Source organism: Streptomyces sp. 1-11 (genome assembly GCF_007176755.1).
GTDB lineage: Bacteria > Actinomycetota > Actinomycetes > Streptomycetales > Streptomycetaceae > Streptomyces.
In genome coordinates this window covers 1-112035 of record NZ_BJTV01000006.1, presented here as the reverse complement: position 1 = coordinate 112035, position 112035 = coordinate 1, and the positions used below count along the sequence as shown (strand labels likewise).

Genomic DNA, 112035 nt, shown 5'->3' with positions numbered 1-112035 from the left:
GTGTGATCGGCGCCTTCGCCATCACCAACGACATCGTCCTGATGGCGCTCGGCCTCGGCATCGGCGCGATGTACGTCCGGTCCCTGACCGTGTACCTGGTCCGCCAGGGCACCCTCGACGACTACGTCTACCTCGAGCACGGCGCCCACTACGCCATCGGCGCCCTCGCCGTGATCCTCATGATCACCATCCAGTACCAGATCAACGAGGTCATCACCGGCCTCGTCGGCGTCGTCCTGATCGCCTGGTCCTTCTGGTCCTCCGTCCGCCGCAACCGCGCCCTCGCGGCCGCGGGCGAGGGCTCCGACGACAAGGCGGAGGTCTCCTCCGGGGTCTGACGGCCCCGGCGGGCCCCCGGCCGGCCTAGGGCCTCACCCTGATCAGGCCGGACGAGGCCCCTCAGGGCAAGATCCGGGACGCCACGGGGTGTGGCGCCCCGCGCGGTGAGGAACGCTTCGAACGGGGCGGCCGACGTGGTCGGCCGCCCCGTCCGGCGTTCGAGAGGCGTTCGAGACGAGTACCAGGGGGCGGGAATGGGATTCTTCGACGGGCTGCGCGGCGGACGCGGCGCCGAGTTCGACTCGGGCAGCGCCGCGAGCAACGCGATCGAGCTGACCAGGCGGCACCAGCAGGTGTCCCTCACCAGGCAGGGCGCGGCCACCGGCAACCTCCGCGTCAACCTGACCTGGCGGATGCGGACCTCCGACTTCGACATCACCCAGCGCACCAGCCTCTTCCGGCACCCCTTCAAGGCGCTGAAACCCCCGGAGGTGCTCGGCCACGGGCAGAGCATGGTCAACGTCGACCTCGACCTCGGCTGCCTGTACGAGCTGACCGACGGCACCAAGGGCGTCGTCCAGCCCCTCGGCGGCTACCTCGGCGACGTCAACGCGCCGCCGTACATCAAACTCAGCGGGGACGACCGGTTCGGCTCGGCGTCCGGCGAGACCATGTACGTCAACCTGGACCACCGCGACGCCATCAAGCGGCTGCTGGTGTTCGTGTACATCTACGACCGCACCCCGGCCTTCGACCGCACGCACGCCATCGTCACGCTCTACCCCAGCAACGGTCCCCGCATCGAGATAGGCCTGGACGAACGGCACCCCCAGGCCCGGTCCTGCGCCGTCGTGATGATCGAGAACGTGAAGGGCGAACTCGTCGTCCGGCGCGAGGTCAAGTTCGTCTACGGCTTCCAGGGCGAACTGGACCGGCTCTACGGATGGGGACTGACCTGGGGGCGGGGCTACAAGTCCAAGGTGGAGCAGTAGCCCTCTACCGGCCGATGAACTGCGGCCCCTGCGGCGGCAGCCGGAAGTCCGGGTCCAGCACGGCCGCCGCGGCCGGCTGCGGCTGGGGCGGATAGCCGTACCCGGCCGTGCCCGAGGCCGGCTGCGGATAGCCGTACGCCGGCTGCCGGGGCGACGCCGGCTGCGGATAGCCGTACGCCGGCTGCGACGGCACCACCGTCGGCTGCTCCGGCGGAAGGGGCTGGGACGTCGTCTCCGGCGGGTCCTGCCGCGGCTCGTCCACCTCCGACTCGTCCACCGAGATGCCGAAGTCCGTGGCCAGGCCCTTCAGGCCGTTCGAGTAGCCCTCGCCCAGCGCGCGGAACTTCCAGCCCTCCCCGCGCCGGTACAGCTCACCGCAGATCAGCGCGGTCTCCGCCCCCGTCTCCGGCCTGATCTCGAACTGGGCCAGCGGCTCGCCGTCGGCGACGGCGGCGTCGTACAGCAGGATGCACAGGGCCGGGACCCGGTCGAAGGGCACACCGTCCGCCGACGCGACCAGCAGCACCCGGCCGACACCGGGCTCCACACCGGCGAGGTCCGACTGGATCGTGTCGGTCAGGCCCTCCGGGACCCGCTTCTTGCCCAGCCGCCACACCTTCCCCGACGGGTGCCGGGGCTGGTTGTAGAAGACGAAGTCCTCGTCGGAGCGCACCCGGCCGTCCCGGCCCAGCAGCAGCGCCGAGGCGTCCACGTCCGGAACCCCCTGCCCGGGCGTCCAGCGCAGCACCGCGCGCACCGTCGTGGCCTCGAGCGGGACGTTCGAACCCTTCAGCATCGCCTGCGTCATGCCGTCATCCTGCCTTCTGGGTCCTGTCCACGACAATGCGGGGTACGGAGGCGCCGACGCGGGCCGGTTACCGGAAGTTCATGCCCGGAGGGAACTTCCGACATCGATCCCTACGTACTATTACCGGCCACCCTTTACCGAATCCAGAGGTCCCACCCGGGCCCCTCTAAGGAGTCGTATGCGCCATTTCGGGCACATCGCCCCCGAAGTGCGGAAGCGTCTCTTCCACCAGGAGCCGTGCGAATTCACCGCCGACTCCCCGGCCCGGCTGCTCTCCGCGGCCCTGGGCGCCACGCTGTACAGCCCCGCCACCCGGCCGAGGCTCGCCGACGACATCCTCAGACAGGCCAGCAACGGCGTGATCTCGATGGTGCTGTGCCTGGAGGACTCCATCGACGACGCGGACGTCGCCGCCGGCGAGGAGAACCTCGTCCGGCAGTTCGCCGACCTCGCCTCCCGCACCGCGACGCAACCACCCCTGCTCTTCATCCGGGTGCGGGTCCCCGAACAGATCCCCGACCTCGTACGCCGCCTCGGCCCCTCCGTACGCCTGCTGTCCGGCTTCGTCCTGCCCAAGTTCACCGAGGAACGCGGCACCCCCTTCCTGGAGGCCCTCACCCTCGCCGAGGCCGAGAGCGGACGCCGGCTCTTCGCCATGCCCGTCCTCGAATCACCCGAGCTGCTCTACCGCGAGAGCCGCGTGGACACCCTGGAGGGCATCGCCCGCGCCGTCGGCAAGTTCCGCGACCGGGTCCTCGCCCTGCGCCTCGGCGTCACCGACTTCTGCTCCTCCTACGGCCTGCGCCGCGCCCCCGACATGACCGCCTACGACGTCCAGGTCGTCGCCTCCGTGATCGCCGACGTGGTGAACATGCTGGGCCGCGCCGACGGCAGCGGCTTCACCGTCACCGGACCCGTCTGGGAGTATTTCCGCGTCCCCGAGCGCATGTTCAAGCCACAACTGCGGCAGAGCCCCTTCCTGGAGGTGCAGGCCGTGGAACTGCGCGAGAAGCTCATCGAGCACGCGATGGACGGACTGCTCCGGGAGATCTCCCTCGACCAGGCCAACGGCCTGCTCGGCAAGACCTGCATCCACCCCTCCCACGTCCTGCCCGTGCACGCGCTGTCCGTGGTCAGCCACGAGGAGTTCAGCGACGCGGTGGACATCCTCCGGCCGGAACGCGGCGGCGGGGGTGTACTGCGGTCGGCCTACACCAACAAGATGAACGAAGTGAAACCGCACCGCGCCTGGGCCGAACGGACCCTGCTGCGAGCCGAGGTCTTCGGTGTGGCCGGCGAGGACGTCGGCTTCGTCGAACTGCTCACCGCCGGCATACCCGGCTGACCTTCCCAACCCAAGGAACGCATGAACAACGCAGTGAACGACGAGGTCTGGTCCGGCAACTGGGTCGCCGAGCGGCTCGGCGTCGGACTCGAGGGCGACGACGGGCTGCCCGCCCTGCTCGGACTCGCGCTGCGCCGCAACCCCAAGCGGGCCCACCTGCTGGTCTCCAACGTGCTCGGCAAACACGTCCCCCAGTCGCCGTCCGTGGTCTACGGCTACGGCATCCGGCTGGGCCGCCGGGTCCGCGCGCTGCTCGGCGAGGCACCGGCCGCCTCCGCCGTCGTCCTCGGCTACGCGGAGACCGCCACCGGCCTCGGCCACGCGGTCGCCGACGGCCTGGGCCTCGCCCCCTACCTGCACTCCACCCGCCGCCCCGTGACCGGCATCGCCCCCGCCGGCGGCTTCGAGGAGTCGCACTCCCACGCCACCTCCCACCTGCTGCTCCCCGCGGACCCCGCCCTGCTGTCCGGCGACGGCCCGCTGGTCCTGGTCGACGACGAGTTCTCCACCGGCAACACCGTCCTCAACACCATCCGCGACCTGCACGCCCGCCACCCGCGCGAGCGGTACGTGGTCGTCGCCCTGGTCGACATGCGCTCACCCGAGGACACCGCACGCCTGCAACGGTTCGCCGACCACATCGGAGCCCGCGTCGACCTGGTCGCCGCGGCCTCCGGCACCGTACGGCTGCCCGACGACGTCCTCGACAAGGGCCGCCGGCTGGTCGCACAGCACGAGACCGCGCCCGACCGCACGCCAGGCCCGCCCCGCGGCCGCGTCACCCGCGTCGACCTGCGCTGGCCCCACGGCCTGCCCGACGGCGGCCGGCACGGCTTCACCCCCGCGCACCGCGCCCGCCTGGAGACCGCCCTGCCCGCCATGGCGGCCCGGATCGCCGAAGCACTGCCCACCGGCGCCCGCCGCGTCCTCGTACTCGGCTTCGAGGAACTCATGTACGCCCCGCTGCGCCTCGCCCGCGAACTGGAACAGGTCGCCCCCGACACCGAGGTGCGCTTCTCCACCACCACCCGCTCACCCGTCCTCGCCGTCGACGACCCCGGCTACGCGATCCGCACCCGCCTGGTCTTCCCCGCCCACGACGACCCCGCCGACGGCCCCGGCGAGCGGTACGCCTACAACGTCGCCGGCGCCGGCTTCGACACCGTCGTCGCCGTGGTCGACTCCATCGCCGACACCCCCGCACTGCACGCCGGCGACGGCCTCCTGGCCCGCCTCGCCGCCCACACCCCGCACGTCCTGCTCGCCGTCGTCCCCTCCCACGCCCCCGCACCCCGCGCCACCACCCCCGAAAGGCCGGCCATGCTGCCCGAGCCCCTCCGCGGCCCCGCCTTCTCCTCGTACGCGCCCGACGAGGTCGGCTGGCTGCTGCGGGACCTCTCCGACGTCACCCTCGAGGCGCCGACCGAGGAACGCGAGGAGGCCATCCAGAGCGGCGGGGCCCACTACGCCGAGTCACTCCCCGTGGAGTACCAGCCCAGCGAGCAGTACCAGCAGCTCTTCCACACCGCCCTGGACACCTCGGCCGTCCGCATCGCCAAGGCCGTCGGAGTCGTCACCGAAACCGTCATGAGCGAGCGCTCCCCCCGTCCCGTACTGGTCTCGCTCGCCCGCGCCGGCACCCCCGTCGGCATCCTGATGCGCCGCTGGGCCCAGTTCCGGCACGGCCTCGACCTCCCGCACTACGCCGTCTCCATCGTCCGCGGCCGCGGCATCGACGCCAACGCGCTGCGCTGGCTCGCCGCCCACCACGACCCCCGGGACGTCGTCTTCGTCGACGGCTGGACCGGCAAGGGCGCCATCACCCGCGAACTCGCCCAGGCAATAACGGAGTTCGAGAAGACCGAAGGCGTCACCGGGTTCGACCCGGAGATCGCCGTACTCGCCGACCCCGGCTCCTGCGTACGCACCTACGGCACCCGCGAGGACTTCCTCATCCCCTCCGCCTGCCTCAACTCCACGGTCTCCGGCCTGATCTCCCGCACGGTCCTGCGCGCCGACCTGGTCGGACCCGACGACTTCCACGGCGCGAAGTTCTACCGCGAACTCGCCGGCGCCGACGTCTCCACGGCCTTCCTGGACGCCGTCCGCGCCCGCTTCCAGGAAGTCGCCGACACCGTCGACAGCGCCGTCAAGGAACTGGTCACCGAGGACCGCACCCCCAGCTGGGCCGGCTGGCGGGCCGTCGAACGCATCAGCGAGGAGTACGGCATCCACGACGTGAACCTCGTCAAACCCGGCGTCGGCGAGACCACCCGGGTACTGCTGCGCCGGGTCCCCTGGAAGATCCTCGCCAAGGCCGGCGCCGGACCCGACCTGGACCATGTGCGCCTGCTCGCCGAACAGCGCGGCGTACCCGTCGAGGAGGTCGGCGAACTGCCCTACACCTGCGTCGGACTCATCCACCCCAAGTACACCCGGGGCGCCACCGGCGCCGACGGCCGGGCGGTGAACGTCTGATGCCGGTACTGGTGGCGAGCGACCTCGACCGCACACTGATCTACTCCGCCGCGGCCCTGGCCCTGACCATGCCCGACGCGCGCGCACCACGCCTGCTCTGCGTGGAGGTCCACGAGAGCAGACCGCTGTCCTACATGACCGAGACGGCCGCCCGACTGCTCACCGACCTCGGCGACGCGGCCGTCTTCGTGCCCACCACGACCCGCACCCGCAAGCAGTACCAGCGCATCAACCTGCCCGGCCCCGAGCCGGCCTACGCGATCTGCGCCAACGGCGGACACCTGCTGGTCGACGGCGCCACCGACCACGACTGGCACGCGCGCGTACTGGCCCGCCTCGCCGACGAGTGCGCACCGCTGGACGAGATCCGCGAACACCTGATGCGCACCGCCGACCCCGTCTGGGTACGCAAGCACCGCGTCGCCGAGGACCTCTTCGCCTACCTCGTCGTCGAGCGCGAACTGCTCCCCGAGGACTGGGTCAAGGAACTGGCCGCCTGGGCGGAGAACCGCGGCTGGACGGTCTCCCTCCAGGGCCGCAAGCTCTACGCCGTACCCAAGCCGCTCACCAAGAGCGCGGCCGTGCGCGAGGTCGCCCGGCGCACCGGAGCGGAGCTGACCCTGGCGGCCGGAGACTCCCTCCTCGACGCCGACCTGCTCCTCGCCGCCGACCGGGGCTGGCGGCCAGGACACGGCGAACTGGCCGACACCCAGTGGACCGCACCGGCCATCACAGCCCTGCCCGAGCGGGGCGTGCTGGCCGGCGAACGGATCACCCGGGAGTTCCTGCGGGCCGCCCGCGGCGGGACCACGGCAGGCGCGGCCGGCTGATCCCAGGGCAGGGGCGGCTCGCTGATCAGCCGCAGCAGCCCCCACCGCAGCACCCGCCGCCACCACCCGCGTTCGGCGCCGCGGCCGGAGCGCCGGCCGTGCCGCCGACGGCCACCGTCGACAGCAGCTTCACCGTGTCGTCATGGCCCGCGGGGCAGGCGGCGGGGGCGGCGGACTCCGCCATCGGACGGCTCAGTTCGAAAGTGTCGCCGCAGGTACGGCAGCGGTACTCATAGCGAGGCATGCGCCCAGAGTAACCGGCACCGGCCCGGACTCACCCCGGGCCGCGGCGGTCCGGACTCGCCCCAGGCCGGGCGGTCCGGACTCACCCCAGGCCGGGGCGGTCCGGCCGGTCCTTCTCCTTGCCCGGCAGCGGCATCGTCACCGGCGGGGTGCCGGTCGCGTGCTCACGCCCAGGAGGCTCCGTCGCCGGATCGGGGTGACGGGCCCGGTAGTACGGATTGTCGGGCGGCAGGGTCGAGCCGACTCTGCCGTACATGCCGAAGGTCATCAGCAGCAGGCCCACGACGAAACTGAAGAGCACGTTCTGGATCTTGAACGCCAGGAAGTTGTAGTCGCCGTCCAGCAGACCGAGGTTCAGGAAGCCGTTCAGCAGGAACAGCACCCCGAACACCATGTTCAGCGTGGACGCCACGTTCCCGCCGATCACCATGCCGGCCAGCAGGATCACCCCGACCACGATGGACAGCACACTCAGCGTGCCGTTGGTGTTCAGCCCGATGACCCGGTCACCGCCGGTGCTGAAGAAGCCGATCTCGTCCATCACCCCCAGGATGCCGAAGGCGAGCAGGAACGCGCCGATCAGGCCCGCTCCGACGCGGTAGACCGTGTTCAGGCGGTGGTCGACGGGCAAGTGCTCGTCGAACCGGATCTGCCGTCGAGGCCTCGTGTGCACTGGGTGTGTGGCCATGTGTCCGCCTCCTCCGGGCGCTAGCGGAGGCCATCCGTCCATCCAGCATCCGCCACCCCACCCCGAACCGCCACCACAAACGGATCAGCACATCCCCGGGCCCCGCGGGTACGACGGCTCGACACGCCCCGGCACAGCGGCGCCGGGCGTAACCGGAGCCCGCCCCTTCGGCGGGGCACCCCCGTGACCGGCACGCGCCCCGCAGCGGCTCAGTGGGCCGCGCCGCCCCCGCGCTCATCGCGGATCCGCGACACCACGCCGGCCACCGTCTGCCGCACCGCCTCCGTCTCCGTCAGGAAGTGCCAGTAGTCGGGATGCCGGCCCTCAAGCGACCCGACCGCCCGCTCCAGCCGGCCCACCGCGTCGTCCAGCGGGCGCGCATGCCGCGGATCCGGCGTCGTACGCCCCGTCATGGCCAGCCGCTGGGCGTCCCGGATCGCGAACCGGGTCCGCTCGATCTCCGCCTGCGGATCCTTCTGCACGGCGTTCAGCCGGGCCAGCCGGTCACCCGCGGCCGACACGGCCTCGTCGGTGCTGTTCAGCAGCGCCCGCACCGTCGACAGCAGCGACGTGGCGTCCGGCCACCGCTGCGCCTCCCGCGCCGCCTGCGCCTCGCGCAGCTTCAGCTCGGCCTGCCGCACGTTCTGCTCGGCCTGCGCAGGCACCTGCTGCAGGTCCTGCCAGCACGCGGCCGCGAACCGCCGCCGCAGCTCGCTCAGCACCGGATCGACCTGCCCGGCCCGCGTGGTCAGCGCCTGCGCGCGGGTGCGCAGGCTCACCAGCCGGTGATCGATCTCCGCCGCCCGCTCCGGCAGCCGCTCGGCCTCGGCCCGGATCGCGGCGGCCTCCCGCTGCACCCGCTCGGCCCGCTCCAGCGTCTGCGCCACCCCGTGCTGCCCGGCGCCCTGGTTCAGCCTCGTCAGCTCGGGCGACAGCGCGGCCAGCCGGGCGGCGAGATCATCCGCCCCCAGCCCCTTCTCACGCACGGCGTCCAGCGCGTTGCTCGCGCCCAGCAGCGCCTGCCGGGCCCGCTCCACGGCCGGGGCGAGCCGGGCGAGCTGTGTCTCGGCCTTGCCCAGCAGCGGCCCCAGCGAGTTGCCGAAACGGTCCAGCTCCTGCTTGACCCGGACCAGCTCGTCCTTGGCGGCGGTCAGCTCGCTGCGCGCCCGGGCGGCCGTGGCCGCCTCCAGACCGTCGTGGTCCAGGTCATGGGCGTCCACGGCCTGGATGTACCGCTGACTGACCTCGTCGATCCGCGTGCCGAGCGCCGCGAAGTCGGCGACCGCGCGCCGGGCGGCGGGGGAGTCGTCGACGGCCGTGATGGTCTCCACCGAGATCCGCAGATCCCGCTGCGCGGTGTCCAGTTCGTAGAACGCGGCCGCCGCGGCGTCCTTCGCGGCCTGCGCCTCGGCCCGCTGACTCTCCGCCCGCCCGCCGAACCACCGCCGGGTGCCGCCCCCGGCGAACGCGGCCGGCAGCACGAGCGCGACCACCACCGGCACACTCATCAGCGTCAGGACGTCACGCACCCCGGACCCACGCCGGGTCCGTCCGGTCGGCGACGGCGGGTACGACTGCGTGGATGGCGTGCCCGGTGTCGCCGTCACATCCCTCTCCCGTGCTGTGATCCGCCCTGCCTGCTGTCATTCTCCCACCTGTTGAAGACGAACACACGAGCCGATCAGTTCGCCGCACACCCGGTGACTTTCCAGGGAAGGGACACGGGTTCCCGCCTCGAACGCGTGACCTTTCCGGAGGGTCGTCGTTAATGCCGATGGCGGGTTCTTCGATCGGAGGGGCGAGTGCGGGAGTCGCGGGCGCTGACGGAGCCCTTCGTCGTGCCCGGCCCCACCGGCGTTTCGATCCGGACGCGACTTCGGGTGACGCCGGCGGACGCCACGGTACTCACCGAGGTCGGCGAGTTTCTCGGTTCCCAGGCGTCGCGGGACCTCATGGCGAGGTCACGTCAGGGAGCGGGTCGTGACGGCGGCGGCTGGGCCGGGCGCAAGCGGGCGCTGACTGCGGAGACGTCGGCACGGTGGGCGGGCGGCATCACCAGGGCGACGAACGACCAGTGGGCGCTGGCCCGCCGTGGGCAGGCCGAGGAGATGGCTTGGCTACGGGGGCAGATCAAGCGGATCGAGAGCCGGCTGGCTCGGCCACTGGGCGCCAAGGCCGACAGGCAGACCGGCGTCGTGCGCGGCTACGCCGGCCGTGCCGAGTGGCACGCGAAATCCCGCCGCCTGCGCGTCCTCCGGGACCGGCTCGGGGCCCTCGAGAAGGACTGGGCGGACGGCAGGGTCCATGTGGTCCGCGGCGGCAGGAAGCTCGCCGGTCTCCGTCACCACCTGGACCGGTCGGGGCTGACCCGGTCGGCCTGGCGCGAGCGATGGCGTGCCGCCCGGATGTTCCTCATGGCGGACGGCGAGTCCGGCAAACGCTGTGGCAACGAGACCATCCGCGTCACCGAGACCGGGCAGCTCTCGATCCGGCTGCCTGCCGCGCTGAGCCGCCTGGCCAACGCACCGCGCGGACGGTACGTGCTGGACGCCGCGGTGGCGTTCACCCACCGGGCGGAGGAGTGGCGGGACCGCATCACCACGCATCGCGCGGTTGCCTACCGTGTCCACCTGGACGTCTCCCGTGGCCGCTGGTACCTGACCGCCTCGTGGCAGCGTGCGGCGGTCCTGGCGCCGCCGCTCTCCGCGGTCCTCGCCCGTGGTGTGGTCGCGGTGGACATGAACGACGACCATCTGGCCGCGTGGCACCTCGACGCGCACGGCAACCCGGTGGGCGAACCCCGCAGGTTCGCCTACGACATGTCGGGAGACGCGGGGCACCGGGACGCTCAGCTCCGGCATGCCCTGACCCGTTTGCTGCACTTCACCCGGCGCTCCGGAGCAGCGGCGATCGCGGTCGAGAACCTCCATTTCAAGGACGGCGCCGGCCGGGAGCAGTACGGCCGGAACAAGCGGTTCCGCCGTCTCGTGTCGCGCTTTCCGACCGCGCGGCTCAGGGCACGCCTGGTGTCCATGGCCGCCGAGCACGACGTCGCGGTCGTGGCGGTGGATCCGGCGTACACCTCGAAATGGGGAGCCCGGTACTGGCAACGGCCGCTCACCACGGCCACTCGTATGACGACTCGTCACGACGCCGCGGCCGTGGCGATCGGACGGCGCGCTCTCGGGCACCCGATCCGGCGACGGACGGCACCGCCCCCGCACGACCGGAGTGATCGTGCGGGGCATCGGACCGCCCAGGCGGGAGGGAAACCCGGGAGTCGTGAGGGACCCCGCCCCCGTTCACCCGGACCCCGGACAGGATCCGTGCGGCCCGGGAACGGAGCGAACGTGGGGGACCAGCGTGCCCAGGACCGCTCGGGGCACGCGGTTGGGCATGCACCCTGGCCACAGGGGCCGTGACAGCTCAACTTCGAGGAACGGCTACGTGCTGCCCGCCCGCACGCGCGGGCTTGCAGGGCCGCCGCCGGGACAATGTAGGCTGTCGACCTGTCCCGGGTGCGTAGCTCAGCGGTAGAGCGCCTGCCTTACAAGCAGGATGTCGGCGGTTCGAAACCGTCCGCGCCCACCAGTGGATGTGAGAAGGCCCAGCCCCGCGTGGGGGCTGGGCCTTCTCACATCGGGGCGTGGTCGGCCCGGCGCACGTATGCCCGGCGGGGCCGCGGCCGTGCGCCTCAGCCTTCCGTGCGTGCACTCTCGGGTGTCCCGTGGGCGTGCTTCAGCCCGCTGCGGGCGTTCACGCGGTCCGGGCCGGTGAGCTCTGCCCAGTGGCGGTGGGTGCTGACGAACACCGCGAGCTCGTGCTCCCGTCGTCGCAGCTTCTCCACCTCGGCCTGTTCGTCCTCCGTCCAGCCGGGGGACGCGGGCCGCTCGATCTTGCGCCACCCGTTGTCGTCGCTGAAGCCGTCCAGCGGCTCGACCGACCAGGGGAGCCGCCTCAGCAGGGCCGACAGCTCGGCCCGTACCTGGTGCAGCTCTTCCTGGCCGGCGAGGAGATCACTCGGAAACTCATAGGACGTACCCACACGGCGATGGTACGCCTGTTCGATTTTGAGTTGCGAGGCCGTTCGTGAGGTTCAGTCGAACGAGTGATCGGTTCGGTGGCCGTCGCCGTGCGGTTCCCGACGATGCGCGCCGCGGGTCGGCCCCGGGGGGCGGTGGCCGCCTTCGGCGTGATCCCCGCAGGGGTGGGAGCGGTGCGTGAGACTGGGGGCATGTGCCGGAGTATCAAGACGTTGCGTCCGCCCGCGCTGCCCGACGAGGCCACCGAGGACGACATCCACGCCGCCGCGCTTCAGTACGTGCGGAAGGTCTCGGGGTTCCGGGCGCCCGCCGCTCACAACCGCGAGGTGTTCGAGCGGGCGGTGGAGGCCGTGGCGGAGGCCACGGCCGAGCTGCTCGGGGGGCTTGAGGTGCGGGGGCGGGCCGTGCGGACGGCGGCGGAGTAGGCGCTCGCGTTCCTGGGTGACCCGAGTGGCGGGGGAGAGGCCGCTCGGGTGTGTCGTGCTGCCCGCTTCGGGGTCGAGGGCGGGGGGATGGGTGGTTCGTCTGATAGGTCGTCAGATGGCTTTGCTTGTAGTGGAGTTGGTGCGGAGTTTGCCGTGGCCCGTGCGGGCCGGGTGACGGCGGTGGGTAGATGTGCAACGAGTGGATCCGGTCACATTTTCGAGGCGTGCCGCGGCGGCGAGGGCCCCGCCACGTGCGGCCACGGCCGGGAAGGCGCCGTGTGGTGGCACTGAACCGTGGCTAAATGTTGAACTTGCAAGCATCAATTAGGTCCACCTAACCTGGGTCTCCATTCGGTACCGCCGCCCCCACGACCGGCCCGTCCCCGGCCGGCCCGACAGAACCGAACAGGAGATCCCCTTCATGTCCGCACGTCTCAACTCCGCTCAGCCGTACGCCCTCGGACTGTTCCGCGTGGTCGTCGGCCTGTTGTTCACCGTGCACGGCGCCGCCTCGCTCTTCGGCGTCCTCGGCGGCGCCATGGGCACCCACGGCGGGACCATCGAGGCCGGCGCCTGGCCCGGCTGGTACGCGGCGGTGATCCAGCTCGTCGCCGGCGGTCTCGTCCTGCTCGGCCTCGGCACCCGCGGCGCCGCGCTGGTCGCCTCGGGCTCGATGGCGTTCGCGTACTTCGACGTCCACCAGCAGGCCGCCCTGTGGCCCATCCAGAACGGCGGCGAGCTGTCCGTCGTGTTCTGCTGGTCGTTCCTGCTGCTCGTCTTCACCGGTTCCGGCGCCTTCGGCCTCGACCGGCTGGTCACCCGGCGCACGGCCGCCACGCGGCAGCCGGCCGCCGAGCAGGCCCCGATAGCGGCCTGACCGGCTCGCCCGGGGCCCCTTCGAGGCGTCCGGGCGGGGCACTGGACCACGGCGCCCCACTCCGCCGACGCGGCGGGGTGGGGCGCCGCCGGGTTTGCCGGCGTGAAGGGCGTGAAGGCGTGAAAACCGGGTGACGATCCCGTGCGCCCCCTGGCAGCCTCGTGTCAGACCCGCCGCGTACGCTGTATGGCTGTCATCGGGGGGAGTCACGGGGGACGGGGAGCAGTCGTGTGGGAGAGCCTGGGGTCGCTGGCCGCCGGCCCGTGGATCTATGCCGCGGTGGCCCTGTCGGTGCTGCTCGACGTCTTCCTGCCGGTGCTGCCGAGCGGTGTCCTCGTGATCACGGCGGCCACGGCGGCCGCGGCGGGCTCGGGCGCCGCGACGGGGCGGGTCCCGCACGAGGTGCCGGACATCCTCGCCCTGATCCTCTCCGCCGCGACGGCCTCGCTCCTCGGTGACCTCGCCGCCTACCGGCTGGCCTGGCGGGGCGGAGAGCGCCTGGACCGGGCGATAAGCCGCTCGCGCCGGCTGACCGTCGCGCAGGAACGTCTCGGCGAGGCGCTGTCCCGGGGCGGCGGCGCCCTGGTGGTGCTGGCGCGCTTCGCGCCGGCCGGCCGCTCGGTGGTGTCCTTCTGCGCGGGTGCGGCGCACCGCCGGGCCCGTGACTTCCTCCCCTGGTCCGCGCTGGCCGGTCTGTCCTGGGCCGCCTACAGCGTCGCCCTCGGCTACTTCGGCGCCCGCTGGCTCGGCGCCACCTGGCTGGCCACCGGTGTCTCGGTGGCCGCGCTGATCGGCGCGGGCGCGGCGGCCGGGTTCCTGGTCCGGCGGCGGCCGGTGCGGGGCGGCGCGTAGGGGCCGTGCCCCGGCGGAAGGCCCCGCGCCCGGCGTACGGCCGCCCTCCCCGGGTGCCTGGCGGCGGCGCCGGGGAGGGGTGTGGGGGGCCGGTGGTCAGCGGCTCGCCGGGTGTCCGGTCAGCAGCTCGCCAGGTAGTTCGTCAGGGCGGTCTTCTCCGCCGAGTCGACCGACAGGTTGTAGTAGTACTTCACCTGCACCCAGGCGCGGACGTACGTGCAGCGGTAGGCGGTGCGGGACGGCATCCAGGTGGCCGGGTCCTGGTCGCCCTTGGCCTGGTTGACGTTGTCGGTGACGGCGATGAGCTGCGGACGGGTCAGGTCGTTGGCGAAGGCCTGCCGCTGGGCGGTGGTCCACTTGCTCGCGCCGGAGTCCCAGGCCTCGGCCAGCGGCACGAGGTGGTCGATGTCGAGGTCGGAGGCGGCGGTCCAGGTGGCGCCGTCGTACTCGGAGTACCAGCTTCCGCTGGTGGCGGCGCAGGAGGAGTCGGTGACGACGTTCGAGCCGTCCCGCTTCAGGACCGTCTCGCGGGTGTTGCAGGCGCCGCTGATGGTGATCCAGTGCGGGAACAGGTCGCGGCTGTAGCCGGTGCGGTTCTCGGTGGCCACGGTGAGCTGGGAGAGGTAGCTGCGGGCGGTGGCGCCGCTGACCGGGGTGGGCAGGGCGGCGGAGGCGCTCGGCGCGTTGAAGAGGGCGACGGAGGCTACCAGTCCGCTGAGGGCGGTGAGTATGCTCAGTCGTCGACGCGCGTAGAACCGGGACATGCGAACTCCCTTGTGGGGTGGGGGCGTTGGAGCGCGGGCGTGGGAATGCTCGCGCTGCCGTGTGGCCGGTGGGTGAGCGCTCGGTTAGAAGTTAGTGTCGTGTGCATGACACGACAAGGTTCGGCGTCGAACTTTCGGTCCCGTAGGATGGACGGCGCAGAAGGGGAGTAGCTCTTCGCCGGACCGTCGACATACTGCTCAGCAAGCCTGAGCCGGCGCCCGGAGGCGGATCCCGCGCGGACCGCCCAGCGAGACCTTCGGCAAGCAGTGCACGCCCGTGCCCCAGAGGCGCCGGCGCCCAGTGTGCTGTCGTGCCGAGGTGTCTCCCATGAGGTACAGCACTCTCGGTGGGGCGGCCCCGACCGATTGAGGAACCTTGATCAGCATTTCCGTGACGGCGCTCGTCTTCGGCGTCATCTTCCTCGCCGAACTGCCGGACAAGACCGCGCTCGCCGGCCTCGTCCTCGGCACCCGCTACCGCGCCTCGTACGTCTTCGCGGGCGTCGCCGCCGCCTTCCTCCTGCACGTCGTGCTCGCCGTCGCCGCCGGCAGCGTGCTGACGCTGCTGCCGCAGCAGATCGTGCACGCGCTCACGGGTGTGCTCTTCCTCGGCGGCGCGGCGGTGCTGCTGCTGAAGAAGGGCGAGGACGAGGAAGAGGTCAAGAAGCCCGCCGACCAGACCTTCTGGAAGGTCGCCGGCACCGGCTTCATGCTCATCCTGGTCGCCGAGTTCGGTGACCTCACCCAGATCATGACCGCCAACCTCGCCGCCCGCTACGACGACCCGATCTCCGTCGGTCTCGGCGCGGTGCTCGGCCTATGGGCCGTCGCCGGGCTCGGCATCGTCGGCGGGAAGGCCCTGATGAGGCGGGTGCCGCTGCGGCTGATCACGCAGATCGCGGCGCTGCTGATGCTGGCTCTGGGCGTGTGGAGCCTGTACGAGGCCGTCGCCGGCTGAGCGAACGGACGGTGAAGGCTCGGTGGCGGTGGTGGCGGGACCGCGACTTGTTTTGTACCGTGGAGAAACAAAGTGGCTCCCGCCCGTTTTCCCTGACCGGCGGGCGGGGCCGTTTTGTCCCTCGTCCCGCCCACCGTCCCGCCTTCTCATTTCTTTCCTCTGGGAGTCCCAGGGAGGAGCTGCCGATGCCGGCCACCGCCACGCCCACCGTCCTCACCGCCCGCGCCCTCCTGCTCGACATGGACGGCACCCTCGTCAACTCGGACGCGGTGGTCGAGCGCATCTGGCGGCGCTGGGCCGGGCGGCACGGCCTGGACGGCGACGAGGTGATGAAGGTCGTGCACGGCCGGCAGGGCCACGCGTCGATGGCGGTGCTGCTGCCGGAGCGGCCGGTGGAGCAGAACCTCGCCGACAACGCCCGCATGCTCGCCGAGGAGACCGCCGACATGGACGGCGTGGTCGAGGTGCCCGGCGCCGGCGCCTTCCTCGCCTCCCTGCGCGGCGTGCCGCACGCCCTGGTGACCTCGGCCGACGTCGCCCTGTCCACCGCCCGCATGGCCGCCGCGGGGCTGCCGCTGCCGGAGGTGCGCGTCACCGCCGAGTCGGTGGGGGCCAGCAAGCCCGACCCCGAGGGATTCCTGAAGGGCGCGGCGGAACTGGGCGTGGACCCCGCGAACTGTGTCGTCTTCGAGGACTCCGGGGCCGGCATCGCGGCCGGCCGGGCCGCCGGGATGCGGGTCGTCGGCGTGGGGGAGCGGGCCGCGCGGCACGCACCGGACGTCGTCGTGCCCGACCTGACGGGCGTCCGGGTGGAACCCGCCGGGGACGGAACGATTCGGCTCCACCTGGCCTGAGCGGGGTCCGGCCCGGGCCCAGCGCGGCCGACTGGGCCGCACACGTCACGATCCGCGTCCGGTGCAGGTCGCCCTTCTTGGCGCGGCAGCGGCGTCCGTCCGAAGCCGCCCGTCCGGCGCGGCGGCCGTGTCAGGTCGAAGCCGTCCGTCTCGGTGCGGGGGCCGCGGCTACCAGGTCTCCGCCTCCAGCTTCGCCCGGGTCGCCGCGCCGTAGACCCCGAGCGTGTCGCCCTGGACGCCGCGGGCCAGCTGGTAGGTGCGTACAGCGTCCTCGACCGGCCGGGTGTACACGCCGTCTATGTGGTCGGTGTAGAGGTTGAGCGCGCTCAGCCGGGTCTGCAGGTCGATCACCTCCAGACCCTGGTCGCCGCGGCGGAGGACCCTCGCCGTGGCGCTCGGGGCCGGGCTGCCGGTCGCCGTGACCGAGGGGGCCGGGCTGGTGGCGCTGCGGGACGCGGACGGGGTGGCCCCGGGCGACCCGGTCGAACCGGCCGGTCCCGGCGCGGAAGGCGTGGTTGCCGGGAGGCGGACGGGCGACGCGGACGCGGACGCGGGCCGGACCGAGAAGGCGGAGCCCGGTGACGTCGGCGCCTCGGCGGGCACGCTCTCCCGTATCTCGGGCGCCGAGCGGTCCCGGGTCGGTTCCCGGTAGGAGAACAGCCCGCTCGCGAGCCCCGCGGCGGCCACGACCACCACACCGGCGCCCGCCACGCACAACAGCGCGGTACGGCGCCGGCGGGTGCTGCCGCCGGTCCCGGCCGCGGCCGGGACCGTCTCCGCGCCCAAGTCCCCGAACGGCGGTAAGTCCCCCGCGGAGCCCTCCGGGCGCGCCCCGGCGCCCAGAGCGGAGGCCGCGGAGGCGCCCAGCGCGGCGGCGGCCCCCGCCACCGCCCCGTTCACCCGTCCGGCCTCCTCCGCCGGCCCGGTCGTCCGGTGGGCTTCCGTGACCGGCCCGTCCACAGGGCCGGGCTCCGCCGCGAGGGCCGCTCCGTCCCCGGAGCAGGTTTCCGTCGGAGGGGCGGTTTCGTCCCCGGCGCCGGGTCTCGCCGTCGGGGCCGGTCCGCCCTCGAAAGCCGCCGCCCGGTCCGTCGAGCCCTCCCCGCCCACAGGGCCCGCTACGTCCCGGAGACCGGGCTCCGCCGCGAGGGCCGCTCCGTCCCCGGGGCAGGTCTCCGTCGGAGGGGCCGCTTCGTCCGCGACGCCGAGTCTTGCTGCCGGGGCTGCTCCGCCCCGAGGCCCGGTCTCCGCCGCCAGGGCCGCTCCGTCCCCGACGCAGGCTCCCGCCGCCGAGGCCGCTTCCGGGGCCGCCGCCGGGGCCGCCTCGCCCCCGAGGGCCGCCCGATGCGCCGAGCCCTCCCCGTCCACCGGGCCCGCGCCCCGTGCCGGCCCCGGCCGTGGAGCCGTCTCCTGGTCCCCGACCTCCACGTACGGCCGTATCCGCAGCGGGTCGAAGTCCTCAGCCGCCGCCGCGTCGGCCGTGCGTGCCCTGTGCAGGGCTTCGGACGCCCGTGCCGTGCAGTCGCACGACGGTGTGCGGTCCGCTTCTCTGGGTGTGCCGCACTCCGGGCAGGCGTGCCCGCTCGATCCCGTCATGGTGTCCCCCCGGGGCGCTTCGCGAGGTTCAGAGGATATGCGGGTCTCCTCGTGAGCTTCAGGGGATGTGCAGAGTTCCTCCACATTCGCGGGATCCAGCGGTCCCTCCAGGACTCGACGGGCCATAAGTGGTGACACCACTCAGGATGGGAGAGGTGCATCGAGCCCCGGGAGGTCTCCATGGCCGTGGACACGCACGGCGAGGCGAAGGACGCGACGGACGCCGAGCACGTCTCAGGCAACGCGCTCGTCTCGATCGGCGCCCTGCTGCTCGGTCTGCTGCTGGCCGCGCTCGACCAGACGATCGTGGCGACCGCGCTGCCCACGATCGTCAGCGACCTGGGCGGCCTCGAGCACCTGTCCTGGGTCGTCACCGCCTACCTGCTGGCCTCCACCGCCGCGACCCCGCTGTGGGGCAAACTCGGTGACCAGTACGGGCGCAAGAAGCTGTTCCAGACCGCGATCGTCATCTTCCTCGTCGGCTCGGCGCTGTGCGGAATGGCGCAGGACATGCCGCAGCTCATCGCCTTCCGGGCGCTCCAGGGCCTGGGCGGCGGCGGGCTGATGGTGCTGTCGATGGCGATCGTCGGCGACATCGTGCCGCCACGGGAACGCGGCCGGTACCAGGGCCTGTTCGGCGCCGTGTTCGGCGCCACGAGCGTGCTCGGGCCGCTGCTCGGCGGGCTGTTCACCGAGCACCTGAGCTGGCGCTGGGTGTTCTACGTCAACCTGCCCCTCGGCGTCGTCGCCCTCGCCGTGATCGCCACCGCTCTGCACATCCGGCGCCGGGCCGCCCACCACGTGATCGACTACCTCGGCACCGCCCTGATCGCCGCGGTCGCGACCTGCCTGGTGCTGGTCGCCTCACTCGGCGGCACCACCTGGGGCTGGGGCTCGCCGCAGATCATCGGGCTCGCCGTGCTCGGCGTCGTGCTCGCCGTCGCCTTCGTCGCGGTGGAGCGCCGGGCCGCCGAACCGGTTCTGCCGCTCGGACTGTTCCGCCTGCGCACCTTCACCCTGGCCGCCGTCATCAGCTTCATCGTCGGCTTCGCCATGTTCGGCGCGATGACCTACCTGCCGACGTTCCTCCAGGTCGTGCACGGTATCTCGCCGACGATGTCGGGTGTCCACATGCTGCCGATGGTGATCGGCCTGCTGCTGTCCTCCACCGTCTCGGGGCAGATCGTCAGCCGCACCGGCCGTTGGAAGGTGTTCCCGGTCGCCGGCACCGCCGTGACCGCCATCGGCCTGCTCCTGCTGCACCGGCTGGACGAACACAGCCCGACCGCCGAGATGAGCGCCTACTTCTTCGTCTTCGGCCTGGGCCTGGGCCTGGTCATGCAGGTCCTGGTCCTGATCGTGCAGAACGCGGTGTCCTACGAGGACCTGGGCGTCGCCACCTCCGGCGTCACCTTCTTCCGCTCCATCGGGGCCTCCTTCGGCGTCGCCATCTTCGGCACCGTCTTCGCGAGCCGCCTCGCCGACCAGCTCGCCGACGCCTTCCGCGGCGTCCGGCTGCCGCCCGGCGCCACGCCCGCCGCCCTCAAGGCCGACCCGCGCGGCATCGCCGCCCTGCCGCCCCCGCTGCGCCCGGCGGCGCTGCACGCGTACGCGTCCGCCATCACCGACGTGTTCCTGTACGCCGCCCCGGTCGCCGCCCTCGGTTTCCTGCTGGCCTGGTTCCTGAAGGAGGACCCGCTGCGCGGTTCGGTCACCGCGCCGGACGCCTCCGAGACCATCCCGCCGAACCCGGTCGAACGCTCCTCCCGCGAGGAGGTGAGCCGCGCGCTGTCCGTGCTCGGCACCCGCGAGGGACGCCGGGAGGTCTACCGGGACATCACCGAGCGGGCCGGGTACGAACTGCTGCCCGCGGCGAGCTGGCTGCTGCTGCGCATCCGCAGGTACGGCACGGTGGAGCCCGGTGTGCTCGCCGAGCGCTGCCCCGTCCCGCTGCGAGCCGTCCTGGCCGCCGCCCGCCAGGTCGAGGAACGGCGCCTGGCCGAGCGGACGGGCCCGGACCTGGTGCTGACCGCGTCGGGGCGCGAGGTGGCCGAGCGGCTGGCCAAGGCCCGCGAGGAGTCCCTGGCCGAACTGCTCGGCGACTGGTGGGCGCCCGGCCGGTCCACCGACCTCACCCGGCTGGTGCGCGAACTGACCGGCGAACTGTGCGGCTCGGAACGCGAGCGGCCGCACAACGGCACGGTGCTCAAGACCCGTTGACGGGGCCGGGCAGGTCCTTGCGGAACCAGTGCTCGGCGTACCGGTCGTCGTTGTGGGGCGCCGTCTCGGTGTAGCCGAGCCGGGCGTACAGGGCGCGGGCCTCGACCAGGTCGGCGCGGGTGTCGAGGATCAGGGCCGTGGCGCCGAGGGCCCGGGCGGCCTCCTCGGCGGCGGCGACCAGGAGCGCCGCTCCGCCCCGGCCGCGCATCCCCGCGCGGACGAACACCCGGGTGAGTTCGGCGGTGTCCGGGCCGAGCAGCCGTACGCCCGCCGAGCCGGCCGGCTCGCCGTCGTACCGGCCGATCAGCAACCGCCCCCTGAGCGGGGCGAGTTCGGCGCCGGTGCCGGCCGCGATCCCCCGTTCCAGCTCCTCCGGCGCGGTCCGGCGGCCCTCGTGCAGCAGGTACCAGCGGTCGCTGACCTCCGTGTAGTACGCCCGCCACAGGGCGGCGGCCGCGGGGGAGTCGTACGGCTCCGGGGTGATCGTCCACGTCATGCCGGGGATTGTCCGGTGCGGGCCCGGGGCCCGCGCAACCGGATATGTGAACGCCGACGGCGGACGCGGCCGGTGGGCGGCCGTTTGTGGGCCGTGTTCCGGGTCACACGAATGACGAACCGGCCAGCGGGGCCGGTCCGATTCCGGAAGGCAACCATGTCCACAGGCGTGATCATCGCTTTGATCGTGATCGTGGCGGCCCTGGTCCTCGCCGCCGCCCTCTTCCTCCGTGGCCGCGGCCGGGGCGGCGGGCCGGACCTGAAGCGGCGCTTCGGGCCCGAGTACCAGCGGACGGTGGCCCGGCACGACGGGGACACCAAGGCCGCCGAGCGGGAACTGGCCGAGCGCCTCGAGCGCCACGGCAAGCTGCGTGAACGCCCGCTGGAGCCGGCCGAGCGCGAGCGGTACACGGTCCGCTGGACGGCCGTGCAGGAGCGGTTCGTGGAGGCCCCCCGGGAGGCGGTGGCCGAGGCCGACCGGCTCCTCGCGGAGCTGGCCGGCGTCCGCGGCTACCCGGACGGCGGGCGGTACGAGGAGCAGCTCGCCGCGCTGTCCGTGCACCACGCCGACCACGTCGAGGGCTACCGGCGGGTGCACCGGGTGGCCCGGACCGGGGCCGAGGGCGGCACCGGCGCGTCCGGCGCCGGCACCGAGGAGCTGCGCACGGCCCTGATGGACGCCCGCGCCCTCTTCGACGACCTGATCGACGGCGACGGCCGCCACCGGGGCAAGGCCGAGGCCGGCACCGCGGCCGGCGACGGACACCGCACCGGCCCCCGCACGCAGGGATTCCTCCACAAGACCAGCCCGAGGGAGAGCTGAGCCATGGCGCAGGACAGGCAGACACGGCCGGACGCCGAGCGGTACCCGGCCGAGGGAGACATCACCGGAATCGGCCGCCGGCCGCACGACGAGCGCTCGCCCGGCGAGCCGCTCCCGGGCGAACCGGTGCGCAACGAGTCGGCCCACCGGCCGGAGGCCGAGGTGGCCGGGCGGCTGCCCGGAGCGGCCGGTGCCGGCCGGGAGGGGCTCACGGCTGACGACCGGGTCCCGGGCGAGGGCGCCGGATCGCCTGCGGCGGCCACCGGCGCGGGCCGCTCCGAGCGGCCGGACACGCACCGGCAGGCGCCCGGCACGAGGCTGGACGACGACCCGATGCCCGACAACGGACTGGGAGCACCCTCACCCGGCGGGCTCGGCGGACGCGAGGCCGCCACGACGGAAGGGACCGCGGCGGACGCCTGGCCGGGCGGCGCCGGACGGCACGGACGGCAGGACACCGGGGCGCACGCCCCGCTCCTCGCGCAGGAGGAGTCGGAGCAGTGGGAGGAGCGGCTGCGGCACACGCTCGCCGGGTTCGTGGAGGAACCCCGGTCGGCCGTCGAGGAGGCCGACCGGACGCTGGAGGAGATCGCCGCCCGGTTCGGCGAGGCGGTGACCCGGCGCCGCCGGAACCTGCGCATGTCCTGGCAGAACGAAAAGGACGGCGGCCCGGGCCACGAGAGCGACACCGAGCAGCTGCGGCTGGCCCTGCGCGACTACCGCGAACTGGCCGACCGCCTGCTGCACCTCTGAACCGGGCGCCGACCCCGGGCCCGGTTCAGCCCGCCGGGCCCGGTTCGGCGCGGGTGGCGGCGGTCCTGCGCTGCCGCCACTCGCGTACGACCTCCTCGACGTCGTACGGCTTCTTGCCCAGGTACGGTCCGGGCGGCGGCTTGAACATCATGTCGCGGATCTTCACGTTGACGTCGGTGATGATCTTCCGGACCATCCGCTCCGAGGGCGCCGCGTAGGCCGCGACGAGCGCGTCCTCCGCCTCCTTGCGCAGGGCCAGCGCCGGCGGCAGCACCGCCAGGCCCTCGCGGGCCATCTTCCGCTTGACCCACCACAGTTCGTCGTACGTGGAGTCGAGGTCGGCGGGCAGCGGCTCACCCGCGCCCGGCAGCCGCTCGAACTCCCCGCGCCCCTGCGCGTCCCGGATCTGCTTGTCGACCCAGGACTCGAACGGAACACCCGGTGGCTTTCGCTCGGTCATGAGCCCATTGTGCCGGACGCGGCGCCGCCGGGCGTTTTATCATGCGGCGGCGGTGCGGCGAACCGGCCACCGCGCGAGAATGTCCCGGACGCCGCCGGTTCTTCGACGTCGCAGCATCTCCAGGGGGAACGCACGTGCTGGAACTGACCATGGCCACCGTCTCCGGGGCCGACACGGGCGCCACCGCCGGCATGACGATGGCCGACGCGCCCAGCGAGCCGGGCGCCGTGCTGCGCGTGGGCCGGGACGCGTCCGTGTGCCGGCTGGTCACGCCCGAGGACTGGCTCTTCGTCTCCCGCGCCCACCTGGAGTTCCGCTGCGGTCCCGACGGCGGCTGGCAACTGTCCTGGCTGCGCGGCTCGCAGGCCGAGCCGTCCGCCGAAGTGCGGCTGATCGTCGGCGAGTACGCGCAGACCGTGGCCTACGGCGCCGCCGTTTCGCTGCCGCGCGGCGGCTCCGGTGAGGTCGTCGTCCAGGACCGCACCGCGCCGCGCAGCGTCAACGTGGGCTTCTACCACGAGGTGTGAACCCCGCGAGGAAGCGGCGGTCCGGGGTGGTCCGGGGTGGTTCAGCCCAGCACCCGGGCCACCGCGAACCCGTCGTAGCCCTTGCTGCCCACCGTCTGCACCGCCGTGCCGCTCAGCCTGGGGTGGGCGGCGATCAGCTCGATGGCCTCGCGGGTGCCGACGATGTCCGGTTCCCTGCTGTCGGTGTCGACGACCCGTCCGCCGCGCACCACGTTGTCCAGCACGATGATGCTGCCCGTGCGGCTCAGCCGCAGCGCCCACTCCACGTAGTGCGGGTTGTTGGGCTTGTCGGCGTCGATGAAGACGAGGTCGAAGGGGGCCGGGTTCTCGTCGGCGAGCTTGGGCAGCGACTCCAGGGCGGGGCCCACCCGCACCTCCGCGATCCGCTCCAGGCCGGCCCGGGCGATGTTGCGGGTCGCCACCTCGGCGTGCTTGGCGCTGTACTCCAGTGAGATCAGCCTGCCGTCGGCCGGCAGGGCGCGGGCCAGCCAGATGGTGCTGTAGCCGCCGAGCGTGCCGATCTCCAGGATGGTCCGGGCGCCCTGGATCTCCGCGAGCAGCTGGAGGAACTTGCCCTGGACGGCCGTCACGCTGATGTGCGGCAGCCCCGCGACCTCGCTGTCGCGCAGGGCCGCCTGGAGCGCATCGTCCTCCGGTGCGAGATGGCTGCTGAAGTAGAAGTCGACGTCGTCCCAGAGCTGCGAGCTCATGCGCCTGCTGCCTTTCCCGAGTGTCCGCCCGAGTCTCAGCCCGGGACGCCTTGGCCCTCCCCCTGCATCGTCTCAGCCGAAGGGCGCGGACGGGGGGAGCGGCGGCGGCGGCTCCACCGGCGGCGCAGCGCCACCGGCCCCCGGGCGCTCGCGCTCCGGGGGCCGGTGGGGGACGGGTACGGCGGGTGCCGCGGCGGCTACCGCTCCACCGAGGGGGCCGAGCCGGGCAGCGGGCGGCCCGCCGACTCGGACATCCGCCAGACGGCGAAGCCGCCCACGACGGCCGCGGCCATCATGTAGTACGCGGGCATCATCATGTTCCCGGTGGCGCCGATCAGGGCGGTGACCACCAGCGGGGTCGTACCGCCGAACAGGGACACCGAGACGTTGAAGCCGATGGACAGGGAGCCGTAGCGGACCCGGGTCGGGAAGAGCGCGGGCAGCGCGGCCGGCATGGCGGCGGTGAAGCAGACCAGCAGCATGCCCAGCGCGCCCATGCCCAGGGCCACCGCGACCAGGCTGCCCTGGCGGATCAGCAGCAGGGCCGGGACGGACAGCAGCAGGAAGCCCGCGCAGCCCGCGGCGATCACCGGACGGCGGCCGATGCGGTCGGTGAGCGCGCCGGCGAACGGCTGGACGATCATCATCAGGGCCATCACGCCGAGCACGACCAGCAGGCCGTGCGTCTCGTCGTACTTCAGCTCACTGGTCAGGTAGCTCGGCATGTACGACAGCAGCATGTAGTCGGTGACGTTGAAGACCAGCACCAGGCCCATGCACAGCATCAGCGCCTTCCACTGGCCCGCCACCATCTCGCGCAGCGGCACCTTCGGCCGGGTGGCCTCCGCCTTCTCGACCTCGGCCGCGAACGCCGGGGTCTCCTCCAGGCGCATCCGCAGGTAGAGGCCGATGATGCCCATCGGGCCCGCGATCAGGAACGGGATCCGCCAGCCCCAGGACAGCAGGTCGTGGGTGGACAGCAGGGCCGTCATGAGGGTGACGAGGCCCGCGCCGCCGATGTAGCCGGCCAGCGTGCCGAACTCCAGCCAGCTCCCGAAGAAGCCGCGCTTCTTGTCCGGCGCGTACTCGGCGATGAACGTCGACGCGCCCGCGTACTCGCCGCCGGTGGAGAAGCCCTGCACCAGGCGGGCGGCCAGGAGCAGCAGCGGCGCGCCGACGCCGATCGAGGCGTACGACGGGATCAGGCCGATCGCGAACGTGCCCGCCGCCATCATGATCATGGTGAGAGCGAGGACCTTCTGGCGGCCCACGCGGTCGCCCAGCGGTCCGAAGACCATGCCGCCCAGCGGGCGGACCAGGAAGGCCGCGGCGAAGGCGCCGAACGTCGAGAGCAGCTGCGCGGTCGGGTTGCCTGACGGGAAGAAGACCTTGCCCAGGGTGACCGCGATGTAGCTGTAGACACCGAAGTCGAACCATTCCATGGCGTTGCCGAGCGCGGCCGCCTTCACGGCGCGCTTCACCATGGCGGAGTCGGTGACGGTGACGTCGGCGTGGGCCTTGGCGGCCCGCGGGGTCTTCAGGTGCGGGGTGACTGCAGTGGCGGTCGCCAAAACGGAACTCGCCTACCTCTCGACGGGGACGGGGACAGGGCCCGGGCGACGGCGGTGTCGGACAGCAGGCCGAAAAGCGACGATAGGCGGAGTTCGCCTGCTTACGTCACGTGCTCGACTAGGTGCACAGGGCAGCTAAAGGGCGCGTATGCAGGTACTCCTGCCCGATCGCGCCGGGTCATGCCTGTCCGGCGCTGTGATCCTTGTCGCGTCGGATGAGGGCAACCGGAACCCGATTCCGCTACCGCCGCTCGCGCAAAGGAAGCATGCATCGCATAAGAGTCAGATATGAACATTCCCGTCTTTATGGGCCCGCAAGGCGGGTGGACGGGCGGGTCACTCCCGCCCGGACGTCACCGCCGCCAGCACGCCGGACACCGCCGCCGCGAGCAGCAGGGGGACGCCCAGGCCGTGGTGGGCGACCAGCCAGGCGCCCAGGGCGGCGCCCGCGACCATGGCGACCACCGCGGCCGTGCGGCGCGGGGAGCGGCGGCCGGTGGCGTCGCCCAGGCGGGACTCGGAGGCCAGGCCGGTCAGGGTCATCGTCAGGACCGTGGTGGTGAGGTCGGCGATGCCCAGTTTGCGGACGGTCGCGTTGCGCAGGCCCAGGGCGAAGGCGGTCAGGGCGATCAGGGCGTACCGGGTGCCGGTCGTGTCCGGCCAGGCGAAGGCGACCGCGGCCGATCCGCCGAGCAGGACCGCCTCCACGGCCAGGATCCGGCGGGCCCACCCGCGCCGCGGGCCGGCGCCGAAGCGTGCCGCCGCCCGGCCGCCGGTCACCGCGCCCAGCAGGAAGCAGGCCAGCGAGGTCGCCGTGAGCGGGACCGAGAAACCGGGAGCGCCCGCGGCGGCGAAGCCCAGGACCACCACGTTGCCCGTCATGTTGGCCGTGAAGACCCGGCCGAGGCCCAGGTAGCTCACCGCGTCGATCAGGCCGCTCACCACGGTCAGCGCCAGCAGCACGGTCACCAGACGCACTCCCCGTGTCTCCTGCTCCGGCGCGGGCGGTGACGGCGTGGTCATGCTTCCTCCGGTCGGCCGGACGGACGGGGGCGGTGCCAGGCCCACCATGTTCACCCGGCCGACGGGCGCCCTCCGTCAGGCGCCGCGCAACGCGCGGACACACGCGCGCGCGGCTCAGTACCAGCCGTTGGCCTGCCAGAAGGTCCAGGCCTTGGCCGGGCTGCCGTAGCGGGAGTTCATGTAGTCCAGGCCCCACTTGATCTGGGTGGCCGGGTTGGTCTTCCAGTCGGCGCCCGCGGAGGCCATCTTCGAGCCGGGCAGGGCCTGTACCAGGCCGTAGGCGCCGGAGGAGCTGTTGGTGGCGCTGGGGTTCCAGCCGCTCTCGTGCTCGACGATCTTGCTGAAGGCGTTGTACTGCGCGGCGTCCGGAATCATCTTCTGCGCGATCGTCCGGGCGGAGGAGGCCGAGTCGGTGGCGGCGTGGGCGGGCGCGGCGGACAGCGCCATGCCTGCGGAGGCGGCGGCCACGGCGACGGTCGTGAGGGCCTTCTTCGGGGAGGCGATGCGGCGGATGAAGGAGACGGACACGGAGAACCTCTTGCGTCGGGGACGGGGGATCGCCCGTAAGCCGGAGCCCCCTTCGCGCGGGGGCCGCGTACGTCGGCGCCCCGGCCCTTTCGGGCGGTGGCGCCTGGCGACGTCGACCAGAGAAGCAGCCCCGAAAGGTGTCCGCAATGACCCCTTTTACTAGTTGTGGCCGGAAAGGCGGGACGCACCGCCCGTGTGGCGCGCGTCTCTAAGCGCAGGTCAGAGGGGGTGCGCATGGGGGCGAATCGGGCGCACGGAGGTACGGCCCCGGATCGTAGGTGACCTGCGTCATGTGGGGCGCCTCACCGGCGGCCTGACGGCCCGGATGCGAGTGCTCACCCAGCGGGTGCGTCGAACGTGACCGCGGTCTCGAAGGCGGCGCGCCGCGTGGCCCGGCGCAGCGCCCGCAGCAGCACCGGACCGATCGCGAGGGTCAGCACGACCGTGCACAGGGCCCGGCCCAGGTCCCAGCCGAGCGAGGTGGCCAGGCAGTAGGCGGCGAACCGGGCCAGGTTGGCGGGGACCGAGGCGTGCGCGTCGAAGGCGATGTTCGAGGTGCCGGAGCCCATGAAGGGCCAGCCGGCCAGGTTCATGACCGTGCCGTAGGCGAAGGCCGCGCAGAAGCCGTAGCCGGCCAGCAGCAGCAGTTCGGCCCGGCCGCGCAGCCGGACCTGGCCCGGCAGCAGCCCGGCGCCCATGGTGAACCAGCCCATCGCCAGCATCTGGAACGGCAGCCACGGCCCGACCCCGCCGGTGAGCAGCGCGGAGGCGAACATCGTCACCGAGCCGAGGACGAAGCCGAACCCCGGGCCCAGTACCCGGCCGCTGAGCACCATCAGGAAGAACATCGGCTCGATCCCGGCCGTCCCCGCGCCCACCGGGCGCAGCGCCGCGCCGGTCGCGGCCAGCACGCCCAGCATCGCGACCGCCTTGGGCCCCAGACCGGACTCGGAGATCGTCGCGGCCACGACCGCGATCATCAGCAGCAGCAGACCGGCGAACAGCCACGGCGCGTCCTCGGCGTGCGCGCTGAGCCGCGAGGCGGGCGGGGCGAGGAAGGGCCAGCAGAAGGCCACCACGCCGACCGCGCTGACCAGCCCGAGGGCGGCGATGGAGCGCGGGCCGAGGCGCACGGCCCGCACGGGACGGGACGCGGGGGCCGGACGCGGCGCCGAGGTGGTCGTCATGCCAGGGCCGCCCGGACCTCCGCCACCGTCAGCCAGCGCTGCGGGGCGAGGATCTTGGTCACCTGCGGGGCGAAGGACGGCGACGAGACCACGATCTCCGCCGTGGGGCCGTCGGCGATCACCTCGCCGTCGGCGAGCAGCACCACCCGGTGCGCGAGTTCCGCCGCGAGCTCCACGTCGTGCGTGGCCAGCACGATCGCGTGCCCCTCGGCGGCCAGCCCGCGCAGCACGGCGACCAGCCGGGCCTTGGCCGCGTAGTCCAGGCCGCGGGTCGGCTCGTCGAGCAGCAGCAGAGGAGGGCGGGCGGCCAGCACGACCGCCAGGGCGAGCGCCAGGCGCTGGCCCTCGGACAGGTCCCGGGGGTGGGTGCCGTCGGTGATGCCGGGCAGCAGCCCGGACACCAGGGTCCGGCAGGTGCCCGGCTCGGCCCCCGCGTCCCGGTCGGCGGCCGCGCACTCGGCGGCGACCGTGTCCGCGTACAGCAGGTCCCGCGGCTCCTGCGGGACCAGACCGACCCGGCGGACGAGTTCCCGGGGCGGGGTGCGGTGCGGCACGGCACCGCCCACACGCACCGAGCCCGCGGTGGGCTCAACCAGGCCGACCAGCGAGCCGAGCAGGGTGGACTTCCCGGCCCCGTTGCGACCCATCAGCGCGACCGTCTCACCACGCGCCACGCTCAGATCGACGTGCCGCAGCGCGGTGACCGGCCCCCGCCGGACCCCGAGCCCCCGGACCTCGGCGACCCGCGGCGGGGCGGACGCCGCGGCCAGGGGCGCGGAGCCCCGCCGGAAGAGGCGGCGCAGGGAGGGGAAGGCGGGGGGCGCCGGGGAAGTGGGGGGCGCCGGCTCGGGTGCCGGGGAGGTGGTCGGTGGCTCGGGTGCCGGGGAGGTGGGGGTGGTCGGTGGGTCGGGTGTCGGGGAGGCGGCCGGTGGTTCCTCGTCGTGCGGGGGGCGGGGGGTGGCCAGGCGGTCGCGCAGAGTGGCGGCGCGGCGGCGGGCGTCCCGGACCGTCAGGGGCAGCGGCGACCAGCCCGCCAGCCGGCCCAGGCCCACCACCGGCGGGTACACCGGGGAGACCGCCATCACCTCGGCCGGGTCGCCGTGGCGCGGGGCGGCGCCGGGGGCGGGCAGCAGGACGACCCGGTCGGCGTACTGGATCACCCGCTCCAGCCGGTGCTCGGCCAGCAGCACCGTCGTGCCGAGGTCGTGCACCAGGCGCTGCAGCACGGCCAGCACCTCCTCGGCGGCGGCCGGGTCGAGCGCCGAGGTCGGCTCGTCGAGCACCAGGACCCGCGGGTGCGGGGTGAGGACCGAGCCGATCGCGACCCGCTGGCGCTGTCCGCCCGAGAGCGTGGCGATCGGGCGGTCGCGCAGGTCGGCCAGGCCCAGCAGGTCCAGGGTCTCCTCCACCCGGCGCCGCATCACCTCCGGAGCGAGCCCCAACGACTCCATGCCGTAGGCGAGTTCCTCCTCCACGGTGTCCGTCACGAAGTGCGCCAGCGGATCCTGGCCCACCGTGCCCACCACGTCGGCGAGTTCGCGCGGCTGGTGGGTGCGGGTGTCCCGGCCGGCCACGGTGACGCGCCCGCGCAGGGTGCCGCCGGTGAAGTGCGGCACCAGCCCGCTGACCGCGCCCAGCACGGTGGACTTGCCCACCCCGGACGGGCCCACGAGCAGTACGAGTTCACCCTCGGGCACCTCGAAGTCCACGCCCCGCACGGTGGGTTCGGCCACCCCCTCGTACGTGACGCTGACATCCTCGAAGCGGATCACGACGGCTCCTCGACGGGCTCGGGTACGACGAAGGCGGGCAGCAGCGCGAGCAGGACCGCAGCGGCCGGCCACAGCGGGAGGGAGGGCGCCACCAGCGGGACCACACCGGGGTGCAGCGCGTCCGGATCGCGCGCGGCGGCGAGCGTGAGCAGCGCGGCGACCCCGGCCCCCGAGCCCGCGACCAGCCATGCCCGCACCCCCCACGGGTCCGGCCGGTAACGGGTGCGCGGGGAGCGGCGGCCGCCCAGGCGCAGGCCCGCCAGCGCGGCGGCGGCCCCCGCGCACAGCAGCGGCACCCCGTACGCGCCGCCCTCCGCGGTCAGCAGCCCGTACGTTCCCGCGCAGACGCCGAGCAGGCCGCCCAGGGTGAGCGCGGTCGTCGTGCGGCGCACGCGGGCCGGGACCTCGGCGGTCCGGCCGTAGCCGCGGGCGTCCATCGCCGCGGCCAGCGCGACCGAACGCTCCAACGCGCCCTCCAGCACCGGCAGTCCGACCTGCAGCAGGCCCCGCACCCCCCGGTCCGGCCGGCCGCGCAGCCGGCGGGCGGCGCGCAGCCGCTGGACGTCGGAGATGAGGTGCGGTGCGAAGGTGAGCGCGACGACCACGGCCACGCCCGCCTCGTACAGCGCGCCGGGCAGTGACTTCAGCAGCCGGGCCGGGCTGGCGAGGGCGTTGGCGGCGCCGACGCAGATCAGCAGGGTGGCCAGCTTCAGGCCGTTGTAGCCGGCGAACAGCAGCGCCTCCGCGGTGACCCGGCCGCCGAGCCGGATTCCCTGGGCCCAGTGCGGGAGCGGGATCTCGGGGAGGGTGAGCAGTACGTGGGTGCCGGGGACGGGGGAGCCGAGGGCGACGGTGAACGCGAGCCGGATGAGGAGCACGGCGCCGGCGAGCTTGACGAAGGCGGTGTAGGAGCGCGACCAGGGGGAGGGGGAGCGGTGGGTGGCCACCACATATCCCGCGGCGGCTATGAGGAGGGCGAGCAGCAGCGGGTTGGTGGTGCGGGTGGCGGCGGTGCCCAGGCCGAGGGACCACAGCCACCAGGCGCCGGGGTGCAGCGGCGCGCGGCCGTGCCGGGGCCGGGCGAGGACGGCCTCCGCCTGCCCGCCCGCACGCGACGCCGCCGCACCCGGCCGGGCAGCCCCGGCGGCACGGCCGCCCACCGTCCGTATGACGGCCGAGTCGGTACGGCCTCCGGCCGCCACGGCGTCACGGCCTCCGGCTGCCGCGTCGTCACGCCCTTCGGCTGCCGCGTCGTCAAGCCCTTCGGCCGCCGCGTCGTCACGCCCTCCGGCCGCCGCGTCGGCACGGCCTTCGGCCGAGTCGCCGCGGCCGTCCGCCGCCGGGGCCACGCTGTCACGGCTGCGCATGCTTACGGCCGCGCATTCCCGTGCCGCCGCCGGGACCGCCAGAGCGCCGCCCCTGCCAGCAGCGCGACCACGCCCGCGCCGATCGGCAGCCCCAGCGAGGGACCGCCGTCCGGCTCGGCCTTCTTCGCGGCCTTCGCCGGCTTCTCCTGGCCCGACACCTGCTCCCCGCACCCCTTGTGCGGGTATCCGGCGATCGCGCACAGCAGGGCGTTGGCGTCGTAGCGCAGGGGCTTGGCGGCGGCGGCCAGCGCCTCGGCCGTCGTCGCGTCGGGGGAGACCCGGGCGCAGGCCGTGCGGCGCTCGGGCGGGGTCTCGCCGGAGGGAGCGTCCGCCGGGGTGCCGAAGTCGATGACGAGGGCCACCCGCTTCGTGCCCGCCTCGGCGGGCGTGCCGGCGCAGATCGTGGCGAAGTCCGCCGTGCCGCGCGGCCGCGTCGCGTCCTGCGAGTCCGCGCTCACCGCGAACCGGAAGCCCTGGACGGCGCCGTCGTCGGGGCGGGCGGTGGAGGGGCCCTCGGTGGCGTACGACCAGTGCCCGCCGGAGCGCTCCCAGAACGACCAGTAGCGGTACCCGGCGGCCCGCGCCTGCGCCGCGCCGGCCAGGACGACGAGCGCGGCGAGGAGCAGGGCGGCGGCGCGGCGGACGGCGGTCACGGCTGCTGCTTCTTCCGGCGGCCGCTGAGCAGGAAGCCGATGCCGATGCCGGCCACGAGGCCGACGCCGACGATCCACCAGACGCCGGTGTGCGAGTCGTCCTCGGCCCGCTCGGCGGACTTCTGGGTGTGCGCGGCCGGCTCGGGCGCCGGGCCGGTGGCCGCGAGCGACCGCACCAGGTCGGTGCCGCCGAAGTCCCTGGGGTCGGCGCCGACCGCGTGCGCGGCGAGGATGAGCTGGGCGTAGGCGGCCGGGCCGCTCTGCCCGGCCCAGCCGGCCGCGTTCTTCTCCAGCCAGGCGTAAGGCTTCTTCGCCTGCGCGTTCCAGCCGTCCGCCGCGAGCGCGACGACGGTGTCCGCGGTGTTGCCGTAGTCGGGCTGGTCCTCGGCGCCGGGCAGCGCCGACTTCAGGTGGCCCGAACCGGCGACCGCGTGGGCGAGGTACGCGGCGGCGTTGTCCGCGACCCGGGCCGGGGTGGCCTTGCCGGCGGCGGAGCAGGCGGGGGCCTTGGCGCGGGCCTTGCCGGGCTCGTTGACGAACCCCTTGCCGAGGGCGCCCAGCACGGCGGCGGCCGTGGCGTCCGCGTTGGCGACCAGGCGCCCCTTCTTGTCCGGCTGGTAGGCGAGGGCGCCGCCGCCGTCCTCGTCGCAGCCGAGCGCCTGCGCGCTGAGCAGGTCGTAGGGGGTGCCCTTGGCGGCGCGGAGCTTGCCGGGGTCGTCCCCGGCGACGGCGAGGGCGCCGATGACGACCGAGGTGGAGTTGGTGTCGCTCGGGCTGCCCGGTGTGTAGCCCCAGCCGCCGTCCTCGTTCTGCGCGTCCTTCAGCCAGACCAGGGCCTTGTGTATCCCGGCGTCGTGTCCGCCGAGCGCGCCCAGGGCCTGGACGGCGGCGGCCGTGCTGTTGGTGTCGGGCTGGGCGCCGCCCTTGCCCCCGCAGGGCTTGGCGGTGTCGGCGCGGAACGGGGCGAAGCCGCCCTCGGCGCACTGCTGTCCCGTCAGCCAGTCGACGGCCCGGGTGTTGGGCCGCAGGCCGAGGGTGTGCTGCGCGAGCAGGGCGAGCGACTGGCGCCACACGCCGTCGTACGTCGGGTCGGACTTGCCGAACAGCCCGGAGGGGACCGTCGCCTTGGGCGAGGCGGAGGGGGACGTGCCGGCGGCCGTGGCGGGTGCGGCGGCGGCCAGCACGCCTATGGCGGCGAGAGCCGCGGCACTGCGGCGGACGTTCATGGTGGGCGACTGCCTCTCCCTGCGGGGAACCGGGCAGCGCGCGGGAGACACCCCGGGCGGCTCGGCTCCGCATACCTCGACGGTGCCGTGTGCGGCGGGCCGCCGCGCACGCGAGCCGGTCACGTCCCGTGCGGGGTGGTCCGGCTCACCGTCGGGGTGACGAGCGGCTCACGGTTGCGGGTCAGCGCCGGAATTGCACCGGCTTCCCCCCGTACGGGTGTGATGACGACGGCGCCACTTTACCGGCAGCTCCGCCGGGGCCGATGAGTGGCTGTGCGCACACGACGCCGGTGACCGGGATCACGGGCGGCTGGAGGGGGCGTTGACGCCCGGGGCGGTCGCGCGGCGGGGGACACCCCGGATGCCGCTCCCCCCGTGGGCGGCACCCGAGGCGAGCCGATCTTGCTCTCCGTGCCCCGATCCTCACCCGCCGTTCCCGGACTGTCAACGCGATGTGACGGGGCGACAGGGGTGCGGCCACCTCGGGGGCGGCGCCGGGGTCCGCCGTCAGCGCGCCCCCGGGGAGGCCTGTGGATCCGTCAGGTCCATCAGCCGGCACACCGTCTCGATGTCGACCTGGACCTGGGCGATGGAGGCGCGGCCCGAGAGCCAGGCGATCAGCGCCGAGTACCAGGTGTGCTCGATGACGCGGACCGCGGCGAGCTGCCACGGGGCCGGGTGGTCCAGGCCGGTGGCGTCCAGGATGATCGCCGTGGTCCGGCGGGAGACCTGGTCGACCTCGGGGGAGACGCCGCGGTCGGCGAAGGTGAGGGCGCGGACCATGGCGTCCGCCAGTTGCGGCTCGCGCTGCAGCGCCCGGAACGCCCGCATCAGGGTCTGCGCGACCCGCTCGCCCGGCGAGTCCCCCGCCGGGGGCTTCTTGCGCAGGGTGCCGTGCATGTGGTCCAGCTGGTCCTGCATGGTCGCGACCAGCAGGTGCACCTTCGACGGGAAGTAGCGGTACAGCGTGCCGAGTGCGACCTGCGAGGACTCGGCGACCTCCCGCATCTGCACGGCGTCGAAACCGCCCCGGCTCGCGAGCTGCGCGGTCGCCTGCAGGATCCGGCGGCGGCGGGCCTCCTGCCGCTCGGTCAGCGGTGCCGTGGGGGGCCGGACACTCCCGGCTTCCAGCTTGGATTGCGCAGGCATGGGTCCCGCTCCGTGACAGTCGGTGAGGGCGTCGGTAGGGCTTGTGATCATCCAGCATGGCGGATGGTTCGCGCCGTGGCGTGAATCACCTGATCCACTGCTGTCAGGGCCCCTACCTGCCGGTAGATTCAGAGCCTCCGAACGATCAAGTCTGTAACTTGTTCTAGATTAGCGTCCCGGCATAGTGTCGCGGGAGAGTGCAGCGAGAAGGGGGCCCGCAGTGACCGCTGAGGCCAGTCAGGCGGGGCCCCGGCCGGAGCAGGCGGCCGACGGCGGCAGACCGCTGCGCATCGCGCTCCTCACCTACAAGGGGAACCCGTTCTGCGGCGGCCAGGGCGTCTACGTCCGGCACCTCTCGCGCGAGCTCGCCCGCCTCGGCCACCGGGTCGAGGTCATCGGCGCCCAGCCCTACGCGGTGCTCGACGAGGGCTACGACGGCCTGAGCCTCACCGAGCTGCCCAGCCTCGACCTCTACCGCCAGCCCGACCCCTTCCGCACCCCCGGGCGGGACGAGTACCGGGACTGGATCGACGCCCTCGAGGTCGCCACCATGTGGACCGGCGGCTTCCCCGAGCCGCTCACGTTCTCCCTGCGCGCCCGCCGCCACCTGCGCGCCCGCCGCGGCGAGTTCGACGTCGTCCACGACAACCAGACGCTCGGCTACGGCCTCCTCGGCGACATCGGCGCCCCCCTGGTCACCACCATCCACCACCCCATCACGGTCGACCGGCGACTGGAGCTGGACGCGGCCGGGAGCCGGCAGCGCCGGCTGTCCGTGCGTCGCTGGTACGCCTTCACCCGGATGCAGAAGCGCGTCGCCCGCCGCCTGCCCTCGGTGCTCACCGTCTCCGGCAGCTCCCGCCAGGAGATCGTGGACCACCTCGGAGTCCGCGACGACCGCGTCCACGTCGTCCACATCGGCGCCGACACCGATCTGTTCGCGCCGGATCCCGCCGTCGCCGAGGTGCCGGGCCGGATCGTCACCACCTCAAGCGCCGACGTCCCCCTCAAGGGCCTGGTCTTCCTCGTGGAGGCCCTCGCCAAGGTGCGCACCGAGCATCCGGCCGCCCACCTCGTCGTCGTGGGCAAGCGCCCGACCGAGGGCCCGGTCGCCCAGGCGATCGAGCGCTACGGCCTCGAAGACGCCGTCGAGTTCGTCAAGGGCATCTCCGATGCCGAACTGGTCGATCTGATCCGCTCGGCCGAGGTCGCCTGCGTGCCCTCGCTCTACGAGGGCTTCTCGCTGCCCGCCGCCGAGGCCATGGCCACCGGCACGCCCCTGGTCGCCACCACCGGCGGCGCCATCCCCGAGGTCGCCGGACGCGACGGCGAGACCTGCCTCGCGGTGCCGCCCGGCGACGCGGGGGCGCTGGCCGCCGGGCTCGCCCGGCTGCTGGGCGACCCCCTGCTGCGGCAGCGGCTCGGCCGCGCCGGCCGCGAGCGGGTGCTCAGCCGCTTCACCTGGGCCCGTGCCGCCGAGGGCACGGTGGCCCGCTACCGGGAGGCCATCGCCGGCCACGGCGGCCGCGCCGGCGTCCAGGACCGGCCCGGCGCCGCACCCGCCGCCGCGCTCCACGAACCGCTCGCCTCCGACCGCGCAACCTCCGACCGCGAAAGCAGGGCCACGTGCTGACCGTCGACTTCTCCCGGTTCCCGCTCGCCCCCGGCGACCGTGTCCTGGACCTCGGCTGCGGGGCCGGCCGGCACGCCTTCGAGTGCTACCGGCGCGGCGCGCAGGTCGTGGCCCTCGACCAGAACGCCGAGGAGATCCGCGAGGTCGCCAAGTGGTTCGCGGCGATGAAGGAGGCCGGCGAGGCGCCGGTCGGCGCCACCGCCACCGCCATGGAGGGCGACGCCCTCGCGCTGCCCTTCCCCGACGAGTCCTTCGACGTCGTCATCATCTCCGAGGTGATGGAGCACATCCCCGACGACAAGGGCGTCCTCGCCGAGATGGTGCGCGTGCTCCGGCCCGGCGGCCGCATCGCCATCACCGTGCCCCGCTACGGTCCCGAGAAGGTGTGCTGGGCCCTGTCCGACGCCTACCACGAGGTCGAGGGCGGCCACATCCGCATCTACAAGGCCGACGAGCTGGTGGGCAAGGTCCGCGAGGCCGGCCTGCGGCCGTACGGCAGTCACCACGCGCACGCCCTGCACTCGCCGTACTGGTGGCTGAAGTGCGCGTTCGGCGTGGACAACGACAAGGCGCTGCCGGTGCGGGCGTACCACAAGCTGCTGGTCTGGGACATCATGAAGAAGCCGCTCGCCACCCGGATCGCCGAGCAGGCGCTGAACCCGGTCATCGGCAAGAGCTTCGTCGTCTACGCCACCAAGCCCCACCTCCCGCGGGTGGACGCGACCTCCGAGGCGGCCGCCAAGTGACCACCCCCCGGACAGAACACCTCGTCCTGCCCGGGGTCCTCACCGCCGAGCAGGCCGCCGCGACCGTACGCGGCATCCTCTCCGTACAGCGCGAGGACGGCGCGATCCCCTGGTTCCGCGGGCACCACCTCGACCCGTGGGACCACACCGAGGCCGCGATGGCCCTGGACGCGGCCGGCGAGCACGAGGCCGCCGAGCGGGCGTACGACTGGCTCGCCGCCCACCAGAACGAGGACGGCTCCTGGTACGCGGCCTACGCCGACGGCGCCCACGACGACGTCACCGACCGCGGCCGCGAGTCCAACTTCGTCGCCTACGCGGCGGTGGGCGTCTGGCACCACTACCTGTCCACCGGCGACGACACGTTCCTGGACCGCATGTGGCCCACCGTGTACGCGGCCGTCGAGTGGGTGCTGCGGCTGCAGCGGCCCGGCGGGCAGATCGGCTGGCGCCGCGACGACGACGGCACCCCCACGGCCGACGCCCTGCTCACCGGCAGCTCCTCCGTGCACCACGCGCTGCGCTGCGCCCTCGCCGTCGCCGAGCAGCGCGAGGAGCCGCAGCCGGACTGGGAGCTGGCGGCCGGGGCGCTGCGCCACGCCATCCGCCGGCACCCCGAGCGCTTCCTCGACAAGGACCGCTACTCGATGGACTGGTACTACCCGGTCCTCGGCGGCGCGCTCACCGGGGCGGAGGCCAAGGAGCGCATCGAGGCCGGCTGGGACCGTTTCGTCGTGCCCGGTCTCGGCGTGCGCTGCGTCGTCCCCAACCCCTGGGTGACCGGCGGCGAGTCCTGCGAACTCGCGCTGGCCCTGTGGGCGATGGGCGAGTCGGACCGCGCGCTGGAGATCCTGCAGTCGGTGCAGCACCTGCGGGACGCGGAGAGCGGCCTGTACTGGACCGGCTACGTCTTCGACGACGACGCGATATGGCCCCGCGAGCTCACCACCTGGACGGCGGGTTCGCTGCTGCTGGCCGTCGCCGCGCTCGGCGGCCACGAGGCCACCTGCGCGGTCTTCGGTGGGGAGTACCTGCCCTCCGGGCTCGACCCGGACTGCTGCGGCTGACCTGCTACGGCACGCCGGGTCACGGTCGGCTACTCGGCGTGCCGAACCCGGGCCCGATGTGCGCGTGTTGCGCAGCATGTCCATGTTTCGGGTGGTGTGCGTGAGGTCACACGGCTCGACGGAGCACACGGACCCTACGCGACCCTCCACGGGAGGACACCGTGCCCGTACCGATACGCCACATCGCCGTGGCCCTCACCCTCTGCTGCGCACTGCTCGCCGGCTCCACGGCCTACGCCGCGGGCCACGACACCTCGCAGCGCGACCCGGTCGTGGCCGTCGCCTCGGCCGAGCCCAGCCCCAGCACCTCCGCCGAGAAGCAGAAGTTCGCCAAGACCAGGTTCGTGGCGAACGCGGGTCTCGCGGCGGGAGCCGTCTACCAGTGGATCTACAAGCCGCACAAGGCGGGCAAGTTCAAGAAGGGCGCGCACGGACGCAAGCTGACCCTGGTCAAGGCGGGCCTCGCCGGAGCGTTCGCGTACAACCGGCTCAAGGCTGCCGTGCGCAACGCCCAGGGCGATCCCACGCTCTCCAAGGCGCTGGCCCCCATCACGGCGGGCATCGAGTCGCTGAAGAACCTGCCCGCCAAGCTCCGCAAGGGCGACGGCTCGGCGGCCGACGACTTCAACGACGTCATCAACAAGGTGAAGGACGCCGGGAAGGGCGCCGGCGCCGAGGTCAAGAACAAGGTGCCGTCCTTCTCCGAGGTCAAGAACGGTTCCTGAGGCGGGAGTCCGTCCGGCAGCCGTCCGGCAGCCAGGGCAGCCGTCCAACAGGTCCCGCCGGATACCTGACGTACCGTCAACTCCTACTCGAATCAAGGCCCAACGGCGACGGCCCCCCGCCCGGAGGGGCGAGGGGCCGTGCGCGGGGCCACGGGCGGCGGTTCAGCCGCGCTGGATCCCCGAGGTGTCCTGCAGGACGCCGCGGCGGCCGTCCTGGGTCTGCGCGACCAGCGCGGCGCCGCGCTGCTCCACGGCCAGGTACCAGGTGCCGGGCGCGAGTTCGGCGATCGGCGTCGCGCTGCCGTCCTCGGCGAACAGCGGACGGGTCGCCGGCACCGCGAACCAGAACGGCGAGAAGTCCCCGCCGGCCGGCTGCGGTGCCGCGGCGGCCGCCGCGGGGGCCTGGCCGTACGGCTGACCCGGCTGCGGCTGGGCGCCGTAGGGCTGGCCCGGCTGCGGCTGGGCGCCGGGGTAGCCGTAACCACCGGGCGGCTGGGCGCCGTAGGGCTGCGGGGCGGCCGGCTTCGGGGCGGGGACCAGCGCGGTCTGAAGGGCCGGGACGAGGGGGGTGGCGATGGCCGCGGCGGCCAGCAGCAGGGCGGCGATGAGACCGAGGATGAGACCGGCGCCCGCACCGACGTCGAGGCTGTCGAAGCTGTCGCTGAAGGAACCCAGCGGGTCGATGATGGTCCAGAACGACGTCCACGCGGCGAAGACCGTCAGCGCGACGCCGACCTGACCGAGGTCGAGCCCGACGACCTTGCGGGGCTGCGGCAGCGCCCGGGCGAGGACGATCAGGACCGCGCCGGCGATGCCGCCGACGTACATGCTCATCACCAGGCCGAGGTTGTCCCAGGCGTTCGGGGCGCCACTGCCGGACTTGTCGAACGTGTCGAGGAAGGACGCGATGAACAGCAACACCGCTGCTCCGATCACCACGCCGTCGCCTCGAGTGAGGGAGCGGATATTCACTTCAGCTGGTCCTTCGTAGGTCGTCTCGTCGTCGGAAGAGGCGTCGCTGTCACCGAGTCTCCGGGACCCGGTGCGAAGCGCAGGGGTGGCCCCTCATCGTAGGGCCGACACTATCGCCCGCACGATCACACTGTCCGCCCGGATGGACCCGCCGGCCGCTACCCGCGCAGGAAACTCACGATTCCCTCAGAGATCCCCTGCGCCGCCTTCTGCCGCCAGGCGCCGCTGGTCAGCAACGCCGCGTCCTTGCTATCGCGCATGTTGCCGCACTCGATGAACACCTTGGGAACCGTTGACAGATTGAGACCGCCGAGGTCCTTCCGCGTGACGAGACCGGTGCCGTCGCCGACGTAGTTGGACGGCTGCTCCCCGGTGCTGCGCAGGTACCGGCCCGCGATGCGCGTGCCCAGGTCCTTCGAGGGGCCGGCGACGGGGCGGGTGTCGGCGCCGCCCGCGTGCACCGGCGCGGGCAGGATGACGTGGAAACCGCGGTTGCCCTGCGCCGAGCCGTCGGCGTGGATGGAGACGGCCGCGTCGGCGCGCGCGGTGTTGCCGATGCGGGCGCGCTCGTCGACGCACGGGCCGAAGGGCGGGGAGTCGCCGTCGTGCGTCAGCCTCACCGTGGCGCCCTGCCGCTCCAGCAGGGTGCGCAGCCGGTGGGCCACGTCCAGCGTGAACCGGGCCTCCGCGTAACCGGAGTTGGTGGAGGTGCCGGTGGTGTCGCACTCCTTGCGGTTGGTGCCGATGTCCACCTGGCGGTTGATCTCGGCGGGGTGCCGGTAGTTGCCGGGGTTGTGACCCGGGTCGATCACGACGACCTTGCCCTTGAGCGCGCCGGAGGCGGCGGGAGCCGAACTTCCCGCCGGGCCGGGGTTCTTGGCGTCGGGAGCGGAGCCGCCGCCCCCCGAGGGCGCGCCCGGCGGCGTGGAGGCGCGCACGGAGGAGGCGGCGGGCGAGGCGGCACCCGGGCCGCCGGACCCGTCCGGACCGCCCGCCCTCTCGTACACGAGCCAGCCGAGCAGCGCGCCGGGCACCAGGGCGGCGAGCGCGAGGGTCAGGGGTCCGCGCCGGGGCCGGCGCGGACGCGGGGGATCGAAGTCCGGTCCTACGTACGACACGCCTGCCACCCTAGGGCCTGTCGCGAGCGTTCCGCCCGCGGGACCCGGCGGGACCCGGCGGGTGGGGTCAGAGGCCCGGGCCGGTCCGGCGCAGCACGCGCAGCGAGCCCGTGACCGACGTCTCGGTGAACGCGCCGGACTCCAGGGCCCGCAGGTAGACCCGGTAGGGCGCCTGGCCGGTGAACTCGTCCTCGGGGTGCGGGAAGACGTCGTGGATGACGAGGAACCCGCCCTCGGCGACGTGCGGCGCCCAGCCCTCGTAGTCCGCGCCGGCGTGCTCGTCGGTGTGGCCGCCGTCGACGAAGACCAGGCCGAGCGGGGAGTTCCAGATCGCGGCGATCTGCGGGGAGCGGCCGACCAGGGCGACCACGTGCTCCTCCAGGCCCGCCCGGTGCAGGGTGCGGCGGAAGGTGGGGAGCGTGTCCATCAGGCCGATCTCGGGGTCGACCGTCTCCGGGTCGTGGTAGTCCCAGCCCGGCTGCTGCTCCTCGCTGCCCCGGTGGTGGTCGACGGTCAGCGCGGTGACGCCGGCCTCGCGGGCCGCGTCCGCGAGCAGGACGGTGGAGCGCCCGCAGTAGGTGCCGACCTCCAGCAGCGGCAGCCCGAGCCGCCCGGCCTCGGCGGCGGCCGCGTACAGCGCCAGCCCCTCGTCCGCGGGCATGAACCCCTTCGCCGCCTCGAACGCGGCCAGGATCTCGGGCTTGGGTGCCGCGGGCATGGGTGTTCCTCTCGGTCGTACGCGGATCGGTGGTGCATGGCCGGGCCGTGTCCGGTCCGGTCGTGTTCGTCCGGGCCGTTCCCGGTCCGGACGTGTTCGTCCCGGCCGTTCCCGGTCCGGTGGTGCTCGTCCGGGCCGTGTCCGGTCCGGTCGTGCTCGTCCCGGCCGTTCCCGGTCCGGTCGTGCGCTGTCCGGGCGGTGCCCGGTCGCACCCGGCCGGGCGGGGACCGGTGGGCGCCCCATGCTGCCGCACCCCCTGCCGCGCGGCGACAGGGGGTGTGTATGGAGTGCCTCTCAACCGCCCGGCGCCTCGCCGACGGCGGGACCGGGCCGGGCTTCCGGGTCAGGCGCCGGGCGCCCCGCCCGGCAGGGGCAGGTCCAGGTGGACCGGGCGGTCGTCGCCGGCGTGCGTGGCGGCCGAGGCCAGCGGCCCGTGCCCGGCGGCCTTGGCGGCCAGCACGTACGGCCCCTCGGCGGGGACCGAGAGGGCGTAGGAGCCGTCCTCCCCGGAGAGGGTGGCGCCCGCCTGCCGGCCCCGGCGGTCGATCAGGGTGACCTTGGCGCGGGCGACCGGGGTGCCGTCGGCGTCCAGCACCCGGCCGCGGAAGCCGCGCAGGACCTCCTCGGCGTGCCGGATGCCGGCCTCCTCCTCGCTGCTGGCCCGCAGCTGGGTGTGCTGGGCCGGGCGGGGCGCCCTGGGCAGGAACAACGCGAGCAGCAGGCCCACCGCGACCGCGGCCGTGGCGATGAGGAACGAGACGCGGAAGCCGTGCATGGTGGGGACCGCCACGCCGCCCACGTCGTTCGCCGTGTTGGCCAGCACCATGCCGATGACGGCGCTGGAGACGGAGGTGCCGATGGACCGCATCAGCGTGTTGAGCCCGTTGGCCGCGCCGGTCTCCGAGGCCGGGACCGCGCCGATGATCAGCGCGGGCAGGGAGGAGTAGGCGAGGCCGATGCCCGCGCCGAGCACGACCGACGTGACGATCGTCTGCCAGGCGGCGTCCATCAGGCCGAGACCGCCGCCGTAGCCGGCGCCGATGATCAGCAGGCCGGTGATGAGCGTGGTCCGCGGGCCGTAGCGGGCGGACAAGCGGGCGTACACCGGCGCCGTGAACATCATCGTCAGGCCCAGCGGGGCCACGCACAGACCCGCGACCACCATGGACCGGCCGAGGCCGTAGCCGGTGGCGCTGGGGAGCTGGAGCAACTGGGGCAGCACCAGCGAGACGACGTAGAAGCTGACGCCGACCATGATCGAGGCCAGGTTGGTGAGCAGCACCTCGCGGCGGGCGGTGGTGCGCAGGTCGACCAGCGGCGCCGGCACGCGCAGCTCGTACAGGCCCCACAGCAGGAACACGGCGACGGAGGCGCCGAACAGGCCGAGCGTCGTGCCGGAGGACCAGCCCCAGTCGCTGCCCTTGGTGACGGGCAGCAGGAGCAGCACCAGGCCGGCGGACAGGCCGAGCGCGCCGAGCAGGTCGAAGGAGCCCTTGGCCCGCATCGGGGACTCGGGCACGACGAACAGGGTGAGGGCGATGGCGAGCGCGCCGAGCCCGGCCGCGCCGTAGAACAGGGCGTGCCAGTCGGTGTGCTGGGCGACCAGGGCGGCCGCGGGCAGGGCGAGGCCGCCGCCGACGCCGATGGAGGAGCTCATCAGGGCCATGGCCGAGCCGAGCCGCTCCCGCGGCAGCATGTCCCGCATCAGGCCGATGCCCAGCGGGATGGCGCCCATGGCGAAGCCCTGCAGGGTGCGGCCGACGATCATGGTGAGCAGGGTGCTGGTGAGCGCGCTGACCAGAGCGCCGACCACCATCACGGCGAGGCTGAGGACCAGCATGCGCCGCTTGCCGTACAGGTCGCCGAGCCGGCCCATGATCGGGGTGGCCACGGCGCCGGACAGCAGGGTCGAGGTGAGCACCCACGTGGCGTTGCTGGGAGCGGTCGCCAGAAGTTGCGGCAGGTCCTTGATGACCGGCACCAGCAGGGTCTGCATCACCGCGACCACGATGCCCGCGAAGGCGAGCACCGGGACCACGGCCCCACCCGCCCCCCGGCGGGGCTGGTCGGTCGTCGTGTGCGTCATTGAGTTGGGCCTCCCGGGTGACATCAGTGCCGGGTCAACCTCGTATGCACGGGCAACTATTCCGTTGCTTCGAGCCTCTAACGAATCCTTGACCCGCCCATGGGTTTCTGACGTCCCGTCAGCGAGTGGCCGGCTGTCCGGGAGTGCCGGGGTGCGGGCCGGTGTCCCGGCCGCGGCTCACAGCCACCCCTGCTGCCGGGCCTCCCGCACCGCCTCCGCGCGGTTGCGGGTGCCGGTCTTGCCGATGGCGGCGGACAGGTAGTTGCGGACGGTGGACTCGGACAGGTGGAGCCGGCCGGCGATGTCGGCCACCGTCGCCCCGTCCACCGACGCCGTCAGCACCTCGCGTTCGCGGGCCGTCAGCGGGTTCGGCCCGGCGCTGAGGGCGGCCGCGGCCAGTGCCGGATCGACCACCGTCTCCCCGGCGAGCACCCGCCTGATGGCGGCGGCCAGTTCCTCCACCGGCCCGTCCTTGACGAGGAAGCCGGCCGCCCCGGCCTCCATGGCCCGGCGCAGATAGCCGGGCCGGCCGAAGGTGGTCAGGATCAGCACCCGGCACCCGGGCGCCCGCTCGCGCAGCGCGGCCGCCGCGTCCAGGCCGCTGATGCCGGGCAGTTCGATGTCCAGCAGCGCCACGTCCGGGCGGTGCGCGACGACGGCGTCCACGATCGCGTCGCCGGTCGACACCTGGGCGACCACCTCGATGTCGTCCTCCATGCCGAGCAGCAGGGCGAGGGCCCCGCGCATCATGCCCTGGTCCTCGGCGAGCAGGACTCGGATGTCGTTCACGGGCCCAGGGTAGCCAGGACCGCCCGTTCGGGACCGGGCGCTTCCCTCCGCCGCGGGGGCCGACGGCCCCCGGTGACAGCCGAACAACCGCCCCTGCGATTACGGTGGTTGATCGGCCTTTCGACGGCTGACTCGGTTGGCCGCCCGGCGCGGCACCTGCGCCACTGCGACCACGAGGTCCGCATCGCGAGCGGCGGTGGTCCCACCGCCTGGGACGGCGCCACCTCGGGGAGCGACGACGTGAGCCGGGCGGTCAGCACTCCCCGGGCGCCGTGGCCGCCCCCACGGCGGCCGCCCGGGCCGGTTCCACCGGCAGCTCGGCGGTGACCGAGAAACCGCCGCGCGGCGACGGGCCGGCCGTGAGGGAGCCGCCCGCCGCCGCGAGGCGCTCGGTCAGACCCGTCAGACCGGTGCCGCCGATGCCCTCGGCGGGACGCGTGCGGGTCCCGCCGGTGCCGGTGCCGGTGCCGGTGCCGGTGCCGTTGTCGGCGACGGTGAGCCGCACCCGCTCGGCGGCGCCCTCGATGGTGATCTCGCAGTGGGTGGCGTCGCTGTGCCGGACGACGTTGGTGACCGCCTCGCGCACCACCCAGCCGAGCAGCGCCTCGGTGGCCGGGGTGAGCGGCGTCCCGGACCGGCGCACCTCCGGCGTCACGCTCGCCGCGGACAGCGCCGAGCGGGCCCGGGCCAGCTCGGTGCCGAGGCTGCCCTCGCGGTAGCCGGTCACCGCCTCCCGGATCTCGGTGAGGGCCTGGCGGCCCACCGACTCGATGTCGCCGATCTGGGTGAGCGCCGCGTCCATGTCGCGCGGGGCCAGCCGCCGGGCCGCCTCGGACTTCACCACGATCACCGACAGGGTGTGGCCGAGCAGGTAGTGCAGATCGCGGGAGAACCGCAGCCGCTCCTTCTCCACCGCCTGCGTGGCCAGTTCCTCCCGGGCGGCGCGCAACTCCCGCACCGCCTCGGACAGACCGAGGATCGCGGCGGTCACCATGCTGGACAGGAAGGTCGCGTAGGCGATGCTCGTGGCGTCCGACCAGCCACCGCGCAGTGCGGAGACGCCGCCCGCGTACAGCGTGAGGAACAGGCCGGCACGGCCCAGCCACGGACCGCGCAGGGTGGCGCCGGTGGCGAGCCCGAGCAGCGGGAAGAACATCAGCCAGCTTCCGCCGTACCCCAGTCCCAGGGCCGTGGTCAGCAGCGCCATCAGCAGCAGCGCCACCCGGGTGGACGGCGCCCGGCGCCGGTCCCGGTCGAAGGAGCGGAAGGTGACGTAGATGTACAGGGAGTTGAAGGCCAGCAGGCCCAGGCCGCCGATCCACGGGTTCGGGGTCTCGCCCTGGAGCAGGTTGGAGAAGGACCCCATGCCCATCAGCAGCCAGGGCAGCAGGGAGAAGCCGGTGGGCGGCGGACCCGGGTGGTCCACGGCCGGATCCCCGCCCTTCCGCCACGGGGTCCGGCGGCGCTTCACCGCGGCCCGCACCTCGCCCGGTCCCCGCAGACGGCCTCTCGCCCGTGCCCACCACGCCATGTCACTCGCCCCCCGGTCCGACGGCCACCGCCCCGTGGCGGTGGTACGACGGCCAGCGTACGAACCGGGCGCCCGCTGTCGGCAGGTCCGCGTGTACGGACTCCGGCAGGACGAATGTCACGGGCGTGGATCCCGGCGCCGCACCGCCGGCCTTCACAAGCCGTGGACGCTCGGCTATACAGAGGGCGCCGGACTGCAACGCGTTCCAGTCCGGCCCGCCGGCCCCAGGTCAGGAGTTCCCCTTTGCCGATCGACGCAGCCAAGGTCCTCGCCGCCGGACCCCGTTCCGGCGAGATCGCCTGGACCGCGAAGGACGTCCAGCTCTACCACCTGGGGATCGGGGCCGGCGTGCCCGCCACCGACCCCGGCGAGCTGCGCTACACCCTGGAGTCCCGGCTGCACGTCCTGCCCAGCTTCGCCACCGTCGCGGGCGGCGGACCGCCGGGAGTGATCAGCGGCCTGTCCACGCCGGGCGTCGACGTCGACCTGGCCCGCGTCCTGCACGGCGGTCAGTCGCTCACGGTGCACCGCCCCGTCCCGGTGCGGGGCGCCGCCACCGCCACCTCCCGCGTCACCGGCCTGCACGACAAGGGCACGGCGGCCGTCCTGGTGCTGCGCACCGACGTCGCCGACGCCGACGGCCCGCTGTGGACCAGCGAGGCCGGCATCTTCCTGCGCGGCGAGGGCGGCTGGGGCGGCGACCGCGGTCCCACCGCCCGCCCCGACCCGCCCGAGGGCGAGCCCGACCGGACCGTGGACCGGCCGACCCGCGAGGACCAGGCCCTGCTGTACCGCCTCTCCGGCGACCTGAACCCCCTGCACGCCGACCCGGAGTTCGCCAGGGCCGCCGGGTTCGAACGGCCCGTCCTGCACGGGCTGTGCACCTACGGCATGACGCTCAAGGCGGTCGTCGACACGCTGCTCGGCGGCGACGTCGGCCGGGTCCGCTCGTACGCCACCCGGTTCGCCGGAGTGGTCCACCCGGGGGAGACCCTGCGGATCCGCATGTGGCGGGGAGAGGGCGCGGTCCGGGTGGCCGTGAGCGCCGCCGACCGGGACGAGGCCCCCGTCCTCGCCGACACCGTCGTCGAACACTCCTGAGAGACGAGAGGAACCCTCCCGACAGACGGAGGGAACACTCCCGACAGACGAAGGAGGGGCTCCCCGTCCGACGACGGGAAGCCCCTCCTCACGTCACTGCCGTCAGGCAGCCGCCTCGGCGGTCTCCTCAGCCGGCTTGCGGTGACGCCCGCGCGGAGCGGTCTCACCGTCCTGGGACGCGAGCGCCCCCCGGTGCCGGCCGTGGCCGTCCACGTCCTGAGAGTCGGCAGACAGCGGCTGAGTCGTGCTGGTGTCGCTCATCGGAAGAATTCACCCCGTCAACATGATCTCTTACAGCCGGGCGAGTGTAACCAACCCACCACCGGCCGGATCCAGGCGGGCACGCCGACCGGCACTACTTTGTTACAAGTCGTCCGAGCGGCGCCTCCCGCAGCGGCACCGGACGCACCGTCGCCGGCTCCCCGGGGTCCGCCGCCGGAGTCCCGCCGGGCGTCTCGGGCGCCCCGGCGGACGTGCCGCCCCGGGCCGGTTCCTCCGGCCCCGCCGCCTCCGCTCCGCCCGGCTCCCCGCAGGGCGGCGTCAGCTCCGCCACGCCGCACGGGACCTCTCCCGTGGCGTACGGCAGCCGCAGCACCCCCTCCCGCGTCCACAGCCCGCACCCGGTCAACCATCCCCGCGGCGCGGGGAGATGACGTACCCGCCGCTCGGCCGGCCGCCAGGTGCCGACCCAGCCGCCGGCCGGCCCCTCGACGCGCAGCGCGACCGCGCAGTTCTCCGGCATCAGCACCTGCCCCGGCTGGATCGCGAACGGCGTCACCGAGCAGCCCGCGACGCGCAGGCTCTCCGGGAAGCGCACCGGCAGCGTGCTGCCCAGCACCCCCCAGCCCAGTCGTTCCCGCCCCGGGGAGGGCGCGTCCGAGGAGATCAGCAGCAGCCCGCTGTCCGGGTCGGCCAGCAGCAGCCGGTCGTCGCTGTCCTCCGCGATCTGCAGCAGCGGGGACACCTCGCCGCCGCGCCCCAGGTCCACCACCACCGTCTTGACGCGCCCGGCCAGCTCCCGGTCCAGCGCGAGCAGCCGCCCGGCCCCGTCCAGCCACACCCCGCCCGAGCAGCGCCCTTCGACCTCGGCCAGCCGCTCGGGCCCGGACGCGCCGCCCGCCACCAGCCACACCGCCGTGGCCCGTGGACCGACGGCCAGGGCGTACGCCCGCGCACCGCCCGGCGCCGGGGGCAGCAGCGTGAGCCGGGTGCCGGGCTGCGGGCACTCCACCGTCCCCAGTGGCAGCTCGCCGGTGCCGGGTCCGGTCGGGTAGAGCAGGCAGAAGGTGTGCCGGTGCTCCTGCGCCGGCCGGTGGATCAGCACCCGCCCGTCGCCCATCGGCTGCACCTGGGCGCCGGGTTCCTCCGGCCGGTGGCCGGGCAGCGGCACCGCGTACGGCTCCGGGCCGTCCAGCGTCCAGCGCTCCGGGAACCAGGAGTCACCGTCCGGCGCGAGCCGGGCGGCGTAGGCGCCGTCCGCCGTGATGGCGCAGCCCGTCCCCGGCGCACCGTCGCCCTCGCCGGACCGGTCGGTGGAAGGGGGTTCGATCGCACAGGCCGTCATCGTTCGGTCACCTCCGGCCACGAAGCTAGTTTTCGCACGCACAGGCGGGGGCCGGTGGGCGGCGGCTTCACACATACGGGTGGTGCAGAAGCGATTCAGCTGAGGGCATCGCGGCCCCTGTGCTGAGCGGTCCGGCCGGGGCGGACGCGGTACATCCGCGCGAAACGGCCAGGTAGCCTTTTCCCCGTGCCCCGTCTGTCTGAAGTCATCGCCGCGCTGGAGAACCTGTGGCCCGCCGAGCGGGCCGAGTCCTGGGACGCGGTCGGCACGGTGGTGGGCGACCCCGACCAGGAGGTCACCCGGGTCCTGTTCGCCGTCGACCCCGTGCGGGAGATCGTCGACGAGGCCGTCGAACTCGGCGCCGACCTGCTGGTCACCCATCACCCGCTCTACCTGCGCGGGACGACCACGGTCGCGGCGTCCACCCCCAAGGGCCGCGTCGTGCACACGCTGATCAAGAACGACATCGCGCTGCACGTGGCCCACACCAACGCCGACACCGCCGACCCTGGTGTCTCCGACGCGCTGGCCGGCGCGCTCGACCTGCGGGTCGTGCGCCCCCTCGTGCCCGACCCGACCGACCCGGCGGGCTGCCGGGGCCTGGGCCGGGTCTGCGAACTCGACCACCCGCTCACCGTGCGCGAGCTGGCCGCCAGGGTCGCCGAGCGGCTGCCGGCCACCGCGCAGGGCATCCGGGTGGCCGGCGACCCCGAGGCCGTCGTCCGCACCGTCGCCGTCAGCGGCGGCTCCGGCGACAGCCTCTTCGACCAGGTCCGCGCGGCCGGCGTCGACGCCTTCCTCACCGCCGACCTGCGCCACCACCCGGCCTCGGAGGCCGTGGCCCACAGTCCTCTCGCGCTGCTCGACGCGGCGCACTGGGCCACCGAGTGGCCCTGGTGCGAGCTGGCCGCCGCCCAGCTCGACGAGATCTCCGACCGTCACGACTGGGGCCTGCGGGTCCACGTCTCCAGGACGGTCACCGACCCCTGGACCGCCCACGCGGCGTCCACCGTCACGACTCAACAATTGGGAGCCCCCAACTGAACGCCGCGCCCGCCGACCAGATCCGACTCCTCGACGTCCAGGCCCTCGACGTCCGCCTGCAGCAGCTCGCGCACAGGCGGAAGTCGCTGCCCGAGCACGCCGAGATCGAGTCGCTGAACAAGGACCTCACGCAGCTCCGCGACCTGCTGGTGGCCGCGCAGACCGAGGAGAGCGACACCGCCCGCGAGCAGACCAAGGCCGAGCAGGACGTGGACCAGGTGCGCCAGCGCGCCGCCCGCGACCAGCAGCGCCTGGACTCCGGCGCGGTCACCTCGCCCAAGGACCTGTCCAACCTCCAGCACGAGATCGCCTCCCTCGCCAAGCGGCAGGGCGACCTGGAGGACGTCGTCCTTGAGGTCATGGAGCGCCGGGAGTCCGCGCAGGAGCGGGTCGCGGAGCTGACCGAGCGGGTCGGCTCCGTGCAGGGGAAGATCGACGACGCGACGAGCCGCCGGGACGCCGCGTTCGAGGAGATCGACGGCGAGGTCGCCTCCGTCACCAAGGAGCGCGAGGTCGTCGCCGCCTCCGTCCCCGCCGACCTGCTCAAGCTGTACGACAAGCTGCGCGGCCAGCAGGGCGGCATCGGCGCGGCCAAGCTCTACGCCCGCACCTGCCAGGGCTGCCGGCAGGAGCTGGCGATCACCGAACTGAGCGAGATCCGCGCCGCGGCGCCGGACACGGTGGTCCGCTGCGAGAACTGTGGCCGGATCCTGGTGCGCACCTCCGAGTCGGGTCTGTAGGGAGCCGGCGCGGTGCGGGAGTTCATCGTCGAGGCGGACGGCGGTTCACGGGGCAACCCGGGGCCCGCTGGCTACGGCGCCGTGGTGAGCGACGCGGCGACGGGGGAGACCCTGGCCGAGGCGGCCGAGTACCTCGGCGTCGTCACGAACAACGTCGCCGAGTACCGGGGCCTGCTGGCCGGGCTCCGCACCGCGCACGCCCTCGACCCCACCGCCCGGGTGCACGTCCGGATGGACTCCAAGCTGGTCGTCGAGCAGATGTCGGGCCGCTGGAAGATCAAGCACCCCGACATGAAGCCCCTGGCGGCCGAGGCGAACCGCGTCTTCCCGCCCGGCCAGGTCACCTACGAGTGGATCCCCCGCGCCCAGAACACCCACGCCGACCGCCTCGCCAACGAGGCCATGGACGCGGGCGCCCGGGGCGAACAGTGGTCGGCGAGCGGCGACGACGTCGAGGCCGAGGCGGTTCGCCAGGCGGCGGGTCCGGCGCGAACGCCGGGCACCGCGGCCGGTGGTTCCGCCGCGGCCGCGGGCGCGACGCAGGCCGGTACCGGCGTGGCGGCCGATGCGACGGAGACCGGCACCGGCGTGGCGGCCGATGCGACGCAGGCCGGTACCCCCGTGGCGGCTGACGCGGCGGAGGCCGGTACCGCCGTGGCCGCGGGCGGCCGTGCCGCTGCCGGGGCGGCACGGGTGGACGCGGCGGCGCCCGCGGTCGAGGGGCGCCCCGCCGCCCCCGGCGAGCGGCGCCCCGCAGGCAGCGCCGAGCAGTCGCGGACACGGGGCTGGAGCGCCGCCCCCGACCTCGGCGCCCCCGCCACCCTCGTTCTCCTGCGCCACGGCGAAACCCCCCTCACCCCCCAGAAGCGCTTCTCCGGCAGCGGCGGCACCGACCCCTCCCTCTCCGACGCGGGCAGGGAACAGGCCCGGCGGGCCGCCGCCGCGCTGGCGCGGCGCGGCACCGTCCAGGCCGTCGTCGCCTCGCCCCTCGCCCGCACCCAGGAGACCGCCCGCATCGTCGCCGCCCGCCTCGGCCTGGACGTGACGGTCGACGAGGGGCTGAGGGAGACGGACTTCGGCGCCTGGGAGGGCCTCACCTTCGGCGAGGTCCGCGAGCGCCACCCGGACGACCTGAACGCCTGGCTCGCCGACCCGGAGGCCCACCCCACCGGCGGCGGCGAGAGCTTCGCGGAGACCGCCGTCCGGATCGCGGCCACCCGGGACAAGCTGGTCGCGGCGCACGCGGGCCGTACGGTCCTGCTGGTCACCCACGTCACGCCGATCAAGACCCTGATCCGGCTCGCCCTGGACGCCCCGCCGAAGTCCCTCTTCCGCATGGAACTCTCCGCCGCTTCCCTGTCCGCGGTGGCGTACTACGCGGACGGCAACGCGAGCGTACGGCTGTTCAACGACACGTCCCACTTGCGCCCCTGAGCACGGCCGGCCGGGCGCCGCCCTGCCGGGGCCTGCGGGGCCGTGCGCTGTTCGGTGCCGGGTCCTGTCGGGTGGAGCCCTGTTCGGGCGGGTCGAGTCCGTCCTGCCGCGCCTTGCCGGGCTGAGTCCCGCCCCGCCTAGCCGAGCCCTGCCGGGGAGCGTCCCGCGTTGCCGCCGAGGCGGGCCGCACTTCGCGCGAGCTCCTCGATCCGACCCCAGTCCCCGGCGGTCACCGCCTCCGCCGGGACCATCCAACTCCCGCCCACGCAGCCGACGTTGGGCAGGGACAGGTACTCGGGCGCGGTCTCCGGACCGATCCCGCCCGTGGGGCAGAAGCGGGCCTGCGGCAGCGGCCCGGCCAGCGACCGGAGATATGCGGTGCCGCCCGCGGCCTGCGCCGGGAAGAACTTCATCTCCCGCACCCCCCGCTCCAGCAGCGCCACGACCTCGGAGGTCGTGGACACCCCGGGCAGGAACGGCACCCCGGATCCGTGCATCGCCCCCAGCAGCGCGTCCGTCCACCCCGGACTCACCAGGAACCGCGCCCCGGCGCCGACGCAGTCGTCCACCTGCTCCGGCGTGAGGACCGTGCCCGCCCCGACCACCGCGTCCGGCACCGCGTCCGCGATCGCCCGGATGGCGTCCAGCGCGGCGGGCGTGCGCAGTGTCACCTCGATGGCGGGCAGTCCCCCGGCCACCAGCGCGCGCGCCAGCGGGACGGCGTCGGACGCGTCCGACACCACCACGACCGGCACGACGGGCGCGTAATCCAGCACGGAGGCAGCCGAATCGGACGGCATCGGTGAGGTCATGTCCTCATCGTGCCCACGAGCGGCACCCTCCGCAACGAGCGTTGCGCATGATGCAACGGCTGCGGTGGTGTCCCCTCAGGCGGCCGCGCTCAGTGGACCTCGTCCACCAGCACGTCCAGCGCCCACGGCCTGCCCGCCCTGCCCGGCTCCTCGGCCTCCACCACGTACCCGAGGTCCCGCAGTGCCGCCACCAGCCCGGCGGGGTCCTTCGGCGCGGCACCGGCGGACAGCAGGCTCCGTACGATCCGGCCCTTCGTGGCCTTGTTGAAGTGGCTGACGACCTTCCGGGTCGGCGCGTGCAGCACCCTCACGGTCGCGGTCCGCCCGGCAACCTCGCCCTTGGGCTTCCAGGCCGCCGCGTAGGCGGCGGAACGCAGGTCCAGCACCAGGCCCTGGCCGGCCGCCTCGGGCAGCACCTCGGCCATCGGCGCCCGCCAGTGCGCGGCCAGCGCGCCGAGCCCGGGCAGCTTCACGCCCATCGAGCAGCGGTAGGAGGGGATGCGGTCCGTCACCCGCACCGCGCCCCACAGCCCCGAGAAGACCAGCAACGAGCGCGCCGCCCGCTTCTTCGCGGCCGCGTCCAGCGAGGCGAGGTCGAGGGCGTCGTACAGCACACCGGTGTAGATCTCCCCGGCCGGGCGGGCCCCGGCCGTACGCAGCCCGGCGTTCTTCGCCACCTCGCCGCGCAGCCCGTCGCTGAGCCCGAGCACCTCGCGCGCCTTCTCCTCGTCGGCCGCGCACAGCTCGACCAGCTCCGCCAGCACCGCCTCCCGCGCCGGCGCCAGTCCCGGCAGGGACAGCGACTCCGGCTTCAGCGGGGCGCCACGGCCCGAGGACGCCTTTCCCTCCGAGGGCGGCAGCAGGACAAGCACGCGTACTCCTTCGATCGGTTCAGCGCCAGCGTACGGGGTGCCGCACACGCCCCCTCGCCCCGCGCACACCACCTGCCCAGCCGCGGGACCCGGGCGGCCCGGCGCCTCCGGGGCCCGGTCCGCGGGCCGCTCTCACCGGGCTCGCCGGGCGCACGGCCCAGCGCCTGACGAGGGCGCCGCTCCTGTGCCACGATCGAGGGAACGGTTCCCGATCTCTCGGACAGGTGATCCTGGGATGTCCCACTCTGGCGACCGACCGAAGGAGGGGCCTGACATGACCGCCGTGGCACACGAGCCCACCACGCCGGCCGAAGGCCTGCTGGACATCTTCCTGTCCCTCGACACCCCGGAGGGCTTCCGGGCCGAGCTGATCGAGGGGGAGATCGTCGTGACACCGCCGCCGGACGGGGACCACGAGGACTACATCGGACTGATCGTGAGCCAGGTGATCAGACGTTCCCGGTCCGACATGCAGTTTTCCGGGAACAAGGGCCTGAAACTGAAGAGCGGAGGCTCCTGTCCGAAGGACCACGTGATCCCGGACGGGACGTTCGCCCCCGCGGCCCTGCGCCTGTACCGGGGAGCGGATTCGTGGATGCCCTGCGACGGCGTCGCCATGGTATTGGAGGTGACGTCCAGCAAGCCCCGGATCGATCGCGAGGCGAAGCGCCGCTGTTACGCACGTGGCGGCATCCCCCTCTACCTGCTGGTCGACCGTGAGGCCTCCTCGGTCACCCTGTTCGGCGAACCGGAGAAGGACGACTATCGCCAGCACTGCACGCTGCCGTTCGGCAAGTCCCTGACCCTCCCGGAGCCCTTCGCCTTCGACCTGGAGACGTCGGACTTCATCTGAGCGGCCGGGAGCGTCCGGGGGAATCGGGCACCCCCGTAACCGGTACCATGGTCGGCACGGCAGACGAGCCGGGCGGACGGCCGCGTGAAGTTCCCGGAAGGGGCTTCCCGAGGAACGTCCGGGCTCCACAGGGCAGGGTGGTGGCTAACGGCCACCCGGGGTGACCCGCGGGACAGTGCCACAGAAAGCAGACCGCCGGGGGCTCAGGCCCTCGGTAAGGGTGAAACGGTGGTGTAAGAGACCACCAGTGCCCAGGGTGACCTGGGCAGCTAGGTAAACCCCACCTGGAGCAAGGTCAAAAGGAGCGCCGTGAAAAGCGCTCTGCGCGGACGTTCGAGGGCTGCCCGCCCGAGTCCGCGGGTAGACCGCACGAGGCCGGTGGCAACACCGGCCCTAGATGGATGGCCGTCGCCCCGGGGCCCGCGAGGACCCCGGGGAACAGAACCCGGCGTACAGCCCGACTCGTCTGCCCCTGGCCCTGGCCCCGGGTTTCCGGGCCAGGGCCATCTTGTGCCCCAGAGAGGCTCCCGCTCCCGCCGGCTCGCGGCCCGGGACAAGCTGCGGGCTTGGTGTCATGTCGATCGGTGATGCTCGTACGGGATCTACCCGATGCCTTGCGCAAGAGGGCTGATTCGAAAGGGTGTTGGCGCATTAGACTGCCCAGCGCAGTGAGCCTGCTTTTGCGCTGGAGCGACGGGTTGGAGCGAGTATGGACTTGACCATCCGGATCGACGACGGGGCGGGGGACGAGCTGATTCGCTGGCTGAGCGTCGACCCCCAGACGCGGCGTTTCGCGGCCCGGGCGGTGCCCGCTGCCGCAGAGCCTGGCTCCGGGACGATGGGCACCGCGTTCGATGTGCTCAATCTGGTACTGCCGAACGCCATCGCGCTGAGCAGCCTCATGGTCTCGATCGCATCCTTCCGGGACCAGCGGCGACGGAGTACAGGAACAGCGCCCACGGTGAGTGTCGACCATGCCGGCAATGTGGTCATCGTGGATGGGGACTCCGCCGCTGTCGTACAGCAACTTCGTGGGTCAGCAGGACAGTCGGACACATAGTGACGGCAGTGCTACCAGATCCAGCGACCTCCCGCGCGGTCCTCGTGGGGGTGTCGCGGTATACCCGGATGACCGAGGACCGACAGCTGCCTGCCGTCGAGAACAACCTGGGGCGACTGGCGTCCCTCCTGGGGGAGGAACGGATCTGGGGTCTTCCCGCCGAGAACTGTCGGGTACTTCACCAGCCGGATGATCCGGATGCCGTGATCGAGGCCTTGCGTGAAGCGGCCGAACAGGCCGAGGACACTCTGCTCTTCTACTACGCCGGACACGGGCTCACCGATCCACTGGTCGACCACGGCGGTCTGTACCTTGCTCTGCCTCGTGCCTATGAGCGGGGCGGTACCCATCTGGCCCTTCACTACAACCAGGTGCGGGCGAGGCTTCGGATCGCCACGGCAGTGCGCCGAACCGTCGTCCTGGACTGTTGCTGGAGCGGCCGAGCCCTGGAGACCACCATGGGCGCCGAAGACTTCGCAGCGGCCACGGACATCGAAAGTACAACGGTGCTCACCGCATCCGCCGCTACCGCCACGGCACTGGCACCGGCCGGTGAGCAGTACACCGCTTTCACCGGCGCACTGCTCGGATTGCTGGACCAGGGCATCCAGGGCGGCCCCCCATTGCTCGACGCGCACACGCTGTATCGCCAACTCCACCTCCGGCTCGCTGGGTCCGGTCGACCGCTGCCCCAACTGGGAGGTTCCGGAGCGGAGGTGGTGTTCGCTCGGAACACCGCAGCAGGGCAGCGCGATCCCGTCAGCTCCGCTCCGGTTGCCGATCCGGTGAACGTGCACGCTCCCGGCGTCCTCGTCCGGGACCACATTCGGGGGCTGGAGCGAACTGGTCAGTACGAGGGCGCCAAGCAAGCTCGACTGCGTGCAGCCGAATTCGGTGACGAGGAATCGATAAGGGAGTTGGCGGCCGATCTCAGATACAGGGGTGAGTACGTGCAGGCGGAGGAGTTGGAGCGGACGGCCGCCACGACGGGCGAGGGAGCGCTGGGTGAGTTCCTGCGCCGTTTCCACGCCTGAAACATCGCTCAGGTTGCCGTCAGCACATAGTGGCTGAATGCCTCGGAGAAAAGCAGTGTTCTGTCCGGCCCCGGTGAAGCGATGCCCATCAGCACGAGTTGGTCCAGGTAGCGTGTGTGCTCGTCCGGGAACACCCCGGATGCGAGGGCCCGGAGCAGCGTCGATCCATGTCCGTTGCAGTCCGCGTCGATGTTTCTCACCAGCAGACCGAACTGTTTCTCGAAAGTTGAGGCCTCGCCTGTATACGCCGCCGCCGGGTCCAGTCGTCCGGTGAGGTGCCAGTTCTCCACGACCCTGCGGCACAGCAGTTCCAGCAGGAAAGGGTGACGGCCGGTGCGCTCGATGATCTCCTGTCGTACCGGGCTCAGGGCAATGCCGACCGAATCCGCGCGTGCCAGCATCCGGTCGGTCTCGTCATCGGTGAACAGGCCGACACACTGTTTCGTGCTCAAAATTCCGCCGAGAGTCGAACCGGCTGCCGCGTCGAACTCGATCGACTCGATGTCGCGCCGCGAGATCGTGACCAAGCCCATCGTGAAGGGTGTATCGCCGGCCAGATTGCGTAGCAGTTGGAATTCGGCAAGGCGATTGAAGACGCTCGCGGCGCGGTCGAACTCGTCGAGTACCACCAGGACATGCCGGCCCGCCGCGGCCAGGGCCGTGAAGAAGTCACGCACGGCGATACGGAGGTCGTACCACGCTTCCGCTCTCTGCACGACGGAGGCGATCGCCTCCAGGTGGGCCCACTCCGAAGTCCTGCCTTGTCCGGCCAGCCGATTCTCCCGGGTTCGCTGAAGATCCTCCATAACGGCCCGGATCATGGACCGGAACACGTCCATCCCGGAGTCGTGGTCTCCCACGTCCAACCACACGGTCAGCAGGTCGTCCCGCCCGTGTGGGGTGGAGGCCATCGCGTACCGCACCAAGCTGGTCTTGCCGGTCCGGTGATACCCCTGCACCCGAAGGTTCGACGGGCGGCCGGGCTCCTGCCACGTGGCCTGCACCAACTGCACCAGGTCGGATCTGCCGATGAAGCGGTCACCCTCGGCGACGCGACCGGCCTGCCGGTACGGATTTCCGGCGGCGAGGCCCGAAGGGAGACGGGACGGGGTCGTCACGAACCGCTCGCCCCCGAGGTTGCTCCGTAGTACTTCAGCAGCCAGTCCTGATAGAGCCGGACGACGATAAGGTGCCCGCCGGATTCACGCCGTACGACATCGCGCAGCACCAGGTCATCGAGTAGTTCCTGGAGCAGTGCGCTGGGGCCCTGGTATGTACCCTGGATGGCCTCCAGAGTGGCCGGCTGGTGGCGGGACGCCCGTGCGACGGCAAGGAGCACCTGCTGGTACTGAGCGCTGGTGAAGGCGTCGGGGTCCGTGTAGCCCGGTGATTCGAGGTTGTCGAAGTCCGTGGCTGCCAAGGTGCCGAGAAACTCGTCGCGTACATGCTCCACATCCGCCTCGGTCACGACCGGCGCGCGTTCGGCGTTCATGTAGTGGACGAGCTGTGAACAGAACCGTTGAATGTAGAAGGCGCTGCCACCGGTCAGTTCGATGATCCGGTCGACGGCTCGCCCACTGTAGCGGCTTCGCTTCCGATCCCCTTCTTTGATCATCACGGGTACCTCGATCAGCTGTCGGGCATCCTGCTTGGCGAGGTAGGTGACACGCTCGGTCGAGAACACACCGAAGACGTTGGGATCGCCCTGAATGAGCCGGTCGAGCGCTGCTTGCCCGACGATCACCAGGTGGAACAGCCGTTTTTCGATTAAGGCCTTGAAGGTCTGCATGAACGACTTCGACAGCAGACCGTCCCGGATCCACTGGTCGATGTACTGGAACTCGTCGAGCAGCACGATCAGCGGTGGCTGCGGCCCCGGTGTCCGGAGCCGGTGCGCTTCGATCAGTCTCGCGCAGTCACGCACCGGTGCCGGACTGCGCAGGAAGGCTTCGCGGTCCAGTTCCCTCGGAAGCAGCGGTTCCCGATCGTCGGAGAAGACACCGTGCGGGGGTAATGCCTTGTTCGCCCCGTCCAGGATGTCCCACATCAGCAGGGCCAGCAGTCGGGTGCCGGTCAGGTCGTCGGACTCGGGTGACAGATCGCCGATGTTACCGACGTCCACCACCGGCAATCCGTCCTCCTGCTCCAGCCGCTCTCTCAGATGCAGGCGGATGGAGGACTTTCCCGCGCGCTTCTGCCCGAAGATCGCCACGCCAACACCTGGCGAAGAGGTTTCTCGCAGCGCGGAGCGGATTCGGTCTATGAGGTCGTCCCGGCCGTAGAACATGTTCCGATCTGCGACCGGACGGCCGGTCGCCCCGGCCGCGAACGGGTTCACGATCTTGACGAACTCTTCCTCGCGGGCCAGCCGCACCGGCAGGGTGGCATCGAAGGCGACGTAGTCGTTGCCGCTCGAGCGGTGTCGATAGCGGAGTGTCACCGGCAGGGAGAAAGCGCCGACGGTCACACCTCTCTCGGTGACCCGCAGTTTCACGGCCTCGATGCGGTGGTCGCCGCCACGCACCGCGTTCGGAAGCTGGATCCTGGGCTCATCCACGGAGAACCACTCGGGATCGCTGGTTATGGCCAGTTCCGGTGACTCGAGGGGGGCACGGCCGGAGGTGTTGCCGACCTTGATCTGCACGGTGACCGCACCGTTCTGGCCGGTGCTGCTCTCTTCCAGGGCCAGGTTCAGGGTAGGCAACGGCGGGAGGGTGGCGACCAGGTCGTTCTGCGTCTCGTTGATCAGATCCTGCAGGCGCAGCGCGATCGGCTCGACCAGGGCCACGGCGAGACTCGTCGGCACCTTCGCGATCTGGGCCCGCACACTCCGGACAGCGGAGCCGGCTTGCCGCAGGCAGTTCTCCCGCTCCTCGAACGAGCGCTCGTTGATGGATCTGCGCAGTTCGAACAGTGCATCCTGGATGCTGGCCAGACCGTCGTGGAGGGAGTCGGGTACCGGTTCAACTGCGTTCGGCAGCCTCTCGAGCGCCGATCCCAGTGCGCCCTCGGACATCGACAGGTGCTGAAGCTCGGCCAGGCTGTTCTCCAGCTGTCGCCGAGAGCGGAGCCATCGATCGCCTGCCACCTGCCAGGCGTTCCGTACCAGTTCCCGCTTCCTGGCCAGGGGCTGCTGGTTGAAGCCCTCCTGGATTCCCAGGTGCTTGGCGGCCGAGGTGAGCAGCTCCTTACTCGCGCACACCGCGTCCAGTACCAGGTCCCGGGCCGCGCTGGTCTCTGCTACCAGAGGCGGCAGCAGCGAGAAGAACTCTGAGGGGTTCCGGTGCTGTTCCTCGACCAGGACCCTCGCCACCTCGTCGGCGGACGGGAACGCTTCTTCCCGGTCCCGGTGCTTGACCAGAGGTGCGCGCTGCCCGTGCGTCCGAAGGTAGCCGATCAGGGCGGTGCGCAGTTCGATGGCCCGCTCGCCACTGTCCCGCTCGTCCGCCGCGGTGAGCGCGGCGCGGTACAGATCTTGCGCGGACTCGCGCTCCTTCCGGTCCATGGCGATATCGGCGAGGGTGGTCAGACCGAAGTAGAGATAGCGGTGTACGTCCGCGTGACCGAGGTCCTGGGCCAGGACCGAGGCCGAGATGTAGGCCCGTGCGCTGGTCTCCGGCTGCTTGCCGCTCATCTGCCGCGCGGTCTCGGCGATTACGTTGAGGTCGCTGATCACGTTGAGATCACCCCGGGTGGGTTTGCCTCCCCGCTTCCACCTCTGCCTGGCTTCATCCGCGAGATCGGAGTAGTTCTGCAGCACATAGGCGATCAGCGGGGGAGTGGAAACCATCGGAGCCTGCGCGTCCTGCAGGAACTGCTCCACCCATTCCCGGGACTCGACGTCGGTGCCTCCTCCCTCTCTCAGCTCCGCGATGCGCCGCAGGATCTCCTCGGTGCGGTGGTCCGCGTGGTGGACGATCAGCCGCTCGGCTTCATCCAGATCCTCAAGAGCGCCGCGCTGGATCAGAGCGAGTGCCAGACCGCGTTGGTACGCCTGGTTGTGCGGTGACTGTTCCAGGGCCCGCTCCCAGTCGGGCACCGAGTCCTCGCCGTTCGCGAGCTTCACGTAGGCGATCTGGTGAAGCAGGTGATACCGCTTCCCACTGGTGAGATCGGTGCGTTTGACCTGCCGGTCGAGCAGCTCCAGTGCTTCCGAATAGCGTTTGGCCCCGGTCAGGAAGTCGATCAAAATGTTGTCGAGCGCGTGCCCGGGCTGGATCATTCCCGGAAATTCCTGTTCGATCACGCGCAGAGCCGCCTCCGGGCCGTCCATGCGCCGGATCAGCCAGGCCAGGTCCTTCACCGCGCTTTCGCGTTTGTTCTTGTCCTGCTTGATCGCCTGCCGGTAGGCCGCTTTCGCCCCCCGCAGGTCCTTCACCCGGTGTTCCAGATACTTGGCGCGCTGGTAAGCCGTCTTGTCGTTGCCGCGCTGCCAGCTCGAGCGGCTGCTGAGCCCGGCCTCGGAGCGGCGCGAAGGGGCCGCCGTGGTCGCTGTGGCCGGCCCGGGTTCCACCTTCGGCAGTCGCGACGCCACCCGGAAGGCGGCCACGGCGGGTACTGCGCCGGACGGGCGCGGGGTAGGGGCCTGCTCCGGCACGACTCCGTTCAGAGCCGCGCGTATGGCGGCGGCCGACTCGTCGTTGGTCTCAGGGCCCAGGAGTTCCCCCAGGCGACGTCGGTCGCCATCTGCATCAAGCAGAGCGAGCAGGGCGGTCCACGCCTCCGGATCGGACGTGGGGGTCGCGGAACGGAACAGTTGCAGCAGTGCGTACCGGGTGGTCTCGAAGTCCTCCAGGCGGGCGGAGGTGACGGCCATCAGGCGTAAGGCCGCCACGTCGCCGAGATCCACGGCCAGCGTGAGGTAGCGGTGCGCTGTCTCGGCGTCACCCTTGGCTACGGCCAACGCGCCAACCAGACGTGTCAGTTCTGGATTCCGTTGATCGGTATTCCACAGTTGCAGAGCTCGACTGTAAATCTGGGTCATACGGGGAAAGCGTGGATCGAGCTCTTTGACCTTCTCGGCGTGACCGTACGAGTTACGGATCTGTTCCAGATGCTTTCGCATCCCTGGCTCGACATAGATGTCCATGTCGATCGGGAAGACGGGCAGTTCCGCGATGCGGGTCATTGCCGCTGCCCGAAGCTGCGGGTCCGGAAGACTGGCCGGACCGGGAGATGGGACCGTTGGTGGGGCTGAGGTCTCTGTCGTCGGCACTGCGGTGGTCGCGGCGACTGGCGCATGGGGCGGGGGCGAGGACTCGAGAGCCGCGGCTGTCGAGGGCGGTGCGGGTTCCGCAGGAGTCGCCATCGCGATCGAGGCCAGGGCCACCACGACAGGCATGCCGTTCGGCTGGCGCAGTGCCAGCCGATTGAGTGTCAGCTCTTCGAGCACGCCCTCGAACCGGTCACCGGTGAGCAGTCGAATCTCGATGGACGAGCCGACCCGTGCCACTGACTGAATGAACTCCGCGTCCATACCCTACGCACCCCCGCGCCGGCTGTGCCGCACCTCGGATCGTGTATGCCAAGGGAGCTCGACACCCTGCCATCTCTCCAACTCTATACGTCTCAGGCCCTTTTGGATCGTGTCTTGGATCGTGCGAAGAAGGCTCCTTGACCAGACACCGCCACGACCACCGAAAGGCGGAGCGAGGGTTCCGCCCGCCGCGGATCGACCTTCACCAGATGAGTGACACGGTCGGACCCCATCGCCCGGTCGCCGGGTCGGCCGGGCGGTAAAGAAGGTGCGGGTGTGCGAGCCGCCCCGGTAGGTTCCTGCCTGTTCGAAGGGGGCCCGAAGTGGCGAAGCTGAACCAGATCATCGCTGTCGAGAAGGGTGTCAAGAGCAAGTCGCTCCAGGACATCACCGCCGCGCACCACAAGGTGCAGAAGCCGGCTCTGCTGGCCGGCATCTCGCGCACGTACCAGCCGAAGGACGAGGAGGGCGAGCAGCTTCCGCCCGAGTCCACGCGGGTGCAGGTACAGGGCGAGGACGTGCTGCGGGAGATGTCCGCGTCGCTCACCCGCCTCTTCGACGTGACCGCGACCAAGGACTGGGCGAACTGCGCGGCCCGTGCGGACGTCACGGTCGACGGACGCACCATCGTCGCCGACGTCCCGGTCAGCTACCTGCTCTTCCTGGAGAAGCAGCTCACCGACCTGCATACGTTCGTCAGAAAGCTCCCCACCCTCGACGCCGCCGAGTCCTGGTCCCAGGACCCGTCGACGGACTGGTGGAAGACGGACCCGGTCCGCACCATCCGTACGAAGAAGGTTCCGCGCAACCACGTCAAGGCGGAGGCGACCGAGAAGCACCCGGCGCAGGTCGAGGTGTACTACGAGGACGTGCCCATCGGGTACTGGACGACCGTGAAGTTCTCCGGAGCGCTCCCGGCGCGCCGGGTCAACGAGCTGGTGGAGCGGGTGGAGAAGCTCCAGCAGGCGGTGAAGTTCGCCCGTGAGGAGGCCAACGGCACCGAGGTCACCGACCGGCGGGTCGGCGACGCGGTGTTCGGCTACCTGTTCGGCTGACACCGGCCGGCGAGTAGCATCCATGATCGCCCCCGTGTGCGAGCGCGGGGGTGCGCGAGTGGTGCGGACCGGACTGAGGGCCGGTGCGCGTGACGAGCGCAAGCTGACACTGAGGTTCAGCCTGAAAAGCGCGGTGACAGTGAGGGTTCGAGTCCTTCCCCCGGCACAGCGGTACCAACGGGCCGGGGTAGCCCAACATGGCAGAGGCAGCCGCGGTCAATCTCAGACTCTCGCTCCAGTCTCAGCATCGCCGCCGATCGCCGGATTGAACGGGGCCGGACGAACGCCGTCGGATGCGAGTTCGAATCTCGCCTGCAGCTCTCACGTGCTGCGGTAGTTCAAAGGAAGAACACGACCGCATGATGTCTGATCCGTCCCCTTAAATGCTGCCGGCGTGCGCAATTGGGTGGCATCCCCAGGGGCCCGGGAGCTGGATACGACTCCCGGGCCCCGCCACACCCCCGCTCCACCGTGCGGGCCGACGGCCGGGCCGGCGAGTATGCGGGCCGTGCAGGCGGGAGTGCCGGCCGTGCCGGTCCGAGGCCGTGGTGCTCACACCGGAGGTTCCAGCGGCCGCTCGCGCAACCGCGTCAGGTGGCGTTCGAAGACGCCCAGCGCGTCCGGTGTCAGGGTGCGCAGGGCGACCAGGGCGGTGATGGCCACGTCGCAGAGTTCCGACTGGACGTCGTCCCACGTGTGGGTGATGCCCTTGCGGGGGTTCTGGCCGGTCGTGCCGAGGACCGCCTCGGCGACCTCGCCGACCTCCTCGGAGAGTTTGAGGATGCGCAGCAGTACGCCCTCCGGGCCCGGGTGCCTGCTGGTGGCCTCCAGACGGGACCAGAGTTCGTCCACGGTGGGCCACAGGGCGGGGGCGGTGCCGGCGGTGCCGGTGGTGTCCTCACGGGTCATGCCGCGAGACTGCCATGCCGCCGCGCGGCGCCGCCCCGCTGTTCCGGGAACAGGGCCCAACCGCGCGGGAGTCCTACTCCTCGAACAGGGTCTCCTGCTCGCCCTCCTTGCGCTGCCGCAGCCGCCTGGTCCGCGCGCCCACCACCACGGCCGTCGCCGCCGCCGTCACGCCCAGGGCCACCGGCACCATCCAGCCGCGGTCGAAGACGTGGCCGAAGGCGTGGTCGAGGGAGAGGCGGCCGGGGCCGGTGACGGCAAGGCCGGCCGCGGCCAGGCCCAGGGACGCCGCGTGCTCGTAACCGCCCTCCTGGGCGAAGAAGCCGTTGGGCATGTGCACCGCCGCCGCACCGGCCATCGCGCCCGCCGCCGCGGCGCCCGCCGCCGGGGTCGCGAGGCCCAGCGCCAGCAGCGCGCCGCCGCCCGCCTCCGCCAGGCCGGCCGCCGTCGCGCTCGCCTTGCCCGGCGCGTAGCCGATGGACTCCATGAACTGGCCGGTGCCCTCGAGGCCGTGCCCGCCGAACCAGCCGAACAGCTTCTGCGCGCCGTGCGCGGCCAGCACCCCGCCGGTTCCCAGCCGGAGCAGCAGCAGGCCCACGTCGCGTCGGTCGTAACAGGTCACGGTGACTCTCCATCAGCAGGCGACAGGTCCCCCTCCGCGTGTCCACCGTCGCACCCCTCACCCCGCCGGGCCCGCCCTGGATGGCGTTCGGGTGGCGGGTGCGGGGGACCGGTGTGAGCCTGACGCCATGACCATTCAGCCAGCCAAGCTGCGCGATCCGGCCGTCCGGGCGTTCGTGCACGCCGTGAACGCCCACGACCGCGAGGGCTTCCTGTCGCTCCTCGCGCCCGACGCGACGATGGCGGACGACGGCTCGGACCGCGACCTCGCGGACTGGATCGACCGGGAGATCTTCTCCTCGCACGGCCACATGGAGGTCGACAACGAGTCCAACGGCGGTCACACCCTCCTCGCCCGCTACCGCAACGACACCTGGGGCGAGATGCGCACCAGGTGGACCTTCACCGTCGGGGACGACGGGCGGATCTCGCGGTTCGAGACCGGGCAGGCGTAGCCGACGCGAGGACGAGCCCCGGAGACGGCGCCGGGGCTCGTCCTCGCGTCGGCGCGCTCGGTCCGGCCCCTGCGAACCGTCCGCCCCGGGAGCCGGACGCGCCTCGGTGACCGTCGTGTCGGTACCGAGGCCGTACAGCGATTTCAGGACCTTGTCCTGAGCCTGCGTCATGCCGGCCGGCACCGAGCCGGCGGTGACGACCAGCGCGGTACCGGGCGCCGGACCCGTCGCGATCACCGGAGCGGCCTTCTCGCGGCGGCTCAGCCCGCGCTTGGGACAGATGCCGGACATCCCGTTCCCCGAAGGGTTCTTGGAGCCCGCTGTGGACGTGGCCGCAAGCCAGGGAAGAGCCCCGGGTAAAGGATGCGCAAGGGCTGGGAAGGCGGGTGGCTCACCGGATCCTCATGGGACGGCAAATTCCGGTCGTCTCCCCGGCTTCCGTGGACAAACCCCTGTTCGACGCGGTGTACGGTCCCGGGGTGCGTGATAGTTCCCGGCTCAGCCGGCGTGCCGCCCTCGGGCTCGCGGCCGCCGCCCTTCCCCTTTCAGCGGCCGCCCCGGCCGCCGCCGCCACCGTCGTGGGCGGTGAGCGGCTGGCGCGTGGCGGGGTCCAGGTGCGTGGCGCCTCAGGACTGCCCAGGAAGCTCGACGCCCGCGCGTGGCTCGTCGCCGACGGCGACAGCGGCGAGGTGCTCGCCTCGTTCAACGCGCACCGGCGCCTGGCCCCCGCGTCCACGCTGAAGATGCTCTTCGCGGACACCGTGCTGAAGAAGTTCGACCGCACCGAGCGGTACCGGGTCACCGACGAGGACCTGGCCGACGTCCCGGCCGGCTCCAGCCTGGTCGGCATCAAGCCCGGCATCACCTACACCGTCGAGCAGTTGTGGCAGGGCGTGTTCCTGCGCTCCGGCAACGACGCGGTGCACGTGCTGTCGCACATGAACGGCGGCATCGCGAAGACGGTCGCCGAGATGCAGGCCAAGGCGGCGGACCTGCAGGCCCTTGACACCCAGGTGGTCAGCCCCGACGGGTTCGACCACAAGGGCCAGCTCTCCTCCGCCTACGACCTCACGCTGTTCGCCCGGAACGGCCTGAAGGACGCCGACTTCCGCGGCTACTGCGGCACCAGGACCGCCGACTTCCCGGCGGGCGGCAAGAAGACCTTCCAGATCCAGAACACCGACCGCCTGCTCACCGGGGCGTGGGGCCTCGAGGTGTACGAGGGCCTGATCGGCGTGAAGAACGGTTACACCAGCCACGCCGGGAACACCTTCACCGGTGCGGCCACCCGGGGCGGCCGCACCCTGCTGGTCACCGTGATGCACCCGCACGTCGGCGGCAACGCGGTCTACGAGCAGACCGCCGCGCTGCTCGACTGGGGCTTCGGGCGCGGCGGTTCGGCGCAGGCGGTGGGCGCGCTGGTGGACCCGCTCAGCGAGGGCGGGGCGAGCGCGAGTCCGGCGCCCGGCACGGCCCGCAGAGCGGCGCAGGCCGCGGCGGGCGCTCCCGCCTCGGGGCCGGGGCACACCTCGTCGTGGCGGCTGCTGGAGGGCGCCGCCGGCTCGGCGGCCCTGCTGGGCGCGGGCGCCTGGGCGGTGCGCCGGCGGCTGACCCGGGGCAGGGCGGCCACCGCGCAGCCGCGGCCGGAGAGCGGATCCGGCGGGCGCCGCCGGGTCTGAACCGCCGGCCGAATCGCGGCAGCCGCTCCGCCGGCCGGTGCACACCCCGCGGTCGCCCGCGGGTCCACCCCCGAGCCGAGGCCGGTGGAACGGCTGCCGTCTCCCCCCTCGGTGTGGCTGCGGAACCCCAGCGCCCCAAGTGTGAAGCTCTCGTGAAGGAGAGTTGAGCACGGGCGGCCGTACGGCCGCAAGACCGCGGATGCCCGGACTCCGTTCGCGCGGCTCGCGTCAGCCGCGCCCGATGTAGGGCATCGCGGTCGCCAGCACCGTCGCGAACTGCACGTTCGCCTCCAGGGGCAGTTCGGCCATGTGCCGCACGGTGCGCGCCACGTCCGCCACGTCCATCACCGGCTCCGGGGCGGTACGCCCGTCGGCCTGGAGCGCGCCGGTCTGCATCCGGGCCGTCATGTCGGTGGCCGCGTTGCCGATGTCGAGCTGGCCCACGGCGATCCGGTACGGCCGTCCGTCCAGGGACAGCGACTTGGTCAGGCCGGTCAGCGCGTGCTTGGTCGCCGTGTAGGCGGCCGACATCGGCCGGGGCGTGTGGGCGGAGACGGAGCCGTTGTTGATGATCCGGCCGCCCTGCGGGTCCTGTTCCTTCATCCGCCGGTACGCCGCCTGCGCGCACAGGAAGGCCCCGTTGAGGTTGGTGTCCACCACGTGCCGCCAGGCCTCGTAGGGCAGGTCCTCGACGGGCACCCCGCCGGGCCCGAAGGTGCCCGCGTTGTTGAACAGCAGGTCCACCCGCCCGAACCGCTCGACGGTGGCCGTGAACAGCGCCTCCACGTCCCCGGGCCGGGACACGTCGGTGCGCACCGCGAGCCACGGGCCGCCGGGCGCACGCGCGGCGGTCTCCTCCAGCGTCTCGGTGCGCCGGCCGGCCAGGACCACCGACCAGCCGGCGCGCAGCAGTTCCACGGCGACGGCCCGCCCGATGCCGGAACCGGCGCCGGTCACCACCGCGATCTTCGATTCCCTGTCAGTCATGGCTCCGCAGCGTAGGCGGCGGGTCCGCGATGCGGAATCTGCTGTCCGCCATACGGTTGCTACCGCGCGACCGCGGCCACCGCCTCCCCGGGGTAGCGCACACCGGTCCGCTCCCGGATCGCGTCCAGGGTGCGCATCACCGCCAGGCTGCCCTCCAGCGGCACCAGCGGCGACTCCCGCTCACCCGCCCGCAGCGCCCGCATCACCTCGGCCGCCTCGTGCCGCAGGCTGGTGCGCGGCCCGTCGGCCGGGTCCGCGGTGAACTCCTCGCCGTCCCGGCCGTCCCGGTGCAGCACGAAACGCTCGGGGTGGAAGAAGCCGCCGGGGACGTCGATCCGGCCCAGGGAGCCGGTGACCGACGCGGTGGTCCCGGTGCCGCCGACGATGGAGCAGTGCAGCGAGGCCAGCGCGCCGCTCTCCCAGGAGAGCAGGGCGCCGGTCTGCAGGTCGACGCCCTCCGGCGAGAGCACCGCGCTGGCGGTGACGGAGTCCGGCTCGCCGAGCAGCAGTTGCGCGAACGACACCGGATACACCCCGAGGTCGAGCAGCGAGCCGCCGCCGAGCGCCGGGTCCCGCAGCCGGTGCGACGCCGGGAACGGGCCCGCGATGCCGAAGTCGGCCTGCACGGTGCGGACCTCACCGATCGCCCCGTCGTCCACCAGCGCCTTCAGCCGCCGTACCAGCGGGTTGCAGTACATCCACATCGCCTCCATCAGGAAGCGGTCGTGCTCCTTGGCCAGCGCCACCAGTTCCTCGGCCTCGCGGACGTTGACCGTGAACGCCTTCTCGCACAGCACGTTCCGCCCGGCCGTCAGGCACAGCCCGGCGGCGGCCCGGTGCGCCGAGTGCGGGGTGGCGACGTACACGACGTCGACGTCCGGGTCCGCGGCCAGCGACTCCCAGTCGCCGTAGGCCCGGGTCACCCCGAACCGCTCGGCGAACGCCTCCGCCGACTCCGGCCGGCGCGAGGCCACCGCGACGATCTCCGCGTCCGGCAGGTCCACGAGATCCGCGGCGAAGGCCGCCGCGATCCCGCCCGTCGCCAGGATCCCCCACCGCACGCTCCGCTGCCCCATCCCGCCCCGCCCTCGCTCATGTGTACCTCGGCAGTGTGTACGAGCTGAGAGCATAGGTGCCGGAACTGTGCGAGAGGGAGGGACACATGCGCGAGGACGCGGCGGCACCGACACCCCAGAGGGCGCACCCGTCCGCCGCCACGCGGCCCGCGGACGGCCCCGCCCGGCCCGCCGGCCCGCTCCTCGTCCTCCTCCTGGGCGGCCTCACCGCCACCACCCCGCTGGCGATGGACATGTACCTGCCCTCGCTGCCGGAGGTCACCCGCACCCTGCACGCCCCCGCCGCCACCGTCCAGCTCACTCTCACCGCCTGCCTGGCCGGCATGGCGCTCGGGCAGCTCGTCGTGGGGCCGATGAGCGACCGCTGGGGACGCCGCCGGCCGCTGCTGGGCGGCCTCGCCGTCTACCTCGTCGCCACCGCGCTGTGCGCGTTCGCGCCCGACGTCGAGACCCTGGTGGCCCTGCGGCTGGCGCAGGGCCTCGCCGGCTCGGCGGGGATCGTCATCGCCCGGGCCGTCGTGCGCGACCTGTACGACGGCCTGGCCATGGCCCGCTTCTTCTCCAGCCTGATGCTGGTCTCCGGGGTCGCCCCGATCGTGGCGCCGCTGATCGGCGGCCAGATCCTGCGGGTGACGGACTGGCGGGGCGTGTTCGTCGTCCTCACCGTCGCAGGCGCCGCGCTCACCGCCCTGGTCTGGGCGCGGCTGCCGGAGACGCTGCCGGCCGCCCGCCGGCACCGGGGCGGGGTGGGGGAGGCGCTGCGCGCGATGCGCGGCCTGCTCGCCGACGCGCCGTTCAGCGGCTTCCTGCTGGCCGGCGGCTTCGCCTTCGCCTCGCTGTTCGCCTATGTGAGCGCCTCGCCGTTCGTCGTCCAGGAGATCTACGGCGCCTCCCCGCAGACCTTCAGCCTGCTCTTCGGCCTCAACTCGGTCGGGCTGATGATCACCGGCCAGGTCAACGGCAAGCTGCTGGTCGGCCGGGTCGCGCTGGAGAAGGTGCTCGCGGCCGGCCTGGCCGTGACCGTGCTCGCGGCCGGCGCCCTGCTGCTGATGTCCGCCGGGGCCTTCGGCGAGGTCGGCCTGGTCCCGGTCGCCGCCGCGCTCTTCGTGCTCATGTCGGCGATGGGCGTCACCCTGCCCAATGCCCAGTCCCTCGCCCTGCTGCGCACCCGGCACGCCGCCGGCTCCGCCTCCGCGCTGCTCGGCACCTCCTCCTTCCTGATCGGCGCGGTCGCCTCCCCGCTGGTCGGCGTCGCCGGGGAGCACACCGCCGTGCCCATGGCGCTCGTCCAACTGGCCGGTGCGTTGGTCGCGGTGGCCTGCTTCGTGGGACTGTGCCGTCCCTGGAGGCCGTCCACGGGGCCGGAGGGAGAGCGGAACTGAGCACGCCGCGACTGCGCCCCGGCGCACCCGAACGAGCCGGGCTCGACCCCACGGAACTCGGGCACCTGGCCGACGAGGTGCACGCCCTGACCGCCGGAGTGCGCCCCTGGGCGGCCGGCGCCGTCGTGCTGGCCGGACGCGGACCGGTGGTCGCCGTCGCCGAGGCCGCCGGCTGGGCCGTCCGCTACGCCCGCTACGACCCCGAGACCGGCGCCGGCGTCGAGCTGCCGCCCGCCGAACGGGTCCCGGCCGACGTCCGGACCCCCTTCGACCTGGCCTCCCTGACCAAGCTGTTCACGTCCGTCGCCGCCGTGCAGCAGATCGAGCGCGGCACCCTCGGCATGGACGCCCGGGTCGGCGCCTACCTGCCCGAGTTCACCGCCGCCGCGGAACACGGCATCACCGTGCGGCAGTTGCTCACCCACACCTCCGGGCTGCGCCCCGAGCTGCCGCTGTACGACCGCCCGGACGCCGCCGCCCGGCTGGCCATGCTGCGGGCGGAGGCGCCGGCCGCGGCGCCCGGCACCTACCTCTACTCGGACCTCAACATGATCCTGCTCGCGTTCGTCCTGGAGCGGATCACCGGCCGGACCCTGGACGTGCTGATCGAGGACGGCATCACCCGGCCGCTCGGGATGACGGAGACCGGCTTCGGCCCGCGTCCCCGTGCGGCGGCCACCGAGGACCAGCGGCGGCCCTGGGCCAAGGCGGACCGGGGGATGCTGCGCGGCGAGGTGCACGACGAGAACGCCTGGGCGCTCGGCGGGGTGGCGGGCCACGCGGGCCTGTTCTCCACCGCCCCGGACCTCGCGGTCCTGTGCCGGGCCCTGCTGGCGGGCGGCGCCTACGGTCCCGCCCGCATCCTCGGCCCGGACTTCACGGAACTCCTGCTGACCCCGCCCGGCCTGGGCTTCGCCGTGGACCAGCCCTGGTTCATGGGCGAGCTGGCGGGCCGGGGCGCGGCGGGCCACACCGGGTTCACCGGGACCTCCCTGGTCCTGGACCCGGCCACGGACACCTTCCTTGTTCTGCTGGCCAACACGGTCCACCCCCGCCGGCGGCTGCCGGACAGCAGACCCAGGGCGGTCATGGCGACCCACCTGTCGAGAGCCGTCCGCGGGGCCTGAGCACCGGGCGCCCGCCGGGACCCGACGTCCCCGGGCGGGCCGCCTGCGGGCAGCTGAGAGAATCGCCGGGTGAACGCCCCAGCCTCCCCAGCCGACGCCCTCCGCGCCTCCGTGGCCGCGCTGCTCGACGGGCTTCCGCCCACGCAGGCCGCCGCGGCCGTGGAACGGCTGATCGCCAGCTACCGGGGCGACACCCCCACCCACGCCCCGATCCTGCGCGACCGCGCCGACGTGGCCGCGTACGCCGCCTACCGGATGCCCGCCACCTTCGAGGCGGTCCGCTCGGCGCTCGGGGCGTTCGCGGACGCGGTGCCCGGCTGGGCGCCCGGCAGCCACACGGACGTCGGCGGCGGCACCGGCGCGGCGACCTGGGCGGTGACCGACACCTGGGACGGAACCCGGCCGGTGACCGTGCTCGACTGGGCCGAACCCGCGCTCGCCCTCGGCCGGGAGATCGCCGCCGCCAACCCGGCCCTGCGCGACGCCCGCTGGGAGCGGGCCCGGATCGGCACGGCGCTCAGCCTCGCCCCCGCCGACCTCGTCACCGTGTCCTACGTCCTCAACGAACTCGCCGAGGCCGACCGGACCGCCCTCGTGGACGCCGCCGCGGCCGCCGCACAGGCCGTCGTCATCGTGGAGGCGGGCACCCCGGCGGGTTACGAGCGCGTCATCGAGGCCCGCGACCGCCTGATCCGCGCCGGGTTCCGGGTGGCGGCGCCCTGCCCGCACAGCGCCGCCTGCCCCATCGTCCCCGGCACGGACTGGTGCCACTTCTCCGCCCGGGTCAGCCGTTCCTCGCTGCACCGGCAGGTCAAGGGGGGCTCCCTGGGTTACGAGGACGAGAAGTTCAGCTACGTGGCCGCCACCCGGCTGCCCGCCGAGCCGGCCCCGAACCGGGTGGTCCGGCGCCCGCAGATCCGCAAGGGGCAGGTGCTGCTCGACCTCTGCGAGACGGATGAGCGGCTGGGCCGCACGACGGTCACCAAGCGTCACGGCGGCCTGTACCGGGCGGCCCGGGACACCGACTGGGGCGACGCCTGGCCGCCCCGGGACCCCGCCGCCTGACCTTGCGGGCTTGTTAGCGTCAGCCCATGGTCAAGAAGCCCGCCCCAGACGCCACCCGCCGCAGCGACAGATCCCGCCGGGCGATCTACGCCGCAGCCCTCGCCCTCGTCGGCGAGGCCGGCTACCGCAGGACCACCGTCGAGGGGATCGCCGCCCGCGCCGGGGTCGGCAAGCAGACCATCTACCGGTGGTGGTCGTCGAAGGCGGACGTGCTGCTGGAGGCGTTCCTGGACCTCGGTCAGCAGGCGGCCGGACAGCAGCCGCACACCCTCCCCGACACCGGCGACCTCGCCGCCGACCTCAAGACGGTGCTGCGGGCCACCGTGGACGAGCTGCTCGACCCGCGCTTCGAGGCCCCCGCCCGCGCGCTGGCCGCCGAGGGCCTGGTCGACGAGCAGCTCGGCCGCGAGTTCGTCGGCAAGCTCCTCGAACCCCAGCTCCAGCTCTACGTCGACCGGCTGCGCTCGGCGCAGGACACCGGCGCGGTACGCCCCGACATCGACCCGCGCATCGGCCTGGAACTCTTCGTCTCCCCGCTGGCCCAGCGCTGGCTGCAGCGCACCGGCCCGATCACCCACGACTACACGGACACCCTCGTCGACTACGCACTGCACGGCCTGGCCCCGCGCTGACCTCCTGTGCGGTGCGTCTCGTCCGGTTTCTCCGGAAGGCCCCGGTGACACCCCGAAGAGCGGGAGAATGGGACGATGAGGCATGCTGTCCGCACCAGGCGAGGCGAAGGGGACGAATGAGCGCGACGTTCGGCGGCCGTGACGGCCGGCAGGGCAGACTCACCCAGTGGCTGCGTGGACGCCGCCCGAAGGAGACCGCCGACCCCGGCGGCCGTGAGGCCCTGCTGCTCTCCGCCGCCGCGGCGGGCCTGCCGCTCGCGCCCGCCGCGCACCCGGGGGCCGGCTACGGCTGCTCCTGCGACCGCGTCGGCTGTCCCACCCCGGCCCGGCACCCGGTGTCGTTCGCCTGGCAGACCCAGTCCACCACCGACCGCGCCCAGATCGAGCGCTGGGCCCGGCACCAGCCGCAGGCCAACTTCATCACCGCCACCGGCATGGTGCACGACGTCCTGGACGTGCCCCTGGAGGCCGGCCGGGAGGCGCTGGAGCGGCTGCTCGGCGCCGGTGTGGAGGTCGGGCCGGTCGCCGAGAGCGACGACGGCCGCATGCTGTTCTTCACCCTCACCCGGGGCACCCCCGAGGACGAGGACGAGTGGTGGCCCTGCGAGCTGGACTGCCATCCCGAGACCATGGACGAGCATCCCGGCCTGCGCTGGCACTGCCGCGGCTCCTACGTCCTCGTGCCGCCCGCCCGGCTGCCCGGCGACGGGGAGCGTGGGCTTCGCTGGCTGCGCGGCCCGGAGCACCCGCTGCCGGAACCGCTGAGCCTGCTGGAGGTGCTGACCGACGCCTGCGCCCGCCACACCGGCGACCCCGCGGGCACCGCCTGGCCGCTGCGGCACTGAGCCCCCGCGGCGTCCGCGGCCGGCTACTCGCCCTGCGCCGCCGTCAGCCCCTGGACCCGCCCCAGCACCGACACCCGGCCGCCGCCCGCCGGATCCAGGGCGGCCTCGTTGGCGACGATCTCCAGCGTCAGCGACTGCTTGATCTCGCCCTTGGTCAGGGCCCGCACATCGCGGTTCGGGGCGGGCACCGACGTGCCCACGGCCGCGGTCTGCTTCTCGTAGTGGTGCGTTGAGAAGAACACCAGCGCCCCGCCGTCCGCCGTGCGCAGCGCGAGCGGCGCGTAGTCCCCGCCGGTCAGCGGCTCGTCGATGAACTGCCGGACCAGACCCGGCCGTTTCGCCAGCTTCTTGCGGTTCGCGCGCAGGACGCTGGTGTACGGGCCGTCCGCGAAGGTGTTCCCGCCGCTCTTCAGATGGCTCGCGTAGTCCTTGCTCAGCTCGGCGGGCGGCACGGTCAGGCCCTCGGCGCCGGCCGGCACGGCCTCGGCCCAGCCGTCCGCGTCCTTCTTGAACTGCGGTACGTCACCGGGCGCGACCAGCGTCAGGTACGCCACCTGCCACGGCCCGGTGAGGGCGTCGCGGGTGAACACCAGCAGCCAGCGGGCGTCGCCGCCCTTGTTTGCCTTGGCGTCCGCCACGAACCAGCGCGGCCACCCGGCCTTCTTCGGGATGGTGAACTTCGCGTCCGTCAGCTCCAGCGGCGAGTGGTTCGCGTTGCCCGACGGGCTGTTGGCGTGCCCCGCCGTCAGCCGGGCGCCGTCGATGTCGGCGAGGGCGCCGGTGACGTGCTTGGCGTCCAGGGAGCGGTCGTAGGCCTTGTCGGCCCTGTTGTAGGCGTCCGTGAACTGCCGCAGGGCCCGGGCGGCCTCGGCGCGGCCGGCGGCCGGCAGCACCTCGCGCTCCCCGTGCACCACCACGCACCCGCTCGCCGTCAGCGACAAAGCGGTCAGCGAGGCCGCTATGAGTGCGTTCCGGTCACGCCTGCGAAGCCCGCGACGACTGCGATCCCTGCTCATGAGGTGCCTTCACCCTCCCCTTCCCGGAGGCGAACCCTACCGGGACGGGAAGGCGCGCGGACGGCCGGTTCCCCTGCTGCGCCGTCCCGTTACTCGGACGCCGGCACCTTGCCGCCGGCGGTGGCCGGCGTGGCGCTCCGGCCGCCCCGCAGCCGGGCGCGGAGCTCCGGCGTGATCAGGAAGACGGCCAGCGTCGGCACCAGGTAGAGCGCCCACACCGTGAGCTGCACGACCGTCGGGTCCGGCTGGAAGTTGAGCACGCCCTTGAGCAGGGTGCCGTACCAGCTGTCCGGCGGGATGGCGCCGCTGATGTCGAAGGCCAGGTGGTTGATGCCCGGGATCCAGCTCGCCTCCTGCAGGTCGTGGAAGCCGTACGCCAGCACGCCCGCCGCGACCACGACCAGCATCCCGCCGGTCCAGGTGAAGAACTTGGCCAGGTTGATCTTCAGCGCGCCCCGGTAGAACAGCCAGCCCAGCAGGACGGCCGTGGCCAGGCCCAGGGCCACGCCGACCAGCGGGCGCGGGGTGCCGTCGCTCGCCGCGTGCACCGAGGCCCACACGAACAGGGCGGTCTCCAGGCCCTCCCGGCCGACGGCCAGGAACGCGGTGGCGACCAGCGCGCCGGTGCCCATCGCGAGGGCCGCGTCCAGCTTGCCGTGCAGCTCCGACTTCAGGTGCCGGGCGGTGCGCCGCATCCAGAACACCATCCAGGTCACCAGGCCCACGGCGATGACGGACAGCGAGCCGCCGAGCGCCTCCTGCGCCTGGAACGTCATCTCCTGGGAGCCGAACTCGAGGGCGCAGCCGAAGCCCATCGCGATGGCGATGGCGATGCCGATGCCGATCCAGATCGGCTTCAGGGCGTCCCTGCGGCCGGTCTTGACCAGGTAGGCGATCAGGATGCAGACGACGAGCGACGCCTCCAGGCCCTCCCGCAGACCGATCAGGTAGTTGGAGAACACGGGCTACGCCTCCTTCTGGAACAGCGAGCGTCCCCACCAGTCGCCGGAGTCCCGGACGCCGGGGGGAACCGCGAAGACCGCCGAACCCACGTGCTGGATGTACTCGTTGAGCGCGTCGTGCGCGGACAGCCTGCGCTGCAGCGGGATGAACCCCTTGCGCACGTCCCGCTGGTAGGCGAGGAAGAACAGGCCCGCATCGAGGCGGCCGAGGCCGTCGGTGCCGTCCGTGAAGGAGTAACCGCGGCGCAGGATGGTGATGCCGTCGTTGGAGTCGGGGTGCGCGAGCCGCACGTGCGAGTCCGGCTTCAGCGCCTTCAGGAACGGCTCGTCGTGCTCCTTGGCCTTGCCGACCGGGGCGCCCTCGCGCTTGTCGCGGCCGAAGACGTCCTCCTGCTCCTGCAGCGAGGCCCGGTCCCAGGTCTCGATGTTCATGCGGATGCGCCGGGCGACCAGGTAGGAGCCGCCGGTCATCCAGTCCGGTCCGTCGCCGTCGCCGACCCAGACGAACTTCTTCAGCCGGTCGCTCTCGGTCCCCGCGATGTTGCGGGTGCCGTCCTTGAACCCGAACAGGTTGCGCGGGGTGTGGGCGCCCGGGGTGGTCGAGGAGGTCTTGCCGAAGCCGAGCTGCGACCAGCGGATGGCGACCTTGCCGAAGCCGATCCGGGCCAGGTTGCGGATGGCGTGCACGGCGACCTGCGGGTCGTCCGCGCAGGCCTGGATGCACAGGTCGCCGCCGGTGCGGGACCTGTCCAGGTTGTCGCCGGGGAAGGCGGGCAGGTCGGCCAGGGCCTCGGGGCGCCGGTCGCGCAGGCCGAACTTCTCGAAGAAGGACGGCCCGAACCCGATGGTCAGGGTCAGCCGGGACGGCTTCAGCCCGAGCGCCTCGCCGGTGTCGTCCGGCGGCGCCTCGGCGAGCCCGCCGAAGGCGCCCTCGCCGACGGTCTTCCCGGCGCTCATCCGCCGGGCCGCCGCCGTCCAGTCCTTCAGCAGTTGCACGAACGCTTCACGGTCGTCGGTCTTCACGTCGAACGCGGCGAAGTGCAGCCGGTCCTGCACGGGGGTGGCGATGCCGGCCTGGTGGGCGCCGTGAAACTCCACCGCGCCGCCCGACTCGGCGGCGGGGCCGTCGTCGCCCGCCCTGGCCATCGCCATCCCGCCGCCGGCCGCGGCGGCCCCGAGGGCCAGCCCGGCGCCTCCCCAGCCGATCAGCGCCCGGCGCGAGGGGCTGTCGCCGCCGGACTCGTGGGTCTCCGGGGTCTTCGGGGTCTGCTGGGTCTCGGTCATCGCCCTGTCACCCCGCTCACTTCACGACCGCGGCGGCGAGCTTGGACAGCGGCTCGGCGAGCGCGTTCACCGCGTCCGAGAGCTCCTTGCGCTGCTCGCCGGTGACCTTGTCGTAGGAGGCGAACTCGTAGGAGTCCTTGCCGGAGCGGTACTTGTCGAGCACGCCGTTCAGCGCGGTGAACTGCTTGTCCAGCTCCTTGGCCAGCGCCGGGTCGTTCTTGGCGGCGACCGGCTTCAGCAGTTCGTAGGCCTTCTGCGCGCCCTCGACGTTGCCCTTGAAGTCGACCAGGTCGGTGTGGGCGTAGCGGTCCTCCTCACCGGTGACCTTGCCGGTCGCGACCTCGTCCAGCAGCTCCTTGGCGCCGTTGGCCATGGAGGAGGGGGTGATCTCCGCCTTGCCGACCCGCTTCTGCCAGTCCTCGAGGTCGGTGACGAGCTGATCGGCGAGGGTCTTCTCCTCGGCGCCGATCTTCTTGTCCTTCCACAGGGCCTTCTCCAGCCGGTGCCAGCCGGTCCACTTCTGGCCCTCCTCGAGGCCGTCCTCGCGGACGTCGACCTTGGGGTCGATGTCACCGAAGGACTCGGCGACCGGTTCGGTGCGCTCCCAGCCGAGGCGGGAGAGCGGGTACGCCTTCCTGGCGGCCTCGATGTCGCCGGCCTTGACGGCCTTCACGAAGGTCCCGACGCGCGGCAGCGTCTCGTCGGCCTGGTCCTGCGCGTACTGGCGGTAGTCGGCGACCGCCTTGTCCAGCCCGGGGTCGCGCTGGGCCGTCTTGCCGCCGCCGGTGACGGTGAGCTTCTGGCGGACGCCGTGGCCCTTCATGCCGGGGCGGCAGGCGATCTCGTACGTGCCGGCCTTCACCTCGGCGGTCAGCGTGTACTTGGTGCCCGGGCCGATGTTCTCCTTCTCGGAGACGATCCGGTCGTCGGGGAAGACGATCTCGACCTCGGTCGCCTTGGAACCCTTGTTCTCTATCTTCAGCGTGACCTGGCCGGCCGGTACGGACTTGGCCGAGGTGTCGCATCTGGAGTCGGCGGCGGTGACCTCGATGGCCTTGCCGTCCCCGGCGTCGCTCTTGGCGGTGCAGGCCGAGAGCGCGGTCAGGGCGGCCACGGTGGCGGCGGCGGTGACGGTCGGTCGGACGGCTCGCATGCAGGCTCCAGGCGGATCTGGTGTGGTGAGGCTGACCTAACATAACTGAGGCTTACCTCAGCGATACACACCCGGGTCGTGATTCGGCTCTCACGGAAGGATCACAGGCACGGCTTGGTCTCGGCACCTCAAACGGGATGCCATCGAAAGGTAAAGGGCAGGTCAAGGGGTGATTCAATCTCCTCGTGACTGACTACGACGTACTCCGCGTCTTCTGCGGACCCGGCGGCGGCTACGGCAACGAGCTGGGTGTCGTCCGGGACGGATCGGTGCTGCCCGAGCGGGACGACCGGCAGGCGCTGGCCGCCAAACTCGGCTTCAGCGAGACCGTGTTCGTGGACGACCCCGAGCGCGGGGTGATCGACATCTACACGCCCACCCTGCGCCTGCCCTTCGCCGGTCACCCCTGCGTCGGCACGGCCTGGCTGCTGGACGTGCCCGAACTCCTCACGCCCGCCGGGGTGGTGGGCGTCCGGCTGGACGGCGAGTTCAGCTGGATCGAGGCCCGCGCGGAGTGGGTTCCGCCGCGCACCCTGCGCCGGTACGGCACCGCCGCCGAGGTGGACGCGCTGGACGTGCCGCCGCCCGGCGAGTGGATCTACGCCTGGGCCTGGGAGGACGAGGCGGCCGGCCGGGTCCGGGCCCGCGCCTTCCCGGGGCGCGACGACGGTATCGACGAGGACGAGGCGACGGGGGCCGCGGCGCTGCTGCTCACCGAGGAACTGGGCCGCGCCCTGAACATCACCCAGGGCAGCGGCTCCCAGATCCTCACCGCGCCCCAGCCGCACGGCTGGGTGGAGGTAGGCGGCCGGGTCGTCCTCGAACGCTAGGACCTGCCCGGCCTAGGCGCTGCGCGCGAACTCCTCGCCCAGGGCCTGGAAGACGGCGGTGTTGAGGGCGAACGCCCGCTTGCACTCCGTCACGATGCGCTGCCGCTCCAGCTCGTCCGCGTCGACCGCGTCCAGCCGCCGCCGGTAGTCCCGCTTGAACGCGGCGGGGTTGGGGACGTCCTCGAAGACGTAGAAGCGGACCCCGTCGCCCTTGCGCGCGAAACCCCAGGTCCGCTCCGCCCGGTCCCGGATGACCTGACCGCCGGACAGATCGCCCAGGTAGCGGGTGTAGTGGTGGGCGACATAGCCGCCGGGCCAGCGCTCGGCGCACTCGCGGACCCGGTCCGCGTACGCCTCGGTCGCGGGCAGGGCGGACGCCTCCTCGCGCCAGCGCGGGCCGCGCAGATGCGCCAGGTCGCGCTCCAGCGCGGGCAGCCGCAGCAGCTCGGGCCGGACGAAGGGCCCGGCCACCGGGTCCGCCGCCAGCCGCCCGGCCGCGCTCTCCAGTGCCTCGTAGACGAACCAGAGCTGCTCGGTGTAGCGCGCGTACGCGGCCACGCCCAGCCGGCCGCCGAGCAGGTCGCCCATGAACGACGAGGTCTCCGCCGCCACGTGCTGCTGGTGCGAGGCGGTGCGGATGACGGTCGAGAACGGCTCCACGGACACTCCCCGGACCGCGGCGGACGGCGTCATGCCGGTCACGGCAGGGTCAGGATGTCCGCGCCCGTCTCGGTCACCACCAGGGTGTGCTCGAACTGCGCGGTGCGCCTGCGGTCCTTGGTCACGACGGTCCAGCCGTCGTCCCACATGTCGTACTCGTGCGTGCCCAGCGTCAGCATCGGCTCGATGGTGAAGGTCATGCCCGGCTGCATCACCGTGGTCGCGTGCGGGCTGTCGTAGTGCGGGATGATCAGGCCGGAGTGGAACGACGAGCTGATGCCGTGACCGGTGAAGTCCCGCACCACGCCGTAGCCGAAGCGCTTGGCGTAGGACTCGATGACCCGCCCGATGACGTTGATCTGCCGGCCCGGCCTGACCGCCTTGATCGCGCGGTCGAGGGACTCCCGGGTCCGCTCCACCAGCAGCCGCGACTCCTCGTCCACGTCCCCGACGAGGTACGTGGCGTTGTTGTCGCCGTGCACCCCGCCGATGTACGCGGTGACGTCCAGGTTGACGATGTCGCCGTCCCTGAGGACCGTCGAGTCCGGGATGCCGTGGCAGATGACCTCGTTGACGCTGGTGCACAGCGACTTGGGGAAGCCCCGGTAGCCGAGGGTCGACGGATAGGCGCCGTGGTCGCACATGTACTCGTGCGCGGCCTTGTCCAGCCGGTCGGTGGTGACGCCGGGCGCGATGAGCTTCGCGGCCTCCTCCATCGCCTGCGCGGCGATGCGCCCGGCGACGCGCATCGCCGCGATCGTCTCGGGCGTCTGCACCTCCGGACCGGTGTACGGCGCCGGCGCGGGCTTGCCGACGTACTCGGGCCGGCGGATGTTCCCGGGTACTGGACGGGTGGGGGACAGCTCCCCTGGTACGAGCAGCGACTGGCCAGACATGCCAGCGAGTCTAACCAGCGGACATCGGGGAATATGAGCGTGGCGAGAGGAGCCGTCCATGGCCTTGTTCAAGAAGCGCACCGCCGGCAAGCCGGGCGAGTGGTACTACTGCCTGGAGCACAAGAAGGTCGAGGAGGGCCCGGACTGCCCGGGCAAGGACCGCTTCGGGCCCTACGCCAGCCCGCAGGAGGCGCAGCGCGCGATGGAGACCGCGCAGGAGCGCAACCTCGAATGGGAGACCGACCCGCGCTGGCACGACGCCACGGCGGGCGGCCGGGACGCCGACGAGGACTGACTCACAGCGGCGCCGGCGCGGTGGCGGCGCGCTGCTCGCGCAGCCGCACCGCGTGCTCGTTGGTCCTGGCGTCGTAGGCCGTCAGTCCCGGCAGGCACAGGGCCAGCAGCCCCATCGCGCCCACGCACAGCACCCCGCCCGACCACACGGACGCCCGCACGCCCGCCCACGCCGCAAGGCCGCCGGAGCGCACCTGCCCGAGCTGCGGGCCCACCGAGTACGACAGCAGCTCGATGCCGGCGAGCCGGCCGCGCAGCTCGTCGGGGATCGTCTGGTTCCACATCGCCCCCCGGAAGATCCCGCTGACCATGTCGCAGCCGCCCGCGACGGTCAGGAGCAGCAGCACCAGCCAGACCTCGCCCGCCATGCCGGCGGCCGCGACCGCCAGGCCCCACAGGGCCGCCGACAGCACCACCATCCGGCCGTGCCGGTGCACCCGTGAGGTCCAGCCGCTGGTCAGGCTGACCAGCAGCGCGCCCAGCGGGAAGGTCCCGTACATCAGCCCCAGCGCCCACTCGGCGTGCAGTTCGTCGGCGAGGAACGGCAGCACGGCGAGCGGCATGGCGAGGAACATCGCCGCCAGGTCCACCGCGTAGGTGCCGAGGAGTTCCTTGCGGCTCCAGGCGTAGCGGGCGCCCTCCGCCACGGCCCGCAGATCCGGCCTCGCCGCCCGGTGCGAGGCGGGGGAGGGGGCGATGCGGACGACGAACACCAGCGACACGGCGAACGTCAGCAGGTCGGCGGCGTACGCCCAGCCGAGGCCCGCGTAGGCGACGACCACGCCCGCGACCGCCGGGCCGGCCACCCCGCCGACCGTCCAGCGCAGGGAGTTCAGCGAGGCCGCGGCCGGCAGGTGCTCATGGGCGACGATCCGCGGGAGCAGGGAGTCCAGGGCCGGGCGCTGGACGGAGACGAGCGCGGAGGACAGGGCGGCGATCAGGTACAGCGGCCAGACGGCGGGGCGCGGCAGGAGCGCGTCGACCAGCAGGGCGGCGCTGAGCAGGCCCTGGCCGACCTCCGTCCACACGATCAGCCGGCGCTTGTCGAGGGCGTCGGCGAGCGCGCCGCCGTACAGTCCGAAGACGATCAGCGGCACCAGTTCCACCGCGCCGATCGCGCCGACGGCCGCCGCGGAGCCGGTGAGGTCCTTGAGCTGGACCGGGAGCGCCACGAAGGTCAGGAAGCTGCCGAAGTTGCTGATCAGGCCGGAGGCCCAGAGCCTGCGGAAGTCGGCGGAGGCCTTCCAGGGGGCGAGATCGGGGAGGAGAGCTTTGGGCACCCGGGCATGCTGCGCGGGGCCGGGCCGGCGGGCAACCGGTTTTCCACGGGCCCGGGCCGGCGGGCAGCCGGTTTTCCGCCGGCCCGGTCCCCCTCACCAGGGAGCGGCGGGCGGCGCCGTCAGGATGTCCGCGAGCCGGGACAGCCGGTCCCGGAACCCGCGCCGCACCCGCGGCGAGTTGTTCTCCCCGGCCGCCGCGCTCACCAGGTGCTGCACGCTGTCCAGGTCCAGTTCCGCGCCCTCGGGCACGGCCAGCGCGTCGTGCGCCATCGCGGCCAGCTCGCCGCCGCCCGCGCCGAGCGCCAGCACCGTCACCCCGGCCCGGCGGGCCTCGTGCACCCGCTCCAGCAGCTCCGCAGGCTCCTCGGGGGCGACCACCAGCAGGGTCTCGCCGCGCCGGGCCGCCTCGATCCGGCCCGGCCCGACGGCCAGGTGGGCGGGGTCGCCGGGGCGGGCGTCATGCCGGACCAGCGTGGGGGCCAGCTCGGGCGTGCCCGACCAGGCGGCCTCGTCCACCAGGTGCGCGGCCAGGTGCCAGGGCTCGTAGGCGGGCGTGCCGACCAGCAGCAGCCCGCCCCCGTGCGACACCACCGACCCGCGCAGCACCCCCGCGAACCGCCGGGTGGCCCCCAGCCACTCGGTCCCGGCGAGCACTTCGCGCAGCAGCGCGACACGTACGGCGTCCATGCGGCCGCATCCTGCCGCAACCCTCGCCCCGTCACCCGCAGTTCGCCCCTGATTCGCCCGACCCGGGGACACGGCGGCCGGCCGCCCTCCCGTGACTCACCCGGCCCGGTGCCGTAGCCCGTGCGGACGTAGAGTCGGCCCATGACCTCTACCGACAGCGCACAGACTCCCGCCAAGGCCCCCGCGAAGGACCCCTGGGACCTGCCCGACGTCTCCGGGCTGGTCGTCGGCGTGCTCGGCGGCACCGGCCCGCAGGGCAAGGGCCTCGCCCACCGGCTCGCCCGGGCCGGCCAGAAGGTGATCATCGGCTCCCGGGCCGCCGAGCGGGCCCGGGCCGCCGCCGAGGAACTGGGCAACGGCGTCGAGGGCGCCGACAACGCCGAGACCGCGCGCCGCAGCGACATCGTGATCGTCGCCGTGCCCTGGGAGGGCCACGGCAAGACCCTCGAGTCGCTGCGCGCGGAGCTGGCCGGCAAGCTCGTCGTGGACTGCGTCAACCCGCTCGGCTTCGACAAGAAGGGCGCCTACGCCCTGAAGCCCGAGGAGGGCAGTGCCGCCGAGCAGGCCGCCGCGCTGCTGCCGGACTCCCGGGTCACCGCCGCCTTCCACCACCTGTCCGCCGTGCTGCTCCAGGACCCGGAGGTCGAGCGGATCGACACCGATGTGATGGTGCTCGGCGAGGACCGGGCCGACGTGGAGACCGTGCAGGCGCTGGCCGGCCGCATCCCCGGCATGCGCGGCGTCTTCGCCGGGCGGCTGCGCAACGCCCACCAGGTGGAGTCGCTGGTCGCGAACCTGATCTCCGTCAACCGCCGGTACAAGGCGCACGCAGGGCTCCGCGTCACCGACGTGTGAGCCGACGCGAGAGCCGGGACGGGCGTGGGGGACACTGGTGGTCGTAGCAGTGTCCCCCGCAAGGAGCCGACCCCCATGCCCCGCATCGCCCTGTACACCCTCGTCGTCTGCGTCCTCGCCGTCGCCGCCGCGGTCGTCTCGTTCGTCCAGGGCAGCTGGCTGGGCGTCGTCTGGGTGCTGCTGGCGGGCCTGTCGTCCAACATGACCTGGTACTACGTCAAGCGCGGTCGCGCCGCCGCGGGGCAGGGCAAGTCGGTCACGGGCTGATCGTGCACAGCTGCGGGGTCTCGCGCCAGAAGCGGTAGAGCTCGCGGCCGCACGCCTGGGAGAAGTCATCCACCCCCAGGCCCCGCAGGATCGCGTCGATGGCGTCGAAGAACGCGATGTTCACCGACGGCACCCACAGCAGCGCGAACACGAACAGCAGCCCGAACGGGGCGAACGGCTCCACCTGCCGCTTCACGCCGTACGACAGCCACGGCTCGATCACCCCGTAGCCGTCCAGGCCCGGCACCGGCAGGAAGTTCAGGATCGCCGCCGTGACCTGGAGCAGGGCGAGGAACGCCAGCGCGTACCGGAAGTCGCGGGGCACGCCGTCCAGCGCGTGCAGCCAGAAGGGCGCCGTGCACACCGCGGCGAACAGCACGTTCGTCAGCGGGCCGGCCGCCGAGATCAGGCTGTGCCGCCAGCGGCCCCGGATCCGGCCGCGTTCGATGAACACCGCGCCGCCGGGCAGACCGATCCCGCCCATGATCACGAACACCACGGGCAGCACGATGCTCAGCAGCGCGTGCGTGTACTTCAGCGGGTTGAGGGTGAGGTAGCCCTTCTCGCCCACCGAGACGTCCCCCGAGTGCAGCGCGGTGCGGGCGTGCGCGTACTCGTGCAGGCACAGGGAGACGATCCAGGCCGCCGTCACGAACAGGAACACCGCGACACCCGGCTGCTCGGCGAAGCCGGTCCAGGTGGCCCAGCCGGTCACCGCCGTCACGGCCAGGATGCCGACGAAGACGGGACTGACGCGGCGCTCGCCGCGGCTGGTGGTGGCGGTGGTCATGGGCGGCTCCTGTGGAACGGGGGCGGTCGGGAAGGCCGACCGTACCGGGCGGCGGACACGCCGGGAAAACGCTTAGCGGCGGTCGTCCGGTTCCTGGATGGTGGACGAATGGCACTGAAGAGGGTGTTCTACGAGGAATGGCAGATGGGCTGCTGCGGCGAGCCGTTCTCGGTGGGCGACGAGATCCGCTGGCCGCTGGTCGCCTTCGACGAGGGGCGGCCGCGGGACGGCGGCCACCACGGTGCCGAGGCCTGGGTGGAGAACCACGGGGACACCACGCACCCCACCACCGGCCGGGTCCGCGCCATCGACCTGGTGCACCAGGAGTTCACGGTCGACCTGGACCTGCGCGACCTCGGACGCGCCGCACCGCCGTACGGCAAGGTCACCCTCCTGCCCTCGGGACGCTCCCAGCGGCCGGTGCCCGACTCGGTGACGTTCGAGCCGGTCGACCACTGCCCGAAGTGGTTCGAGGAGGAGGACTACGCACCGCCCCGGGGCCCGCACCGCGTCCGCCGGGTACTCGGCGCCCTCGTCACCCTGGAGGTGCCGGACGGCGCGCCGCGTGGACCCGGTGACCGGCGCTGAGCCCTCGGAGAGAATGGACCCCGTGCGCTATCGCCTCCTCGGAACCACCCAGGCCCTCCGCCCCGACGGCACGCCCGTCCCGGTCGGCGGAGCGCGGCTGCGCGCCCTGCTCAGCGTGCTCGCGCTGCGGGCCGGCCGGACCGTGCCCGTGGGCGTCCTGGTGGACGAGGTGTGGGGCGCCGACCCGCCCGCCGACGCGCCCGGCGCGCTGCAGGCGCTGATCGGCCGGCTGCGCCGGGCGCTCGGCGCCGGCGCCGTGACCTCCGCCGAGGGCGGCTACCGGCTCGTCGCCACCGCCGACGACGTCGACCTCGACCGCTTCGACCGGCTGACCGGCGAGGGCCTCGGCGCCCTGGCCGACGGCGACCCGGCCAAGGCCGCCGCCGTCCTGGACGACGCGCTCGCCCTGTGGCGCGGGCCCGTCCTCGCCGACCTGCCGGACCGCACCGCCGAGGCGGCCCGCTGGGAGACCCGCCGCCTGGACGCCCTGCGCGCCCGGCACACCGCTGCCCTCGCCCTCGGCCACGCCGAACGGTCGCTGCCCGAGCTGGCCGCGCTGTGCGACAGCCACCCCCTGGACGAGCCGCTGCAGGCGCTGCGGCTGCGGGCGCTCAGGGACCTGGGCCGCCCCGCCCAGGCGCTGGCCGCCTACGACGAGGTACGGCAGCTGCTCGCCGAGCGGCTCGGCTCCGACCCGGGGCCCGAGCTGCGCGCGCTGCACGCCGCGCTGCTGCTCAGCGAGGGCGCCGGGACCGGGGCGGCGGCGGCCGCCGCCGCGCAGGCCGCGCCGGAACCCGGCCGCACGCCGCCCGCCGCCGCGCTCGGCAACCTGCCGGCCCGGCTCACCTCCTTCGTCGGCCGCGAGCCGGACATCGCGGCCATCGGCGCCGATCTGGGTTCCGCCCGGCTGGTCACCCTGCTCGGGCCCGGCGGGGCCGGGAAGACCCGGCTGTCGCAGGAGGCCGCGGAGTCGGTGCGGCACACCGCCCGGGACGGGGTGTGGCTGGCGGAGCTGGCGCCCGTGGACGACCCGGACGCCGTGCCGCAGGCCGTGCTGACCGCGATCGGCGCCCGCGAGACCGTGCTGCACGGCGCCGGCGCCGAGAGCATGCGCGCCGTCGCCGACCGGCACGACGACCCGGTCGAGCGGCTGGTGGAGCACTGCGCCCGGCGCCGGATGCTGCTGATCCTGGACAACTGCGAGCACGTCGTCGAGGCGGCGGCCCGGCTCGCCGGGCGCCTGCTCGCGCACTGTCCGGGGCTGACCCTGCTCGCCACCAGCCGGGAACCGCTGGGCGTGCCGGGCGAGCTGGTACGGCCCGTGGAGCCGCTGCCCGAGCCGGTCGCGCTGCGGCTGCTCGCCGACCGGGGCGCGGCGGCGCGGCCCGGGTTCCGCGTCGAGGACGACCCGGAGGCGTGCGCCGAGATCTGCCGGCGCCTCGACGGACTGCCCCTCGCCATCGAGCTGGCGGCCGCCCGGCTGCGCATGCTGACCCCCCGTCAGATAGCGGACCGGCTCGACGACCGCTTCCGGCTGCTCACCAGCGGAAGCCGCACCGTGCTGCCCCGCCAGCAGACCCTGCGCGCGGTCGTGGACTGGTCCTGGGACCTGCTCGACAGCGACGAGCGCGACGTCCTCAGCCGGCTCTCGGTGTTCGCGGGCGGCTGCGACCTGGCCGCCGCCGAGGCCGTCTGCGGCCCGGTCGCCCTGGACGCGCTCGGCTCCCTGGTCGACAAGTCCCTGGTGGTGGCCACGCCCTCGGCCGACGGCCAGATGCGCTACCGCCTGCTGGAGACCGTCGCCGAGTACGCGGCCGAACGGCTGGACGAGACCGGGCGCCGCGCGGAGGCCGAAGGCGCCCACCTGACGTACTACCGCGAACTCGCCCGCACCACCGACCCGTTGCTGCGCGGCCCTGAACAGCGCGCCGCCGTCGACCGGCTCCAGCTCGAGTACGAGAACGTGCGCACCGCCCTGCGGCACGCCATTGCCGGGCGGGACGAGCAGGAGGCGCTCTGCATCATCCACGGCCTGATCTGGTACTGGCAGATGCGCGATCTGCGCGTCGAGGCCCGCAACCTGTGCCGTGAGGTCATGGCGCTGGGCCCCGACCCGTTCGAGGAGCCCGTGCGCCGCGCCGCGCCGGTGTGGCAGCGCTGCACCGACGCCCCGCCGCCCTACACCGGCGAACTGCTGGACGAGGCCCGGCGCGGGCTGCACCTGGCCCATCTGGCCTGCATGGACACGGAACTGGACACCTGGCAGACCCCCGCGGCCCAGGCCAAACTGCGCGCCATCACCCAGGTCTACGAACCCGGCATGCCGCAGACCTGCCGGGCCCCGGGCATGCTCTGGTTCTTCGCCGAGCTGCTGACCGGCGGCGCCGACCGGCTGCGCACCATCCTCGACTCCTGCGTCCGCACGTGCCGGGAGACCCCCGGGTTCGAGTGGGAACTGGCCGGCACCCTGCAGATGCGCGCCAACATCCTCGCCAACCGCACCGAGTGGGCGGGCGACGCCACCCGCGACGCCGACGAGGCGCTGGAGATCTTCGAGCGCCTCGGGGACGCCTGGGGCGCCGCGGAGGCGCTCTCCGCACGCGGCGAGTCGCGCGAACGCAAGGGCGAGTACGAGGCCGCCGCCGCGGACTTCCGGGCGGCCATCGCGCACGCCGAGCGCCTAGGCGCCCGCGCCCAGACCGCGGTGCTCGCCATCCGCCTGGGCGCCACGCTGCTGGAGACGGGTGAGCCGGAGCAGGGCGAGCGCCTGCTTCGCGAGATCATCGAGCGCACGGACGGCACCAACAGCGAGGCGCTGCCCATGGCGCGCCTCGTCCTGTCCTCCCAGCTCTGCCTGACCGGCCGGGTCGCGGAGGCGCGCGAACAACTGCGGCTGCTGCGCGAGGGCTTCGGCATCGCGCACTTCGTCGTCTTCGACGCCCTCATCCTCGGCCAGGAGGCCTGGGTGGACATCCTCGGCGGCCGGCCCGAGGACGCCCTGGGCCGGATCCGCGGGGCGCTGGCGCGCGCCCGCGACCCGCTGTCCCTGGCCATCGCCCCGCAGATGCAGCCCCTGTACCTGACCATCGCCTCGGCCGCTCTCGCCGAGGCCGACGGCGGCGGCCGCGCGGCCGACGGCGCCCGCTGCCTGGGCGCCGCCCACGCGCTGCTGCCCCCGGGCCATGTCACCACGACCGCCGAGCGGGCGATGCGCGACCACGCCGAGGGGGCCGTCGTCGCCGTCCTCGGCAGGGCGGCGTTCGACGCCGCGTACGCCGAGGGCGGTGGCCTCTCCCTCGCGGAGGCCACCGCCCTGGTGTGACACGGCCGGCGTCAGCTCTTGGTGCGGAACTTGTGGATGGCGACCGGGGCCATCACGGCGGTGAGTCCCACCGACCAGATCAGCGTCACCCACAGGTCGTGCGCGACCGGGCCGCCCTCCATCAGGCCGCGCGCGGTGTCGGCCAGCGCGGAGAGCGGGTTGTAGTCGGTGAAGTTCCGCAGCCAGCCCGGCATCGAGGCGGTCGGCGCGAAGATCGAGGAACCGAACTGCAGCGGCATCAGCACCAGGAAGCCCATCGCCTGCACGGACTGCGCGTTCTTCATGATCACGCCGAGGGTGAGGAACACCCACATCAGTGCCGAGCCGAACACCACGGACAGGCCCACGGAGGCCAGCAGGCCGCCCCAGTCGTTGATGTCGTAGCCCACCAGGACGGCGACCACCATCAGCACCGCGGTCGCGAACAGCATCCGCATCAGCTCCACCGCGATCTTGGCGAAGAGCACGGAGCCGCGTCCGATGGGCAGGGACCGGAAGCGGTCCATGACACCGGAGTTGAAGTCCTGGTTGAACCCGGTGCCCACGCCCTGGGCCATGTTCATGCCCATCATGGCCATCAGGCCCGGCACGACGTACTGGACGTACTGCTCCTGGCCGCCGCCCAGGGACTTGCCGATCGAGCCGCCGAAGACGTACACGAACAGCAGGGTGAAGATCACCGGGAACAGGATGGCGTCGAACATCGACTCCGGGTCCTGCCGGATCCACAGCAGGTTGCGGCGGATGAGCGCGCCGGTGTGCCGCAGGTGCGCGCGGAACGAGATCGGCGTGTCGCCCTTGAGCCGGGCGGGCGTGGGGGGAGGGTCCCCAGGGGTGGCGCGGTGCGCCTCGCTGAGGACGGCGGTGGGGGACGGCTGGGCGCTCATGCGGCGGCCTCCTCGGCGGAGTCGGCGGGCGTGGTGTCCTGCGGGGCACTGGCGCGGTGGCCGGTGAGGGACAGGAACACCTCGTCCAGGCTGGGGAGTTCGGTGGTGATGGAGGAGACGGTGATGCCGCGCGCGGTGACCGCGCCGACCACCGCGGTGAGCTGCTCGTCGCTGAGGATCGGCACCAGCAGCGTGCCGGTCTCGAAGTCCACGGTGGTGGAGGCGAGCCCGGTGATGCCCAGCTCGTCCAGCATGTCGGCCAGCGGCCGCAGTTGCAGCGGGTCCACCGGCCGCACCCGCAGCGAGCGCCCGCCGACGCGGGCCTTCAGCTCCTCGATGCCGCCCTTCGCGATGACCTTCCCGCGGTCCACGACGGTCAGCTCGGAGGCGAGCTGCTCGGCCTCCTCCATGTACTGGGTGGTCAGCAGCACGGTGACACCGTCCCCGACCATGGTCTTGACCTCGTCCCACACCTCGTTGCGGGTGCGCGGGTCCAGCCCGGTGGTCGGCTCGTCCAGGTAGAGCACGGCGGGCCGGCCGATCATCGAGGCGGCGAGGTCCAGCCGCCGCCGCATACCGCCGGAGTAGGTCCCGGCGGGCCGCCGTGCGGCCTCCGTCAGCGAGAACCGCTCCAGCAGTTCGTCGGCCCGGCCCCGGGCCTCCTTGCGGGTCAGGTCCAGCAGCCGCCCGATCAGGTACAGGTTCTCCCAGCCGGGGAGCTTCTCGTCCACGGAGGCGTACTGCCCGGTGAGCCCGATCACCCGCCGCAGCTGCCGGGGCTGGCGCACCACGTCGTAGCCGGCCACGACCGCCTCGCCGGCGTCCGGTGTGATCAGGGTGGACAGGATGCGTACCAGGGTGGTCTTCCCGGCGCCGTTCGGCCCGAGGACCCCCATCACGGTGCCCTCCCTGACGTCCAGGTCGACACCGTCCAGCGCCTTGGTCTCGCCATAGTGCTTGACCAGTCCCCGTACGGTCACGGCGGGGCGTCCGCCGGCGGGGTTGTCGTCGATTCGCGTCATGGGCAAGACAGTGACAGCCGCCACCGACAAACGGCCGACAGGGCGCCGACAGCCGCCCGCGTACCGCCGACAGCCGCCCGCGTACCGCCGACAGCCGTTGTCAGCGGTACGCGCCGCCCGCACGCGGCGGCAGCCCGCCGATGGGGGATGTCGGCGGGCTGCCCGGTGTTTCCGCAGTGGCTCGGTGGACGGAGCCGTCAGTGGACGGAGTGCTCCTCGGCGGGGAACGTCCCGCCGACGACGTCCTCGGCGAACGCCTTCGCCGCGTTGCCCATGACCTCACGCAGGTCCGCGTACTTCTTGACGAACTTCGGCACCCGGCCGGACGTGAGACCGAGCATGTCGGTCCACACCAGCACCTGCGCGTCCGTCTCCGGCCCGGCGCCGATGCCGACGGTGGGGATGTGCAGCACCCGTGTCACCTCGGCGGCCAGCTCGGCCGGGACCAGCTCCAGGACGACGGCGAACGCGCCCGCGTCCTGCACCGCCTTCGCGTCCCGCAGGAGCTGCGCGGCCGCCTCCTCGCCGCGCCCCTGCACGCGGTAGCCCATCGCGTTGACGGACTGCGGGGTCAGCCCGATGTGGGCCATGACCGGGATGCCCGACTCCACCAGCAGGCGGATCTGCTCGTGCGAGCGCTCGCCGCCCTCCAGCTTCACCGCGCCGACCCCGGCCTCCTTCACCAGCCGGGTCGCCGAGCGCAGCGCCTGCACCGGGCCCTCCTGGTAGGAGCCGAACGGCAGGTCGGCGACGATCAGGGCGCGCTGGGTGCCGCGTACGACGGCCGCGGACAGCACGGCCATCTCGTCGAGGGTGACGGGCACGGTGGTCTCGTACCCGAGGTGGCAGTTGCCCGCCGAGTCGCCGACGAGCATCACCGGGATGCCGGCCTCGTCGAACACGGACGCGGTCATCGCGTCGTAGGCGGTGAGCATGGGCCACTTCTCGCCCCGCTCCTTGGCGAGGGCGATGTCGCGGACGGTGATGCGGCGAGTGCCCTTCCCCCCGTACAGCGCCTTGCTGCCGTCGGAAGGCTTGGTGTGGGCAGCCGAAAGCTGCGTCATTGCAACGGCTCCTTCGGTGTCTCGAGGCGCCCTGACGGCGTCCCCGGATCGTCTCCATGGTGGCACCTGGTGCCGTCGGCGGCCAGAGGACCCCCCTTGTGATCCCGTCGCACGGCCGCGCCGGCGCGGAACGGAAGAGTCCGGTGCGTAAGACCTCGGTAAAAAAAATAAGATACGAGACGGTTCCGTATTGGAATGCTCATAGGCTCGGACGCATGACAACATCCGTCCCTGCCTCCCGGATACCGGAAGCGGTGCACCGGCGCCGCTGGGCGATCCTCGGCGTGCTGATGCTGAGCCTGCTCATCGTGGTGCTCGACAACTCCATCCTGAACGTCGCCATCAAGACCATCTCGACCCCGGCGCCCACCGGCCTGGGCGCCACCCAGAGCGAGATCGAGTGGGCGATCAACAGCTACACCCTGGTCTTCGCGGGCCTGCTGTTCACCGCCGGCCTCATCGGTGACCGGCTGGGCCGCAAGAAGGTCCTGCTCGGCGGCATCGTGCTGTTCGGCATCGGTTCGGCCCTGGCCGCCGAGTCCGGCTCCCCGGGCCAGCTCATCGCCTACCGCGCCGTGATGGCCCTCGGCGCCGCCTTCGTGATGCCGGCCACCCTGGCCGTGCTGATGAACGTCTTCGAGCGCGACGAGCAGCCCAAGGCCATCGGCATCTGGGCCGGCGGCGTCGGGCTCGGCATCGCCATCGGCCCGATCACCGGCGGCGCGCTCCTCGACCACTTCTGGTGGGGCTCGGTCTTCCTCATCAACGTGCCGATCGTGATCCTCGCGGTCGTCCTGATGGTGTGGCTGGTGCCCGACTCCCGCGACCCGAAGCCCGGCCGCCTCGACCCGGTCGGCGTGGTCCTGTCCGTCGTCGGCCTGGTGCTGCTGGTCTACGGCATCATCAAGGGCGGCGAGCTGGCCGACTTCACCGACGCCAAGGTGCTCGCCACGGTCATCGCCGGCCTCGCCGTGCTCACCGGCTTCGTGATCTTCGAGAAGCGCAGCGACCACCCGTCGCTGGACGTCACCTACTTCAAGAACAAGGTCTTCTCGGCCGCCATGGCCGCCATCGCGCTGGTCTTCTTCGCGCTGATGGGCGTCACGTTCTTCTCCGTGTTCTACATGCAGAGCGTGCGCGGCTACTCGCCGCTGCAGTCCGGTGTGATGATGCTGCCGCTGGCCGCCGCGCAGATGATCTTCGCGCCGCGGGCCCGGCTGGTCGTCGAACGGTTCGGCAACAAGGCCACCACCACCGCGGGCCTGGTGCTGGTCGCGGCGACGCTGGCCGCGTTCGCCACCTTCCAGGCCGACACGCCCGTCTGGCTGCTGGAGGTCATCTTCTTCCTCATGGGCACCGGCATGGCGCACATCATGACGCCGACCTCCGTCGTCATCATGCAGGCCCTGCCCCGGGAGAAGGCCGGCTCCGCCTCCGCGCTGAGCAACACCTTCCGCCAGGTGGGCGGTGCCCTCGGCATCGCCGTCCTCGGCTCGGTGCTCTCCACCGCCTACCGCAACGGCGTCGAGGGCAAGCTGAACGTGCTCCCGCCCGCCCTGCGGGACACCGCCGGCGAGTCCATCGAGGCCACCCTCGGCATCGCCGAGAAGCTCGGCCCGCGCGGACAGGCCCTGGTCACGCCCGCCAACGACGCCTTCCTGCACGCCATGCACGTCACCGCCCTGTGCGGTACGGGCGTCGCGCTCATCGGCGCCGTGGTGGTGGCCCTGTTCCTGCCGGGCAGGCCGCCGGCCGGTCAGCAAGGCGAACGGGAGCCGCAGTTGGTGGCGGCCGCGGACTGACCGGACGAACCACGGTCAGCGGTTCCACGGGGGAAGGAGGCGGCTGCGGGAGAATTCCCGCAGCACAGTGGAAGGACGGACGACGTGAGCCTTGCCGAGAGCCGGCCGCGGCCGGACGGCCCCGCACGGGGCCGCCCGCGCAGCGAAGCCGTGGAACGCGCCATCATCGAGGGCGTGATGAAGCTCCTGGAGGACGGCGTGCCCCTCGCCGAACTCTCCATCGAGCGCGTCGCGCGCACGGCCGGGGTCGGCAAGGCCACGATCTACCGCCGCTGGAGCGGCAAGGAGGAACTGTTCGTCGACGTCATCCGCGCCGCCGAACCCCCCGACCCCGAACTCCCCGGGACCTCCATGCGCGACGACCTCGTCGTCCTGGTGGAGGCGCTGCGCCGGCGCGGCCTCGTCAGCCGCTCCTCGGCGATCCTGCACAACGTGTACGCGCAGATGAAGTCCAGCCCCAAGATCTGGGTCGCGTACCACGCGAGCGTCATAGCGCCACGGCGCGTGCTGATCATGGACGTGCTGCGCCGCGGGCAGCGCAGCGGCGAACTCCGGCCGGACGTCGACCTGGACCTGGTCAACGACATGTTCGTCGGCCCCATGCTGGTCCGCTCCGTCATGCGCCCCGACGCCGATCTGCCCGAAGGCCTCTCCGAGCAGATCGTGGACGCCGTCCTGGAAGGACTACGCCCCGTCAGCCCCGTGGCCCCGCCGGGCTAATGTGCGCGTTTCGTCACAGACACCGCCGCCGCCCGGGGTAACCGGAACCCCCGGCGCCGCCCCGTTCGTCCTCGTCTTGCGTACGGCCGTCATGGGACGGCGGGAACGAGCCGATCATCCCCTAGGGTCGGAAGCAGCACGGGGGAACGACGGCGTGCACGGCAGTCAGTGAGGCAGACGGTATGGCGCAGCAGGCGTACATGACGGAGACGGACAACGGCGGCTCGGGGCCCGAGCGACCCGGATCCCGGCTTCGGCGCCTGGCGCACCGTCTCTTCGCCGGATGGCGCGGCGACCCGGGCGTCTGGCGGCGCGGCATCGTGCTCGCCGCCCTGGCGCTGCTGCTCGCCCTGGTGATGCTGACGCACTCGCGCGTCCCCAACCGGGTGGGCAACCTCGGCAGCCTCACCGAGACCTTCCTGCCCTGGCTGGGGCTGGCCATTCCGGTGCTGCTGGTCCTGGGCCTCGTCCGCAGGTCGGCGACCGCCCTGATCGCGGTGCTGCTCCCGGCGTTCGTGTGGCTGAACCTCTTCGGCGGCCTGGTCTCCGACAAGGCGGGACAGGGCGGCGACCTCATGGTGGCCACCCACAACGTCAACGCCGACAACCCCGACCCCGCCGCGACCGCCCAGGACGTCGCCTCCTCCGGCGCCGACCTGCTGGCCCTGGAGGAGCTGCCCGCCCCGGCCGTCCCGGTGTACGAGAGGGCGCTCGCGTCGACGTACAGGTACCACGCGGTGGTGGGCACGGTCGGCCTGTGGAGCAAGTACCCGATGAGCGACGTCAGGGCCGTCGACATCAAGCTCGGCTGGAAGCGCGCGATGCACGCCCGGGTGACGACCCCCGAGGGCCCGGTCGCCGTCTACGTCGCCCACCTGCCCTCGGTGCGGGTCAAGATGGAGGCCGGGTTCACCGCACGCCAGCGGGACAAGAGCGCCGACGCGCTCGGCGAGGCCATCGCCGACGAGACGCTGAAGCGGGTGGTGGTGCTCGGCGACCTCAACGGCACCATGAACGACCGCGCGCTGAACGCCGTCACCTCCCAGCTCCGCTCCACCCAGGGCGCGGCCGGCAGCGGCTTCGGGTTCAGCTGGCCGGCGTCGTTCCCGATGGCGCGGATCGACCAGATCCTGGTCAAGGGCGTCCAGCCGGAGAGCTCCTGGACGCTGCCGCGCACCGACAGCGACCACCTTCCGATCGCCGCCCGTGTGAACCTCGACACCTCCGCGTAACCGGCCGGAATACCGCGCCCGGGAGACTTTGTTCCGAACCAGAACATACGCAGCACAAGGAACTCCGCTCTCCCTTCGAAAGGCACAGGCCCTTCATGCCCCTGGCCCTGCTCGCACTGGCCGTCGGCGCTTTCGGTATCGGCACCACCGAGTTCGTGATGATGGGGCTGCTCCCCGACGTCGCGGACGACCTGCACATCTCCATTCCGGCCGCCGGGCACCTGGTCTCGGCGTACGCGCTGGGGGTGGTCGTCGGGGCGCCGCTGCTGGCCGCCGTGACCGCCCGCATGTCCCGCCGCACGGTCCTCATCGGCCTGATGGCCCTCTTCGTGGCGGGCAACGCGCTCTCCGCCCTCGCCCCGGGCGACGGCGCCCTGCTGGCCGCCCGCTTCCTCAGCGGCCTGCCGCACGGCGCGTTCTTCGGCGTCGGCGCGGTCGTCGCCACGGGCATGGTGGCGCCGGAGCGCAAGGCCCGCTCGGTGTCCCTGATGTTCCTCGGCCTGACCGTCGCCAACATCGCGGGCGTCCCCGCCGCCACGCTGATGGGCCAGCACCTGGGCTGGCGGGCCACCTTCCTCGGCGTGAGCGCGATCGGCCTGGCGGCGATAGCGTCGCTGGCCCTGCTGATCCCGCACGACCGGGCCGCCGCCTCCACGACCGGCCTGCGCGGCGAGCTGGCGGCGCTGCGGTCGGTGCCGGTATGGCTCGCCCTGGGCACGACGGTGGCGGGCTTCGGCGCCCTCTTCGCCGCCTACAGCTACATCACCCCCATGCTCACGGACGCGGCGGGCTTCGCCGAGACGAACGTGACGCTGCTGCTGGCGCTGTTCGGCGTCGGCGCGACGGCCGGCAACCTGCTGGGCGGACGCCTCGCCGACCACTCCCTGCGCGGCACCCTCTTCGGCGGCCTCACCGCCCTCGCGGCGGTGCTGCTGGCGTTCCCGGTGCTCATGCGGGCGGAGTGGAGCGCGGCCCTGTCCGTCGCCCTCCTCGGCATGGCCGCGTTCGTCACCGGCTCCCCCCTCCAGCTCATGGTCATGGAGAAGGCCGCGTCGGCCCCCTCCCTCGCCTCCTCCGCCAACCAGGCGGCCTTCAACCTGGCGAACGCCGGCGGCGCCTGGATCGGCGGAATCGCCCTGGCGGCGGGCTTCGGCCCGACGTCGCCCGCGCTGGCGGGAGCGGTCCTCGCGGTACTGGGCCTCGGCGTGGCGAGCGTGGCCTACGCGGTGGACCGCCGCCACGGCTCCGCCCACGAGGGCCGCGTGATCGCTGCGCACGTGCCTGAGCAGGCGGGGGCGCTGCACCGCTGAGCGGCGGCCTGACCGCATCGGGAGGCCCCCTCATCAAGGGGTGCCTCCCGACCGGTTTTCAGCGCGTTTCCCGCGGGTCTGTCACGAGGGCGTACCGGCGTGAACGTACACATCGCCCTCGGCTACGTCGTCGACCTCCTCGGCCTTTACGACGGAGAAGCCGGCCAGCCGCAGAATCCCGACCAATGCCGTCTGCATGATTACAACGACCTCGGTGTAACGCTTCCATTCCGGCGCCGCCGGGTTCTGCCGGTCCGTCACTGCCTGCAGACCGGTCTCCGCAAGTTCGGGGGCGCTCCAACGGACGTAGACGCCTCCGGCGTACTCGCCCTCATCGTTGACTTCGACCCAGACGCCGGGTTGTTTCGGCATGCCCGGAAGTTCGACGTACGCGGGAAGACCGGCCCGGCGGAGTTCATGGCAGACCAGATCTGCCAGGTCGTACCCAGCGCCTTCGGGCCGACTCTCGGGGTCTGTGTACGTCACTGGACATCTCCTGATGTGAGGTCATCTCTACTGATGCTGACGCCGGGGAAGGCGACCTTGCGAGGCGCGTGAAAGGTGTGCCGGAGCAGAGGCTCAATCTCCGGCACCCCTCGAAAACCAGTGGAGTGGTGCCGTCGGCTCCCACTACCGTGCTGCCGGACCGAGTCGCCCAGGCAAGGACGTGCCGTTGTACACCGTGTGAGACCCCCCGAGTGCTGATCGGTCGCGCGTCGCGCGTTTCGCGCCGTGCTGATTTCTGCTGCGGACTTCTCACTGAAGACGGTGTACTTCTGTGCTCAATAGCTGGGTGGTCATGCCCACCTGCCTGCCGACGGTTCTCCGGCGCTGCCACGCCTGCGCGTCCGGACGCTTCCGGACGACCGGCAAGTTCCGGGTCAACGCGAACCACAAGCTCATCGACGTCTGGCTCCTCGCGCTCTGCGCCGACTGCGGGGAGACGACGAAGATCACGGTCCTGGAGCGGGCGAACGTGCGCTCCGTACGGCCCGAACTGCTGGACCGGGCCCACGGCAACGACCCCGCCCTGGCGGCCGAGACGCTCCGGGACCCGGTCGTGCGGCGACGCAACCGCATCGCCCTCGACTGGGACGGCGCCTGGCGGCTCGACACCGGCGGAACGGATCACCTGGACCGCGAGGTGATCGACGTGTCGGTCAGCTTCGCGGCGCCGATCCCCGTCCGGCCGGTACGGCTGATCGCCGACGGCTGCGGTCTCTCACGGGCCGCGGTCGAGCGGCTGGCCGAGGAGGGCAGGCTCGTCTCGGCGGTCCGGCTGGGCGGCCGGCTCTCCGGCGACTTCACCTTCACGCTCAAGCGCTGAGCGCTGAGAGCTGAGCGGAACCAGGGGCCTGTCCGGCCGTATCCGCCGGGCAGGCCCCTGTCGTACGCCGGCGCCGCGTGACAGGACCGATGCGCGGACGTGATGTCCTCCTGGCAGGGTGATCACGGTGGAGATGTGTGAGGGAGTCAACCGCCGCCGGGGAGTGGGGCGGAGAGGGGCCGCCGCCCCGGCCGGGCGGCTCCGGGCGGCCGTCGGGCCGGTGCTTCTCCTGGCCGCGGTGCTCGCGGGCCTCGCCGGCTGCGCGCCCTCCGACGAGCCCGAGCTGGTCGTGCCGTCGGTCTTCTACGTCTCGCGCGACCCCGGCAGCACCGACAGGCTCGACGTCCAGGAGCGGGGGGCCGCCCGCGTCACGGTCACCTTCGACGCCCGTGACCTCAAGGGCGTCGCCGTCCTCAGAACGGCGATGGACGCCTGTCCCGTCCGGCTGCCGGTCTTCCGCTGCACCGGGCAGGACGACGTCTCGCGGAGCGGGATCCACCAGTACTTCCGCCTCGGTCCCGCGCGGGGCGCCACGGCGGGCGACTCGGCCGTGCTGCGCTACCGGGTGACCTCGCCCGGCTCGCCCGCCGTCACGGCAAGCTCCCGCATCGTGGTCGGCAAGCCGGTCCTGGCGGTCGACGCGCGCCCCGACCGGCACGACGTCGACCCGGGCGGCACCCTCGCCGTCGCGCTGACCGTGACCAACACCGGCGACGTGCCCGCCCGCGGAGTCGCCCTCTTCATGAGCACGCGGGACGGCCTCGCGCCGGCCGTGAAGCACGGCAACTGCCGTTACCGGGACGCCTCGACGTGGTGCGGTCTGCCGGCCGCCGACGTCGTCATCCCGCCCGGCGCCTCCTACCGTCTCGGCGCCCGGGAGGTCCTCAGGGCCGGCCGCGACGCCACGTACCCCGGCGTCTCCTTCCGGGCCGCGGCCCTCGGCACCGACTACGTGCCCCCGGAGGAGCTGGCGGCACAGTACGAGCCGGGCGACGGCGCCGCGCTGCGCCTGGTGCCCGCCGCTGACCGGGTCGCGGGCAAGGCCGGCGCGGACTCGGCGGACCTGAAGGTGCGCGTCCGCAACGAGAGCGACCTGGTCGCCGTGGCCGGCACCGCCACAGGGCCCGTCGGCAGCCGTGCCACGGTGCGCGTCGGCGTGCGCAACGACGGCCCCGGTGCGCTGCCCGCCCCGGTGCGGGTCGAGTTCACGGTGCCGTCGGGCACCACCGTCGTGTCGTCCCCCTACGAGTTCGAGCGGGACGAGGAAGTCATCGACCAGGAGTGCCGCGCTCTCGCCCCGGACGGCACGCCCTTGGCCGATCCGTCCGCGAGACAGCCGAGCGCGCGCCGGTACGTGTGCACGGCGAGCAGGGCGGCGGTGGGAGCCACGACGACCTTCCCTTTCACCCTCCGCATCGACCGGGACGGCCCCCACCGAGGCGGGCGGGTCACCGTCTCCGGTGGCGGGGCCGGGAGCCCCGGCCGCGACACCGCGACCGCGAACGACACCGCCGAGGTGGCCGTGTCGGTCTGGCCCGGCCCCGCCTGGGCCACCCCCGGCCGCTGCGTGGCGGCCGCGGTCGTCCTCGCCCTGCTGCTCCTCGCCGCGGCCCTCAGCGCGTGGCGCCGGAGGCGCGTGCGCTGACGCGCGACGGGGGAGGCCACCGGCTCAGCCGGCGCTCCGTTCGAGGACCGACGGGAGGACCTTCTCGGCGATGTCGACGAGAGCGCCGTCCTGCGGGAGGGCGCCGGACTGGCTCCACACGGTGATGTCGTAGTAGCCGCCCCGGTCCTTCCGGTCGAGGGCGATGGACAGCGACCTGGCCAAGGGGCCTCGCTCGACCGGCCCGCCGTTGTGCTCCTTGCTGAAGTCGATCGTGAACTTCATGGTGTGGTCCGAGGAGAAGAACGCGGGCCGGCCGAGGACCTTGAGCGTCTTCACGTCCTTCTCCACCCTGTCGCCGGCGATGTCGAACAGCCTCACGTACTGGGCGGTCGTCAAGTGGTTGTAGGTGGCCGAGAGTTTGACGGTGTACGTGTCGAACGAGACCTGCGCCTCCGGCTCGGCGACCTTGTCGTCGGTGAGGAGGGCGGTGCCGCTGCTGCCGGAAGCCGTGTACGCGATCTCCCGGGGCGTTCCGAGGAGCCGGGCCAGGTCGGGCCGGTTGAGCGCCTCGCACAGCTGGTCGCCGGTAACGGCCCGGGGTGTCCTCTGGTACGCCTTCGACGGCTTCTCGTCCTCCGCGTGCGAACACGAGGCGGGCTCAGGGGAGTTGTCGTCGGCCGGCAGCACCCGCGGGCCCAGCCACAGCGCGGCCGCGAGCGCGCCGAACAGGCCGACCGCCGCGAGGGCCTGGCCCCATGCGTTGTGGTCCCTCTCCGGCGCACCGGTGGCGGGGCGCGGCCCGGCCCCGGCCTGAGCGGGGACCTGGGCCGGCGCCTGCGCGGCGGCGAGGACCGGGGCCGGGACCTGCGCGGGCGCCGGAGAAGAAGCAGGAGCCGAATCCGGAGCCGCAGCCGAATCCGCGGGGCCGGCCGGAGGTGAGACCGGAGCCGCAGCCGGAGGCGAGACCGGAACCTGCGCCGGGACCGGAGCCTGTGCCGAGGCCCGGGCCCGCGCCTCGCGGCGTGCCTGGAGTGCCCGGACCACCATGCGGACGCGTATCGCGGTGAACACGAGGAAGACCGCGCCGATGCCGGCCGCGACCCAGCTCCGTTCTACGACGGCGAGATACATGATGCGCACGCCGAAGACGGATCCGACCAGGATCATCAGGGGCTCGCGGACCCAGAACGGCAGGACGCGCAGGAGGAGACCGAGCATTTGGTGATCTCACCAGGACAGAGCGGTGTCCGCCGTGGTGGAGGCCACAGTTCCGGGGGCGTTCGGGGCCGTGTCGAAGTCGTGACCCGCCGCCCCGTCCAGCTCGCACCAGACCGTCTTGTGGTCCGGACCCTGGTCGACGCCCCAGCGCTGGGCGAGGGCGTCGACCAGGAGCAGGCCCCGGCCGGACTCGGCGGTGTCGGCGGCCGCCCGCAGCACGGGCAGGGCGCGCGCGTCGGGGTCGGTGACCTCGACGCGCGCGCGGCCGTGGGGCGTGCCGGTCACCCGGACCGTGACCGGAGTGCCCGCGCCGAGGTGGTCGATGACGTTCGTCAGCAACTCCGTGACGCACAGGCGCACTTCGTGGCAGTGAGTGACCAGGCGGTGGCGCAGCTCCGGTACCGCCTCCGGGGTGGCGAGCAGGTCGAGTTCGAACGTCACCGCTCCACCGCCGTTCCGCGCAGGGCGGCGGCGAGCGCCTGGGCCGTCGCCGTGTTGCAGTTCCCGAGCGCGACGAGCCCCGCGGGCGGTGTGTAGGTGCTGGCGAGGCTCGCCAGGTCCACCCGGAGCGAGGGCAGTGTGATGCCGTGCAGGGCGAGGGCGGCGCGCAGGTTCTCCACGCAGAGGGTGACGTCGTAGGCGGTGGGGGAGTGGTCGGGCATGGGGGCTCCGGCCTTCTGTGCGGTGAGTTACGAACACCTCACACAGTGTCGCCCGGCTCGCTACCGTGGAAGAGGGTTCGCGTCCGCGACGCGAGCAGCGGAATCGGCAAGGTGAGTTACGGCGGTGAGCACGTGGTCCGGCGCAAGGACATCGACGGTTCGATCAGCGTCCCCGACTTCTACGGCAAGGAGTTGAGGTGGCAGCGGGAGGCGGCGGGGCTGTCGCTTGAGCGGCTGGTCGAGGGCAGCTTCTACGGCAAGTCGCACCTCAGCGACATCGAGCACGGAAAGCGGCGCATGCCGATGGATCTGGCCCGCCACGTGGACCGGGTACTGGGCACCGACGGCTACTTCGAACGGCACTGTGAGGATGTGCGGCGGGCGCGGCGGGGGCCGCACGCCGCCTACTTCGAGCGAGTTCTGGAGGCCGAGAAGCACGCCGAGTCCATCGAGGAATGGTCCCCCAGTACTTTGCCCGGTCTGCTTCAGACCGCTCCATACGCGCGGGCACTGGTCAGGTCCGCCCACCCGGCGGCCTCCGATGACTGGGTCGAGGAGAAGGTGCAAGCACGGCTCGACCGCGCGCGCCTCTTCGAGGACGACCACTCCGTCCCGGAGTACTGGGCGATTCTGCACGAGTCGCTGTTGCACGACTCGTTTCTGGCACCGGGAGAGCTGGCCGAGCAACTCGACCGCATCGTGAAGTTGACCGAGCAGCGCCGCATCGTTCCGCAGATTGTGCCGCGGAACTGCGGAGCGTATCCGCTGATGGCGGCCTCCATCATGGTCATGACCTTCCCGGACGCGCCACCGTTGATCTACACCGAGGCGTCCTACAGCGGAGACACCATCGATGATCCGGCTCTCGTGAAGCAGTACCGCAAGGCATACGATCGCCTCAGGGCCGTCGCGTTGTCACCAGACACGTCCCTGGCCATCATCGATGCAGCGGCAGAGGATTACCGAAATGGCGAGCAACCGCACCGACTTGAGTGACGCTCTCTGGTGCAAGAGCAGTTACAGCAACGGTGACGGTGGCGACTGCGTCGAAGTGGCCAGCGACTTCCCCGGCGCCGCCCTCTGGCGCAAGTCGAGCTACAGCAATGGCGACGGCGGCAACTGCCTAGAAGTCGCCGTCGGCATCCCCGGCCTCGTCCCCGTCCGGGACTCCAAGGTCCCGGACGGCCCCGCCCTCCTCCTCGGCGCGGCCGCCTGGGCTCACTTCGTGGACGCGCTCAGGTCGTAGGTTCGTCGAACCGGGCCAGGTCCCGCAGCCAGGCACGCGCGTTGCCGTCGGACGGGGCCCGCCAGTCGCCGCGCGGGGACAGCGAGCCGCCGGCCGAGACCTTCGGCCCGTTCGGCATGGCCGAGCGCTTGAACTGCGCGAACGCGAAGAAGCGGCGGCAGAAGACCTCCAGCCAGCGCCGGATCTCCGGCAGGTCGTACGCCACCCGCTTGGCCTCGGGGAAGTTCGGCGGCCAGTCGCCGGCGTCCGCATCGTGCCAGGCGTGCCAGGCCAGGAACGCGATCTTCGACGGCCGGAAGCCGAACCGCAGCACGTGGAAGAGTGTGAAGTCGTGCAGCGCGTACGGGCCGATCTTCGACTCCGTCGACTGCATCTCCTCGCCCGGCACCAGCTCCGGGCTGATCTCGGTGTCGAGGATCGCGGCGAGCGTCCGGCCGGTCTCCTCGTCGAACTGGCCGCTGCTGATGACCCAGCGGATCAGGTGCTGCATCAGCGTCTTGGGTACACCGGAGTTGACGTTGTAGTGGCTCATCTGGTCGCCGACGCCGTACGTGGACCAGCCGAGCGCCAGCTCCGAGAGGTCGCCGGTGCCGAGCACGATGCCGCCGCGCTGGTTGGCCAGCCGGAAGAGGTAGTCCGTGCGCAGGCCCGCCTGCACGTTCTCGAAGGTGACGTCGTACACCGGCTCGCCGGAGGCGAACGGGTGGTCCATCTCCTTCAGCATCAGCCGCGCGGTGGGCGTGATGTCCAGCTCGGCCGCGGTGACCCCGAGCGAGCGCATCAGCTTGTGGGCGTTGTCCTTGGTGTGGTTGCTGGTGGCGAAGCCGGGCAGGGTCCAGGCCAGGATGTCGCTGCGCGGGCGGCCCGCCCGGTCCATCGCGCGGGCGGCGACGATCAGCGCGTGCGTGGAGTCCAGACCGCCGGAGACCCCGATGACCACCTTCGGGCCGCCGATCGCCGCCAGCCGCTGCTGGAGGCCCGCGACCTGGATGTTGTAGGCCTCGTAGCAGTCCTGGGCGAGGCGGCCGGGGTCGGCCGGCACGAACGGGAAGCGCTCCAGACGGCGGCGCAGCCCCAGGTCGGCGGCGGGCGGGTCGAGTTCGAAGGCGACGGTCCGGAAGTCACCGGTGCGCGCCCGGTGGGTACGGCGGTTGTCGTCGAACGTGCCCATCCGCTGCCGCTCCTGCCGCAGCAGGTCCAGGTCCACGTCGGCCACCGCCTGGCTGTCGCCGAGCGGGAACCGCTCGGTCTCGGCGAGCAGCAGGCCGTTCTCGTAGACCATGGCCTGGCCGTCCCAGGACAGGTCGGTGGTCGACTCGCCGAGGCCGGCCGCGGCGTAGACGTACGCGGCGATGCAGCGGGAGGACGCCGAACGGCACAGCAGCTTGCGGTCCTCGGCCCGCCCGACCGTGATCGGGCTGCCCGAGAGGTTGACCAGGACCGTCGCGCCGGCCAGGGCCGCCTCCGCGCTGGGCGGCACCGGCACCCACATGTCCTCGCAGATCTCCGCGTGCAGCACCAGGCCGGACACGTCCTCGGCGGCGAACAGCAGGTCCACGCCGAACGGGACGCTCGCGCCGCCGAGCCGGATCGACCCGCCGCGCTCGTCGGCGCCGTCGCCGATCTGCCGGCGCTCGTAGAACTCGCGGTAGTTCGGCGGGTACGACTTCGGCACGACGCCGAGGACCCGGCCGCGGTGCACGATCACCGCGCAGTTGTAGACCCGGTTGCGGTGGCGCAGCGGGGCGCCGACGACCAGGACCGGCAGCAGCCCGGCCGATCCCGCCACCACGTCCTCGAGCGCCTCCTCGACCTCGTCGAGCAGCGCGTCCTGGAGCAGCAGGTCCTCGATGGAGTAGCCGCACAGCACCATCTCCGGGAAGACGGCGACGGCGACGCCGTCCCCGTCGCACCGGCGGGCGTGGCGCAGGACCGTCTCGGCGTTGGCGCGCGGGTCCGCGATGACGGTGTGACCCGTACACGCGGCGACCCGTGCGAAGCCGTGCTGATAGATCGACCAGAAGTTCGTCGCAGACACGGGCCCAGTGTAATCGTCAGAGCGACACGATGGGGGTGCGGGGGGTGCGCGCCGCCCGCGTGAACGGCGAAGGGGCGTGGGGTGCACGCACCCCACGCCCCTCCTACCGGATCAGCGGATCAGTGACGCCGGTACGACTGGACGTAGCCGTTTGCGGGCGAGCCCACGCCGGTGACGTCGTCGTAGCCCTTCACCGCGGACAGCGAGCTGTCCTTGCCGAGGCTGCGGACCGAGGTCGCGAGGCCGTCGGCGGCGTCGACGCCGTTCACGAAGTCGATCCGGACGACCGCCAGGCCGGAGCCCGTCGGGTTGTCCGTGACGTCGTGGAACACGCCCTGCTTGCCGTACTTCGCGTAGATCGCCGGGTTGGCGAAGCCGAGCGCCTTGCCGCCGCGCGCCTCCTGGGCCAGGGCCTGGACCGCCGCGATCACCGGAGCCGCCAGCGAGGTGCCGCCGATGCGGTACTCGCTGTACTGCTCGCTGCCGTCGGGGAAGGTCTGGGTCTGGCCGACCAGGAAGCCCGTGTTCGGGTCGGCGATCGCCGCGATGTCCGGGACGACGCGGTTGCCGGCGGCGTTGTTGGCCGTGGCGAGCGCCTTCGGGACGACGTTCTTCTGGTAGTACGGCTGCGGCACGGTCCTGCTGGTGCCGCCGCCCGCGCCCGAGGTGTAGGCGCCGGGGAAGTTCGTCCAGCTCTTGCCGTCGGCCGACAGGGACGCCTTCTCGGTGCCCCAGCCGGTCTCCCACTGGTACTTGTCGCCCTTGCCGACGGCCAGCGAGGTGCCGCCGACCGCGGTCACCCACGCCGAGTTGGCCGGGGTGTCGACCTGCTTCACACCGGTGTTGGCGACCTCGTCGCCGTTGTCGCCGGAGGAGAAGTAGAAGCCGATGCCCTGGACGGCGCCGAACTGGAAGACCTGGTCGTAGGCGGCCGCGAGGTCCGGCGTCTGGTTGGCCTCGATGTCGCCCCACGAGTTGGAGACGATGTCGGCCAGGTGACCGTCGACGATCTTGCTGAGCGAGTCCAGCAGGTCGTCGTCGTAGCAGGACGCGGCGCCCACGTACGTGACGTCGGCGGCCGGCGCGACGGCGTGCACGGCCTCGACGTCGAGGGTCTCCTCGCCGTACCAGCCGGCCGCGCCGCACTCCTCGGTCTTCGTGTAGTTCTTCGGCAGCGACTGGTGGAGCTGGCCGGTCTTCCAGGCCGCGTCACCGTTCTTCTTCGCGTACTTGGCCGCGTCGAAGGCGATGGTCGGCGAGGCGTACGCGTCGGTGATGGCGATGCGCACGTGCTTGCCGGTGTACTTGCCCGCGCCGTAGGCGGAGCGGAGCTGCTTGCCGGTGTAACCCTTGATCGCGTACGGGGCCTTCTGGCCGTACGCGTCCGGCAGCGTGCTCGCGATCTTCGAGCCGTAGTACGAGGAGAACGGCCCGGAGTTCTTGAACACGGCGTCCGGCGGCGGGAGCTGGTCCTTGTGCTGCGCCTTGTGCGGGGCGTTGTCCAGACCGGTGACGGTCAGGACGGCGCCCTTCAGGGCGGCCGGCGCGGACGCGGTCTTCGCCGGGGCGCGGTAGGTCTTCGAGCCCTTGGCGAAGTTGTGCAGCTGGGTGCCGAACGCCTTCTCGGCGGCGGCCACGTCACCGGAGACGGCGACGTAGTGCGAGGTGACCTCGGTGACCGTCAGACCGGCCGACCGCAGCCAGGACTTGACGGCGGCCACCTGGGCCTTGGTCGCACCGAAGCGGGCCTCGGCCTGCTTGGGCTTGAGGAACTTGCCGTACAGCGGCGAGTTCGGGTCGGACACGGCCTTGGCGTAGGCCGCCAGTCCCGCCGAGTCCCGTCCCGCCAGGTAGACCCGGGCCTTGACCTGGGCGTTGTTCGAGGTGGCGCCCTTGTCCGCCTTGGCGGTGGCCCAGGCGGGCCGGGTGCCCTTCAGCGCGTCACGGGCCGGGCTGTCCGCGGCGTGCGCCGCGGGTATGCCCAGCGCCAGCGCACCGGCGATCATCGGCAGCGTCGCTGCCATGCTCACGCCGGCACGCACCTTAACGCGGTTGGATCTCATAGAACCCCCTGCGATGCGGATCGCATGCATGTAGTGGCTGGTACGTCGTGGAAGTACGCACCGGTCCGCGGCGGTTCGAAGCGGCGAGTGGATCACACGACGCTGGCCACTCTTGCGATGAACCGTTCATGCCAGGGGAACGCAAAGGTCAAGAAAAGCTCAAAGAACCTTCATCTAGGGCGATTTGCGAATTTCACTATCGTCGGTCCGGCTCGTGTCGCTACGAACGGGGTTGCGCGCCCCGCTCCTTGAGCATTCCGGCCATCAGCTCGATCTCCGACCGCTGCGAGGCGACCATGCCCTGCGCGAGCCGCTTCTCCACCCCGACCGTGCACTTGGCGGCACAGCCCTGCGCCATGTGGACGCCGCCCTTGTGATGGTCCGTCATCAGCTGGAGGAAGAAGACCTCGGCCTGCTTGCCGTTGAGCGTGCCCAGCTTCTTCATCTCGGCGTTGGTCGCCATCCCCGGCATCAGCGCCCCGTCCTCGCCGGCGGGCATGTCGCCCATGCCCATCCAGGTCATCGGCGGATCCGCGGACACCTTCGGCAGCCCCCACAGGTCCAGCCAGCCCAGCAGCATGCCGCGCTGGTTGGCCTGGGTCTGCGCGATGTCGTAGGCGAGGCGGCGCACCTCCTCGTTCTTCGTGCGGTCGCGCACGATGTACGACATCTCCACGGCCTGCTGGTGGTGGACGGCCATGTCCCGGGCGAACCCGGCGTCGGCGGAATCGGCCGCCGGCGTCCCGCCGGCCGACCCGCCGGAGTCCTCGGCCACCGCGTAGGTGATCGCCCCGGCCGCGACGAGCACCGCCGCGGCCGCGCCCGCCGCCCAGCCGACGTGCTGCCGCCTCACTTCATCGCCCCGCCGGTGCAGGAGGCGCCCGGCTCGGGCGTCTGCTTGCCCTGCACATAGGTGGCGAAGAACTTGTCCACCTCCGGGTCGCTCGCGCTCTTCACGGTCACCTGGTGGCCCCACGCGGACAGGATCAGCGGGGCGGCCTGGTTCTCGTACGGGCTCATCAGCGAGTACGGCGTCTTCTTCACCTTCGCCGCGAGCGCGTCCACGTCCGCCTTGCCGGCCTTCTTGGTGTACGTCACCCACACCGCGCCGTGCTCCAGCGCGTGCACCGCGTTCTCGTTCTGCACCGGCTCGGTGTAGACGTCGCCGTTGCAGTTGAGCCACACCGGGTTGTGGTTGCCGCCGACCGGCGGGTGCATCGGGTACGACACCTTGCTGGTGACGTGCGTCCGCGACAGCTTCCCGGACCAGGTCCGCACCCCGTCCGCGCCGGTGGTGAAGTGCCCCGAGTCGCCGGCGTTCTTGGCGTCCTCGCTCGCGGCCGCGTCCTTCTTGCCGGACTGGGAGTTCACCAGCACCACACCGCCGACGGCGAGGCCGGCGACGACGACCACGCTGGCGGCGATGGCGATCACCCGGTTGCGGCGTGCGCGGGCTCGCTCGGCACGCCGCATCTCCTCGACGCGTGCCTTGCGCGCGGCGCTGCTGTTCTTGGCGGATCCCATGAGGCGTGTCCTTCTGGGGAAAGGGGCGTGGACGAAGGGGCTCGCCGATCGTAGTGGGCCCCGGGGGCTCTTCCGCAGTGAGGGCACGGGAAACCGAATAATTTGAACCTCGGATGCGTATTACCTACCCTCGCGGTATGAGGCTGCTGCGCTCCACCGACCTGGCCCTGCGGGTCCTCATGCGGCTCACCGTCGCCGACGAGACCAGCCCCACGACCCGTCAGGTCGCGGGGGACATGGACGTGCCCTACACCCACGCCGCCAAGGTGGTCGCCGAACTCCAGCACATGGGCCTGCTCGACGCGCGCCGCGGCAGGGGCGGAGGCCTGAGTCTGACCGAAAAGGGACGCACGGCGTCGGTGGGCGCCGTGGTGCGCGCCTTCGAGGGCGACGGCGACGTCGTCGACTGCGACGGCGCCGGCCAGGGCGCCACCCCCTGCCCGCTGAACTCGGGCTGCCGGCTGCGGGGCGCGCTGCGCCAGGCGCAGGAGGCGTTCTACGCGGCGCTGGACCCGGTGACGGTGCAGGACATCGTCGTCAGCCCGACGGCTCCGCTGCTGCTGAGCATCGGCAGGGCGCCGCAGCCGCGGTAGGGGGCGCGCGGCGCCGCGGGGGACGCGTCCGCGTACCGGTGTCGGGCGGGAGGGCGCCGTGCCGGTGAGCGGAAGGGTGCCCTGCCGTGAGCGGAAGGGCGCCCCGCGGGACCTCGTCGGTCCCGCGGGGCGCCCTTCTCGTCCCGGCCCGGCCGTGCCGGGGCTCCGCGCCGGGGTCAGGCCGCCTTGGCGAGCCAGAGGTCCGGGCCGAACACCTCGTAGTGGATGTCGGCGGGGGCCACGCCCTTCTCGATGAGCTGGGCGCGCACCGCCCGCATGAAGGGCAGCGGACCGCAGAGGTAGGCCCGGGTGCCGGCCGGGACCTCGACGTCGGTCAGGTCGACCAGACCGGGCCGTCCGGCGCCCTCGGCGTCCTGCTCGTAGAAGAAGACCGGCTCGGCCTCGGGCAGCTTGGCCGTGTACGCCTCGTGGTCCGAGCGCAGGGCGTGCGCGGCGGGGGAGCGGTCGGCGTGCACCACGGTCACCGGGGCCCGGTGCCCGCCGATGGCGAGCTGCTCCAGCATGGCGATCATCGGGGTGACGCCGATGCCTGCGGAGGCGAGCAGCAGCGGCGCCCCGGTGTCCTCCAGGACCAGGTCGCCGTAGGGGGCGGAGAGCTGCAGGACGTCGCCCTCGCGCACGTGGGCGTGCAGGTGGTTGGAGACCTCGCCCTCGGGCGCGGCGCCGTCGCCGGCCACCCGCTTGACGGCGAACCGCCGCTCCGGCGAGCCGGGGGCCGCGGTGAGGCTGTACTGGCGGATCTGCCGGGCGCCGTCGGCGAGGGTGACGCCGACCGAGACGTACTGGCCGGCGCGGTAGCCGGGCACCGGGCCGTCGTCCACCGGGCGGAGCCTGAAGCTCGCGACGTCGGCGGTCTCGTCGATCCGCTCGACGACCCGCCACTCGCGCCAGCCCTGCTGCTCGCTCTGCGCGTACAGCCGCTTCTCGATCGCGATGAGCGCGTTGGCCATCAGCCAGTAGACGTCTGTCCAGGCGGCGGCGACCTCGGGGGTGACCGCGTCGCCGAGTATCTCGGCGATGGCGGCGAACAGGTGCTCGTGCACGATCGGGTACTGCTCCGGGACGATCGCCAGCGAGGCGTGCTTGTGGGCGATGCGCTCGAGCATCGCGTCGGGCCGCTGCTCGGGGTTGTTCACCAGGTAGGCGGCGAAGGCGGCGATGGAGCCGGCCAGGGCCTGCTTCTGGACCCCGGCGGCCTGGTTGCCGCGGTTGAACAGATTCCGCAGCAGCTCGGGGTGGGCCTCGAACAGCCGGGCGTAGAAGCGTTCGGTGATCTCGCCGATGGCCGCGCCGACGGCGGGCAGGGTGGCGCGGACGGTGGCTGCTGACTGCTCGGACAGCATCAGGACTCCTCGATGTGCACGATCGCTCCGGCTCGCTCGATCGCTCGGCTGATCAGAACGCTATTGAAACTTGCATCCTGGATGCAAATTAAAGGCCCGTGGTGTCGGTCACGCCCGGACCGGACCGGCCGTTACGGATGCCGTCCCGGACAGGCAAGATGGGCTGCAGCGCGGTACACCTGCCGTATGTGAGGCGTTCAGGCCGGGGACGCCCGGGCGATCAAGGTCCGCAACGCGCGTGAAACGGTGTTGTGGTGTGATGCTCGGGTGCCCGACCGCCCGCCCCCGCCATGCGGGTGAACGGGCGGCCTGACCAGCAAGGATGGGGAAGCGGAAGATGGACAAGCAGCAGGAGTTCGTGCTCCGGACGTTGGAGGAGCGCGACATCCGGTTCGTACGCCTGTGGTTCACGGACGTGCTGGGCTTCCTCAAGTCCGTGGCCGTGGCTCCGGCCGAGCTGGAGCAGGCCTTCGACGAGGGCATCGGCTTCGACGGCTCCGCCATCGAGGGCTTCGCCCGGGTCTACGAGTCCGACATGATCGCCAAGCCGGACCCCTCCACCTTCCAGATCCTGCCCTGGCGCGCCGAGGGCCCCGGCACCGCCCGCATGTTCTGCGACATCCTGATGCCCGACGGCTCCCCGTCCTTCGCCGACCCGCGCTACGTCCTCAAGCGCGCCCTGGCCAAGACCTCCGACCTGGGCTTCACCTTCTACACCCACCCGGAGATCGAGTTCTTCCTGCTGAAGGACAAGCCGGTGGACGGCACCCGCCCCACCCCGGCCGACAACTCGGGCTACTTCGACCACACCCCGCAGAACGTGGGCATGGACTTCCGCCGGCAGGCGATCACCATGCTGGAGTCGATGGGCATCTCGGTGGAGTTCTCCCACCACGAGGGCGCCCCCGGCCAGCAGGAGATCGACCTGCGCTACGCCGACGCGCTGTCCACGGCGGACAACATCATGACGTTCCGCCTGGTCATGAAGCAGGTGGCGCTGGAGCAGGGCGTGCAGGCCACCTTCATGCCGAAGCCGTTCTCGGAGTTCCCCGGCTCCGGCATGCACACCCACCTGTCCCTCTTCGAGGGCGACCGCAACGCGTTCTACGAGTCCGGCGCCGAGTACCAGCTCTCCAAGGTCGGCCGCTCCTTCATCGCGGGCCTGCTCAGGCACGCGGCGGAGATCTCCGCGGTCACCAACCAGTGGGTGAACTCCTACAAGCGCATCTGGGGCGGCTCCGAGCGCACGGCGGGCGCCGGCGGCGAGGCCCCCTCCTACATCTGCTGGGGCCACAACAACCGCTCGGCCCTGGTCCGCGTGCCCATGTACAAGCCCGGCAAGACCGGCTCCGCCCGCGTGGAGGTCCGCTCCCTGGACTCCGGCACCAACCCGTACCTCGCCTACGCGGTCCTGCTGGCGGCCGGCCTCAAGGGCATCGAGGAGGGCTACGAGCTTCCCCCCGGCGCCGAGGACGACGTCTGGGCCCTGTCCAACGCCGAACGCCGCGCGATGGGCATCGAGCCCCTCCCGCAGAACCTCGGCGAGGCCCTGAGCCTCATGGAGAGCAGCGACCTGGTCGCCGAGACCCTGGGCGAGCACGTCTTCGACTTCTTCCTGCGCAACAAGAAGTCGGAGTGGGAGGAGTACCGCTCCGAGGTGACGGCGTTCGAGCTGCGGAAGAACCTGCCGGTGCTGTAGGGGCAGGTCGGGGCGGGGCACCCGCTGATCGGCGGAGGGGGGGGGCCGACGGTCGCTGACCGTCGGCCCCCCACGG

Annotated in this window: 104 protein-coding genes, 1 tRNA gene, 1 other RNA gene, 2 pseudogenes and 1 riboswitch (1 of these 109 only partly in view); of the genes and pseudogenes, 52 read left to right on the top strand and 56 right to left on the bottom strand. The window is 72.7% G+C overall.

The features are described 5' to 3' along the window. Positions 1-338 carry the final stretch of a DUF475 domain-containing protein gene (locus TNCT1_RS14715; RefSeq protein WP_143631874.1) on the top strand. Its footprint begins 802 nt before the window's first position, so only the last 338 of its 1140 coding nucleotides appear in the window; its start codon lies off the left edge, out of view; its stop codon occupies positions 336-338. 195 nt (positions 339-533) lie between these two features. Beyond that, positions 534-1271 (top strand): Tellurium resistance, encoded by a 738-nt coding sequence (locus tag TNCT1_RS14710; protein WP_143631869.1) that lies wholly within the window; start codon positions 534-536, stop codon positions 1269-1271. Positions 1272-1275: 4 nt separating this feature from the next. Here TNCT1_RS14710 and TNCT1_RS14705 read toward each other — a convergent pair whose 3' ends face one another. After that, positions 1276-2079 (bottom strand): TerD family protein, encoded by an 804-nt coding sequence (locus TNCT1_RS14705; RefSeq protein ID WP_143631865.1) that lies wholly within the window; start codon positions 2077-2079, stop codon positions 1276-1278. Positions 2080-2257: 178 nt separating this feature from the next. On the opposite strand from TNCT1_RS14705, the gene TNCT1_RS14700 reads away from it, so the two are divergent. Genes TNCT1_RS14700 through TNCT1_RS14690 form a run of 3 tightly spaced genes read left to right on the top strand, consistent with a single transcriptional unit; the run spans position 2258 to position 6732 of the window. Beyond that, on the top strand, positions 2258-3424 hold the full coding sequence (locus tag TNCT1_RS14700; RefSeq protein ID WP_143631863.1) for an HpcH/HpaI aldolase/citrate lyase family protein: 1167 nt from the start codon (positions 2258-2260) through the stop codon (positions 3422-3424). A 21-nt stretch (positions 3425-3445) separates the two neighbouring features. After that, on the top strand, positions 3446-5902 hold the full coding sequence (locus TNCT1_RS14695; protein ID WP_143631860.1) for a phosphoribosyltransferase: 2457 nt from the start codon (positions 3446-3448) through the stop codon (positions 5900-5902). Continuing rightward, positions 5902-6732, top strand: a complete 831-nt coding sequence (locus tag TNCT1_RS14690; protein ID WP_143631857.1) for an HAD family hydrolase — start codon at positions 5902-5904, stop codon at positions 6730-6732. The genes TNCT1_RS14695 and TNCT1_RS14690 overlap by 1 nt, the downstream gene beginning before the upstream one ends. Positions 6733-6757: 25 nt before the next feature. Here the strand turns inward: TNCT1_RS14690 and TNCT1_RS14685 are convergent, their stop codons facing one another. The 3 genes from TNCT1_RS14685 to TNCT1_RS14675 all read right to left on the bottom strand — a co-directional run bounded on the left by TNCT1_RS14685 (position 6758) and on the right by TNCT1_RS14675 (position 9270). Continuing rightward, a complete protein-coding gene (locus TNCT1_RS14685; RefSeq protein ID WP_143631854.1) occupies positions 6758-6976 on the bottom strand; it encodes a zinc ribbon domain-containing protein in 219 nt (72 codons plus the stop codon). 81 nt (positions 6977-7057) lie between these two features. Beyond that, on the bottom strand, positions 7058-7663 hold the full coding sequence (locus TNCT1_RS14680; RefSeq protein WP_143631851.1) for a DUF4383 domain-containing protein: 606 nt from the start codon (positions 7661-7663) through the stop codon (positions 7058-7060). Positions 7664-7872: 209 nt separating this feature from the next. Continuing rightward, entirely contained in the window at positions 7873-9270 is a 1398-nt protein-coding gene (locus TNCT1_RS14675) for a hypothetical protein (protein WP_143631848.1), read from the bottom strand. A gap of 345 nt (positions 9271-9615) precedes the next feature. Between TNCT1_RS14675 and TNCT1_RS14670 the strand changes: the two genes are divergently transcribed. Together TNCT1_RS14670 and TNCT1_RS14665 are read left to right on the top strand one after the other, a co-directional pair. Further along, positions 9616-11085 (top strand): transposase, encoded by a 1470-nt coding sequence (locus TNCT1_RS14670; protein ID WP_235902596.1) that lies wholly within the window; start codon positions 9616-9618, stop codon positions 11083-11085. Positions 11086-11179: 94 nt separating this feature from the next. Continuing rightward, positions 11180-11254, top strand: a tRNA-Val gene (locus TNCT1_RS14665). A gap of 103 nt (positions 11255-11357) precedes the next feature. Here TNCT1_RS14665 and TNCT1_RS14660 read toward each other — a convergent pair. Continuing rightward, positions 11358-11708 carry a hypothetical protein gene (locus tag TNCT1_RS14660; RefSeq protein ID WP_143631845.1) on the bottom strand — a complete coding sequence of 117 codons (351 nt, stop codon included), beginning with the start codon at positions 11706-11708 and terminating at the stop codon, positions 11358-11360. A gap of 189 nt (positions 11709-11897) precedes the next feature. On the opposite strand from TNCT1_RS14660, the gene TNCT1_RS14655 reads away from it, so the two are divergent. The 3 genes from TNCT1_RS14655 to TNCT1_RS14645 all read left to right on the top strand — a co-directional run bounded on the left by TNCT1_RS14655 (position 11898) and on the right by TNCT1_RS14645 (position 13860). Continuing rightward, positions 11898-12131 carry a DUF2277 domain-containing protein gene (locus tag TNCT1_RS14655; protein ID WP_143631842.1) on the top strand — a complete coding sequence of 78 codons (234 nt, stop codon included), beginning with the start codon at positions 11898-11900 and terminating at the stop codon, positions 12129-12131. A 421-nt stretch (positions 12132-12552) separates the two neighbouring features. Then, on the top strand, positions 12553-13008 hold the full coding sequence (locus tag TNCT1_RS14650) for a DoxX family protein (RefSeq protein ID WP_143631839.1): 456 nt from the start codon (positions 12553-12555) through the stop codon (positions 13006-13008). Between the two features lie 228 nt (positions 13009-13236). Next, positions 13237-13860 carry a DedA family protein gene (locus TNCT1_RS14645; protein ID WP_235902594.1) on the top strand — a complete coding sequence of 208 codons (624 nt, stop codon included), beginning with the start codon at positions 13237-13239 and terminating at the stop codon, positions 13858-13860. 119 nt (positions 13861-13979) lie between these two features. Here the strand turns inward: TNCT1_RS14645 and TNCT1_RS14640 are convergent, their stop codons facing one another. After that, positions 13980-14624 (bottom strand): HNH endonuclease family protein, encoded by a 645-nt coding sequence (locus tag TNCT1_RS14640; protein ID WP_143631833.1) that lies wholly within the window; start codon positions 14622-14624, stop codon positions 13980-13982. Between the two features lie 376 nt (positions 14625-15000). Between TNCT1_RS14640 and TNCT1_RS14635 the strand changes: the two genes are divergently transcribed. After that, a complete protein-coding gene (locus tag TNCT1_RS14635) occupies positions 15001-15582 on the top strand; it encodes a TMEM165/GDT1 family protein (RefSeq protein ID WP_143631830.1) in 582 nt (193 codons plus the stop codon). 185 nt (positions 15583-15767) lie between these two features. Next, positions 15768-16436: an HAD-IA family hydrolase gene (locus TNCT1_RS14630; RefSeq protein WP_143631826.1), complete on the top strand. Its 669-nt coding sequence runs from the start codon at positions 15768-15770 to the stop codon at positions 16434-16436. 168 nt (positions 16437-16604) lie between these two features. Here the strand turns inward: TNCT1_RS14630 and TNCT1_RS35830 are convergent, their stop codons facing one another. After that, positions 16605-17336, bottom strand: a complete 732-nt coding sequence (locus tag TNCT1_RS35830; RefSeq protein ID WP_174266298.1) for a peptidoglycan-binding protein — start codon at positions 17334-17336, stop codon at positions 16605-16607. An 873-nt stretch (positions 17337-18209) separates the two neighbouring features. On the opposite strand from TNCT1_RS35830, the gene TNCT1_RS14620 reads away from it, so the two are divergent. Then, positions 18210-20249, top strand: coding sequence for an MDR family MFS transporter (locus TNCT1_RS14620; protein WP_143631820.1), 2040 nt, complete (start codon positions 18210-18212; stop codon positions 20247-20249). Here the strand turns inward: TNCT1_RS14620 and TNCT1_RS14615 are convergent. Continuing rightward, a complete protein-coding gene (locus TNCT1_RS14615; protein WP_143631816.1) occupies positions 20236-20745 on the bottom strand; it encodes a GNAT family N-acetyltransferase in 510 nt (169 codons plus the stop codon). The two genes, TNCT1_RS14620 and TNCT1_RS14615, sit on opposite strands and share 14 nt — an antisense overlap. Positions 20746-20901: 156 nt before the next feature. Here TNCT1_RS14615 and TNCT1_RS14610 point away from each other — a divergent pair, with 156 nt between their 5' ends. Beyond that, positions 20902-21567, top strand: a complete 666-nt coding sequence (locus TNCT1_RS14610) for a hypothetical protein (RefSeq protein ID WP_143631814.1) — start codon at positions 20902-20904, stop codon at positions 21565-21567. A 3-nt stretch (positions 21568-21570) separates the two neighbouring features. Then, the gene (locus TNCT1_RS36295; RefSeq protein ID WP_235902592.1) at positions 21571-22320 is read left to right on the top strand and encodes a hypothetical protein; all 750 of its coding nucleotides are present in this window, start codon (positions 21571-21573) and stop codon (positions 22318-22320) included. A gap of 25 nt (positions 22321-22345) precedes the next feature. Here the strand turns inward: TNCT1_RS36295 and TNCT1_RS14600 are convergent, their stop codons facing one another. Then, positions 22346-22780 carry a DUF1992 domain-containing protein gene (locus TNCT1_RS14600; protein ID WP_143631810.1) on the bottom strand — a complete coding sequence of 145 codons (435 nt, stop codon included), beginning with the start codon at positions 22778-22780 and terminating at the stop codon, positions 22346-22348. A gap of 134 nt (positions 22781-22914) precedes the next feature. On the opposite strand from TNCT1_RS14600, the gene TNCT1_RS14595 reads away from it, so the two are divergent. Beyond that, positions 22915-23307 carry an FHA domain-containing protein gene (locus TNCT1_RS14595; RefSeq protein WP_143631807.1) on the top strand — a complete coding sequence of 131 codons (393 nt, stop codon included), beginning with the start codon at positions 22915-22917 and terminating at the stop codon, positions 23305-23307. Between the two features lie 41 nt (positions 23308-23348). Here the strand turns inward: TNCT1_RS14595 and TNCT1_RS14590 are convergent, their stop codons facing one another. The 10 genes from TNCT1_RS14590 to TNCT1_RS14545 all read right to left on the bottom strand — a co-directional run bounded on the left by TNCT1_RS14590 (position 23349) and on the right by TNCT1_RS14545 (position 34493). After that, positions 23349-24017 carry an O-methyltransferase gene (locus TNCT1_RS14590; protein ID WP_143631804.1) on the bottom strand — a complete coding sequence of 223 codons (669 nt, stop codon included), beginning with the start codon at positions 24015-24017 and terminating at the stop codon, positions 23349-23351. A gap of 197 nt (positions 24018-24214) precedes the next feature. After that, positions 24215-25588: a glycine betaine/L-proline transporter ProP gene (gene proP, locus TNCT1_RS14585; protein WP_143631802.1), complete on the bottom strand. Its 1374-nt coding sequence runs from the start codon at positions 25586-25588 to the stop codon at positions 24215-24217. Positions 25589-25924: 336 nt separating this feature from the next. After that, complete coding sequence (locus TNCT1_RS14580; RefSeq protein WP_143631799.1) at positions 25925-26611, bottom strand: YoaK family protein; 687 nt, start codon at positions 26609-26611, stop codon at positions 25925-25927. A 114-nt stretch (positions 26612-26725) separates the two neighbouring features. Next, positions 26726-27139 carry a transglycosylase SLT domain-containing protein gene (locus TNCT1_RS14575; RefSeq protein ID WP_143631796.1) on the bottom strand — a complete coding sequence of 138 codons (414 nt, stop codon included), beginning with the start codon at positions 27137-27139 and terminating at the stop codon, positions 26726-26728. Between the two features lie 335 nt (positions 27140-27474). Further along, positions 27475-28326: an ECF transporter S component gene (locus tag TNCT1_RS14570; RefSeq protein WP_143631794.1), complete on the bottom strand. Its 852-nt coding sequence runs from the start codon at positions 28324-28326 to the stop codon at positions 27475-27477. Next, the gene (locus TNCT1_RS14565) at positions 28323-30098 is read right to left on the bottom strand and encodes an ABC transporter ATP-binding protein (RefSeq protein ID WP_143631791.1); all 1776 of its coding nucleotides are present in this window, start codon (positions 30096-30098) and stop codon (positions 28323-28325) included. The genes TNCT1_RS14570 and TNCT1_RS14565 overlap by 4 nt, the downstream gene beginning before the upstream one ends. Beyond that, positions 30095-31465, bottom strand: coding sequence for an energy-coupling factor transporter transmembrane component T (locus tag TNCT1_RS14560; protein WP_373920473.1), 1371 nt, complete (start codon positions 31463-31465; stop codon positions 30095-30097). Before TNCT1_RS14560 ends, TNCT1_RS14565 begins: the two co-directional genes overlap by 4 nt. Before the next feature lie 2 nt (positions 31466-31467). Next, on the bottom strand, positions 31468-32118 hold the full coding sequence (locus tag TNCT1_RS14555; protein ID WP_143631788.1) for an SCO2322 family protein: 651 nt from the start codon (positions 32116-32118) through the stop codon (positions 31468-31470). Continuing rightward, complete coding sequence (locus tag TNCT1_RS14550; RefSeq protein WP_143631785.1) at positions 32115-33344, bottom strand: prenyltransferase/squalene oxidase repeat-containing protein; 1230 nt, start codon at positions 33342-33344, stop codon at positions 32115-32117. Before TNCT1_RS14550 ends, TNCT1_RS14555 begins: the two co-directional genes overlap by 4 nt. A 133-nt stretch (positions 33345-33477) precedes the next feature. Continuing rightward, positions 33478-33553: riboswitch (cobalamin riboswitch) on the bottom strand. Between the two features lie 298 nt (positions 33554-33851). Beyond that, positions 33852-34493, bottom strand: coding sequence for a TetR family transcriptional regulator (locus tag TNCT1_RS14545; RefSeq protein WP_174266297.1), 642 nt, complete (start codon positions 34491-34493; stop codon positions 33852-33854). Positions 34494-34713: 220 nt separating this feature from the next. Between TNCT1_RS14545 and TNCT1_RS14540 the strand changes: the two genes are divergently transcribed. The 4 genes from TNCT1_RS14540 to TNCT1_RS14525 all read left to right on the top strand — a co-directional run bounded on the left by TNCT1_RS14540 (position 34714) and on the right by TNCT1_RS14525 (position 38664). After that, positions 34714-36126 carry a glycosyltransferase family 4 protein gene (locus TNCT1_RS14540; RefSeq protein WP_143631780.1) on the top strand — a complete coding sequence of 471 codons (1413 nt, stop codon included), beginning with the start codon at positions 34714-34716 and terminating at the stop codon, positions 36124-36126. Beyond that, positions 36120-36872, top strand: a complete 753-nt coding sequence (locus tag TNCT1_RS14535; RefSeq protein WP_143631777.1) for a class I SAM-dependent methyltransferase — start codon at positions 36120-36122, stop codon at positions 36870-36872. The genes TNCT1_RS14540 and TNCT1_RS14535 overlap by 7 nt, the downstream gene beginning before the upstream one ends. Further along, complete coding sequence (locus TNCT1_RS14530; protein WP_143631776.1) at positions 36869-37939, top strand: prenyltransferase/squalene oxidase repeat-containing protein; 1071 nt, start codon at positions 36869-36871, stop codon at positions 37937-37939. The genes TNCT1_RS14535 and TNCT1_RS14530 overlap by 4 nt, the downstream gene beginning before the upstream one ends. A 161-nt stretch (positions 37940-38100) precedes the next feature. Continuing rightward, positions 38101-38664 carry a hypothetical protein gene (locus TNCT1_RS14525; protein ID WP_143631773.1) on the top strand — a complete coding sequence of 188 codons (564 nt, stop codon included), beginning with the start codon at positions 38101-38103 and terminating at the stop codon, positions 38662-38664. 162 nt (positions 38665-38826) lie between these two features. Here the strand turns inward: TNCT1_RS14525 and TNCT1_RS14520 are convergent, their stop codons facing one another. The 6 genes from TNCT1_RS14520 to TNCT1_RS14495 all read right to left on the bottom strand — a co-directional run bounded on the left by TNCT1_RS14520 (position 38827) and on the right by TNCT1_RS14495 (position 45878). After that, the gene (locus tag TNCT1_RS14520; protein WP_174266296.1) at positions 38827-39636 is read right to left on the bottom strand and encodes a DUF5336 domain-containing protein; all 810 of its coding nucleotides are present in this window, start codon (positions 39634-39636) and stop codon (positions 38827-38829) included. A gap of 158 nt (positions 39637-39794) precedes the next feature. Then, complete coding sequence (locus tag TNCT1_RS14515) at positions 39795-40754, bottom strand: N-acetylmuramoyl-L-alanine amidase (protein WP_143631768.1); 960 nt, start codon at positions 40752-40754, stop codon at positions 39795-39797. Positions 40755-40821: 67 nt separating this feature from the next. Further along, a complete protein-coding gene (locus tag TNCT1_RS14510) occupies positions 40822-41472 on the bottom strand; it encodes a class I SAM-dependent methyltransferase (RefSeq protein ID WP_143631765.1) in 651 nt (216 codons plus the stop codon). A 343-nt stretch (positions 41473-41815) separates the two neighbouring features. Next, positions 41816-43558, bottom strand: a complete 1743-nt coding sequence (locus TNCT1_RS14505) for an MFS transporter (RefSeq protein ID WP_143631764.1) — start codon at positions 43556-43558, stop codon at positions 41816-41818. 177 nt (positions 43559-43735) lie between these two features. Beyond that, on the bottom strand, positions 43736-44308 hold the full coding sequence (locus TNCT1_RS14500) for a response regulator transcription factor (RefSeq protein ID WP_235902615.1): 573 nt from the start codon (positions 44306-44308) through the stop codon (positions 43736-43738). A 292-nt stretch (positions 44309-44600) separates the two neighbouring features. Beyond that, positions 44601-45878, bottom strand: a complete 1278-nt coding sequence (locus TNCT1_RS14495; RefSeq protein WP_143631758.1) for a histidine kinase — start codon at positions 45876-45878, stop codon at positions 44601-44603. Between the two features lie 243 nt (positions 45879-46121). Between TNCT1_RS14495 and TNCT1_RS14490 the strand changes: the two genes are divergently transcribed. After that, entirely contained in the window at positions 46122-46979 is an 858-nt protein-coding gene (locus TNCT1_RS14490) for a MaoC/PaaZ C-terminal domain-containing protein (protein ID WP_143631755.1), read from the top strand. Positions 46980-47334: 355 nt separating this feature from the next. Here TNCT1_RS14490 and TNCT1_RS14485 read toward each other — a convergent pair whose 3' ends face one another. After that, positions 47335-48543: a hypothetical protein gene (locus tag TNCT1_RS14485; RefSeq protein ID WP_143631753.1), complete on the bottom strand. Its 1209-nt coding sequence runs from the start codon at positions 48541-48543 to the stop codon at positions 47335-47337. A gap of 186 nt (positions 48544-48729) precedes the next feature. On the opposite strand from TNCT1_RS14485, the gene TNCT1_RS14480 reads away from it, so the two are divergent. The 3 genes from TNCT1_RS14480 to TNCT1_RS14470 are packed head-to-tail and all read left to right on the top strand — an operon-like array spanning position 48730 to position 51761. Then, positions 48730-49587, top strand: coding sequence for a Nif3-like dinuclear metal center hexameric protein (locus TNCT1_RS14480; protein WP_143631748.1), 858 nt, complete (start codon positions 48730-48732; stop codon positions 49585-49587). Next, on the top strand, positions 49584-50327 hold the full coding sequence (locus TNCT1_RS14475) for a zinc ribbon domain-containing protein (protein WP_143632517.1): 744 nt from the start codon (positions 49584-49586) through the stop codon (positions 50325-50327). Before TNCT1_RS14480 ends, TNCT1_RS14475 begins: the two co-directional genes overlap by 4 nt. A 12-nt stretch (positions 50328-50339) precedes the next feature. Next, positions 50340-51761 carry a bifunctional RNase H/acid phosphatase gene (locus TNCT1_RS14470; RefSeq protein WP_143631745.1) on the top strand — a complete coding sequence of 474 codons (1422 nt, stop codon included), beginning with the start codon at positions 50340-50342 and terminating at the stop codon, positions 51759-51761. Between the two features lie 137 nt (positions 51762-51898). On the opposite strand, the gene eda is transcribed toward TNCT1_RS14470, so the two are convergent. Together eda and yaaA are read right to left on the bottom strand one after the other, a co-directional pair. Then, the gene (eda, locus tag TNCT1_RS14465) at positions 51899-52573 is read right to left on the bottom strand and encodes a bifunctional 4-hydroxy-2-oxoglutarate aldolase/2-dehydro-3-deoxy-phosphogluconate aldolase (protein ID WP_143631742.1); all 675 of its coding nucleotides are present in this window, start codon (positions 52571-52573) and stop codon (positions 51899-51901) included. Positions 52574-52662: 89 nt separating this feature from the next. Beyond that, the gene (yaaA, locus tag TNCT1_RS14460; protein WP_143631739.1) at positions 52663-53445 is read right to left on the bottom strand and encodes a peroxide stress protein YaaA; all 783 of its coding nucleotides are present in this window, start codon (positions 53443-53445) and stop codon (positions 52663-52665) included. Positions 53446-53719: 274 nt separating this feature from the next. Here yaaA and TNCT1_RS14455 point away from each other — a divergent pair, with 274 nt between their 5' ends. The 4 genes from TNCT1_RS14455 to TNCT1_RS14440 all read left to right on the top strand — a co-directional run bounded on the left by TNCT1_RS14455 (position 53720) and on the right by TNCT1_RS14440 (position 56392). Next, positions 53720-54298 carry a Uma2 family endonuclease gene (locus tag TNCT1_RS14455; RefSeq protein WP_143631736.1) on the top strand — a complete coding sequence of 193 codons (579 nt, stop codon included), beginning with the start codon at positions 53720-53722 and terminating at the stop codon, positions 54296-54298. A gap of 64 nt (positions 54299-54362) precedes the next feature. Next, an RNA gene (rnpB, locus tag TNCT1_RS14450) (RNase P RNA component class A) lies at positions 54363-54767 on the top strand. A gap of 240 nt (positions 54768-55007) precedes the next feature. Then, on the top strand, positions 55008-55358 hold the full coding sequence (locus TNCT1_RS14445; RefSeq protein WP_143631734.1) for a hypothetical protein: 351 nt from the start codon (positions 55008-55010) through the stop codon (positions 55356-55358). Beyond that, positions 55358-56392: a caspase family protein gene (locus TNCT1_RS14440; RefSeq protein ID WP_308789279.1), complete on the top strand. Its 1035-nt coding sequence runs from the start codon at positions 55358-55360 to the stop codon at positions 56390-56392. Before TNCT1_RS14445 ends, TNCT1_RS14440 begins: the two co-directional genes overlap by 1 nt. 8 nt (positions 56393-56400) lie before the next feature. On the opposite strand, the gene TNCT1_RS14435 is transcribed toward TNCT1_RS14440, so the two are convergent. Both TNCT1_RS14435 and TNCT1_RS14430 read right to left on the bottom strand, forming a co-directional pair. After that, positions 56401-57510 (bottom strand): ATP-binding protein, encoded by a 1110-nt coding sequence (locus TNCT1_RS14435; protein WP_160160398.1) that lies wholly within the window; start codon positions 57508-57510, stop codon positions 56401-56403. Next, positions 57507-61868 (bottom strand): AAA family ATPase, encoded by a 4362-nt coding sequence (locus TNCT1_RS14430; RefSeq protein ID WP_143631726.1) that lies wholly within the window; start codon positions 61866-61868, stop codon positions 57507-57509. The genes TNCT1_RS14435 and TNCT1_RS14430 overlap by 4 nt, the downstream gene beginning before the upstream one ends. A 323-nt stretch (positions 61869-62191) precedes the next feature. Here TNCT1_RS14430 and TNCT1_RS14425 point away from each other — a divergent pair, with 323 nt between their 5' ends. Then, complete coding sequence (locus tag TNCT1_RS14425; RefSeq protein ID WP_143631723.1) at positions 62192-62923, top strand: hypothetical protein; 732 nt, start codon at positions 62192-62194, stop codon at positions 62921-62923. A 552-nt stretch (positions 62924-63475) separates the two neighbouring features. Here TNCT1_RS14425 and TNCT1_RS14420 read toward each other — a convergent pair. Both TNCT1_RS14420 and TNCT1_RS14415 read right to left on the bottom strand, forming a co-directional pair. Then, positions 63476-63832 carry a MazG-like family protein gene (locus TNCT1_RS14420; RefSeq protein WP_143631720.1) on the bottom strand — a complete coding sequence of 119 codons (357 nt, stop codon included), beginning with the start codon at positions 63830-63832 and terminating at the stop codon, positions 63476-63478. 73 nt (positions 63833-63905) lie between these two features. Further along, a complete protein-coding gene (locus TNCT1_RS14415; RefSeq protein ID WP_143631717.1) occupies positions 63906-64451 on the bottom strand; it encodes a DoxX family membrane protein in 546 nt (181 codons plus the stop codon). Positions 64452-64578: 127 nt separating this feature from the next. Here TNCT1_RS14415 and TNCT1_RS14410 point away from each other — a divergent pair, with 127 nt between their 5' ends. Next, on the top strand, positions 64579-64905 hold the full coding sequence (locus TNCT1_RS14410; RefSeq protein ID WP_143631714.1) for a nuclear transport factor 2 family protein: 327 nt from the start codon (positions 64579-64581) through the stop codon (positions 64903-64905). Positions 64906-64968: 63 nt separating this feature from the next. Here TNCT1_RS14410 and TNCT1_RS36290 read toward each other — a convergent pair. Then, positions 64969-65196: pseudogene (locus TNCT1_RS36290) on the bottom strand (ABC transporter permease); the annotation flags it as partial. Positions 65197-65384: 188 nt separating this feature from the next. Between TNCT1_RS36290 and TNCT1_RS14400 the strand changes: the two are divergent. Then, positions 65385-66584, top strand: a complete 1200-nt coding sequence (locus TNCT1_RS14400; RefSeq protein WP_373920472.1) for a D-alanyl-D-alanine carboxypeptidase family protein — start codon at positions 65385-65387, stop codon at positions 66582-66584. Between the two features lie 228 nt (positions 66585-66812). On the opposite strand, the gene TNCT1_RS14395 is transcribed toward TNCT1_RS14400, so the two are convergent. Both TNCT1_RS14395 and TNCT1_RS14390 read right to left on the bottom strand, forming a co-directional pair. Continuing rightward, entirely contained in the window at positions 66813-67571 is a 759-nt protein-coding gene (locus TNCT1_RS14395) for an SDR family oxidoreductase (RefSeq protein ID WP_143631711.1), read from the bottom strand. Between the two features lie 59 nt (positions 67572-67630). Then, positions 67631-68647, bottom strand: a complete 1017-nt coding sequence (locus TNCT1_RS14390) for a Gfo/Idh/MocA family protein (protein WP_174266295.1) — start codon at positions 68645-68647, stop codon at positions 67631-67633. An 86-nt stretch (positions 68648-68733) separates the two neighbouring features. On the opposite strand from TNCT1_RS14390, the gene TNCT1_RS14385 reads away from it, so the two are divergent. From TNCT1_RS14385 to TNCT1_RS14365, 5 genes are all read left to right on the top strand, one after another. After that, the gene (locus TNCT1_RS14385; RefSeq protein WP_143631707.1) at positions 68734-70029 is read left to right on the top strand and encodes a multidrug effflux MFS transporter; all 1296 of its coding nucleotides are present in this window, start codon (positions 68734-68736) and stop codon (positions 70027-70029) included. Beyond that, complete coding sequence (locus TNCT1_RS14380; protein ID WP_174266294.1) at positions 69981-71156, top strand: serine hydrolase; 1176 nt, start codon at positions 69981-69983, stop codon at positions 71154-71156. The genes TNCT1_RS14385 and TNCT1_RS14380 overlap by 49 nt, the downstream gene beginning before the upstream one ends. A gap of 69 nt (positions 71157-71225) precedes the next feature. After that, positions 71226-72221: a small ribosomal subunit Rsm22 family protein gene (locus tag TNCT1_RS14375; protein ID WP_143631704.1), complete on the top strand. Its 996-nt coding sequence runs from the start codon at positions 71226-71228 to the stop codon at positions 72219-72221. Between the two features lie 26 nt (positions 72222-72247). Continuing rightward, on the top strand, positions 72248-72853 hold the full coding sequence (locus TNCT1_RS14370) for a TetR/AcrR family transcriptional regulator (RefSeq protein ID WP_143631700.1): 606 nt from the start codon (positions 72248-72250) through the stop codon (positions 72851-72853). Between the two features lie 116 nt (positions 72854-72969). Next, positions 72970-73698: a bifunctional DNA primase/polymerase gene (locus TNCT1_RS14365; protein WP_143631696.1), complete on the top strand. Its 729-nt coding sequence runs from the start codon at positions 72970-72972 to the stop codon at positions 73696-73698. Between the two features lie 23 nt (positions 73699-73721). Here the strand turns inward: TNCT1_RS14365 and TNCT1_RS14360 are convergent, their stop codons facing one another. The 4 genes and pseudogenes from TNCT1_RS14360 to efeO form a co-directional block, all read right to left on the bottom strand. After that, positions 73722-74714, bottom strand: a complete 993-nt coding sequence (locus TNCT1_RS14360) for a hypothetical protein (RefSeq protein WP_143631693.1) — start codon at positions 74712-74714, stop codon at positions 73722-73724. Between the two features lie 172 nt (positions 74715-74886). Continuing rightward, positions 74887-75676 (bottom strand): annotated as a pseudogene (efeU, locus tag TNCT1_RS14355) (iron uptake transporter permease EfeU); the annotation flags it as partial. Between the two features lie 3 nt (positions 75677-75679). Then, entirely contained in the window at positions 75680-76960 is a 1281-nt protein-coding gene (gene efeB, locus TNCT1_RS14350) for an iron uptake transporter deferrochelatase/peroxidase subunit (RefSeq protein WP_143631687.1), read from the bottom strand. A 16-nt stretch (positions 76961-76976) separates the two neighbouring features. After that, positions 76977-78113, bottom strand: coding sequence for an iron uptake system protein EfeO (gene efeO / locus TNCT1_RS14345; RefSeq protein WP_143631684.1), 1137 nt, complete (start codon positions 78111-78113; stop codon positions 76977-76979). A gap of 185 nt (positions 78114-78298) precedes the next feature. Between efeO and TNCT1_RS14340 the strand changes: the two genes are divergently transcribed. Continuing rightward, positions 78299-78943: a PhzF family phenazine biosynthesis protein gene (locus TNCT1_RS14340; RefSeq protein ID WP_143631681.1), complete on the top strand. Its 645-nt coding sequence runs from the start codon at positions 78299-78301 to the stop codon at positions 78941-78943. Between the two features lie 12 nt (positions 78944-78955). On the opposite strand, the gene TNCT1_RS14335 is transcribed toward TNCT1_RS14340, so the two are convergent. Both TNCT1_RS14335 and map read right to left on the bottom strand, forming a co-directional pair. Next, on the bottom strand, positions 78956-79603 hold the full coding sequence (locus TNCT1_RS14335; protein ID WP_143632510.1) for a heme oxygenase (biliverdin-producing): 648 nt from the start codon (positions 79601-79603) through the stop codon (positions 78956-78958). Between the two features lie 38 nt (positions 79604-79641). Next, on the bottom strand, positions 79642-80499 hold the full coding sequence (gene map / locus TNCT1_RS14330; protein WP_143631678.1) for a type I methionyl aminopeptidase: 858 nt from the start codon (positions 80497-80499) through the stop codon (positions 79642-79644). 58 nt (positions 80500-80557) lie between these two features. On the opposite strand from map, the gene TNCT1_RS14325 reads away from it, so the two are divergent. Continuing rightward, positions 80558-80794, top strand: a complete 237-nt coding sequence (locus TNCT1_RS14325) for a hypothetical protein (protein ID WP_143631675.1) — start codon at positions 80558-80560, stop codon at positions 80792-80794. A gap of 1 nt (position 80795) precedes the next feature. Here TNCT1_RS14325 and TNCT1_RS14320 read toward each other — a convergent pair whose 3' ends face one another. Beyond that, positions 80796-82073 carry an MFS transporter gene (locus TNCT1_RS14320; protein WP_143631672.1) on the bottom strand — a complete coding sequence of 426 codons (1278 nt, stop codon included), beginning with the start codon at positions 82071-82073 and terminating at the stop codon, positions 80796-80798. Positions 82074-82166: 93 nt separating this feature from the next. Beyond that, the gene (locus TNCT1_RS14315) at positions 82167-82760 is read right to left on the bottom strand and encodes a hypothetical protein (RefSeq protein ID WP_143631669.1); all 594 of its coding nucleotides are present in this window, start codon (positions 82758-82760) and stop codon (positions 82167-82169) included. A gap of 141 nt (positions 82761-82901) precedes the next feature. On the opposite strand from TNCT1_RS14315, the gene npdG reads away from it, so the two are divergent. Next, a complete protein-coding gene (gene npdG / locus TNCT1_RS14310) occupies positions 82902-83615 on the top strand; it encodes an NADPH-dependent F420 reductase (protein WP_143631666.1) in 714 nt (237 codons plus the stop codon). Between the two features lie 24 nt (positions 83616-83639). Continuing rightward, positions 83640-83882, top strand: a complete 243-nt coding sequence (locus tag TNCT1_RS14305) for a hypothetical protein (protein ID WP_235902590.1) — start codon at positions 83640-83642, stop codon at positions 83880-83882. On the opposite strand, the gene TNCT1_RS14300 is transcribed toward TNCT1_RS14305, so the two are convergent. Then, on the bottom strand, positions 83872-84672 hold the full coding sequence (locus TNCT1_RS14300; protein WP_143631658.1) for a site-2 protease family protein: 801 nt from the start codon (positions 84670-84672) through the stop codon (positions 83872-83874). The genes TNCT1_RS14305 and TNCT1_RS14300 overlap by 11 nt on opposite strands. A gap of 108 nt (positions 84673-84780) precedes the next feature. Here TNCT1_RS14300 and TNCT1_RS14295 point away from each other — a divergent pair, with 108 nt between their 5' ends. After that, complete coding sequence (locus TNCT1_RS14295; RefSeq protein WP_143631655.1) at positions 84781-85260, top strand: DUF6578 domain-containing protein; 480 nt, start codon at positions 84781-84783, stop codon at positions 85258-85260. A 13-nt stretch (positions 85261-85273) separates the two neighbouring features. After that, positions 85274-88582 (top strand): BTAD domain-containing putative transcriptional regulator, encoded by a 3309-nt coding sequence (locus TNCT1_RS14290; RefSeq protein WP_143631653.1) that lies wholly within the window; start codon positions 85274-85276, stop codon positions 88580-88582. Positions 88583-88593: 11 nt separating this feature from the next. Here TNCT1_RS14290 and TNCT1_RS14285 read toward each other — a convergent pair whose 3' ends face one another. From TNCT1_RS14285 to panB, 3 genes are all read right to left on the bottom strand, one after another. Continuing rightward, positions 88594-89469, bottom strand: coding sequence for an ABC transporter permease (locus tag TNCT1_RS14285; RefSeq protein WP_235902588.1), 876 nt, complete (start codon positions 89467-89469; stop codon positions 88594-88596). Next, positions 89466-90491 (bottom strand): ATP-binding cassette domain-containing protein, encoded by a 1026-nt coding sequence (locus TNCT1_RS14280; RefSeq protein WP_143631650.1) that lies wholly within the window; start codon positions 90489-90491, stop codon positions 89466-89468. The genes TNCT1_RS14285 and TNCT1_RS14280 overlap by 4 nt, the downstream gene beginning before the upstream one ends. Before the next feature lie 197 nt (positions 90492-90688). Continuing rightward, a complete protein-coding gene (gene panB / locus TNCT1_RS14275; RefSeq protein ID WP_143631647.1) occupies positions 90689-91555 on the bottom strand; it encodes a 3-methyl-2-oxobutanoate hydroxymethyltransferase in 867 nt (288 codons plus the stop codon). A gap of 215 nt (positions 91556-91770) precedes the next feature. On the opposite strand from panB, the gene TNCT1_RS14270 reads away from it, so the two are divergent. The 4 genes from TNCT1_RS14270 (at position 91771) to TNCT1_RS14255 (ending at position 96619) form a co-directional block, all read left to right on the top strand. Then, a complete protein-coding gene (locus tag TNCT1_RS14270; RefSeq protein WP_174266293.1) occupies positions 91771-93357 on the top strand; it encodes an MFS transporter in 1587 nt (528 codons plus the stop codon). Positions 93358-93441: 84 nt separating this feature from the next. Further along, positions 93442-94077: a TetR/AcrR family transcriptional regulator gene (locus TNCT1_RS14265; RefSeq protein WP_174266292.1), complete on the top strand. Its 636-nt coding sequence runs from the start codon at positions 93442-93444 to the stop codon at positions 94075-94077. Between the two features lie 182 nt (positions 94078-94259). After that, positions 94260-95309 (top strand): endonuclease/exonuclease/phosphatase family protein, encoded by a 1050-nt coding sequence (locus tag TNCT1_RS14260; protein ID WP_143631645.1) that lies wholly within the window; start codon positions 94260-94262, stop codon positions 95307-95309. 95 nt (positions 95310-95404) lie between these two features. Further along, a complete protein-coding gene (locus tag TNCT1_RS14255; RefSeq protein ID WP_143631642.1) occupies positions 95405-96619 on the top strand; it encodes an MFS transporter in 1215 nt (404 codons plus the stop codon). Between the two features lie 81 nt (positions 96620-96700). On the opposite strand, the gene TNCT1_RS14250 is transcribed toward TNCT1_RS14255, so the two are convergent. Continuing rightward, positions 96701-97105, bottom strand: a complete 405-nt coding sequence (locus TNCT1_RS14250; RefSeq protein ID WP_143631640.1) for a hypothetical protein — start codon at positions 97103-97105, stop codon at positions 96701-96703. A gap of 292 nt (positions 97106-97397) precedes the next feature. Here TNCT1_RS14250 and TNCT1_RS14245 point away from each other — a divergent pair, with 292 nt between their 5' ends. Continuing rightward, complete coding sequence (locus TNCT1_RS14245) at positions 97398-97946, top strand: DUF1062 domain-containing protein (RefSeq protein ID WP_143631638.1); 549 nt, start codon at positions 97398-97400, stop codon at positions 97944-97946. Positions 97947-98166: 220 nt separating this feature from the next. Continuing rightward, positions 98167-99591: a hypothetical protein gene (locus tag TNCT1_RS14240; protein WP_143631636.1), complete on the top strand. Its 1425-nt coding sequence runs from the start codon at positions 98167-98169 to the stop codon at positions 99589-99591. 24 nt (positions 99592-99615) lie between these two features. On the opposite strand, the gene TNCT1_RS14235 is transcribed toward TNCT1_RS14240, so the two are convergent. Genes TNCT1_RS14235 through TNCT1_RS14225 form a run of 3 tightly spaced genes read right to left on the bottom strand, consistent with a single transcriptional unit; the run spans position 99616 to position 101432 of the window. Beyond that, positions 99616-100770: a DUF6215 domain-containing protein gene (locus TNCT1_RS14235; RefSeq protein ID WP_143631633.1), complete on the bottom strand. Its 1155-nt coding sequence runs from the start codon at positions 100768-100770 to the stop codon at positions 99616-99618. 9 nt (positions 100771-100779) lie between these two features. After that, positions 100780-101211: an ATP-binding protein gene (locus tag TNCT1_RS14230; protein WP_143631630.1), complete on the bottom strand. Its 432-nt coding sequence runs from the start codon at positions 101209-101211 to the stop codon at positions 100780-100782. Beyond that, the gene (locus TNCT1_RS14225; protein ID WP_143631627.1) at positions 101208-101432 is read right to left on the bottom strand and encodes a hypothetical protein; all 225 of its coding nucleotides are present in this window, start codon (positions 101430-101432) and stop codon (positions 101208-101210) included. The genes TNCT1_RS14230 and TNCT1_RS14225 overlap by 4 nt, the downstream gene beginning before the upstream one ends. 132 nt (positions 101433-101564) lie before the next feature. On the opposite strand from TNCT1_RS14225, the gene TNCT1_RS14220 reads away from it, so the two are divergent. Together TNCT1_RS14220 and TNCT1_RS14215 are read left to right on the top strand one after the other, a co-directional pair. Further along, positions 101565-102428, top strand: coding sequence for a helix-turn-helix transcriptional regulator (locus tag TNCT1_RS14220; protein WP_174266317.1), 864 nt, complete (start codon positions 101565-101567; stop codon positions 102426-102428). Continuing rightward, the gene (locus TNCT1_RS14215; RefSeq protein WP_143631625.1) at positions 102400-102678 is read left to right on the top strand and encodes a DUF397 domain-containing protein; all 279 of its coding nucleotides are present in this window, start codon (positions 102400-102402) and stop codon (positions 102676-102678) included. Before TNCT1_RS14220 ends, TNCT1_RS14215 begins: the two co-directional genes overlap by 29 nt. On the opposite strand, the gene TNCT1_RS14210 is transcribed toward TNCT1_RS14215, so the two are convergent. The 4 genes from TNCT1_RS14210 to TNCT1_RS14195 form a co-directional block, all read right to left on the bottom strand. Continuing rightward, positions 102668-104716: an NAD(+) synthase gene (locus tag TNCT1_RS14210; RefSeq protein ID WP_143631623.1), complete on the bottom strand. Its 2049-nt coding sequence runs from the start codon at positions 104714-104716 to the stop codon at positions 102668-102670. The two genes, TNCT1_RS14215 and TNCT1_RS14210, sit on opposite strands and share 11 nt — an antisense overlap. A 119-nt stretch (positions 104717-104835) precedes the next feature. Then, positions 104836-106779 (bottom strand): protease pro-enzyme activation domain-containing protein, encoded by a 1944-nt coding sequence (locus tag TNCT1_RS14205; RefSeq protein WP_143631620.1) that lies wholly within the window; start codon positions 106777-106779, stop codon positions 104836-104838. A gap of 220 nt (positions 106780-106999) precedes the next feature. Further along, positions 107000-107632: a DUF305 domain-containing protein gene (locus TNCT1_RS14200; RefSeq protein WP_143631618.1), complete on the bottom strand. Its 633-nt coding sequence runs from the start codon at positions 107630-107632 to the stop codon at positions 107000-107002. Next, on the bottom strand, positions 107629-108303 hold the full coding sequence (locus TNCT1_RS14195) for a DUF3105 domain-containing protein (RefSeq protein WP_143631615.1): 675 nt from the start codon (positions 108301-108303) through the stop codon (positions 107629-107631). The genes TNCT1_RS14200 and TNCT1_RS14195 overlap by 4 nt, the downstream gene beginning before the upstream one ends. Before the next feature lie 137 nt (positions 108304-108440). Between TNCT1_RS14195 and TNCT1_RS14190 the strand changes: the two genes are divergently transcribed. Next, positions 108441-108896, top strand: coding sequence for an Rrf2 family transcriptional regulator (locus TNCT1_RS14190; RefSeq protein ID WP_143631612.1), 456 nt, complete (start codon positions 108441-108443; stop codon positions 108894-108896). A 176-nt stretch (positions 108897-109072) separates the two neighbouring features. On the opposite strand, the gene TNCT1_RS14185 is transcribed toward TNCT1_RS14190, so the two are convergent. Further along, entirely contained in the window at positions 109073-110260 is a 1188-nt protein-coding gene (locus tag TNCT1_RS14185; RefSeq protein WP_143631609.1) for a globin domain-containing protein, read from the bottom strand. 337 nt (positions 110261-110597) lie between these two features. On the opposite strand from TNCT1_RS14185, the gene glnA reads away from it, so the two are divergent. Next, positions 110598-111959, top strand: coding sequence for a type I glutamate--ammonia ligase (gene glnA / locus TNCT1_RS14180; RefSeq protein ID WP_143631607.1), 1362 nt, complete (start codon positions 110598-110600; stop codon positions 111957-111959). Positions 111960-112035 lie beyond the last annotated feature (76 nt).

Excerpts from the sequence above, each read along its gene's own strand:
- TNCT1_RS14710 (WP_143631869.1), top strand. The coding sequence starts at position 534 with ATGGGATTCTTCGACGGGCTGCGCGGCGGACGCGGCGCCGAGTTCGAC.
- TNCT1_RS14705 (WP_143631865.1), bottom strand. The coding sequence starts at position 2,079 with ATGACGCAGGCGATGCTGAAGGGTTCGAACGTCCCGCTCGAGGCCACG.
- TNCT1_RS14700 (WP_143631863.1), top strand. The coding sequence starts at position 2,258 with ATGCGCCATTTCGGGCACATCGCCCCCGAAGTGCGGAAGCGTCTCTTC.
- TNCT1_RS14695 (WP_143631860.1), top strand. The coding sequence starts at position 3,446 with ATGAACAACGCAGTGAACGACGAGGTCTGGTCCGGCAACTGGGTCGCC.
- TNCT1_RS14690 (WP_143631857.1), top strand. The coding sequence starts at position 5,902 with ATGCCGGTACTGGTGGCGAGCGACCTCGACCGCACACTGATCTACTCC.
- TNCT1_RS14685 (WP_143631854.1), bottom strand. The coding sequence starts at position 6,976 with ATGCCTCGCTATGAGTACCGCTGCCGTACCTGCGGCGACACTTTCGAA.
- TNCT1_RS14680 (WP_143631851.1), bottom strand. The coding sequence starts at position 7,663 with ATGGCCACACACCCAGTGCACACGAGGCCTCGACGGCAGATCCGGTTC.
- TNCT1_RS14670 (WP_235902596.1), top strand. The coding sequence starts at position 9,616 with ATGGCGAGGTCACGTCAGGGAGCGGGTCGTGACGGCGGCGGCTGGGCC.
- TNCT1_RS14655 (WP_143631842.1), top strand. The coding sequence starts at position 11,898 with ATGTGCCGGAGTATCAAGACGTTGCGTCCGCCCGCGCTGCCCGACGAG.
- TNCT1_RS14650 (WP_143631839.1), top strand. The coding sequence starts at position 12,553 with ATGTCCGCACGTCTCAACTCCGCTCAGCCGTACGCCCTCGGACTGTTC.
- TNCT1_RS14640 (WP_143631833.1), bottom strand. The coding sequence starts at position 14,624 with ATGTCCCGGTTCTACGCGCGTCGACGACTGAGCATACTCACCGCCCTC.
- TNCT1_RS14630 (WP_143631826.1), top strand. The coding sequence starts at position 15,768 with ATGCCGGCCACCGCCACGCCCACCGTCCTCACCGCCCGCGCCCTCCTG.
- TNCT1_RS14620 (WP_143631820.1), top strand. The coding sequence starts at position 18,210 with ATGGCCGTGGACACGCACGGCGAGGCGAAGGACGCGACGGACGCCGAG.
- TNCT1_RS14615 (WP_143631816.1), bottom strand. The coding sequence starts at position 20,745 with ATGACGTGGACGATCACCCCGGAGCCGTACGACTCCCCCGCGGCCGCC.
- TNCT1_RS14610 (WP_143631814.1), top strand. The coding sequence starts at position 20,902 with ATGTCCACAGGCGTGATCATCGCTTTGATCGTGATCGTGGCGGCCCTG.
- TNCT1_RS36295 (WP_235902592.1), top strand. The coding sequence starts at position 21,571 with ATGGCGCAGGACAGGCAGACACGGCCGGACGCCGAGCGGTACCCGGCC.
- TNCT1_RS14600 (WP_143631810.1), bottom strand. The coding sequence starts at position 22,780 with ATGACCGAGCGAAAGCCACCGGGTGTTCCGTTCGAGTCCTGGGTCGAC.
- TNCT1_RS14590 (WP_143631804.1), bottom strand. The coding sequence starts at position 24,017 with ATGAGCTCGCAGCTCTGGGACGACGTCGACTTCTACTTCAGCAGCCAT.
- TNCT1_RS14580 (WP_143631799.1), bottom strand. The coding sequence starts at position 26,611 with ATGACCACGCCGTCACCGCCCGCGCCGGAGCAGGAGACACGGGGAGTG.
- TNCT1_RS14570 (WP_143631794.1), bottom strand. The coding sequence starts at position 28,326 with ATGACGACCACCTCGGCGCCGCGTCCGGCCCCCGCGTCCCGTCCCGTG.
- TNCT1_RS14560 (WP_373920473.1), bottom strand. The coding sequence starts at position 31,465 with ATGCGCAGCCGTGACAGCGTGGCCCCGGCGGCGGACGGCCGCGGCGAC.
- TNCT1_RS14550 (WP_143631785.1), bottom strand. The coding sequence starts at position 33,344 with ATGAACGTCCGCCGCAGTGCCGCGGCTCTCGCCGCCATAGGCGTGCTG.
- TNCT1_RS14545 (WP_174266297.1), bottom strand. The coding sequence starts at position 34,493 with ATGCCTGCGCAATCCAAGCTGGAAGCCGGGAGTGTCCGGCCCCCCACG.
- TNCT1_RS14510 (WP_143631765.1), bottom strand. The coding sequence starts at position 41,472 with ATGCCCGCGGCACCCAAGCCCGAGATCCTGGCCGCGTTCGAGGCGGCG.
- TNCT1_RS14505 (WP_143631764.1), bottom strand. The coding sequence starts at position 43,558 with ATGACGCACACGACGACCGACCAGCCCCGCCGGGGGGCGGGTGGGGCC.
- TNCT1_RS14500 (WP_235902615.1), bottom strand. The coding sequence starts at position 44,308 with ATGATGCGCGGGGCCCTCGCCCTGCTGCTCGGCATGGAGGACGACATC.
- TNCT1_RS14495 (WP_143631758.1), bottom strand. The coding sequence starts at position 45,878 with ATGGCGTGGTGGGCACGGGCGAGAGGCCGTCTGCGGGGACCGGGCGAG.
- TNCT1_RS14485 (WP_143631753.1), bottom strand. The coding sequence starts at position 48,543 with ATGACGGCCTGTGCGATCGAACCCCCTTCCACCGACCGGTCCGGCGAG.
- eda (WP_143631742.1), bottom strand. The coding sequence starts at position 52,573 with ATGACCTCACCGATGCCGTCCGATTCGGCTGCCTCCGTGCTGGATTAC.
- TNCT1_RS14455 (WP_143631736.1), top strand. The coding sequence starts at position 53,720 with ATGACCGCCGTGGCACACGAGCCCACCACGCCGGCCGAAGGCCTGCTG.
- TNCT1_RS14445 (WP_143631734.1), top strand. The coding sequence starts at position 55,008 with ATGGACTTGACCATCCGGATCGACGACGGGGCGGGGGACGAGCTGATT.
- TNCT1_RS14430 (WP_143631726.1), bottom strand. The coding sequence starts at position 61,868 with ATGGACGCGGAGTTCATTCAGTCAGTGGCACGGGTCGGCTCGTCCATC.
- TNCT1_RS14420 (WP_143631720.1), bottom strand. The coding sequence starts at position 63,832 with ATGACCCGTGAGGACACCACCGGCACCGCCGGCACCGCCCCCGCCCTG.
- TNCT1_RS14410 (WP_143631714.1), top strand. The coding sequence starts at position 64,579 with ATGACCATTCAGCCAGCCAAGCTGCGCGATCCGGCCGTCCGGGCGTTC.
- TNCT1_RS14395 (WP_143631711.1), bottom strand. The coding sequence starts at position 67,571 with ATGACTGACAGGGAATCGAAGATCGCGGTGGTGACCGGCGCCGGTTCC.
- TNCT1_RS14390 (WP_174266295.1), bottom strand. The coding sequence starts at position 68,647 with ATGGGGCAGCGGAGCGTGCGGTGGGGGATCCTGGCGACGGGCGGGATC.
- TNCT1_RS14385 (WP_143631707.1), top strand. The coding sequence starts at position 68,734 with ATGCGCGAGGACGCGGCGGCACCGACACCCCAGAGGGCGCACCCGTCC.
- TNCT1_RS14370 (WP_143631700.1), top strand. The coding sequence starts at position 72,248 with ATGGTCAAGAAGCCCGCCCCAGACGCCACCCGCCGCAGCGACAGATCC.
- TNCT1_RS14365 (WP_143631696.1), top strand. The coding sequence starts at position 72,970 with ATGAGCGCGACGTTCGGCGGCCGTGACGGCCGGCAGGGCAGACTCACC.
- TNCT1_RS14360 (WP_143631693.1), bottom strand. The coding sequence starts at position 74,714 with ATGAGCAGGGATCGCAGTCGTCGCGGGCTTCGCAGGCGTGACCGGAAC.
- efeB (WP_143631687.1), bottom strand. The coding sequence starts at position 76,960 with ATGACCGAGACCCAGCAGACCCCGAAGACCCCGGAGACCCACGAGTCC.
- efeO (WP_143631684.1), bottom strand. The coding sequence starts at position 78,113 with ATGCGAGCCGTCCGACCGACCGTCACCGCCGCCGCCACCGTGGCCGCC.
- map (WP_143631678.1), bottom strand. The coding sequence starts at position 80,499 with ATGTCTGGCCAGTCGCTGCTCGTACCAGGGGAGCTGTCCCCCACCCGT.
- TNCT1_RS14325 (WP_143631675.1), top strand. The coding sequence starts at position 80,558 with ATGGCCTTGTTCAAGAAGCGCACCGCCGGCAAGCCGGGCGAGTGGTAC.
- TNCT1_RS14315 (WP_143631669.1), bottom strand. The coding sequence starts at position 82,760 with ATGGACGCCGTACGTGTCGCGCTGCTGCGCGAAGTGCTCGCCGGGACC.
- npdG (WP_143631666.1), top strand. The coding sequence starts at position 82,902 with ATGACCTCTACCGACAGCGCACAGACTCCCGCCAAGGCCCCCGCGAAG.
- TNCT1_RS14300 (WP_143631658.1), bottom strand. The coding sequence starts at position 84,672 with ATGACCACCGCCACCACCAGCCGCGGCGAGCGCCGCGTCAGTCCCGTC.
- TNCT1_RS14295 (WP_143631655.1), top strand. The coding sequence starts at position 84,781 with ATGGCACTGAAGAGGGTGTTCTACGAGGAATGGCAGATGGGCTGCTGC.
- TNCT1_RS14290 (WP_143631653.1), top strand. The coding sequence starts at position 85,274 with ATGGACCCCGTGCGCTATCGCCTCCTCGGAACCACCCAGGCCCTCCGC.
- TNCT1_RS14285 (WP_235902588.1), bottom strand. The coding sequence starts at position 89,469 with ATGAGCGCCCAGCCGTCCCCCACCGCCGTCCTCAGCGAGGCGCACCGC.
- TNCT1_RS14280 (WP_143631650.1), bottom strand. The coding sequence starts at position 90,491 with ATGACGCGAATCGACGACAACCCCGCCGGCGGACGCCCCGCCGTGACC.
- panB (WP_143631647.1), bottom strand. The coding sequence starts at position 91,555 with ATGACGCAGCTTTCGGCTGCCCACACCAAGCCTTCCGACGGCAGCAAG.
- TNCT1_RS14270 (WP_174266293.1), top strand. The coding sequence starts at position 91,771 with ATGACAACATCCGTCCCTGCCTCCCGGATACCGGAAGCGGTGCACCGG.
- TNCT1_RS14260 (WP_143631645.1), top strand. The coding sequence starts at position 94,260 with ATGGCGCAGCAGGCGTACATGACGGAGACGGACAACGGCGGCTCGGGG.
- TNCT1_RS14255 (WP_143631642.1), top strand. The coding sequence starts at position 95,405 with ATGCCCCTGGCCCTGCTCGCACTGGCCGTCGGCGCTTTCGGTATCGGC.
- TNCT1_RS14235 (WP_143631633.1), bottom strand. The coding sequence starts at position 100,770 with ATGCTCGGTCTCCTCCTGCGCGTCCTGCCGTTCTGGGTCCGCGAGCCC.
- TNCT1_RS14225 (WP_143631627.1), bottom strand. The coding sequence starts at position 101,432 with ATGCCCGACCACTCCCCCACCGCCTACGACGTCACCCTCTGCGTGGAG.
- TNCT1_RS14215 (WP_143631625.1), top strand. The coding sequence starts at position 102,400 with ATGGCGAGCAACCGCACCGACTTGAGTGACGCTCTCTGGTGCAAGAGC.
- TNCT1_RS14205 (WP_143631620.1), bottom strand. The coding sequence starts at position 106,779 with ATGAGATCCAACCGCGTTAAGGTGCGTGCCGGCGTGAGCATGGCAGCG.
- TNCT1_RS14195 (WP_143631615.1), bottom strand. The coding sequence starts at position 108,303 with ATGGGATCCGCCAAGAACAGCAGCGCCGCGCGCAAGGCACGCGTCGAG.
- TNCT1_RS14190 (WP_143631612.1), top strand. The coding sequence starts at position 108,441 with ATGAGGCTGCTGCGCTCCACCGACCTGGCCCTGCGGGTCCTCATGCGG.
- TNCT1_RS14185 (WP_143631609.1), bottom strand. The coding sequence starts at position 110,260 with ATGCTGTCCGAGCAGTCAGCAGCCACCGTCCGCGCCACCCTGCCCGCC.
- glnA (WP_143631607.1), top strand. The coding sequence starts at position 110,598 with ATGGACAAGCAGCAGGAGTTCGTGCTCCGGACGTTGGAGGAGCGCGAC.